This window comes from Nocardia sp. BMG51109 (assembly GCF_000526215.1).
Taxonomy (GTDB): domain Bacteria; phylum Actinomycetota; class Actinomycetes; order Mycobacteriales; family Mycobacteriaceae; genus Nocardia.
This window is the reverse complement of sequence record NZ_JAFQ01000004.1, coordinates 6,715,200-6,830,542: the sequence shown is the minus strand read 5'-3', so window position 1 is coordinate 6,830,542 and position 115,343 is coordinate 6,715,200. Positions and strand designations below refer to the sequence as shown.

Below are 115,343 nucleotides of genomic sequence, written 5' to 3'. Positions count from 1 at the left end.
CGCGGTGTCCGTGCCGCCGGAGGCGGTGGCCGCCACGGCCGCCCGGGTGAGCGCCGGGTTGTAGCCGCCGTCGCGCAGCGCCTCGAACGCGCGATGCCGGTTGCGCGGGCTGCGGAACTCGGCCACCACCCGCTTGCTGATCAGGTCGATGTCGTGCACGCGGATCCGCATCGACTCCAGCACCCCGGTGATGGTGCGCACGCAGTGCTTGCAGTTCATGTCGGGCACGTAGAAGATCTGGTCCGCGGCGGCGAGATCGTCGCCGGTGCCGGGCTCGGATTCGGCGGGTATCCGCGCGACGGTGAGCCGGGTGAGGGTGTCGCGGAACAGGTCCACGAAATGCTCCACCACCACCGGCAGCAGGCTGTAGTGGTCGTCGTCGAGGCGATGCGGCATGGCGGCCAGGCAGGCCGGGCGGGTGCCCGGCGGCAGCAGCGCGTACTGGCGGGAGATCAGGTCGAGCTCGTCGTGATACTTCTCGATGGCCGCCGGCGCCGACAGTCCCTCGGTGGTGGTGGCGCGCCGCATGACGGTGTGCGCGTCGGCGATGGTGGCGTCCTTCATCGCCCGCAGGGTCGCCACGGTCTCGGCGGTGTAGCGGACGCTGCCGTCGGACTGTGCGGCGAACGACACCGGGATCATGCCGCGCCGGTAGGTGGAGGCCTGCAACTCCCAGAACCAGCGCGTGGCGACCGCCCCGAATATGCCGGAATCGCGCATGCCGCACGCGAATTCGACGGGCGTACGGTAGGGCGTCGAGCGGGCCAGCAGGGCGTGCTGGGCCAGCGCGCGGCCACACGCCTCGATACCGACACGGAAGATGTCGACCGGTTCGTGGTCGGTGGTGGTGCCCGCGAGCAGCGCGCTCTCGTCGGGTCGAAGCGCCGAGATGCGCTGGGCCAGTGCGGTATCGGCGGCGAGCGCACCCCACAGGCGCAGCGCGGTCTCGCGCACGGCGATCGGCACGATCGGGCCGAGCCCGCCGTCGCGGATGTGGCCGGTGTTGGGGATGCCGTCGGAGTCGGTCCAGGCGACGCGGTGGGTCGCGCTGGTCACCTGGTCGGGGCGGCACGGTGGCATGAACCGCTCCAGATACAGCCGCTGAGACAGGGTGAGATGGCTGCCGGGTTCGAAACGCAGTGGCGTGCAGGTGTATTCGATGTGGGTGTCGCCCGGCGCCGGTATCGCGGCGAACAGTCCCGGCCGGGCCAGTCCGGCCAGGACGCGGGAGGCCGCGCGCCGGTCGTAGCGGGGTTGCGCCTGGTCGGTAGTCATCGGACCTCCGTGGCTATCGTGGCGACACACCGCACGAACCGGTCGATCTCGTCGGCGGTGTTGTACAGGTGGGTGCTCACCCGTACCGAATCATCATCGGCGGCGGCCTGGCCGGCCGGCCCGCCGCGCGGCGGCACGCAGTGTGCGCCGGTGCGGACCAGGAAACCGAACTCGGCGAGCACGAATCCGAGATCGGTGGATCCGATGCCGTCGAGCGTGAAGGAGACGATGCCGTACCCGTTGTCGCACGGCGCGTGCGCGGGGCCGGGCAGGAACTCCAGTCCCGGCAGCGGGCGCAGGCCCGAGACGAGCCGCTCGGTCAGCGCCCGGTTGTGCGCGGCGACCGTATCGAGGCCGGCCTCGTCGAGGAAATCCAGTGCCGCGCCCAGGGCGAGAATGCCCGCGATATCGGGTGTACCGCCCTCCAGCCGGGCGGGCATCGCCCGGGGCGCGAGGCCCGATTCCGCCGGTGCCACACCGGAATTGCCGCCGGGCAGGAACGCGGTCAGCTGGTCGTGGACGCGGCGGCGGCAGTAGAGCACGCCGGTGCCGGGCGCCCCGAACATCTTGTGCGCCGACAGCACCGCGAAATCGGCGCCCAGCTCGGTGACCCGCACCGGCAGGTGCCCGCCGCTCTGGCTGCAGTCGAAGCACAGCAGCACGCCCGGATCGATCCGGCCGCGCAACTCCTCGAGGGTGCTCAGCGCGCCGAAGACGTGGTGCAGGTGGGCGACGGTGATCAGCCGGGTGCGCGGGGTGAGCTTGGCGGCGATGTCGTCGACGTCGGCCTCGCCCAGTGCCGTCACCCGGTAGGGCACCAGCCGGATGTGCCGGCCGAAGCGGGCGAGCGTGGTGCGCAGCTGCCACCACGGATAGACGTTCGAGGCGTGATCGCGTGGGCTGTAGAGGATTTCGTCGCCGTCGCCGAGCGCGGCCAGACCCCAGGCGAGCGCGACCGCGTTGAGGCCGGCGGTGGCACCGGCGGTGAACACCACCTCGTCGGGTGCGGCGCCGAGGAATCGCGCGGTGTGCTCGCGCACCCCCTCCAGGTCGCGGGTCAGGGCGGTCGCCCACGGATAGGTGCCCCGGCCGGCGTTGGCGGTGCGGGTGCTGTGGTAGCGGTGCACGGCCTCGATCACCGGGCGCGGTTTCTGGGTGGTCGAGGCGCTGTCGAGGTAGACCTCGGAGGTCTCGGCGAGGGCGGGGAACAGCGGGCGAACATCCGCGCGGCGGGGCGCCGGTGACCGGTCCCGGGCCGCCGGTGGCCCGGCGGGGGCAGACCATGGCGCAGGTGACCGCAACGCGACGCTCCTTCGGGTCGTAACGCTCCGACTCGATCCACGATACGCACTTTTCGTGAGGTGTTCGAACGTTCTCGCGGACAACGAGTTTCGCGGAGTTTCGCGAACGTCATTCGACACGCCGACGCGGTGCCGCCGGACGAGGCTGTGCCGGGCCCCGATCGGGCGGTACCGTGATGATCATGGCGCTGACTCCGAGCGAACGTGACGAGTTCCTGTCCGAGCCGCACATCGGGGCCCTGGCGGTTGCCGCGGCAGCCGGTCGCGGGCCGCTGACCGTGCCGATCTGGTACGACTACACCGCCGGCGAGCTCTGGTTGCTGACCGGTCCCGGCTCGAAGAAGATGGAGCTGATCAACGCCGCCGGGCGGTTCAGCCTGATGGTCGAGCGACTGGAGCCGACCGTACGGTACGTGACGGCGGAGGGGCCGGTCACCGGTGTCGCCCCGGCCACCGACGAGGTGCACGAGGCGATGGTGCGGCGCTACCTGCCCCCGGACAAGGTGGCCGGGTATCTGGAGTTCGCCGAGAGCCTCGGCGAGCAGGTCGTGGTGACCATGCGGCCGGAGCACTGGCTGTCGGCGGATCTCGGCGGCTTCTGAACGGTGGTCCGCAGAACACGGTGGTCCGCGGAGCCGGGCGGCTCTCAGTTGCCGGCCGGATCCGGTCCGCCGGGGTTGCAGAGGGCGTTGACGGTGCCCTGATAGCCGAGGGCGGGCCGCCACGGTTCCAGGTTCCAGGCCGGCTTGTTCGGGGCGACCAGGCGCGCCCACTCCCAGTGACACTTGAACTGGTCGTACATTCCCGGAGTGTCGGAGTCGGGGGCCAGGGTGAGCACCTCGCCCCAGGCGCGGTCCAGGGCGGGCGGGAAGTTGTCGGCGCGCCCGGCCGGACTGGGATAGACGTGCAGGCGGCGCCCGTCGGGATCGTCGGTCCACTCGGTGCGCTCGATCAGCGGGCTGCCGGCGAACTCGTCGACCGTGGGCGCCGGCGCGACCGGATAGTCGGCGGAGGTGCCCGCGGCCGTCGGGCTCGCGACCGCGGTCGAGGACGCGGTAGTGGAGGACGCCGTCGCGGTGGCGGGGACCGGGCCGGCCGCCACCGGCTCGGAGTCGTCGCCCCCGCCGCACGCGGTCGCCGCCAGCGCCGTCGCCAGCAACGCCACCCCGCCGATCCGCCCGACGCCGTGCCGCACCGAGAACTCCTCCCGTCGCCGCACCGAGAAACTCCTCCCGTCGTGCCTGTCTCGCGCCCGTCACGGTACCCGGTCGGCGCGAGGGCGGGGAATTCGTTGCCGCGGAGCCGGATGCGGCACGCGGCCGCGCCCGTGTTGGCCGACAGCGCGGGCGCGGCCACGTAAAGTGGGATGCGTGGCCGCACAGCTGACCAAGGGGCAAGTCGACCGCCTGGCCGTCGACGACATCACGGTGTCGGTGCAGCACAGTGCGCCGGTCGATATCGCGGCGCTGCTGCTGGACTCCTCGGGCCGGGTGCGCGGGGAGAACGATCTGGTCTTCTACAACCAGCCCACCGGTCCGGGCCTGCGCCTGGTGCCCGGTTCGCCGGTGTTGTCGGTCGGGCTGGCACATCTGCCGCCCGAGATCGCGCACGTGCGGATCGCGGTAGCGCTCGAGGACGAGCAGTCCCATTTCGGCGACTATCCGCCGCCCACGGTCCGCATCGAGGACGCCACCGGAAACCTGGTGTACGAGTACGTGATCGACGATCTGGGCCAGGATCCCGCGGTGATCGCCTTCGACCTGGACCGGGTCGGCGCCGACTGGCAGGTGCGGGTGCTCGGGCACGGCTATCCGGCCGGTTTCGCCGCACTGGTGACCGCGCACGGGGTGACGATCGGCAGCGCCGAGTCGGAGGCGGCCTACGTCGGGGCGGCGGTGCTGGATCCCGGGCAGGAAGTGGCGCTGACGGACGTCCGCAAGGGCGGTGACCTGTCGCTGGTGAAGATGGCCGTCGGCTGGGACCCGATGAAGGTGCACGGCCCGCGCGGGATGCGCGAGCTGGAGATCGACCTGGACGCCTCGGCGCTGCTGTACGTCGGCCAGAACCTCGTGGATGTCGCCTTCTACGACCATCTTTCGTCCCGCAACGGGGCGGTGCGCCATTCCGGCGACAACCTGACCGGCGAGGGCAAGGGCGACGACGAGGTGATCACCGTCGACCTGGGCCGGCTACCACAGCAGGTCAGCACGCTGCTGTTCGTGGTCAGCTCGTACGCCGGGCACACCTTCGAACGCATCCGCAACGGCTACTGGCGGATGGTGGACGGCAGCACGAATGCCGAACTGGCGCGCGGCAACCTGCACGGCGGCGGCCCGCACACCGGCATGGTGGTGGCCAAGGTGTACCGCGACAGCAGCGGGAACTGGCGGGTCGCCGCGATCGGCGCTCCCATCCAGGCCGGGCATCCGGTGGAGGCGGTCCAGCAGGTATCGCCGTACCTGTAGGGCCGCGGCCACCGCGGATAAGCGCGCGGTGCGTACGTGCACGCGATGCAAGTGCGCACCCGCTGCCGTCGCCGCCCGTGCGGCGCTCGCGATTCGAGCCGCGCGGTTCGGGCTGTGTGATCCAGGCTGTGTGGTTCAGCTGTGTGGTTTCAGGCTGCCGGGCCGGATTTCGACGATCGGCAGGACCAAGGCGGCCGGTGCGTCGGCCGGGACGACCGGACCGCGCGGGGTGACGGGGGAGATGCGCTCGTAGGGCCGATGCTGCGGCGGGCGCGGATCGGCCTCCCCCTTGTTCGGCCACAGCGCGGCCGCGCGCTCGGCCTGGGCGGTGATGGTGAGCGACGGGTTGACGCCGAGATTGGCCGAGACCGCGGCGCCGTCGACGACGCTCAGTGTCGGATACCCGAAGACGCGATGGTAGGCGTCGATCACGCCGTGCTCGCGATCGGCGCCGATGACCGCGCCGCCGAGGAAGTGGGCGGTCAGGGGGATGTTGAACACCTCGCCCCAGGTGCCGCCGGCGATGCCGCCGATCTTGTCGGCCACTCGGCGGGTCACCTCGTTGCCGGCCGGGATCCACGTCGGGTTCGGCTGGCCGTGGCCCTGTTTCGAGGTGAGCCGCCGCCCGAACGGGCCGCGCCGGGTGTAGGTGGTGATCGAGTTGTCCAGGTGCTGCATGACCAGCGAGATGACGGTGCGTTCGCTCCAGTTCCGCACGCTCAGCATCGACAGCAGCGTGCGCGGATGGCGCAGCGCCTCGAACAGGAACCGCAGCCAGCGCGGGACCCGGCCGCCGCCGTCGACCATCAGGGTTTGCAGCAGGCCCATCGCATTGGAGCCTTTGCCGTAGCGCACCGGCTCGATATGGGTGTCGGCGGTGGGATGGATGGAGGAGGTGATGGCCACGCCGCGGGTGAAATCGCGGTCCGGATCCATCCGGCGGGTGGCCGCGCCGACGATGGATTCGGAGTTGGTGCGCGTCAGCTCGCCCAGTCGCGGCGACAGCTCCGGCAGAATTCCCTTGTCGCGCATCGCGAACAGCAGCTGCTGGGTGCCGCGGGTGCCGGCGGCGAGCACCACCTGCCCGGCGGTGAACGACCGGGGCGACTTGCGGATCCAGGCGCCGGTGCGTTCGGTGTCGACCTGCCACGACCCATCGGGCAGCGGCCGCAGCGCCGTCGCGGTGGTCAGCGGAATCACCTGTGCCCCGGCCTGTTCGGCCAGATACAGATAGTTCTTCACGAGGGTGTTCTTGGCGCCGTGGCGGCAGCCGGTCATGCATTCGCCGCATTCGAGGCAGCCGGTGCGGTCCGGGCCGACACCGCCGAAATACGGGTCCGGCACGGTCTTTCCGGGCTCGCCGAAATACACCCCCACCGGCGTCTGCACGAACGTGCCGGCCACGCCCATATCCTCGGCGACCTCCCGGAAGACCTCGTCGGCCGGTGTCAGGTGCGGATTGCGTACCACGCCCAGCATCTTCGTGGCCTGCTCGTAGTAGGGCGTCAGTTCCGCGCGCCAGTCGGTGATCTCGCGCCACTGCGCGTCCCGGAAGAACGGCTCCGGCGGCACGTACAGCGTGTTGGCGTAGTTGAGCGAGCCGCCGCCCACGCCCGCGCCGCCGAGGATCAGCACGTCGCGCAGCAGATGGATGCGCTGGATGCCGTAGCAGCCCAGCCGCGGCGCCCAGACGAAATTGCGCAGATCCCAACTGGTCGCGGGGAGCCGGTCGTCGGTGAACCGCCGCCCGGCCTCGAGCACCCCGACCCGGTAGCCCTTCTCCACCAGCCGCAGCGCGGTAACGCTGCCGCCGAATCCGGAGCCCACGATGAGCACGTCGAAGTCGGTATCGGGCTGGGTCATATGCCACTCCTCGCTGCTGTCGCCGGTGACGCCGGCAAGGTTACTACCGAGTAGAGTAACTGTGTCGAGCGGTACCTCATAGTTTGGCGAGCGCCGATCTCCTCTGGAATCAGTGCTCTCGATATGGCATGGTGAAACCATGTCCGCCACCACGCCCCGGGCCCGCGCTCGCGCCCGCACCATGGAAGACATCGTGCGCATCGGCCGCGATCACCTGGCCGTGCACGGTGCGGCGGCGCTGTCGCTGCGGGCGGTGGCCCGCGATCTCGGCGTCGTCTCCTCGGCGGTATACCGCTACGTCCGCAGCCGCGACGAGTTGCTGACGCTGCTCGTCATCGACGGCTACACCGAACTGGCCGATGCGGTCGACGCCGCGCTGGCGCCGGACTCGGCGGATTCGGAGGCGCCGGCGCGCCGCCTCCGGGCGCTGGGCGTCGCGATGCGGGACTGGGCGCTGGCCGAGCCGGCCCGCTACGGTCTGCTGTTCGGCACCCCGGTGCCCGGCTACCACGCGCCCGCCGAGCGCACCGTCGCGCCCGGCACCCGGGTCATCGGCGCGCTGCTGAGGATTCTCGGGAACGCCTACCGCGCAGGGCTTCTCGGCGAACCCGATCCGCTGCCGCCGGTATCCCCGGCGCTGGCAGCCGATCTGGCCCGGATCGGCGCGGAATTCGATCTGGCACTGCCGGATTGGGCGCTGGTGCGGGGACTGTCGGTGTGGAGCGGGCTGATCGGCGCGGTGAGCGCCGAGGTGTTCGACATGTACGGCGCCGACACCTTCACCGACCGGGCCGAGGTGTTCGACCGGCAGCTCGACAACCTGTGCGCGCTGGCGGGATTGGGCGACGCGCCGAACGGGTAGGTGCCCGCAAATGTGCATTTCCGGCGGTCGGCGTGCAGGATGTCACAGTACGGCAAAGCGCATTCTCAGCGTATCCACAGCACCGTGATGTGAGACTGTACGTCGACATGAACGATCGAACCGACCCGATCCCGGTCGTACCGGACCCGCCGCCCGGTGGTCGTCGTGCCCGGCGCGAACCGGCCGAGGGCGGCCGCCGCGGCGGGGATCGGCCCGCACCGGAGACCGGCGGGAGTCGGCATGCCCGCGCGGCCGACCCGGAGCCGGGCCGGCGCCCTCGTGCCGACGCGGAGGCAGGTCGGCATTCCCGGGCCGGGACGGGTACGCACCGTCGCGCCCGGGCGATGCCGGTCGACATCTCCGAGAGCCCCACGGACCGGTACGAGCCCGCGGGCAAGCGAGGCGGCCGGGGTTCCCGGGGCGCCCGGCAGCGACCCGGTCGGGCCGGCCGTGCCGCGCGGATCGGCGTGCGGGTGCTGGCGGCCGCCACCGCCGTGGTCGTGTTGTCGGGCACCGGATTCGCCTACTACACCGAGCGCAGCGTCGACCGGGGCTTCACCCGCTCCGGCGTGATCAGCGCCGAGGACGCCGCCGCCCTGGACGGCGACCTGAACATCCTGCTGATCGGCCTGGACACCCGCAAGGACCAGAACGGCAACGACCTGCCCAAGAACGTCCTCGACCAGCTGCACGCCGGCGACGGCAGCGAGGGCGGCTACAACGCGAATTCGCTGATCCTGGTGCACATTCCGAAGGATCTGAAGAAGATCACCGCCTTCTCCATCCCGCGCGACGACTACGTCGCGGTCAGCGGCATCCCCGGCTACGACCACGCCAAGATCAAGGAGGCGTACGGGCTCAAGAAGGTCTACGCGGAGCAGAAACTGGAGAATCAGGGCGTCAAGGACAAGGTCGAGATCGAGCACAAGGGCCGCGAGGCCGGGCGCGAATCCATCGTGCAGACGGTCAAGCAGCTCACCGGGGTGCCGATCAACCGGTTCGCCGAGATCTCGCTCATCGGCTTCTACCATCTCGCCGAGATCCTGGGCGGCGTCGACGTATGCCTCAACCATCCGGTCGACGACGAGTACTACTCGGGTGCGGTGTTCCCGGCCGGTCGGCAGCATCTGGACGCGGCCAACGCGCTGTCGTTCGTGCGCCAGCGCCACGAACTGGAGAACGGCGACCTCGACCGGACCCATCGCCAGCAGGCGTTCCTGACCTCGGTCGCCAAGCAGCTCAAGGATTCCGGCACCCTCACCAACGTGGGCAAGCTGCAGCAGCTGATCAATGCCGCACAGCAGGACATCGTGCTGTCGGACGGCTGGAACCTGCTGGACTTCGCCCAGACCATGGGCAAGGCCGGGACGATTCCGATCGAATTCCAGACGCTGCCGGTGAAGGCGTTCCAGAACGTCGACGGCCAGGACGTCAACGTCGTGGACCCGGTGGCCATCAAGAAGACGGTGCGCGCCGCGTTCGGCATGCAGGCGCCGCCGACACCGGCCGCGCCCGCGCAGACCCCCACCAGCACCGTGGACGTGGTCAACTCCGAGGGGCCGGCGGGAATGGCGGCGAAGGTGTCGAAGGCCCTGTCCGAGAAGGGGTTCACCGCCGGCGAGGTGGGCAACGCCCGCTACGGTGACGGTTCCAGTTCGGTCGTCTACTACGGCACCGGCGCCGAGACCGACGCCACCCAGGCCGCCGACCTGCTCGGCGGGCTGCCGACGGCGCCGTCCAAGAACATCCAGTCCGGACATGTGAGGATCGTGGTCGGCAGCGACTTCAGCCTGCCCGACGCGCTGACCACCGGCACGACCGCGTCCGGGACGAGCGAGACCGGCAGCGAGGGTTCGACGTCGACCTCGTCCGGCAGCGCCACGTCGTCCACCACCGCGGCACCGGTGGACGGCGGCAACGCCGGCAATCCGGTCACCACGAATATCGGCTCCGACATCCCCTGCGTGAATTAGCGGCGCGGGCGGCGCGTTTCGCCGGGCACGGGCGGCCGTGCCTGCCGTGGCGTGCTGCCGTGTCTTCGGTGGCATGTGCTGCCGTGTCTTCGGTGGCATGTGCTGCCGTGCCCCGTACGATTCCCCGGTGACCGGATACGACGATGCGTTCGACCACCTCGACACCTCCACCCTGCCGCCGCGCCAGCAGCGGATCCTCGCCACGATCCGCGACTGGGTGATCCGGCACGGGTACCCGCCCAGCACCCGGGAACTCGGGGCCGCGGTGGGGCTGCGGTCCTCGTCGTCGGTGTCGCAGCATCTGAAGGCGCTGGAGGACAAGGGATTCCTGCGGCGCGCCGATTCGCTGTCGCGCCCGATCGACGTGCGGTTGTTCCTGGAGTCCGCGGCGCCGCGCGAACGCGACGAGGACTCGGTGCCGGTGCCGGTGGTCGGCGACATCGCCGCCGGCACCCCGATCACGGCCGAGGAGCACGCCGACGACGTGCTCACCCTGTCGCGCCAACTCGTCGGCCGCGGAACGGTTTTCGGCCTGCGCGTGCGCGGCGACTCGATGATCGACGCCGCCATCTGCGACGGCGACATCGTGGTGGTGCGCCGCCAGCCCGAGGCGCACACCGGCGACATCGTGGCCGCCATGATCGACGAGGAGGCCACGGTCAAGGTGTTCCGCCGCCGGGGCGGCCACGTCTACCTCGAGCCCCGCAACCCCGCCTACGACGTCATCGACGGCGACCGTGCCGTCGTCCTGGGCAAGGTGGTCTCGGTGATGCGCCGCGTCTGACCCCGCGCCGCCGCGCCGGCACCGCCCGGCGCACCGATTCCCGCACGACGTCCTCCGGACTCTTGTCCGGTCGCAGCCCGCGCCAGGGCGGCTGTCGTAACCCGGCCGTCGGCGGTCCACGTGGTGAACGACACCTCACCTACCAGCTGCGGCTCGACCCAGACGGCACCGGGTACGTCGGCGGCCGCGGGCGGGAGTATTCCGTTGCAGCGGTTCGAGTCTCGCCGCCAGGTCATCGAGTGCCGCCCGGGTGAATCCGGTGCCGACATTGCCGACCGGCTGCGCGACCATCAGGCCACCGCCGACACCTCTGCCGCGCCACGACCGGGACCGGCAGCCCCTATAACCGGGACCGCTCACGGGTGGGGCATTTCGATGAGCCCGACCGGGGAGATTCGATGAGCACAGTCAACTTTGCAGTTCGGTTGCGAGCGGCAGTTCGGTTGCGAGCGACCGTGAAATAGCCACATCGATAAGCGCTAGCGGCGGCGGAAGCTGTCGGTGAGGCTCGGGGTCCCCACGGTAGTGACCACGTCGACGCATGTGCCGACGAACTTGTTCTCCAGGGTCGCATCCAATAACGCATCGGCGAGATCCACCCGCGAGGTGTATCGGCCGGGAATGCTCGAGGGTGCCAGGGTGTAGTCGGTGATGGTGGCGCCGTCGAAGAGTCCGGAGGCGCGGACGATGGTCCAGTCGAGTCCACTGTTTCGGACGGCTACCTCCATGCGTCCCATATCGGCATACGCAGTCCGACCCAGGGTGAGCATGGCGGGGAGGAGCACCGTTCGGAAAAGGAGGGATTCGCCTGGAGCCGCAGTGCCGGCGACACACACCGAGCTGACGCAGACCAGGCGTCGGACGCTGTGCAGCGCCATTGCCCGCATGATGTTCCCGACACCTTCGGTAAAAATCGATACGGGCTTCAGGGTGTAACTTCCCCCGAGGACCGATATCACGGCATCGTGCCCGGCTGTCGCCGCTGCGACCGAGTCACCGTCTCGCGCATCCGTACGCACGACTCGCAACAGCGGATCCGCACTGGGGAAATCGGCGGGGCGGCGCACTGCGGCGGTGACCTGCTGCCCCCTGGCTACTGCCTGGCGAACGACATTGAGACCGGTTGGACCGCTGGCACCGAATACGACAATCTTCATTCCTACCCCCGATATGTCGTGTGTATTCCACTGTGAGAATTACTGCGCTGCAGTCGAGCCCGGTTCGGTATTGCCCGCGGAGTACCCCGTCAACAGGGGAACGACCAGTGCATCGATGATTCGCTCGTAGTAGGTGCCGTCCACCGGCTCGTCCGAATCGAGTAGCCGGTAGAAGATCATCGCGGGTACCACATCCGCGATCAGTGCCGTATCCGCACTGTCGGCGATCTCCCCGCGAGCACGGGCGTTTTCGACTATGGCGGCGTACGCCGCGCGGCGCGGTTCGGCAATGACCTGCTCCACGGTTTCACGCAGCTGCGGATCACGGTTGATGGAGGCCGCGATCGCGGACAGAATCGCATCGCGCGGGCCGTCGCGGTCGAGATACATGGCTCCCACAGCGAGCAGATCGGATCGCAGACTGCCGGTATCGGGCAATGGCTCGGTCCAGGCCAGTATCCGGACCGCGTCACGGACCAGCTCCGACTTGTCCTTCCAGCGGCGGTAGACGGTTGCGCGGCTCGCGCCCGCTCGCGCCGCGACGGAATCCATTGTCAGCCGGTCGTATCCGACCTCGGGAAGGATCTCGCTGACGGCGGCCAGTAGTGCGGCGTCGCGCTCCGGATCCCGGGGGCGACCGCCGGATTTCGGCCTGGTGACATCGTCGGGTGGTAGCACGTGGTGAGCGTAGCCCCTGCGCACTTACGAAACAACTGTGTTCTGTATCGCATTTACCGAACCGAAACAGACGTCTACTGTTTCGTAAATGGCCGAGCCGAGGGGAATGTCATGAACGCTGGTCAGGGCGGGAAAATCGAGGGTGTCGAGTTGACGCGGCGCCGACTGCTGGCCGTCGGAGGGGGGCTCCTCGCCGCAGCGTGTACGACGAACGGCTCCGAGGCGGAAACTTCCGCCGACGACACCGGGCTACGCGCCGTCGTTCGGGGTCGCGTGCTCTTGCCCGGCGATGCGGGCTTCGAACAAGCCTGCACACCATGGAATCTGACCGTCGACCAGTCTGTCCGTGCCGTCGTCGAACTCGCCGACACCGATGATGCACCCGCGCTGATCCGATACGCGCGCGAGGCAGGCCGGGCACTGACGGTGCAGCCGAACGGCCACAACCCGTCGTATGCCGCGGACGGCACGATCCTGGTGCGCACCAATCGGCTGAACGAGGTGCGGATCGATCCCGACACCCGGACCGCAAGGGTCGGCGCGGGCGTCAACTGGGGTCGGGTGCAGGCAGCAGCCGGCCCTCACGGGCTGACTGGAGTGGCGGGCAGTTCACCGGCAGTCGGAGTCACCGGCTACACCCTTGGCGGCGGATTGAGTTGGTTCGCACGGCGATTCGGCTGGGCGTCCGACAGCGTGACCGCGTTCGACGTTGTCGACGCCGATGGCCGAGCCCGGCGAGTCGGCCCGTCGTCGGATCCGGATCTGTTCTGGGCCCTGCGGGGTGGTGGCGGTGACTACGCACTCGTTACGGCGCTCGAGTTCGCGCTGCACCCCGTGTCCGCCCTGTACGGCGGAAAGATGCTCTGGCCCATCGATCGCGCACCGCGGGTGATGGCGGCCTTTCGGGAAATCACCGCGACGGCGCCCGACGAACTGACTCTCTGGTTCAGCCTGCTGCGCATGGACGGTGCCCCGCCGATGGTCGGCATCGACACCACCTATCTCGGCGACGCGACCGTGGGCCGGGGCCTGCTGGCAGCGCTCGACGGCATCGACGGACGCATGGTCGACAGCCGCAGGCCCATGCCGCCCGCCGAGCTGGGCACCATCGTCGGCGAACCCACCGATCCGAGCCCGATCCGCTCACACGCCGAGTTGCTGAACGGGCTCACCGACGCCGATGTGGACGCGCTGCTGACCACCTCCATGGACCCACTCGGGGCCATTCAGGTTCGCCACCTCGGCGGGGCGATCGCGCGGTCCTCCGACAGTCCGCCCGGTGCCGTCACCGCCCCCTACTACATGAGCTTCATCGGCGGTCAGCCGACACCGGAAGCGGCTGCGGCGAACGAGAATCGGATCCAGCAGTACCTCGGCGCGCTCGACCGGTCGCGTGGCCGACGAACGCCGCTCACACTACTGAGCCCCTCGCAAACGGCCATCGACGCCTTCGATCCCGGCACTCTGCATCGACTGCGAGACATCAAGAGCAGCGTGGATCCGAAAGGCGTGTTCCGCAGCAACTTTCCCGTTCTGGACCCGGCCGCCGGGCCCTGAGTGATGCAGCCCGTCCACGTCCCGGTCGGCCACGCTCGCCGGATGCACCGAGTGGGACCAACATTCGAACGGAGACAGGGAGAATCGTGGTACCGCACCTGCAACCAGAAAAGGCCGCTCCGCCGGATATCGACTCGATACAGGCCGACCCGCGACGCTGGATCGCATTCGCGACAACACTGGCGGCAGGGTTCATGGACCTACTCGATGTCACCATCGTCAACGTCGCGGTGCCGACCATTCAGGAAGATCTCCGTGCCCAGTACGCCCAGATCGAATGGATCATCGCCGCCTACGTGCTCTCCTTCGCCGCAATCCTGATCACCGGTGGGCGACTCGGCGACCTCTACGGCCGCAAGCGAATCTTCATGGCCGGAATGGTGCTGTTCACGGTGGCGTCGGCGGCGTGCGGACTGAGCTCGGGCCCGACCATGCTGATCGCCTCCCGATTCCTCCAGGGCCTGGCGGCGGGCCTGATGGTCCCGCAGATTCTTGCGATTCTCCGGGAGTCATTTCCCCGGCGGGAGCGTGCCGAGGCGATCGCCGTGTACAGCGCAGTCTGCGGGTCGGCGACGGCAGTCGGCCTGGCGCTGGGAGCCCTGCTGGTGGAATGGGATCTGTTCGGCCTCGGCTGGCGGCCGATATTCCTGGTCAATATCCCGATCGGGATCATCACGCTGATCGCTGCTCGGCTGTGGATGAAGGAGTCCCGATCGGTCGCCGCGCCGCGCCTGGACCTGATCGGTGTCGCGCTCGTCACCGCGGCAATTCTACTGCTGACCTATCCGCTCACCGAGGGACGCCGCCTCGGGTGGCCCGCGTGGACCTTCTTCATGATAGGGGCGTCGGCGGTGGCCCTGATGCTGCTGATCGGCTACGAGCGCAGACGTCGGCGTTTCGAGGGGTCGCCGCTGATCGACCTCGGCCTCTTCCGGTCGCGTCCGTTTACGCTCGGTCTGATCAGCTGGCTGTCGTTCTGGATCTGCTTCGGCGGGTTCTTCTTGGTATGGACGCTGCTCATGCAGGCGGGTCTGGGCTGGTCGCCGCTGCGTGCCGGGCTCACCTCGTTGTTCTTCGCGGTCGCCACCGGCGTTGGCGCGGGTACTTCGGCCAGTGTGTTGGCACCGCGGTTCGGCAGAAGTGTCCTCCTCGCCGGCGGACTTCTCGCCGGTGCCGGGTTCGTCGGCTACGGTGCGTTGGTTCAGCACTACGGCCAGGCGACGACGTCGTGGCAGATGATGCCTCCGATGGTCCTCATCGGCATCGGATTCGGTTTTGTGGTCGCGCCGACCATCGACCTGGTGCTCGGGCAGGTGCCCACCCGCGCCGCCGGCGCCGCGTCCGGATTGCTCAACACCGGACAGCAACTCGGAATCGCGCTCGGTGTCGCGCTGGTCGGGATCGTCTTCTTCACGCAACTGGACCACGATTCCGCGCGGGGTGCCGACGAGGCGGCGGCACGAGTGCAGGCCGAACTCGCTGCAACAGGTCTGCCCGGCCCGGTGCAGACCGAGATAGCCGACGGATTCCGGGCGTGCGTCCGTGATCGATCGGCGCAGGTCGATCCCACCGAAGAGCCGGAAATCTGTCGGGGAGCCGCTGTGGACGATCCCTCCGTGACCCGGGTGCTCACCGAGGCCGGCGAGCATGCCAAGGCGATCAACTTCGCCAATACCTTCCGCTACACGCTCTGGTATGGCGCGGGCATCATGCTGCTGCTGTCCTTCGGCTTCCTCGCGCTGCCGAGGAATGCACAACCTGTCCACGAGGGACTCGAAATCGATGATGCACCAACGGAGTTGACGTAGAGATCCCGAGGATCCGGGTGTCGAGCCCGCCGGACGAACAAACAGAGGAGACAGCAGAATGGTCGAAGCGCGGGTGCAGCAGATCATGCCATGCCATCCGGAGGACTTTCTCGAATTCGCGATGGACGTGGAACGATACGCCGAGGTCGATGACAAAATCGGCCGATTCGACTGGGTTCGCCGCGAGGGGAATCTCGTTGAATTCAAGTTCCGCCCGGCCATGCCGGGACTTCCCGGTCCGGCGCCGAAAATGATCGCGCAGGGACGGCTCACCCCCGGTGAGCGCGTGGATGTGGGACTCGCGCCGTTGCCGGACAGCCGACTGTGGCACGGATTGATGAAGTTCAGTGCGAGCTTCGTCTGTGAACCCGTCGAGAACGGCACCCTGGTAACCAGGACAATGACGGCAGAGCTCATCCCGGCGGTACGTCGGCTGGTCGATCCGATCCTGCGCCGTAACCTTCCCGGCAATATCGAGACCGAGATCGCGCAGGCCAAAGCCTATATCGAAAGGCACACCGGTCGCGACTGACCGGGCCGGTCGTCAGGTCGAGCCGGGCCAGGCGGGTCCGGTCGGTGCCGCGGTTGCGGTTGCTACACCCTGGATCGGCCGGACGATCGTCGGGTCTCGGCTCGGAGCCGGCCGCCGCCTGAGGACGGCATTCCGGTTGACGCGGTCGGGCGCAACGCCCGGGCACGGCCCGGCGATGTACCGGTTGCCCGGGCGCATTCCAGGGATCTTCGCCGGGACGGGCGCGTGCCGCCGGTGCCTCGGCAGGTGTCGGCGTGACCGCGGGTAGTCCGGGGTCGACGCACCGCCGCGGTAGATCGCCAAACGGTTGCCGGCGAATTACAGTCCACCCAGGACGAACAACGCCCGATGCGGTCGAATCGGCTACGGAGGAGCACGTGGTGATGCGGAATCGGATCGGAACGGCCCTGGCCGCAATGATTTTCGTGGCCTTCTCGACGACGGTGGCGGGCCCGGCGACGGCCGGCACCGGCGATCCCGTGATCGACTCCGGCAGCTTGCTCGCCGACCCGCGCGCCGCCGACGGCTCCTACATCACCCGGGCCACCGTCGTCGACGGCCGCAACATCCGCCTGTACGTCCACTCGGCGGCCATGAACACGACCTTCCCCGTCGACGTGCAGCGCCCCGCCGACGCGTCGGCGCCGCGCCCGGTGCTGTACCTGCTCAACGGCGCCGGCGGCGGCGAGGACAGCGCCACCTGGGATCAGCGCGCCCCCGACGCGCTGCGGTTCCTGGCCGACAAGGACGTGAACGTGGTCCGGCCGATCGGCGGCGCCTGGAGCTACTACACCGACTGGCGGGCGCCCGATCCGGTGCTGGGCGTGAACAAGTGGAAGACGTTCTTCACCGAGGAACTGCCTCCGCTCATCGACGGCGCCCTGGGCACCAGCGGGCGCAACGCGATCGCGGGCCTGTCCACCTCGGGCACCTCGGTGCTGCAACTGCCGATCGCCAAGCCCGGCCTGTACAAGTCGGTGGCGGCCTACAGCGGCTGCGCGCAGATCTCCGACCCCACCGGCTACACGTTCGTGAATCTGGCGGTCAACGTGTGGGGCGGCGGCAACACCGAGAACATGTACGGGCCGCGCGACGATCCGATGTGGGTGGACAACGACCCCTACGTGCACGCCGACCAGCTGCGCGGCCTGAATCTGTTCATCTCCAGCGGTTCCGGCCTGCCGGGGCAGTGGGACGGACTGAACGGCCCGTACACGCTGCCCGGCGTGGGCGGGCTCGCGAATCAGCTGACCGTCGGCGGTGTCATCGAGGCCGCGGTGAACTACTGCAGCCACAATCTGCAGGCCAAGCTGAACTCGCTCGGCATTCCCGCCACCTACGACTTCCCGCCCACCGGCACCCACTCGTGGGGGTACTGGCACGACGCCCTGATCGCGTCCTGGCCGGTGCTGGCGTCCGGGCTGGAACTGCCCGTGTGAGCGGTGCCGTCAGGAACCGGCGCGGGGCTCGGCCGTGACCGGCTCGTCGCAGCTGGCGGGCGGATCGACCTGGGAACACGGCACCGGTGCCCGAGTCGGCCGGTAGTCCCCGGGCACGCCGCCGGCGCGGGTAAGCGCGGCGTAGGCCTCTACGGCGTCGGTCGGGCGGCGCGACAGCGCCGGATCGTGCTCCGCGTCGACGGTGTAGAGGCCGAATCGCGGTGCGTAGCTGCCCCATTCGTAGTTGTCGGTGAGGCTCCAATAGTTGTATCCGCGCACGTCGATCCCGTCGGCCTTGGCGCGCTGCAGCCAGTACACGGTGTCGCGCAGGTGGTCGGCGCGGGTGTAGCCGTCGGCGCGCGGGCGCCCGTTGTCGGTCGGCATCCCGCTCTCCACCACGTACAGCGGTTTGTCCGGAAACAGCCGGGCGTAGTGGCGCAGCGCGTAGTAGATGCCCTCGGTTTGCAGGGGCAGCTCCCACATCGCGGGCGCGCCCGCCGAGGTGCCGGTGGCGGTGGTGGCCGGGTCGGGGCCGAAATAGTAGTCGACACCGATGAAGTCGAGCTTGTCGGCGACCCGGTCGACGAACGGCTGATTCACCTCGGTCTCCGCGTCCGGCACGTAGCCGAGGTTGCTGGTGACCCGGGCATCGGGCTGCGCGCGGTGGATGACGTCGTAGATCTCGTTGTGCGCCTGGGCCAGCCGGTCCAGCATGGCGGGCGCGTCGTCGGAGTGCAGCGCGCCGATGCGCTGTTCGGTGCCGATGTAGGCCGCCGGTTCGTTGATCGTGACCCACATCGGCGTGCGAGCGGCGTAGCGCTCCACCACCTTCCGGGCATTGGCCAGCCAGTCCTGGACCATGCCGGGATTGCTCCAGCCGCCGCGCTCGGCCGCCCAGCCCGGATACACCCAGTGGTCGAGGGTGATCATCGGCGTCATTCCGTGCGCGACGATCCGGTCGATCATCTTGTCGTACACCGCGAATGCCCGTTCGTCCCAGCCGTCCGGGGTGGGCTGTACGCGCGCCCACTCGATGCTCAGCCGGAACACCCGGACACCGAGGCGGGCGGCGTGTTCGATGTCGTCGGTGTAGAAATCGAGGAATCGGACCGAGTCGCGGTAGTCGTCGACCTCGCCGGAGGCGATGTAGCGAGTCCAATTGCTGTCCGGCGCAGCGCCTTCGGACTGGAAGCCGGAGGCGGACACGCCCCACAGGAATTGGTCGCCGAGTGCGGGCAGCCCGCCCGGCCGGGGGGCCGGTGCCGCCCACGCCAGCCCCGGCACCAGCATCGCCGCCGCGGCGGCGGCACACGCCGCCAGGGCGTGGCGGCGGCTCGACTGTCGCATTCCAGCAAGCGTAGCTGGATGGTTGCCGATCGTCCGGGTGGTGCGCCGCGTGTCGCCCCGGGTGGTGCGATCGCCGCGGCTCAGTGCGTCCGGTGCAGGTCGCTCGGTGGCCTGCCGTGGTGACGCCGGAAGGCGGTGCTGAACGCGAAGGGGTTGCGGTAGCCGACCTTCCGCGCGACCGTGCCCACGGTCTCGCCGCCGGCCAGTAGGTCGGCGGCCAGCGTCATGCGGCGGCCGTTCAGATACGACAGCGGGGACTCGCCGAACAGGGCACTGAACCGGCGGTACAGCGTTGCCCGCGAGACCGCCGCGTGCGCGGCCAGCGAGTCGGCGGTCCAGTCCCGGCCGGGATTGGAGTGGATGGCGTGCAGAATCCGCGCGACGATCGGATCCTGCAGTCCCGCATTCCATCCCGGTGAGCCCGGTTCGGCACCGGCCAGCCAGGCGCGCAGTGCGTGCGCCAGCAGCAGGTCCAGCAGGCGGTCGCGGACGGTCTGGCGGCCGGGACCGACGTGTTCCAGCTCCTCGTCCAGCAGCGCCAGCGCGGCGGGCGAGGACCCCGATTCGGCTGTGACGCAGACGTATTCCGGCAGCGCGTCGAGCAGGCGGCGACCGGCCAGATCGACGCTGCCGTAGGTTCCGGCGACGACGACCGCCCGCCCGCCGTGGCCCGGCGACGGGACCCGCAGCACCGCGCGGTGCCCGTCGGAGCCGGCCGGGCCGCGGGGCCTGCCGTCCGGGGCGTCGTCGAGTGCGAGCGAGCGAGGACCGCGGAGCAGCGCGATATCGCCGACGGTCAGCTCGGTGACGCGGTCGCCGCGGGCGAGCCGGGCATGGCCGTGCAGCACGGCGTACAGGGTCAGCGGCGCCGCTTGATCGGCCAGCCACGACCAGGGTGCCTGCCGGTCGGCACGCCACAGCAGCGAGCCCTGCGCATGGATCCCCTGCAGCATCTCGGCGAGCACGTCCACGCACACGACGCTACCGATTCGCCCGGTCCCGATGGCTCAAGTGCGTCCGGCGCGCCGGGCACCGCGCGCGGCTCGCCGACCACTGTGCGCGGCGCGCCGACGTCCCGGACGGCCGAGCTGGTGCGGCCGGTGGAGGGGCTATCCCTCTTCGCCGGGCGCCGAGAGATCGGGTGCGCGCCGGACGGACCCGGAACCCGGCCGCGCGACGAATACGAGGGGCTCCGCCTCTCCGGCCGCGCCGGCGCCTGCCGGAGTGCGGGGCCGGACCGGAGCGTGAGGGAAGACGAGAGTGCGAGGCCAGACCGGACTGCAAGGGCAGACCGGACTGCGAGACCGGACCGGACTGCGAGGCTGGGCCAGACTGCAAGGCCGGACCGGACTGCGAGGCCGGGCCAGAACGCGAAGCCGGACCGGAACGCGAAGCCGGACCGGAACGCGAAGCCGGACCGGAACGCGAAGCCGGGCCAGAACGCGAAGCCGGACCGGAACGCGAAGCCGGGCCAGAACGCGAGGCCGGGCCGGACTGCAAAGCCGGACCGGAATGCGGGGCCGGTCAGCGTGCGGCGTCGATCAGCCAGTGCCGCAACCAGGATGTCGCGGTGGCGCCGGAGCGGTCCACGACGTAGGACGGGTAGTTGCGGTGCACGGCGGAGTCGTTGAAGTCCTGTAGCTGTTGCATTCGCTGGGCGTTCGCCGAATCGCTGAACTGGCCCTGCAGCGTCGGCAGCCCGCCGGCGGCCATCAGGTCGTTGATGATCGCCTGGGCCTGCTCCTGATAGGTCCCGGCCCGCCCGGGATCCGGCGCCGACAGCTGGGCGAACAGGCCGGCGAAGCGGGTCGCGAAATCGTCTGTGGGCGTGGAACAGTACAAATCACCGACGGCGCAGATGGTGCGCACCCGCGGGCTCACCCAGCCGAATCCGGTGATCCGCTGCCCGCCCGCGCCGGCACCGGCGACCGGCGGGCCGACCAGCGCGTCGGACGGGGAACGGCGCGGATCGGAGATCAACCCGACCGCGGCGACCCGATCCGGCGGAACCACCCCGAGCCCGGTGCCGATCTCGGCGGCGAGATCCCCGGCGGCGTCGGCGCCCTGGCTGTAGCCGATCAGCGCGATCCGGGTGGCGGCGCAGCGGCGTCCCATATCGGCGACCAGGCCGCGGGCGCCGTCTACCGCCTCCTGCTTGGACCGGCCGTAGACGTCGCCCTCCCAGGGCAGCGCGGTGGCCGCGTACGCCACATAGTCGGTGCTCACATTGCCGGGGAGGCCGTCGGTGACCGCCGACAGCATGCCCTCGCGCGGATCCTCGCGGGAGGTCTCCCAGGTGCCGGGGACGGCGACGACATACATGCCGGGGCAGTCCGGATCGGCGTGGGCCGGCGGTGCGCCGGACAGCGTGGCCGCCGTGATCGCCGTCGCCGAAGCGATTGCACCCCAATATTTTCGCGTGGACACAGCCGAGACCCCCTGCGGTTGAGCGGTTCACGAAGCGGTCCGGCCGATCGAGCGCGGAAGGCGTCGGGGGCCGGCGATGTCGGGCCTCCGCGCGCACGGGCCCGCCCATCGATCGTAACCGAGCGAGCCGGTGGCCTGGGCCGCCATTGATCGAGGGCGACCGGAAATGTGGATGTTTCAGAGAGACAGTGGATGACGGGATGACGGGACATCCGATCACCGGGTCAGTCGACCACGGAGAACCGCGGCCGCGTGCCGGATGCGCCCCGGGGCCGGAGGCGGTGCGGGTCGAAGCGGGCGATCTCCGCCGCGATCGGCGGTGAGCCCTCGACGAATTCGTCGCGCAGCGACCCGTCGGTGCCGAGCTGGCACACCGCGCCGAGGGCGGTCAGGGTGGCGCGCCCGAACGGCGTGAACTCCGGCGGAATCGTCAACTCCCGGTTCACGTTCGACAGCTGCGGGTTCAGCGCCCGGCGCACCTGGGTGCGCAGCCAGTCGGTGGTGAGCCGGAAGGTGGGCCGCACCATCGGCTCGAACGCCGCCGAGAGCGCGCGGTGTGCGGCGGCGACGTCGAAGCCGCGGTGTGGCTGGACGAACCCGTGGCGGCGGAACGCGGCCTCCAATTCGTCGGTGCCGCCGTTGATCACCGCGCCGGTGACGTCCTGGACGAGCTGGTCGAAACCGTCGTTCGGCCACGGTGTGCAGGCGCCGAAATCGACGATGCCGAGCCGGCCGTCGGGCATCATCCGGAAGTTGCCGGGATGCGGGTCGGCGTAGAGCAGCCCGGTGCGCCGCCACGACGACAACAGGAACCGCACGATCAGCAGGCCCGCGCGGTTGCGCTGTTCGGTGGTGCCGCCGGCGATGATGCGGGAAACCGGTGTGCCGTCGAGCCATTCGCCGACCACCACGTCGCCGTGCTGGGCGATCACCCGGGGCACCAGGAAATCCGGGTCGCCGGCGTAGGCCTCGGCGAACACCCGCTGATTGTCGGCCTCGGCGGCGTAATCCAGTTCGTCGGCCACGCAGGCGCAGATCGCCTCGGTGACCGACTTGACGTCGGCGCCGGGAACGAACACGGTGGCCAGCACGGAGATTCGGCGCAGCTGTTCGAGATCGCTCAGCACCGACTCGCGCGCGCCGGGAAACATCACCTTGACCGCGGCGGGGCGTCCGTCGCACCACACCGCGCGATGGACCTGCCCGATGGAGGCGGCCGTGGGCCGGTGGGTGTCGAATTCCCGGAAGGATGCGCGCCAGCCGTCGCCGAGGGCGGCGGCCATCGCCTGTTCCACGGTCTGCGGCAGCATCGTCGGCGTCGAATCCTGCAACTGGGCGAGCGCGGTGCGGTAGGGCTCGGCCAGTTCGGGTGGGAGTGCGAGTTCGTAGATCGACAGCAGCTGGCCGAGTTTCGCGGCGCAGCCCTTGAGTTCGCCGAGCACCTCGAAGATGTGCTGCGCGGTGCGCACCCGGATGTCCAGGCTGACCTCGTCGGCCGGACGGCCCAGCGCGCGGCGGCCGACACCGACGGCGTGCCGTCCGGCGTAGGCGACCGGCAGCGAGACGAGCTTCGCGTTGCGAACGGCCTTGCGCACGGGGGGAGTTCCGGCGGGGCGGCGAGCGAACAGCCGCCGGTCGCCGTCGACGCGGTCGGTGTTCGAGGTCTGGCCGGAGCGCCGGACGGACATGCTTGTCACCTCGTTGTGTACGCGCGTCCCATCATTCGACGCCACGTGCAGTTTGGCACATGGCAGCTTAGACTGTCTGGGACGTATCCGGAAGTTGCGGGAAAGGTTGTACGCATGGGAGACCGGACGGTCGTCGCCGACGTCGCCGACGCACTGGCTCGGCGCGTCGCGTCGGGGCAGTATGCTCCGGGCGATCTCATGCCGTCGGTCCGCCAGGTCGCCGAGGAGTTCCATCTCAATCGCGCGACGGCACAGCTCATTCTGGGCCGGCTGGAGTCCTACGGCTTCGTCGACGCGCACCGCGGTAAGGGTTTCACCATCCGCGACGTGCGCGCCCACGGCGGCGTCGACTCGTACCGGCGGCTGTTCCGGCTGTCGATGGACACCCCGGCGATCGCCGCGGAGATGTTCGCGAACATCGTGGAGGAGGAGCGCGGCATCGTCCTGGAGGCGCTGCTGTCCTACACCCACGGCGAGCACGAGCACGATCCGGGCGAATTCAAGGCGGCCATCGACGAACTCGAGACTCTCGCGCGCAGCGAGCAGCCCGACCGGCGCCGGCTGTTGATCGCCGAGCTCGGGCTGGTGCGCCGGCTGCTCACCGTGCTGGGCCACGGCATGCAGCGGGCGGTGCTGAACTCGATCGGCGAGATGGTGCTCGAGGTGCCCGAGGCGGTGGAGTCGTACTACGCCGTCTCGCCGGACCTGCACGTGCTGATCTGGCGCGGCCTCGCGGCGGTGTGGGAGTCCGAGTCGGGTCCGACCGAATCGCAGCTGGCGCTGTTCGAGGACCTGTTCGGGATGTACCACGAGAAGGTGATCGCCCACTTCGACCGGACGGTCGTCGTCGAGGAGCCGGTGGCGCCCGGTGTCGTGAGCGCCTGAATTCCACGAGATTCCAGGCGCCCGAGCGGTTTCCGGCAACGAATCCGGCCGGCCGAGGCATCGTTTCTCGGTCGGCCGGTCGCCGCACGGTACTCGCCGGACCACGGTTCGGTCTTCGCGGAACGACGTCTCCGTGAACGGCTCAGCAGTCTCTGTGAACGGCTCAGCAGTCTCCGTGGAACCGCTCAGCACCTACCGAACAGCGGCTCAGTACTTGCCGAACAGCACCGCCGCGTTGTGCCCGCCGAATCCGAACGAGTTGTTCATCGCGAATTCGACATTGGCGTAGCGCGGCTTGTCGCGCACGACGTCCAGGTCGATCTCCGGGTCCTGGTTGTCCAGGTTGAGCGTCGGCGGGATGACCTGATCGCGCAGGGTGAGCACCGAGATGATGGCCTCCAGCGCGCCGACCGCGCCGACGGAATGGCCCAGCGCCGACTTGGGCGCGTACACCGACGGATGCGTGCCGATCGCGGCGGTGATCCCCTTGGCCTCGGCGAGGTCGCCGAGCCCGGTGCCGGTGGCGTGCGCGTTGACGTGGTCGACCTCGCCGGCGGAGACACCGGCCGACTGGATGGCCCGGGTCATGGCGCGGGCGCAGCCGAGACCCTCCGGATCCGGCGCGACCAGGTGGTAGCCGTCGGCGGTCAGTCCGGCGCCGAGCAGCCGGGCGATGGGCTTGGCCCCGCGCGCCAGCGCGTGCTCCTCGGACTCCAGCAGCAGCAGCGCGGCGGCCTCGCCGAAGACGAATCCGTCGCGGTCGCGGTCGAAGGGCCGCGACGCCCGCTCCGGCTCGTCGACCCGCGAGCTCAGCGCCCGCGCCATCGAGAATCCGGCGATCGCCATCGGGTTGATGTGGCCTTCGACGCCGCCGGCGACGATCATGTCGGCCTCGCCGAGGACGATCGTCCGCCACGCGTGCACCAGCGCCTCGTTGCCCGAGGCACAGGCCGACACCGGAGTGACCACGCAGGCGCGCGCACCGATCTCCAGCCCGACCACGCCGGATACGCCGTTGGGCATGCTCATCGGCACGGCGAACGGCGACACCTTGCGGTAGCCGCCGGCGCGCATGGCGTCGTTGGCCTCGACGATGGTGTCGGCGCCACCCAGGCCGGTGCCGATGATCACGCCGAGCCGGTCCTTGTCCACCTCGGGCTCGCCGGCGGTGGCCCACAGCCGCTTGCCCATGGCGTAGGACATCTGCTGCACGTAGCACATCCGCCGCTTGCGGACGCGCTCCAGATCGGTGGTGGGATCGTGGATCAGCTTGCCGCCGATCGCGTTCGGCAACTGGTTGTCGACGATCTCCGGGTCGGTCAGCGTCTTGATGCCGCTGGTCCCGGACAGCAGAGCCTGCCAGCTGCTCTCGGTCTCCTCACCGATCGACGTCGTCATCTCGACGGCGGTCACCACGACGTTGCGGAAACCCCCGGCGCGAGTGGAGAAACTTTCGATCTCATGCACGTTTTACGAATCCTCACTGTCAGTCCCACACACTCGAACACGGTAACCCCCCGGCGGATCGGAAGTGACGTCGTTGTTGTCGGTCACACTGAACGCCGGCGCCCAATCCGCCGATGCGGAGAGCAGATTGCGTGCCGGGGGCCAGCCTATCCCGGAAGCCACCGACCAGCAGACCCGGCCGGAGCCGCGCGTGGCGGGCCGCCGGCCGGCAATTGTCGGGGACAGAATAAATGCGCCGGTGCGGCGCGGTGACCGGGGCCCGCCGAAGCGTATGCCGAGCGTTTGCTGAATAATGGCGGGTGGAATACCGCGAATACCACACCGGCCGCGGCGCGACGGCCGGAAAGGCGCGGGAAGGGTGTGGCCGACATGCTGCTCACCGCTGTTCACGACATCGTTCGTGCCCAGATCGACAATCCGGGTCCGGAGGCGCCGCCGGGGTCGGGATCGTCGACGAGGCTGTTGCGCCACCTTGTCTGGATTCATCTGTTCGCCACCGTGATCGCGGTGGTGTGCTGGGTGCAGTACGCGCGGCACCAGGGGGTCGGCCGCGGCCGCACGATCACAGGGGTCGTGGTGGCGCTGGTGCTGGGGCTGGCTTCGGCGGGCGCCGGTCTGGTATTGGGAGCCGGGCTCGACTGACGGTGACTCGGATGGGCGCGCGGCTCGAATGCGTCGCCGGGCATCCGGGTCAGCCCATTGCGGTGCGGACGACGCGCAGATCGGCGAGGAATTCCCGATACGCGGCGTCCCGGTCGGGGGCGCGCAGCACGGCCGAGGGGTGCACGGTCGCGACCGTCCGGTAGTCCGGCATCTCGATCACTTCACCGCGCTGCCTGCTGACCCGGAACGACGGCGATACCACCGCCCGCGCGGCCACCGCGCCCAGGCACACCACCAGTTCGGGCCGGATGGTCGCCAGTTCGGCCGTGAGCCAGGGCGCGCACGCGGTGATCTCGCCGCGTCCGGGCTGCTGATGGATGCGGCGCTTACCGCGTTCGACGAATTTGAAATGTTTCACCGCGTTGGTCAGGTATGTCGCGGCGCGGTCGATTCCCGCCTCGTCGAGGGCGCGGTCCAGCAGCCGCCCGGCGGGGCCGACGAACGGGTGTCCCGCCACGTCCTCCCGGTCGCCGGGCTGCTCGCCGATCAGCACCACCCGGGCGTCGTCGGGGCCCTCGCCGAAGACCGTCTGTTGGGCGTGCCGGTACAGGTCACAGCCGTGGCAGCCGGCCGCCGCCCGCCGCAGCGTCGCCAGGTCGGCGCCGTCCGGTACGAACTCGCCGGCGTCCATGAGTTCACCTCCCGTGGGTCGGACTGCTGCGCCGAGTACCCGGATCGGTGGCCGGCAACCCCCCGTCGGCGCGGCCGAGGCGACCGGTCGTTCGCTTAATCGGGGTCCATATGCCCTAGCGTGCGGCGTCGGCGTGGCGCACGGTGGGTTCGGGTGCCCGTGCCGTGTGTGTCTCGCGACTGGAGGCGATCATGAACAGCTTGGAGCGACAACTACTCTCGTGCCTCGACGCGCTGCGGGAACTGCCCAGTCCGGGCAACGTCCGCAGCGTGCGGCGGGTGGTGCTGGCGCAGCGGCCGGCGGCCGACGAGCTGGACCGCGCCGATCCCGCTCAGCGCGGGGTGCGCGCGCTCTACGAGTACGTCGACGCCTCGAGCCGGGCGGCGGTGGCCGACCGGCCGGGCTGGCTCACCGGGGTCCGGGCCGAGTACGAGAACGAGCTGTCGGCCGCGCTGGCGGCGGCGCGGCGCGGCGGGTCGGTGTACGCGCTGTCGTGCCGGCGCGACGATCTCGGGCGGCTCGGCGAACGCATCGACCGCCTGCCGCCCGCCGATCGAGAACCGTTGCGCTGCTTGCTGTCCTACGTGTCCATGAAGTACGGGCAGGCCCTGGATCTGGCGGTGTGCAGCGACTGGGGTGCGACGCCGCTGCGGTACCGGCTGGAGCTGGGGCGCCCGGCCGGCCCGCTGCCGACGGATGTGACCGCTCGCGGCGGCGACCTCGCCGGCGCAGGCTCCTGAACCCGGCTACCGCGGGAGCGGCCCGGTTACCGCGGGACGGTGACCGGGTCGGCGCAGCTGTCCGGGGTGTCGACCAGTGAGCAGCCGGCGGGCGCGCGGGTGGGCAGGTAGTCGCCCGGGACGCCGCCGGCGCGGGTGATCTCGCGGTAGGCGGCCACGGCGTCGGTCGGGCGGCGGGTCAGGCCGGGGTCGGTGCCCACGTCGACGGTGTAGAGGCCGAAACGCGGTGTGTAGTGGCCCCATTCGTAGTTGTCGGTGATGCTCCAGTAGTTGTAGCCGAGCACGTTCATGCCGTCGGCCCGGGCGCGCTGAATCCAGTAGACGGTGTCGCGCAGGCTGTCGGCGCGGGTGTAGCCGTCGGGGCGTGGGGCGCCGTTCTCGGTGGGGATGCCGTTCTCGACGATGTACAGCGGCTTGCCGGGAAAGCGGCGCGAATAGTGTTCCAGCGCATAGTAGATGCCCTCCGGCTGCAGCGGCATCTTCCACAGCGCGTCCAGGTCCGGGGGACCGCTGGCGACGATCGACTGCGGGCTGAAGCCGTAGTAATAGTCGATGCCGACGTAGTCGAGCCGGTCGGAGATGGGATCGATGATGTGACCGTTGACCAGGCCCTCCGCGGCGCCGACGGTGTAGGCGACGTTGCTGGTCACCTGCGCGCCGGGCTGCACGGCGTGGATGTGGTCGTAGATGGCGTCGTGCGCCCGGACCAGGCTCTGCTGCATGGCCGGGATCGCGGCCGGCGGCGTCGCCCCGGTGCGGGTCTCGTTCGCCAGGTAGAACGTCGGCTCGTTGAACGTCACCCACAGCGGATTGCGGGACGCGTAGCGCTCCACCACCTTCCGGGCGTTGGCCAGCCAGTCGCCGAGCATGGCGGGATGACCCCAGCCGCCGCGCCCGGCCGCCCAGCCCGGGTACACCCAGTGGTCGAGGGTGAGCATCGGGCGGATCCCGGCGGCCGCCATGGTGTCGAGAACGTTGTCGTAGAAGGCGAATCCGTCCTCGGACCACTCGCCCGGGCGAGGCTGCACCCGCGCCCACTCGATGCTGATGCGGTACACGCCCACGCCGAGTTCCGCGGCCAGCCCGATGTCGGTGGGGTAGCGGGTGTAGAAGTCGGCGGCATCGTGGTAGCGGTCGAGGTCGGGGTTGGCGTCCACGTAGCGGGTCCAGTTGCTGTCGGGCGCATGGCCTTCGCACTGGAATCCGGAGCTGGCCACGCCCCAGAGGAAGTCCGGTCCCAGCTCCGGGACGGTCGCCGGCGGGGCCGGCCGGGCACCGGCGAGCGGCGCCGAGCCGGCCAGGGCGGCGGCGGTGCCGGTCGCGAACAAGCCGAGAGCGTGACGGCGGCTGAGCGGGCGCATCGGACTCCTCTGCGTTTCGGGTGCGGGTCGGGCGACGCCGGGCGGGTGCCGGACCGGGTGGTCGCTCGGGTGGTGTCGCCGCGGAGAGCCTAGCTGGTCGAGTGTCCATTCGGGGGCGCACGGGCGGCCTCCCTTGTCGGTGCCGGGCGTTACGGTGGACTCATGACGACGCATCTGACGCACTGGGGCGCGTTCGAGGCCGTCGGCGACGGCGAGCGGCTCACGGAGGTGCGGCCGTGGCGCGGCGATCCGGAGCCGATGCCGTTGATCGAGAATGTCGCCTCCGCTCAGCATCATCCGACCCGCGTCGATCGCCCGTACGTGCGGCAGGGCTGGCTCGAGCACGGCCCGGGCGCGCCCCGGCGCGGCGAGGAGCCGTTCGTGCCGGTGTCCTGGGAGCGGGCGCTCGATCTGCTGTCGGGGGAGTTGCGCCGGGTGTACGACGAGTCCGGCCCGGAGTCGGTGTACGCCGGTTCCTACGGCTGGGCCAGCGCCGGGCGGTTCCATCACGCGCAGAGCCAGGTGCATCGCTTCCTGAACTGCCTGGGCGGCTACGTCCGGCATGTCAACAGCTACAGCCTGGGCACCTCGACGGTGCTGCTGCCGTATGTCCTCGGCGACCTGTACTGGCTGCTGGGCCACTGCACCGCGAAGTCGGTGCTGGCCGAGCACACCGAGCTGGTGGTCGCGTTCGGCGGGCTGTCGCCGAAGAACGCCGCGGTCGGGCCCGGCGGTGTGTCGCGGCACAACGCGCGCAGCTGGGTGGCGGCCGCGCAGGAGCGGGGCTGCCGTTTCGTGTCGGTCGCCCCGCTGCGCGACGACACACCGGATGTCGCGCTGTCGGAGTGGCTCGCGCCGCGGCCGAACACCGACGCCGCGCTGATGCTGGCGCTGGCCCAGGTGCTGGACGCGGAGGGCCTGGCCGACACCGGCTTTCTGGATCGCTACACCGTGGGCTTCGACCGGTTCGCCCGGTACCTGCGCGGCGAGACCGACGGAATCGTCAAGGATCCGGCCTGGGCCGAGGCGATCACGGGCGTACCGGCCGACCGGATCCGGGGGCTGGCCCGCGAGATGGCCGCCTCCCGCACGCTGGTGACGGTCAGCTGGTCGTTGCAGCGGGCGCGGTACGGCGAGCAGCCGCTGTGGCTGGGTGTGGTGCTGGCGGCCATGCTCGGCCAGATCGGCCTGCCCGGCGGCGGATTCGGCCACGGCTACGGTTCGGCGGCCAATGTCGGCGAGCCCACCCGGCAGCTGCGGGTACCGCACCTGCCGCAGGGCGCCAACGGCGTCGAGACGTTCATCCCCGTCGCCCGCATCGCCGACATGCTGCTGAATCCCGGTGCGCCCTACCGCTACAACGGCCTCGAGCTGACGTACCCCGACATCAAGCTGGTCTACTGGGCCGGCGGCAACCCGTTCCACCACCATCAGGATCTGGCCCGGCTGCGCCGGGCGTTCGCCCGCCCCGAGACGGTGGTCGTGCACGACGGATTCTGGACAGCCACCGCGCGGCACGCCGATATCGTGCTGCCGGCGACGATGTCGATCGAGCGCGACGATTTCGGCGCCGGCGACAACGACCGGATGTTCTTTCCGATGCCGGCGCTGACCCGCCCGCACGGCGAGGCCCGCGACGACTACGCGATCTTCGCCGACCTGTCCGAAAAGCTCGGCGTCGACAAGGAATTCACCGAGGGCCGCACCGTCGGCGAGTGGCTGCGGCACCTGTACGGCCGGTGGCGGGCCGGACTCGCCGAGGGCGGCCGGCCGATGCCCGATTTCGACGAGTTCTGGGCGGGCGAGGGCGTCGAACTGCCGGTGGCCGACCCGGCGCAGGTGGTGTTCGCCGATTTCCGCGCCGATCCCGACGCGCACCCGCTGGCCACGCCCACCGGCCGGGTCGAGATCTTCTCCGAGACCATCGCGGGGTTCGGCTACGACGACTGCCCGGGCCACCCGGTCTGGCTCGAGCCCGAGGAATGGCTGGGCGGTCCGGCGGCGGCGCGGTACCCTATCCAGCTGGTCGCCAACCAGCCGCGCACCAAGCTGCACAGTCAGCTCGATGTGGGCGCGCACAGCCTGTCGGCGAAAATCGGTGGGCGCGAGCCGGTTCGGCTGCACCCCGACGACGCGGCGGCGCGCGGCCTGCGCGACGGCGACATCGTGCGCCTGTTCAACGACCGCGGTTCCTGCCTGGCCGGCCTGGTCGTCGACGCCGCGGTGCGGCCCTCGGTCGCCCAGCTGTCCACCGGCGCCTGGTACGACCCGGATCCGGCGGATCCGAGCCGGTGCCGCCACGGCAACCCGAACGCGCTGACCGCCGACGTGCCGTCCTCGACGCTGAGCCAGGGCTGCACCGGCCAGCTGGCGCTGGTGCAGATCGAGGCGTATCGCGGTGAGCCGCCCGAACTTTCGGTGCTGCGGCCACCGGAAATCGTGGAACCGGGGCGGGGGAGCGGCCGGTCATGACGGGCGCTCCCGAGCGGCGCACGGTGACGGTGGTCGCGGTCGAGGCGACGCTGGACGAACTGGAGTCCCGGTACGACCGGTCGATCCACGCGCTGCGCGCAGCGGTGCGCGATTTCGTCGACAACGGCACGGTGCCCGCCGGCCCGGCCCGCGACGCCGGCGCCTTCGTCTATCCGGAGCTGCGCCTGAGCTGGGACGGCCGGGCACAGCCGAAGAACCGGTCGCGGGCCTGGGGCCGGCTGACCCGGCCGGGCACCTACCGCACCACGATCACCCGCCCGGCGCTGCTGCGCCGCTACCTGGCCGAACAGCTGACGGTGATCCTCGAGGACTACGACGTGCACATCGAGGTCGGTCCGTCGCAGCAGGAGATCCCGTTCCCCTACGTGATCGACGGCGCCGAACTCGGGCTGGACCGGTCGATGAGCGCCGATCTGGCGAAATACTTCCCGACCACCGACCTCGCCGACGTCGGCGACGAGATCGCCGACGGCGTGATCGACACCAGCGGCCCGCTGCCGCTGAGCCATTTCGACGCGCTGCGCACCGACTTCTCGCTGGCGCGGCTGCGGCACTACACCGGCACACCCGTCGAGCATTTCCAGCCGTTCGTGCTGTTCACCAACTACACCCGCTATGTCGACGAGTTCGTGCGCTGGGCCGGCGATCTGATCGCCGACCCGGACAGCCCGTACGACGCGCTGTCCTGCGCCGGTGGCACCGTGATCACCCCGCAGACCAGCGACCGGGAATCGACGGTGGCCGACGGCGCGTGGAAGAAACATCAGATGCCTGCCTGGCATCTGATGTCGTCCACCGGCCGGGGGATCACGCTGGTGAACATCGGCGTCGGTCCCGCGAACGCCAAGAACATGTGCGATCACCTGGCCGTGCTGCGCCCGCACGCGTGGCTGATGATCGGCCACTGCGGCGGGCTGCGGGAGAGCCAGGAGATCGGCGACTACGTGCTCGCCCACGCCTACCTGCGCGACGATCACGTGCTGGATCCGGTACTGCCGCCGGATATTCCGATCCCCAGCATCGCCGAGGTGCAGCGCGCCCTCTACGACGCGACGAAGCAGGTGAGCGCCATGCCTGGCGAGGCCGTCAAGGAGCGGCTGCGCACCGGCACCGTGGTCACCACCGACGACCGCAACTGGGAACTGCGCTATTCGGCGTCGGCGCAGCGGTTCGGCCTGAGCCGGGCGGTCGCGGTGGATATGGAGAGCGCGACCATCGCGGCACAGGGTTACCGGTTCCGCGTGCCCTACGGGACGCTGCTGTGCGTCTCGGACAAGCCGCTGCACGGCGAGATCAAGCTGCCCGGCCAGGCCAACCGCTTCTACGAGGGCACGGTGTCCGAACATCTGCAGATCGGCATCCGCGCGGTGGAACTGCTGCGCTCGGAGGGCGACAGCCTGCACTCCCGGAAGCTGCGCACGTTCAACGAGCCACCGTTCCGCTGACGGTGACGGACCGGGGCGGGGCCGTCCGTCAGCGCCCGGTGCCCGGTGCGGGCGGCACGCCGGACCCGGAGTCGTTGCCGGCCTTCGGAACCGAGGTGGTGATGTGGTAGCGGCAGCCCTTGACCCGATCGGGGCGATAGCGCACCACGGGGTCGGTGATGACGATCCAGTCCTCGGGATCGCCGGACAGCATTCTGATTCCGCTGGAAACGATCATTACCTTCTCCTACTCGCCGAGCGGTATTATCGCGCCGAATTGTTGCTCGTAGTTGCTCATGCTGTCATTCAAGGTCTGCATCAGGCGGAAAATCATCGCGGGCGGGAATTTCACGCGCGAAACGACCTGTACCGCTTGCCGCATCACCGGCCGGCCTTCCGCGTCGACATCGGGATCGATCGGCAGGTGCACAATGAAATCGAGGGTGAAATCCGTTCGGTTGTACCAGCACGTGAAACCGTTGGCGTACACCCCGACGATCATTTCCTCGGGCACGACCACCTCGACGTTGACGGGAGGCGGAGTTTCATCACTCATCGGCACGCCTGTCGCCGACGGCCGAAAGGGCCACGCCGATAGTGGCCCTCCGGTGCCGCACGGAATGTCTAGCGGGCCTGGACCTGCCGATTCTGCTGCCGGAGCTGTTGTACCTGCTGTTCCCACCGGCTCGAGTTGTCCTGGGCACGGTTGGCCTGGTCGTCGGCCTGCTGGGCGAGCTGGTTGGCCTCGTCCGCCTGGTTCTGCACCGTCTGTGCCCGCTGCTGAGACAGATTGGCCTCGCTCTGTGCCTGCTGAGCCTGGCTCTGTGCCCGGTCCGCTTCGTTCTGCGCCTGCTGCGCCTGGTTCTGCGCCTGCACGGCCTGCTGACGCGCCTGCTGTGCCTGCTGGTTGGCCTGATTGGCCTCGTTCTGCGCCGAGTGTGCCTGGTGCTGGACCTGACGCGCCTGTTGCTGGACCTGCCGGGCGAGGTTCTGGGCCTGCTGGGCGTACTGACGCGCGCTCTGCGCCTCCTGGCGGGCCTCGCCGACGTTGATGCGGAGTTCCTCGATATCGCGGCTGGTCGGGGTGTCCGCGCGCATCGTTTCGGAATCTTGTGCCATGTCGAATTCTCCTGCTTCGCTGGGTGATTCGTGTCCCCTGCGCCAATGGAGTGGATAGTGAAAGGTTTACGCCTCGCAGGCCCCCACGGCAATGCATTGGAAATATGACCGTAACAATTAGCGTGCCGTAAAAATGCCGGTGGAGGGTCACGGAAAACCCTGTCCCCAGCGCATTTCTCGCTGGACGAGTCGGCCCCGCTCGGCCGGGGGAGATGTCTCGCCCGGAGTGCAGCGACGAACGTTCGGATATCGTGCGGCAATCGGCGCCGATGCCGACCCGCGCCGATCGACCGGAAAAATTCCGGAGGCCTCGTGCGGCGGCCGAGGCTCCCGGGGCGACCCGGAGACCGAGTGTGGTGACGGCGGCGCCTGCCGATCAGTAGGGCCGGCGGCGCGCGCTCGAGACGGTTGTCGCACAGGCGAATCCGTCGGCAGGCGGTCGTCGGCGCGTATCGGTGAACCTCCGGGCCCGTTCGAGTACGCCTGGACGATACTTCGGCCGCGGAGTGTCGTCACGGCCCCTGATCCGTGGTACGACGGTATGCTGGCCGTTCGCGCATGGGAGGGAACCGTGTTGTCTTACGCCGCGAAATCCGTTCTGAGACAGGCTGAATACCCGTACGACGCCTTCATCTCGTACAGCCACGCGAGGGATCGCGAGGTGGCGGCGGCCGTGCAGCACGGGATGCATCGACTGGCGAAGCGGTGGCACCAGGTGCGTGCGCTGCGAGTGTTTCGAGACGACACGAGCTTGTCGGCGAACCCGCAACTGTGGAACACGATCGAACAAGCGCTTCGACAGTCGCGATTCTTCGTGCTGATGGCATCGCCCGAAGCTGCGAATTCGCCTTGGGTGCAACAGGAGATCGCATACTGGCAGCGGAACCGAACTCCGGACACGTTCCTGATCGTCCTCACCGCGGGCACCATCGAGTGGCGCGGCAGTGGATTCGACTGGTCGCGTACCACCGCGCTGCCACGGCAGCTCGATGGCTGGTTCGCGGAGGAACCGCTGTGGGTGGTGCTCGGTGACGGGCTGCGCGACACCGAATTGTCCTTGCGCAACGTCGGGTTTCGCACGGCCGTGTGCCGGCTCGCGGCGCCGGTGCACGGCCGCCCGATGGACGAACTCGACAACGCCGACATTCGTGAGCACCGACTCGCGGCGCGAATCAGGCGCGCAGCGGTCGTCGCGCTGAGCGTGCTGCTCGTGCTTGCGCTCGTCGCGGGTGTCGTTGCGTGGCAGCAGCGGAACTCGGCGCGTCATCAGGCCCGTGTGGCCACCTCTCAGGTTCTGGCGGGCCGGGCGCAGGCACTGGCCGGCACCGAGCCCCGACTGGCCGCGCAGCTCGCCTTGTACGGGTACGAGTTGGAACCGACCCGAGACGCGATCGCCGCGCTCGGCACGCTGGTGCAAACGAACCGGCACGTGCGGCAATACCTGGGTAGCTGGGCGACACGTGTCAGCGACATGCACGGGCCGACGTCGCCCGCGGCCAACGAGGTTGCTGTGAGTGGTGGCGGCGGGACTCTCGCTTACTACTCTGTACACGACGCTCTGGAAGATCCCGGTATTCATGTCGTCGACCTGTCCGCGGGCAAGGAATCCGCGCGCCTCCCACGACAGACGCTCCCTTCCGGTGACATGACTCTCACACCGGACGGCGCACGGCTCGTGCTCGCGGACTACAACACGATCGAGGTCTGGGACGTAGCGTCGCGTTCTGTTGTCAGAAGCATCGAGTTCGGGGCCGAAGTTACTTCGATCGCGGTGTCGTCCGACGGGCGGTTCATAGCGGCGGCACGCGAGAATCCGACGGACCCGGCCCATGTGGCGGTCTGGGACACCGCGTCGGGCGCGGAGATCGGCGCGTGGCGCATTGGAGGTTCGTATCCGGCCTTGACTTTCAGTGCTGACGGTCGACGCCTGATCGTCGCGAGTCCCAATACCGGGCGACGACGGACTTTCGATATCACGGCACGTACCTGGAGCGAACCGGCCCCATTTCCTCAATTTCAGAATGGTGTCGCGAAGGTCGACCAGTCGGGTGAGCGCGCTGTCGTGCTGGCGGACGACGTGATCGAGATCTGGGACTTGGCAGCGAATCGGCGACTGAATTCCCGTGCGGCACCTGACGTCGTGGGCAACGGGCTGGCCATGTCGGCTTCCGGCAACGCTGTCACTGCGGGATCGCTCGCCGGCCGCCTCGCGGTATACGACGGCAACCTGGAACCTATCGGAGAGCCGATCGAACTCAATCAACAACATTCGGTGGTATCGGCCGCCCTATCGGCTGACGGCGGGGTCGCTGCTTTCATCACCGAAGACGGTGGGCTGACGGTCGTTACGCCCAAGGATACCAACAACTACATCAGGCTCGTCACCGACAGGTTGTCGGTCGCCAGTTCGGATGGACGAATCGCGTTGGTGACCAACGAGAGCGGGACGGAGGTCTGGGACCTGGTCGTCGGTCGCAAGCGCACTGTGCTCCCGTTTTCGCTGAATGTTCCCGACGGCTGGCATTCCGGCAACTCGGTCGCGGCGGACTCCGGCGGCGCACGCCTCGCAGTCGTGGCGGATGGGCAGCCGAGCCTGTGGGACGGAGCGACGGGCGCTCGCATCGACACCACCGCGGGACGGCCTCCCTTGTCGCCGGTGCCGTTGAAGCAGGTACTCGGCTTCCTACCGGATGATCGCCATGTGCTTGCCGTCACCGAGGAGTTGCAGATGGTGGTCATCGACGCCGAGACCGGCGAGATCACCCAGCGCTTCGGCGACGAGATAGAACTTTCGAGTCTTGCGGCGAACAACGCAATCTACTGGGCTGTGAGCGTCGACCGTAGCGCCGTCGTCCTGTACGGCACTCGCGCCGGCACATCGGATCGGGTCGTCGGAATCTGGCGTGCCGACGGTTCGGGCAACTTCCGCAACGTTCGCACCCTCGAGATCGCCGACGATGTGAGCGAGCCGCGTCAAGTAGCGATCAGCGGGGACGGTTCGATGGCCGCGGTGGTCGATGGCGACGGCCGGATCACGCTGTTGCGCAGCGACGGACAATCCGCTTCACGGTCGTTCGGGGGCCGGTTGCAAAGCAACACGACAAACGTGGCATTCAGCGCCGACGGGCGATTTCTCGTTCAGGACGCGCAGTGGGAAGGGGCGCCGAGTTTGCTGTTCTGGGACACCACCAGCGGCGAGTTGGCCACCGCCTGGGCGCTCTCGACCACGACCTCGGCCGGCACCTCCACCACCGGGCTGACCCAGCTGGTCCCCGGGCCGAACGGAACCGTCGTCACCGTGGGCCCGGGCGGGATCGACCGGTGGATCGCCGGCGTCGACTCCTGGCGCGACGTCCTCTGTGCTGTTGCGGGCGACGAGATGACCGATGGTGAGCGCGACCGGTATCTTGCGGGATCGAGCATCGGCAGCCCATGCGGCCGGAACTGACGGATGTCGAGCAATGGATGCGGCTCTTCTGTCGGAGACCTGACGGTTCGGCTCCGGGACACGGCCACCGGCAATGGGACGACTGGACCGGTCCGGAAACCATTCCGTACACCGACCCCTGCGGCAGCGTCGCCGCCCGGTGGGCTGTCAGGGCTGTAGCCACCGGAACCCGGCCATTGACAAGGTAATTCGTTGATCGGGCATGCACATTCGGTTGACACTCGCGGTGAGCCGCCGAGCACTTCGGCAGTACTCTGTAAGCGGCTCGGAGGAAGCACGGAAGGGGTTGTATGGGGGAGGTCGCAGAGGGCGGAATCGCTGATGTGGCGTGGGCAAGACTGACGGATCAGCTCGAGTGGTACGACACGAAGAGCGTTGGGGCGCAGCGGGCATACAAACGGCTGAAGCTTGCGCAGTTGGTGGTTGCCGCCACGGTCCCGGTCGTTGCGGCGTTTCACTTCTCGTCAGGCTTGACCGCAACGCTCGCCGCCCTGGTCGTGGTGGGGGAGGGAGCTCAGCAACTCTTTCAGTGGCACACCAACTGGCTGCTGTATCGATCGACGGCCGAGGCGCTCAAACACGAGAAGTACCTGTATCTGGCGTCCGTGGGCGAATATTCGAACAGCCACAAGGCGGCCGTACTCCTCGAACGGGTCGAAGCGATCGTGTCCAACGAGCACAGGCGGTGGACCACGAGCCGGGAGGGTTCGAACGAGCGCGGTCAGACGATCGAGGAGACCGAGGGTTAGCGAGGCCACACCACCGCGATCGGAAGCCGTTGCTCGCGTGCCGATTCGACAACGGTTCCGGTGCCGCCCCGACTGCCCGGCCGGCCGTCCCATACGGCGATGAGCCGGTCCACCGAACCGAGCATCTCGTTGTTCGCCGCCTCGTACGCGCTCGGGCCGGGCTCGTCGAAGTCCATCACCCGCACCCGGTCGGCACAGCGGATCAAACGGTCGAACTGCGCGAGATTGCCCGGGGCTATCTCCCGGTCGCGGTAGTGTCGGGCCGGTACGATCACTTCGATTCGTCCGCCGGCGTCGAGTACTGCCTCGGCGAATACCGAATCTGCGCCGGGGGCGATGCAGCTGACACCGACGAGTCCGGCACCCTCTCCCGCCTCGGCGAGGATTCGCCGGATTTCCCCGTAGACGGTGGCCGCCACATCCGTGTCGAGCCTCGTGTGTCCGGTTATCCCGATGCGCGTCATCGAATTCCCTGGGATCGCGGCCGGGTGTGCCCACCACGACTGGTGAAGACTGGTGATGTGGCGGTATTGCATCCGTGCGGTATTCGTCAGACTGCTGCATCATCCCAGTACCATGCCTCAGCGGGCAAGCGCCCCGCTGCGGCTCGAGTGTGATGTGCCCCAACGATTCTCGGTCGTTCGCGTTGCGCAGGCGGGGTAGTATGGTTTCGCTGGGAGGGCGCGGAGGTGACGATGACCGACAGATTCGGATCCTGACGTGTGGACGGGGAAGCTGCCGTCCACACTCCGGCGGCGCCGCGACACCGAATCCGGTGAGAAGTTCGACGTTTTCGTCTCCTACAGCCATGCGGCCGATTCGAAGCTCGCTCCGGCGATCCAGCGTGGGCTGTCCCGGATGGGCAAGAAATGGAACAGCCCACGAGCGTTGGCGGTATTCCGGGATCAGACCGACCTGTCGGCGATGCCCGACCTCAGCGGCGAGATCCATCGAGCGCTGACCGACAGCCGGTATTTTCTGCTGCTCGCGTCTCCGGAGGCCGTGGCGTCGAAATGGGTGTGGAAGGAGGTCGCCTACTGGAAGGACACCAAGAGCAGCGACACCCTCTTGATCGCGGTGACTGGAGGCAAGATCCGGTGGGACGAGGCGGCCGGCGACTTCGACTGGAATACCACCGATGCCCTCCCGCGGATTCTGTCGGGGTATTTCACCTCCGAACCGGTATGGGTAGACCTGAGTTGGGCCCACGGCCGCGACAATGTAACCCTGCGGCACAGCGAATTCCGTGGCGCGGTGGCCACCTTGGCGGCACCGGTGCATGGTGTCACGAAGCGTGAACTCGACAGCGAGGATGTGCGCAGACATCGCACCGCTCTCATCGTGCAAGCCAGCGTTGCGATGCTGGTTGTCACCCTGATAACCGCCTCGGGTATCGCGGTGATCGACTCCCGTGCTTCCGCGAGAATCGCCGATGCACGCACACGCGACACGATCGCGCAGCGTCTCGTGGCGCAGGCCCGAAACATTGTGGCCGGCACGGAGCCGGGCGGGGACCGGCGCGCGTTTCAGTGGGTGCTCGCAGCGCGGGCTGTATCGCCGACCGCGGCGTCTCTGGCCGCGGTGGTCAGTGCCCAGTACGAGCACCCACAACTGGTGTCGGTGACGAATACGACCCTGCCGGGGTCGTGGGCGTTCAGCCCGGACCGAAGGCGGATAGCAGCGGCCGCCAACGGACGCATGACATTCTGGGACGCGCACACCGGAGCGGCCCTCGGACCTGCGTCCGCAGCGGTGCCCGACAGTCCTGCTGGGGAAGTGCAGGCCATTGCGTGGGCGCCCGACGCGTCGGTGGTGGCCACCGGCCACCGCGACGGCACCGTCCACATGTGGGATGCGAACACCGGTAGTGAGTTCGCGCAGTGGACGGTCCACGGCGACACCGGATTTCACCGATCACTCGTGCAGATCGCCTTCGCCGGGAACAGCTCTCGCCTGGTGACCGGTACCATGGGAGGCATCGTTCAACTCTGGGACGTGCCCACCGCGACGCCGCTCGGCCCGCAATGGCAGGCCTTCGCGACAGAGGGGGACTGCTGCGCGCTGGCCGCTATGGCAGTGAGCCCGGACGGAACTCGGGTGGTGACCGGAACCGACGGCGGGCGTGGTTCGCTTGTGGGCCACCGATACCGGGCGAGTGATCGGCGGTGCACCCATCCGTCACAGCGGGTGGGTGCAGACTTTGACGTTCAGTTCCGACGGCACCCGATTCGCCTCAGGGGCCACCGACGGCTGGTTGCACCTCGGCGACGGCGTGCACGGAACACCATTGGGAGCCCACGATGCTCACCCCGGTGGGGTGTGGAGTGTCGCATTCGACCCCGCAGGAACCCGGGTGATCTCCGCAGGCGCGGACAAGACCCTGCACCTGTGGAAACTGCCCAACCACGAATCCTTCGCTCTTGTCGACATACCGTTGACCGGGCACACGGACGACGTGCTGACCGCGGTGTTCAGCCCGGACGGGCGACAAGCCGGCTCGGTCGGTCAGGACGGGGAACTGCGCTGGTGGGACGTCACCGGAACGATCGAAACCGAGATGGGTCTGGGCATTTCGCAATTGGCCTACAGTCCGGACGGCACGACCCTCGCAGCGGCGGGACGCGACGGCATCGACTTCTACGACACCGGCTCCGAAACGCTCCTCGGGACCATCCCGGTCGCAAACGCCGACAGCTTCACCTTCGATCCCAGCGGTGAACGCCTGCTGACCATCGACTTCGGCCGGATTACCGAATGGAACACTGCCACCCGCGAAGCCATCGGATCGCTGGAGGTCGGTCCGTCCACCGCAGTGGCGGCGGCATACACCTCCGGTGGCCGGACGATTACGGTTGGCGGCTACGACGGATCGATCCGCTTCTACTCCGCTGGAAGTCATGAACCTGTCGGTCAATGGCTTAAAGTCCAGGGTGGCGCGTCACACATGGCGTTCAGCCCGGACGGGCATTGGGCCGTCCAGGTAGCCGGAGACAACGGCAGTCTGCATCTATGGGACCTCACGAGCGGGAAGCACGAGGCCAGCCACTCGCCTTTCGACAGCTCTCCCACCCAGGTGGTGGTCTTCAGCCAAAACAGCGAACTCGTCTTCACAGGAACCGAAAACGGCACGACGGGCGTCTTCGTCATACCGCCGTCGAATCAAGGCACCGGCCTCGATGGGCACCAGGGCGGGGTGACCGACGCAGCTTTCGACCCGCACGGAAAGTGGATCGCCTCGACCGGACAGGACGGAATGGTCCGGCTCACCGCAAACGCCAACAGATCAATCGTCGCCACACTGCGTGCCGGCCGCAGCTCGACAACGAGCGTCGCCTTCAGGCCGGACGGCGGGCAAATCGCATTCGGAGACGATGAAGGCGTAATTCGGCTGCGGAAGGTGTATGACCCGAGCGGGGATGGGTTGTGCGGCAAGATTACTCACAACATGAGCCACCGGCAATGGAAAAATTGGGTATCCGAGGGACTCGACTACGTCGGCGCATGCCCGGCTCTACCCGCCGACTCCGACGATTGAATCCGGGCACTGGTGAAATCTGCGTTGGGCGCAACCGGAATTCGCTGATCCTCAGTGGTGGAGGGAACTCGAATTTCCACCTTCACAGCGTACCGGCTCGAGACCCTTGAAAGGGCAGAAATAGGTGTACTCACAAACCGAGTCTCGTGACCGCATTGTCCTCCAGCGGGTTCGCCGTGCGGATGTAGCCGTGCACGGTGCGGGGGTTGGACCAGCGGCCCTGGCGCATGATCTCGCGGTCGCTGGCGCCGCCGAGGGCGGCCTGGGTGGCGAATCCGGCGCGCAGCGAATGTCCGGAGAACAGGGCGGGATCGAGGCCGGCCCGCGCGGCGTAGCGTTTCACCAACTCGGCGACGGCGCGGCCGGACATGGCGGCGGAACCGATGCCGCCGTGCCGCGAAATCGTCGGGAACAGCGGCAGATTCGGGTCGGCGCGGGTGACGCCGGTGAATCCGTGGCAGCGGTGGATGCGGTCGTCGGTGGACGCGAGATCGCCCAGCCACGACCGCAGACCGGCGGCGCCGTGCTCGATGTGCTGCTCCCGCAGGCGAATCCAATCGGCGAAGGCGCAGACGGGGCAGGTGCGCGGACGCTCGCCGCGCGGCAGGGCGACCCGCTGGTCCGCGACGCCCGTCGGGTCGGTCTTGGTGGTGGGCAGCTGCACGAGCAGAACCGGTTCGCCGGTGGCATGGTCCAGGTCGACCACGACATCCGCGATCCGCAGCCCGGCGATCTCGCTGCGGCGCAGTGCCCCGGCGAAACCGACGAGCAGGACCAGCGCGTCGCGCCTGCGGGCGGGTTCGCTCGGCCAGCCGGGTGCGGGCAGTCCGTCGAGCAGCTGTTCGAGGGTGTGCAGCAGCACGGGCCGCTTGCGCCGGGGCCGGCTGCGGCGGGTGCGCCGGATGCCGCGCAACGTCAGGCGGACGACATCGGTGCGGGTGGGGGAGGGCAGCCCGTTGGCGGCGTGCACGGCGGCGATCGCGGCGCTCTTGCGTTCCAGAGTGGCCGCGCCGAAGGCCCATTCACCGCTCGGCTTGCGGGTGTCGGCCGCGGCCGCGAGATACACCGCGACATCGAGGGCCTCGGCGGGCAGTGCACGGCGCCCCTCCGCGGCGCACCACGCCGACCACGCGATCCAGTCGGACCTGTACGCGCGCACCGTATTCGGCGACTGCGACGCCGCCAGATAGCGGCCCAGCGCCCCGGCCTGCTCGTCGTCGAACCGCTCCCGCACCAGCCGCAGCGCCGCGGCATCCACCAGCACACTGCGCACGCCCCGGCGCAATGCGGAATGCACCGCATCGGGTACGGCGATGGTGGCGTCGGCATCGACCGGTTCGGCTGGGGTACTCATCGCCGCGACAGTACCGCGAATCGGGCTCGCGGCAGCGGATGCGGAGATCTTTGCGGAAGGGACCGGAAGCGTGGTGCCGGAGCCCGGTCCCGCCTCGGGGACGACCGCGGCCCGGGCGCGACGGCACGGAACGGCAGTCGGTCCGGCGGCGCATGACGTGCGCCGGCCGGGAAATCCTGGGGCGCCGGCGGTCCGACCGTGCCCGGCCTCCTGCCGAGGGTGACCGGCCGACCGTGCGAGTACGGTCGGCGCGCCCTCGCGGGGCATGATTGCTGCGCGGCATCGATGACGCGAGTTCGTTCAGGCCGTCCGTGAAGGAGATCGTCGGAACGGTGGTGAAATCGGGACGCACGCTGACGGTGTGCCGGTCGGAGGTGTTCGGTGTCGAGGCGGGGCGGCGGACGCCGGCCGCCACCGGCCGGCAGACGCTGATCTGCCGGCACGGGCAGCCGGATCGGTGACGCGGCCGCGCGGTCAGGTCGTCGCCACCAGGATCTGCTCGGATTCCGCGGGGAGCAGCCCGTCGGGGCGGCCGGCGAAATAGCGGCGGATCAGGTCCTCGTGCGGAATGTGCCGGGCCACGCGGAAACCCGCCTCCTCGGCCAGCGCCACCATGTCGTCGGGGGTGAAGAAGCTGATGAACGGCGTGCCGGAGGTGCGGGCGCCCCGCTCGGCGAACTCGCGGAGGCGCTGCTCGTCCGGGCCGACGAGGCCGATCGGCAGCATGAACGTCGTGGCGAGCGTGGAACCCGGTGCGAGCGCGGCGATCTGGCGCAGGGTGGCGATATTCGCCTCCCGGGTGAGATACATGGACACGCCGGTGGAGGTGACGACGGCCGGCCGGTTCGGGTCGAATCCCGCCTCGGCCAACCGATCCCACCACGAGTCGGTCTCGAAATCGACGGGCACCAGCCGCAGCCCGCCGGGAATGCCGAAGCCGAGCTCGGTCAGGCGCTGCCGCTTCCACGCCTGCGGGCCGGGCTGGTCGACCTCGAAAACCGTGAGCCGGGCGGCGAGTTCGGGCCTGCGCTGCACGAGGGTGTCGAGCCCGGCGCCGAGCAGCACGTACTGATCGACGCCGCGGCCGGCCCGGTCGGCGAGCAGATCCTCGATGAAGCGGGCCCGGGACACGATGCCTGCGCGCATCGGGCCGGTCGTCACCGGGTCCATATCCGGACGGTCCTGCCAGCCCGGCTCGGGATCGGCAAGCCGCAGGCCGATCTCGTCCTCGATGACATGCGGCGCGGAATCGTGGCGCAGGTGCAGGGCGCGCCACAGCGCGACGCGGACGGCGGTGTGGTCCGGGGCGGTCGCCGGCTCGTCGGGCACGGCACTCACTCCGCACCGGGAGCCTGCAGGCTCCACAGCCGGCCGTCCGGGTCGCGGACCGTCATCTCCCGGGTGCCCCAGTGGGTCGGCTCGAATTCGCTGACGATCTCGGCGTCGGCGCCCGGCCGGTCTGCGGCGGACGCCCGCAGGACCAGCCGCACATCCGGATCCTCGGTCGGCGCGACCTCCGCCACGAACACGTAGGGGCCGTCACCGTTACGAAACTGCCCCGAGTTGTGGTCGGTCTCGAACTCCAGCTCGAACCCCAGTGCCCGCAGGAATCGGGCGCTCGCGCCCCAATTGTGGGTCTCCAAAAAGACGGCCTCGATGCCCTGTGCAGTCATATCAATCCTTTCCCGACGACGGTTCCCGCTGGGCGGCGAGGTAATCGCGCAGCGCCTCGGCGACCAGCGCCGACAACGACATGCCCGACTCGATCGCCTGGATCTTGACCTGCTTGATCAATCCGAGGGGCAGGTACACGTTGAACTGCTTCACATCCTCGTCGCCCACGAACCCGATGCTAGCATACTAGCAAGCTAGTCATCGGGTGTCCGCGGGACCGGTCTCGTGCGCCGTTACTCGGTCCGGAGCAGGTCCAGGGTGTCGAAGCGGTGCGTGCGCCAGAGACGGCGGGAGCGTTCCTCCGGGTAGGGCCCGACGACCGGCTCGGCGGTGTAGGAGCGGGCCGTGCGGGTGGCCGGATCGTAGGGCGCCCAGCCGGGGTCGCCCGTGGTCGCGAATCTCAGCCAATCGGAACGCATGTCATGGGATACGCGGCTGGCCTCGGCCGCGGCGTCCGGGTGCGCGGCCGGATGGGCGCGCACCTCGCCGGGATCGAGCGTTCCGAATACGAGCAGGAAATCGAGGCAGTGTGACGCGCCCTGCTCGGCGTTGAAACCCCACTGGAGTTCGTAGACCCAGGCTCGCCCGCCGCCCGCCTGCCGGGCCCCCGCGAGATGCAGGCTGGGCATGCGGAACAGCCAGTCGGAGTGCGCTATGTCGTACAGCTGTGCCGGGGTGGCGTCGGGATAGGCGGTGCGGTAGGCGCCGCGGTCCGGCCCGGGCGAGAGCTGCCGGAGCGCGACGGCCACCTGCTCGTCGGACGGTGCGCCGCCGGGCCGGGCCGTCCACAACCGGTATTCGTCACGAGTATGTCCCACAAGCAGATCCACCTCGGGCGCCGCACCGTCGGCCAATGCGCGCCAGGGCGCGCGTGGGAGAATGTCGCCGTCGACGACTGGCGAGAACGGCGTCGGGGTCAGGGCCATGGGTCCCCACGACTCGACCAGCCCCGGCATTCTCCGGACGGTGGCGCCGGCCGCCTCGATCAGCGCGCGGGGCGGGATGCGGGCCAGTTCGCCGACGGTGGCTCGGGCGCCCACCTCCGCGGCGATATGGTTCGAGATCGAGGCGGCGAGCCTCGGTGAGAAGTAGGTACCGGGGACGCTCTGGGCTATCGCACGGCGAAACAACCCGGCGGCCAACGGCATCGTGAGCAGTGCCGCAATGCACCCCGCGCCCGCCGACTGCCCGAAGACGGTGACATTCCCCGGATCGCCGCCGAACGCGGCCACATTCTCCTGTATCCACCGCAGTGCGGCGGCCTGATCGAGTATGCCGCGGTTGTCCGGGGCGCCGGCGATGTGGGCGAACCCCTCCACGCCGACGCGGTAGTTCATGTTCACGACCACGGCGCCGGCGCGGGCGAGAGTCGCGCCGTCGCTGTGCGGATTGCCGGAGGTGCCCTCCAGATACGCGCCGCCGTGGATCCACGCCAGCACCGGCAGTCCGGCGGCACCGGGGTCGGGCGACCAGACATTGAGGGTCAAGCAGTCGGTGTCCGCGTCGCCGGACCTCGGTGTCACATCACCCGCCTGCGGAACCGGCGGGCCGAACTCCAGCGCGTCGCGGACGCCGTCCCACGCCGGCGCCGGTACGGGAGCCGCGAACCTTCGCGGGCCGAACGGGGATCGGGCATAAGGGATCCCGCGGAAGACGGCGACCGTGTTGTCCCAACTGCCGCGCGCGACGCCGGCGGCCGTGCGTACTTCGGGGTTGATGTGCACGCGGGTACTCGCTTTCCTTCGGCAGTCGTCGGCAGGGGAGCGGACGGTCGCCGGTGTCCTTTCGGCGACCGATTCGATGCCATTAGCGGCCGGTACATCTTCGTCACCCGTCCGAGGGCTCGCTACCGATTTCCTACCCGCGCCATGAGGACTCGTCGCGTCCGAGGATCGACAGATTGGGGCGGACGTACCACCGAGCCCAGTTTTTCCTTAGTTACGTAGCTATTTCGTTTCGTATGGGGCTACCAAACGTAAACGAAAAAATCATGAGGTTGACGCAAGCGGATCCCTGGCCTTACCTCCGATAAGGTTCACTTATCGGAGGTAAGAACGAGGATGCGGCTTCAGATTTCGTTTCGTGTTGTTCCGTTGGATTCGACGAAACCAACGCTACGATTCTCCGGTGTCGAACGTATGCAGCTACCCGGGATGCTCGCGAACCATCACGCGCGGCGGTGGGCCGGGCCGCCCGTCGGAATACTGCGACCACCCCGAGCACACCCGCTGGCGGGCCTGGCGCGAGCGACAGCGGCAACAGCAGGAGGCCGAGGCGCCGGCGGCCGCCGTCACTGTGACGCAACAGGGTCCGGTGACGGCGGCCCGGCTGCGCGCCGACGAATTGCTCGCTCAGTTCCGGACACTCGCCGATCAGCTCGGCGGCACACTCACCGCGGCGGTCGCCGAAATGTCCACGCTCGCCGACCCTTCCGTGGCGGAATCGCAGGTCCAGGCGGTGCAGGCGGATGCCGCGCGGCGCATCGCCGAGGCGGAGATGGCGACGGTCGCCGCCGAGCGGGCGCGCCGCGAGGCCGAGGAGGCCCGCGCGGCGGCCGAATCCGCCGCCGAGGACGCCGCGGTGACGGCGGAGGCCGCCGAGGCCCGCATCGCCGCCGCCGAGGCCGCCCGGCAGGACGCGCTGACGGAGGTCGAACGGATCACCACCCAGGCCGCCGACGACGTGTTCGCCGCCCGCTCGGAGGCAGAGGCAGAGATCCGCACGGTCCGCGCCGAGGCCGCCGACGATGTCGAACGCGCCCGCGAACACGCCGCCGAGGAGATCGCGCTGGCCCGCCAGAAGGCCAACACCGACACCGAGCGCGCCAAACGCGAAGCCGCCCAACAGGTCACCGCGGCCGCCGCCGAACGCGACCTGGCCGTGCAGCGCGCCGCCGATGCCGAACGCGCCATCGAGCGCGCGGAGGCTGCGGTCGCCGAACGCACCGAGGCGCTCACCGAGACCCGCACCGAACTGACCCGCGTCCGCGGCGAACTCGCCACGACCCGCACCGAACTCGCCGACACCCGCCGCACCGGGGCGGAGGAACTCGCCACGCTGCGCACCGAGTACGCGACGGAATTGGAGAAGGCCCGGACCGGCACCGCCGAACGCCTCGCCGCTCTCGACGACGCCCGGGCGCAGACCCTCGCCCGCGCCGAACGCGCCGAACGCCAACTCGACGAACTGGTTGCCCGGTCGAATCGGGCCGGGGCAGTCGACCCGGAACGAACATCGGCCGGTTCACCTTCGTGATTCGGGGTGCCGCACCCCAGGGGCGAGCCAACCCGCGCGCGGGGTACATGTGGCTGCTTCCGGGAAGCCGGGACATCGGATCCGCCACCGCGCGCCGGTTCGTCAGGGCCTGGAGTCCTGAGGCCGGTCTGGGACGCGCCGGTGACTGCATGTCCGGAGAGCCGGGCTACCCCGCCCGCTGAGAGGCGGGTTTGCCGGCGGCGGTAGGGTTGTGTGAGTTTCATGAGCCAGTTCTCCGAAAGGTCCGGTCGTGACACTCGGCATGGTTCTCGGCGACATCTCCTCTCGCGCTTCGACGTGGGAGCAGTAGCCCTACCTGCCCCGACCCGCACGCCTGCGCTGCCACATCGGCCGTCTGCCCCGGCTCCTCGTCGAAGTGCTCTTCGTGCCCCTGCACGTTCGATCACGAGGAGTACCCGGTGTCCACCATCCACTGGACCGAGACAAGCACGCCCCGTTCCGCCCACTGGCGTTCCGAGAGCACCACACCGCCTCCCGGCCGGGTCATCGGCGCGGACGACCGTACGAAAGCCGACGCGGCCTACCGCCTGGCCTGCGAAGGCACCGCCTTGCTGTGGCGGGGCGATTTCCACAACGCGCGTCAGCTGCTGCAAGCGATGAGCCGCCGTTCCGACCGGAAACTCATCCGCCAGGCCGATAGCCCGGCGGAATCCTTCCACCTGCACCGCAGGGCCCGCAGCCACCGGGCCCGCGTGCTGAGCAGGCTCCTCGTTCTGCTGGACGACGACTACTGCCTGAACCTGCGCAGAGCCCCCGACGTGCGCCGGGCATGCGTCGAGGCGTACGGCCCGCCGACCGGGCCGATCGCCGTCTCGCTCACAGAACTGCTGGGCGTGATAGGAGCGCATCAGTGGCGCACAAGGGGCGTCGAAGTCCCGGCCCTCGACGCCCGCATTCACCCGCACTACGGCGTATTCTCCCCGGTCAGGGGCGAATACGTCGACCTCGTCGCCCGTGCGCCACTCCCCGCGCCGACGGGCCGTCGCGGCGGTCACCGTACTGCGTTCGATCTCGGAACGGGGACCGGAGTGCTCGCGGCCGTCCTGGCCCGTCGGGGGATCGACCAGATCGTGGCCACAGACATCAGCCCCCGTGCCCTGGCCTGCGCACGCGAGAACATCCGCCGACTGCACTGCACCGGGCGCATCGATGTCGTGGGCCCCGGCCTCTTCCCCGATGGGCGTGCGGACCTCGTCGTCTGCAATCCGCCCTGGATTCCGGCGCGGCCCACCTCCGCCGTGGAGCAGGGCGTCTACGACCCGGACGGCAGTATGCTCCGCAGCTTCCTGACCGGACTCACCGCGCATCTCGAACGCGGAGGTGAAGGCTGGCTCATACTGTCGGACCTGGCCGAGCGCCTCGGCCTCAGGACACGCGGGGAACTGCTGGCCGATATGCAGGCGGCGGGTCTGCACGTGGTCGACAGAATCGACACCAGGCCGCGGCATCCACGGGCGAGAGACACCGCCGATCCCCTCCACACCGCCCGCGCCGCGGAGGTCACGTCGCTGTGGCGTCTCACCGGCGACTGATATTCAGTGGCGGGAGCAGGTCGGACCGGTCGACGGAACACCCACGGGTTCCGTTGGCGGGGGCGGGCTCCCGAGTGCGCGAGTAGGCCGGTTACCGCACCGCCAGGGCGATCAGCTGGGTGATCTGCCGGTCGGAGAAGTTGTCGTCGCTGACCAGAACCAGCGTGCGCTCACCCGACGACAGGCGCGGGCCCCAGGTCATGCCCTCCACGTTGTCGATGTGGGAGAGTCCGACGTCGGCGAGATCGACCAGCAGGCGCTTGCCGGCCGGACGGGCCTGACCCAATGGCGCGTCGAGGACGTTCGTGGCGCCGCTGGTGTCGGCCTCGTAGATGCGGATGCGGTTGCCGACGCCCTCGACGTAACTGCGCTCCAGCACCAGATATCGGGCCGGATCGGCCGGGTCCGCGGCGAGGACGGCGGCGACGCCGGTGCTGCCCGATCCTTCGGCGTGCACCGGATCGAGCGGATACGCGTACTGCGCCAGCGGCGGACCGACACGGCCCTGCACGGTGAGCCGGGTGAGCGCGCCCGCGGCGGCGGTGGCGTCCGGACCGTCCTGCAGCAGTGGGCCTTCGACGGAGCTGACCAGCAGCGCGCCGCCGGCGGCGAAGCTCGCGCCCTCGAGGGTCTCGTTGCGCCGCGGACCGGAGTCGGGGCGCAACCGCTCGTTGTCCGGGATGGGCAGCTCACCGGCGAAGGTGCCGTCCGGGTGGGTGATTCGGACGGACGGGTCGGACAGGACCGGGCCGGCGCGTTCGCCCTCCTGCGTCCAGACATAGTCGCCGGTCCACGGATCGACGCGGATGTCCTCGGGGTCGACGCTGTCGGCCGGATACGTTCCCCCGTCGGGGGTGCGGAACGGGTGGGTGGCGGTGAACGCCACCGGGCCGACACCGTTGCCGTCCACCGGGATTCGGGCCGTATAGAACCGCGCCGGATTCTTTGCCGACCGGTCGTCGCTGATCAGCACGTACTCGCCGGTGCGCGCGGAATAGTCGATACCCGACAGCCCGCCGGCGGTGGTGCCCTGGACATCGAGACCGTGCGGGAGGACCTGCTCCCCGAGCAGCCGCACCGGAGCGGCATCGGGTGCGGCCTGCGCGGGAACGGCAGTGCACGCAAGTGCGCACAGCGTGAACAGCAGCGGATAACCGGTTCGGACCATGAGTGACAACCTATCCGTGTCGAGGCCGTCGCACAGCTGTGATCTTCGGCGCCGCTCGGTGGTCGCCGTCCGCCTTGCCACCCGCTGACCTTTCGCGAGACGAAACACAACCACACTGGGCCGCAGGACAATTGCCGATATCGACAAGGATTGGCCGATGACCGTCACCCATGATGTCTCCATACGACAGGCCGACGACCGCGACATCCCCGCGCTGGCGCGGCTCCGCCGGCAGTGGTCCGAGGAGCAAGCGGGGCGACCGCTCGAGGACGAACGATTCGACGAACAGTTCGCCCAGTGGTACGCGACCGAGTCGTCACGCCGGACGACCTTCCTGGCCGAGATCGACAGCAGCGCGGTCGGGATGGTGAATCTCGCCCTCTTCGAGCGGATGCCCCGGCCCGGCCACCCTGCCTCACGATGGGGCTACCTCGCCAACGCCTTCGTACTCGCCGGACACAGAAACCGGGGCATCGGCACAGCACTGCTCAACGCCTTGGTCGCGTACGCTCGAGACCACGGCTGCGTCCGGATCGTGCTCTCGCCGACCGACCTGTCGGTGCCCTTCTATCAACGAGCGGACTTCGGCCCCGCCACGATGCTCCTCACCCGCGTCCTCGTCGAGTTACACGCACCGCCGGCTCGCCGGCAGGCACCTCCGGCCGATATCTCGGCCACGCAGAACGCATCCGGGCAGTGCCACTGCACCCGACGCATCCCGCAAGCCACCGACCGACGCCATCCGGTCATCACGGTCAGCAGGGCGGCCGCCGCGCAGGTGAGCGAGGCGCGAGATCCGTTCGGGCGTGGCCGATCCCGCGCGCAGCGCCAGTTCGGTGGCCTCGGCGGCGGACAGGGCGAGGGAGACGGTGAGGGTGCCGGCCGCGGTGGCCACAGGAGTCCGCCGAGGGCGAGGAAGGTTTCGGGCCGGTGGCAGTCACACCATCACCGGTGACACGGTCGTAAGGTCGGTGGTTGCTGTTCAGGTGGGGGACGGTGCTGTCGAGCGGATTTCGTCGGGGGTCAGGACGACTCGGGCGCCGCCGGCGGGGACGTTGGTGATGTTGCGGATGCGGCCGCGTTCGGGGCCTGCGCCCGGTGGCAGGGACAGGGTGTAGCGGGACAGTATCTCGCGCAGTACCACGGTGCCCTCCATCAGGGAGAAGCCGGCGCCGATGCAGCGGCGCACGCCGCCGCCGAACGGGAGCCAGGTGTTGGCGGTGACGCTGCCGTCGAGGAAACGTTCGGGCCGGAAGCGGCCGGCGTCGGGGTGGTTGTCGGTTCGCTGGTGCGCCAGCACGATCGACGTCGAGACGACCGTGCCGCGGGGGAGATCGAAACCGCAGACGGTGCTGTCCTCGGTCAGCCGGCGCACCGCGCCGCCGATCACCGGGTGCCGCCGCATCGCCTCCTTCAGCACCGCTTCGAGGTATTTGTCGTCGCCCTCGGCGGCCGCCCGGCGCGCGGTGTCCTGGATGCGGGGGTCGGCCGCGAGCTCGTGCAGCGTCCAGGACAGGGCCGATGCGGTGGTCTCGTGCCCCGCCAGCAGTAGCGTGATGAGCTGGTCGCGCAGTTCGGCATCGGTGAGCGGCGTATCCGCGGGATCGTCGCCGGAACCCACCGCCAGCAGCCGTGACAGGACATCGGTGCGGCGATCGAGGTCGGGGTGGGCGCGGCGCCGGGCGATTTCGGCGTAGAGCAGCTCGTCGATCTCGATCTGGTTGTCGCGGAACCGCTTCCACGGCCCGAACCGCTGCAGTCGCGGATACTTCCAGCCGAAGAACACGATCGGGTTGATGTCGATGATGTGCCGCAGCAGCGGTGCCAGCTCGTCGCGGCGGCCCTGGTCGGTCATCCCGAACACCACCTGCATGATCACCTCGAGGGTGAGCGCGTTCATGCGGTCCAGGGTCGGCAGCGTGGTATCCGCCGCCCAGCGGTCGACCTGCGTCTCGGCGATCTCCTCCACCAGCGTGCGGTAGCCGCGCAGCGCCGAACCGGCGAACGCCGGCATCAGCAGGCGGCGGGCGCGGGCGTGTTCGTCCTCGTCGGTCAGCAGCAGCGAATGCTCGCCCATGATCGCGCCGAGTATCCGATTGCCCTCGCCCGCATGCAGATTCGCCGGATCGCCGGCGAAGATCTCGCGGATGTGCTCGGGGCGGGAGAACACCACCAGGTTCTCGGCGTAGGGCGGCACCATGCGCACGGTGAAGACGTCGCCGTAGCGGCGGGCGAGGGCGGTGACGTACCGGGTGCGCCGCCGGGTGTACAGCAGCGTCTGGATCACTCGGGGTAGCCGGGGGCCCGGCGGATACACGCTGGTCACGGGGTCGTCCTTCCGACGTGCCGCGGCGGTGCGGCACAGCACACGAAACGCTGTGCCCATCACCGTAACCCGTCGGATCGCCGCGGTCACGGGTGCGCGTGCCGCCGTCGGTGCCGTAGCCGAGCCGCTGTGGGTCGCGGGTCGTCGGCGTGCGAACCAGGGGTGCACGGTCGGCCGGGCCGGGTGACCGCTCGACGAGCGCTCGGGACGACGTGGCCGAGGTCGGCGGTGCATCCCATGGCGCAATGGTTCGGCAATTCTCTGCGTCCGCAGGCGTGGACGAGGCGGAGCGGCCACGATCGCAGGCAGGCGTGGGGTTCGCTCGCAGCGGATCCCCAGTGTTCGGCAAGTCCGGCAACACTGGCACCCGCACCCGGGTTCGCGCCGTGGATTTCCGGCACGGCGCGGCGATATCCGCCACTCCGACTGTCCTGTCGCAAATGCAGGGTTACTGGCGGATCGTGGTCATATCATTGCGCTATGCCCACTCTCCGAATCGCGGGGCGCACCGACGTGTTCGGTGACGCGTGGCAGGTGGCGTTGGCGATCGGCTGCGGGTCGGTGGCACTGGGTGTCGTTGTACTCGCCTGGTCGGACAAGTCGGTGCGCGCCGCGGGGGTGCTGTTCGCGTTGTGCCTGGCGCTGACGGCGGTGTGGCAGGCGGCGATGGCGCTGCTGGCCCGCATCGGCGCCGGGCTGCGGGTGCTCGAGTTCGCCTCCGCGGCGGTGGCGGTGCTGCTGGCGGTCCTGTGCCTGCAGAGCGGCGACTGGGTGTCGGTGCTGGCGCTGTGGGTCGGGCTGGGGTGGGCGATCCGCGGCGTCGTGCTGGCCCTCGCCGCGGTGTGGTCGAGCGGGCTGCCGCACGCCGGGCGCCAGGAGTGCTACGGCCTGCTCACCGTGCTGGCGGGGTTTCTGGTGGCGGTGTGGCCGGTCGATCCGGTCGGCCCGGTCGAGGCGGTCGGCGTGCTGTCCGGGTTGATCGGGATCGGCCTGATCCTCTTGGGCGGCACCGAGATTCACACGGCGCTGCGCCTCGACCGGTCGGCGGCGCGGAGCGAGGCGGTCGGCGTGCACGGACTGCTGCGCACCGAATCGAGGACCGGCTGAGCCGCGCCGTCCGGTGCGCCCTCGGTCGCCGCAAATAACGCGCGGTGTCGGTCGTGGGAGGTAACGTGCGGGGCGTTCGTGCGGTTGGTGTCCGATCGCGCGCCCCACGGCGTCGCCGGTCGGCAACTCGTCGAGAGAGGCGTGCGCATGGTGCAACTGGACGGCGAACTCACCGACGCGCTGATCCGCACGCGTCGCTTCTTCACCCGCACGGAGGTCTCACCCGACCGGCGGACGCTGTATCAGGTGGGCGGCCGGCAGGCCGACGAGTTCTATCGCGATCGCTGGTCGCACGACAAGGTGGTGCGGTCCACGCACGGGGTGAACTGCACCGGATCGTGCTCCTGGAAGGTGTACGTCAAGGACGGCATCATCACCTGGGAGACCCAGCAGACCGACTACCCCTCGGCCGGTCCGGACCGGCCGGAGTACGAGCCGCGCGGGTGCCCGCGCGGCGCGGCCTTCTCCTGGTACACCTACTCACCGACCCGCGTGCGCTACCCCTACATCCGCGGCGCCCTGCTCGAGTTGTATCGAGAAGCCAAGGCGCGCACCGGGAACCCGGTCGACGCCTGGGCGTCGATCGTCGAGGATCCGGCGGCGGCGCGGCGCTACAAGAGCCTGCGCGGCCGCGGCGGCCTGGTCCGGACCACGTGGGACGAGGCGGTCGAGCTGATCGCCGCGGCGCACGTGCACACGGTGAAGTCCTACGGCCCCGACCGCGTCGCGGGCTTCTCGCCGATCCCGGCGATGTCGATGGTGTCGTTCGCCGCCGGGTCGCGGTTCGTCTCGCTGCTCGGCGGAGTGATGCTGTCGTTCTACGACTGGTACGCCGATCTGCCGGTGGCCTCGCCGCAGGTGTTCGGCGACCAGACCGACGTGCCGGAGTCCGGGGACTGGTGGGACGCCGGTTATCTGATCATGTGGGGTTCCAACGTCCCGGTCACCCGCACACCCGACGCGCACTGGATGGCCGAGGCCCGCTACCGCGGCCAGAAGGTGATCGCGGTGGCGCCCGACTACGCCGACAACGTGAAGTTCGCCGACGAATGGCTGGCCCCGTATCCGGGCACCGACGGCGCGCTGGCGCTGGCGATGGGGCACGTGATCCTGCGCGAGTTCTTCATCGACCGAGCCGACCCGTACTTCCGCGACTACGTCAAGCAGTTCACGGATCTGCCGTTCCTGGTGCGGCTGGAGGCCGACGGTGACGGCTACCGGCCCGGAAAGTTCCTCACCGCCGCCGATCTCCCCGGATTCGCCGCCGAACCGCACGCCGAATTCAAGACCGTGGTTCTCGACGACGACGGAGAACCGGTGGTGCCCAACGGATCTCTCGGTTTCCGCTACGGCGGGGAGGGCGCCGGGCGATGGAATCTCGAGCTGGGCCGGGCCAATCCGCTGCTGACGGTCTACGGCGGTGACGCCGTGGCGGTGCGGCTGTCCAGGTTCGACGCGCCCGACGGCGCGGCGCAGCCGCTGTGGCGCGGCGTGCCGGTCCGCACCGTGGGCGGGCACCTGGTGACCACCGTCTACGACCTGATGCTCGCCCAGTACGGGGTGCGCCGGCCCGATCTGCCGGGGGAGTGGCCGAGCGGCTACGACGACGCGACCCAGCCCGGCACACCGGCCTGGCAGGAGACCGTCACCGGCGTGCCCGCCGCGGCCGCCGCCCGGATCGCCCGCGAATTCGCCGCCAACGCGGCCGAATCGAAGGGCCGGTCGATGATCCTGCTGGGCGCGGGCACCAACCACTGGTTCCACTCCGACACGATCTATCGCACGTTCCTGGCGCTGACCACGCTGACGGGCTGTCAGGGCGTCAACGGCGGCGGCTGGGCACACTATGTGGGCCAGGAGAAATGCCGTCCGGTGACCGGATGGGCGCAGGTGGCAGGCGCGCTGGACTGGTCGCGCCCGCCGCGGCAGATGATCCAGACCGCCTACTGGTACCTGCACACCGACCAGTTCCGCTACGACCCGTTCGCCGCCGACACCCTCGCCGGGGCGGCGGCGGGCGGCGCGCTGTCCGGCCGCACGACCGCCGACCTGATCGCGCTGTCGGCGCGGCTGGGCTGGATGCCGTCGTATCCGACCTTCGACCGCAACCCGCTGGACCTGGCCGACGAGGCGGAGCAGGCGGGGATGCCGGTCGCCGACTATGTGGTGTCGGAGCTGAAGCTGGGGCGGCTGCGGTTCGCGTGCGAGGATCCCGATGCGCCACAGAACTTTCCGCGGGTGCTCAGCGTGTGGCGGTCGAACCTGCTCGGGTCGTCGGCGAAGGGTGACGAGTACTTCCTGAAACATCTGCTGGGGACGAGTTCGGCGCTGCGCGCGCAGGAGGCGCCGCCCGGCGCGCGCCCGCGGGAGGTGGAGTGGCACGAGGAAGCGCCGGTCGGCAAGCTGGATCTGCTGCTGACCCTGGACTTCCGGATGACCAGCACCACCCTGTACTCGGATGTGGTGCTGCCGGCGGCGACCTGGTACGAGAAGTACGACCTGTCGACCACCGATATGCACCCGTTCGTGCACTCGTTCTCGCCCGCGATCGCCCCGCCCTGGCAGGCCCGCACCGACTGGGACGCGTTCCAGAGCATCGGCAAGGCGTTCACCCGCCTGGCCACCGGCCATCTCGGCAAGCGCACCGACGTGGTGGCGGCTCCGCTGCAGCACGACACCCCCGATGAGCTGGCCACCCCGCACGGCGTGGTCCGCGACTGGAAAGCCGGTGAGTGCGAACCGGTTCCGGGCAAGACGATGCCGAAGCTGATCGCCGTGGAGCGCGACTATCCGGCGGTGGCGGCGAAGATGGCGGCGCTCGGGCCGCTGCTGGACTCGCTGGGCGCCACCACCAAGGGGGTCACGTTCGAACTGGCGCCGGAGATCCGCTACCTGGCCGACAAGAACGGCACCGTGCGCGGCGGCCCCGCCGCCGGTCGCCCCGCCATGATCCGCGATATCGATGCCTGCGAGGCGATCCTTGCGCTGTCGGGCACCACCAACGGCCGCCTGGCCACCCAGGGCTTCCGGACCCTGGAGCAGCGCACCGGAACCCGGATGGCCGACCTGGCCGCCGAGCACGAGGGCAAGCGGATCACCTTCGCCGACACCCAGGCCGCGCCGGTGCCGGTGATCACCTCGCCGGAATGGTCGGGCTCGGAATCCGGCGGCCGGCGGTACTCGCCGTTCACCCTGAACGTGGAGCGGCACAAGCCCTGGCACACCCTCACCGGCCGCCAGCACTTCTATCTGGACCACGACTGGATGGCCGAGGTGGGCGAACAGCTCCCGGTGTTCCGGCCGCCGCTGAACATGGCCGCGCTGTTCGCCGAGCCCGTCCTCGGTTCGGCCGGTGAGCACGGGCTGGTCCTGCGGTATCTGACCCCGCATTCGAAGTGGTCGATCCACTCCGAATATCAGGACAACCTGCTCATGCTGAGCCTGTCGCGCGGCGGGCCGACGATCTGGATGTCCGACCGCGACGCCGCGAAGATCGGTGTCGCCGACAACGACTGGATCGAGGCGGTCAACCGCAACGGCGTGGTGGTGGCCCGCGCGATCGTCTCGCACCGGATGCCCGAGGGCACCGTCTACATGCACCACGCCCAGGATCGGGTGGTGGACGTGCCGATCGCCGAGACCTCCGGGCAGCGCGGCGGCATCCACAACTCGCTGACCCGACTGCTGATCAAGCCGACCCACCTGATCGGCGGCTACGCCCAGCTGTCCTACGCGTTCAACTATCTCGGCCCGACCGGCAACCAGCGCGACGAGATCACCGTGATCCGCCGCCGCGGCCAGGAGGTGCGGTACCGATGAAACCGATGGCACAGATGGCGATGGTGATGAACCTGGACAAGTGCATCGGGTGCCACACCTGCTCGGTGACCTGCAAGCAGACCTGGACCAACCGTTCGGGCGTCGAGTACGTCTGGTTCAACAACGTGGAAACCCGTCCGGGACAGGGCTATCCGCGCACCTACGAGGATCAGCGCCGGTGGCGCGGCGGCTGGACGCTGGACCGGCGCGGCCGGTTGCGGCTGCGCGGCGGCGGGCGGCTGCGCAAGCTGCTCACCCTCTTCGACAATCCGATCCTGCCCGAGCTGGGCGACTACTACGAGCCGTGGACCTACGACTACGAGACCCTGACCACCGCGCCGGTGCAGCGGCACACGCCGGTGGCGCGGCCGAAATCGCTGATCACCGGCGAGGACACCCGGATCACCTGGTCGGCCAACTGGGACGACGATCTCGGCGGCGCACCCGAACTCGCGCGCAAGGATCCGCTGCTGGCCGAGCTGGGCGACAAGGTGCGCTTCGAGTTCGAGCGCACCTTCATGTTCTATCTGCCGCGCATCTGCGAGCACTGCCTGAACCCGTCGTGCGTGGCGTCGTGCCCGTCCGGCGCGATCTACAAGCGCAGCGAGGACGGCATCGTGCTGGTGGACCAGGATCGATGCCGCGGCTGGCGGATGTGTGTGTCCGGGTGTCCGTACAAGAAGGTGTATTTCAACCATCGCACCGGCAAGGCCGAGAAGTGCACGCTGTGTTTCCCGCGCGTGGAGGTGGGCCTGCCGACGGTGTGCGCGGAGACCTGCGTCGGGCGGCTGCGCTACATCGGGCTGATGCTCTACGACGCCGACAAGGTGCTCGACATCGCCTCGACGCCCGACGAGCGGGATCTCTACGCCGCGCAGCGCGACGCCTTCCTGGACCCGGACGACCCGGACGTGATCGCCGCCTGCGCGCGCGCCGGCATCCCGCACGACTGGATCCTGGCCGCGCAGCGCTCGCCGGTGTACGCGCTGATCAACACGTATCGGGTGGCGCTGCCGCTGCATCCGGAGTACCGGACGGTGCCGATGGTCTGGTACATCCCCCCGCTGTCACCGGTGGTGGACGTGCTGCGTGACACCGGGCACGACGCCGAGGATCACGGCAATCTCTTCGCCGCCATCGAGGCGCTGCGCATTCCGGTCGAATATCTCGCCGAGCTGTTCACCGCCGGTGACGTGGCACCCGTCGAGTCGGTGCTGCGGAAGATGGCGGCCATGCGCAGTTATATGCGCGATATCAACCTCGGCCGCGAGCCGCGGCCGGAGATCGCGGCCCGGGTCGGCATGACCGAGGAACAGATCTACGGCATGTACCGGCTGCTGGCGCTGGCGAAATACGACGAGCGCTACGTGATCCCGCCCGCGCACGCCGAACAGGCACACGGGCTGGAGGAGTTGGCTACCGAGTGCAGCCTCGACTACGACGGCGGTCCCGGCATGAGCACGGACGACTGGGGCCCGTTCGGCGAGAGTTCCGGGCAGATCACCCCCGTCGCGGTGGAGAACTTCCGGATGCTGCGCGACCGGCAGACCAGCGACAGCGAGGCCGCGCCGGTCGCGAAGTCCGACCGGGTCAACCTGCTCAACTGGGACGGCCGGGGCCGGCCCGCGGGCCTGCTACCGCCCAAAGCGGAAGGGAAACACCGCAAATGAGCCCGAACGCCGCCGAACGCTCCGCCGCCTGGCAGGTGCAGTCGCTGCTCCTGGGATATCCCGACCAAACCCTGCTGGACCGGCGGCCGCTGCTGCGGCAGGCCGCCGATGCACTGCCGAAGGCGGTCGGTGCACCGTTGCGGCCGCTGCTGAACCATCTCGACGACACCGCGCCGCTCACGCTGGCCACCGAATACGTCGACACCTTCGACCACCGCAAGCGGTTCAGCCCGTATCTGACCTATTTCCTGTACGGCGATACCCGCAAGCGCGGGATGGCGCTGCTGCGGTTCAAGCAGGTGTACCGGGCCGCGGGGCTGGTGCTCGCCGACGAGGAACTGCCCGATCATCTGGCGGTGCTGCTGGAGTTCGCGGCCGCGCATGCCGAGGCCGGACACCGGCTGCTGGTCGAGTACCGGGCGGGCGTGGAGCTCATGCGGCTGGGGTTGCGCGACGCGGAATCGCCGTGGGCGGGCGTCCTGGATTCCGTCGGTGCGACGTTGCCGCCGATGCACGGCAGCGACCGCGACGCCGTCATCCGCCTGATCGCCGAGGGACCGGCGGAGGAGGAGGTCGGCCTGGAGCCGTTCGCGCCGCCCGCGTACATGCCCGAACCGAGGGGAGGCCGTCGATGACGCCGAGCGCCGTGGATATTCTGCTGTGGGTCGCCGTTCCCTACGCGGCGCTGGCGATCTGCCTGGTGGGGCACGTGTGGCGGTATCGCTACGACAAGTTCGGCTGGACGACCCGCTCGTCGCAGCTGTACGAGAACCGACTGCTGCGGCTGGGCAGCCCGCTGTTCCACTACGGGATCGTGTTCGTCTTCCTCGGGCACGTGCTGGGGTTGGTCGTTCCGGAATCGTGGACCGAGGCCATCGGGGTGAGCGAAGGCGCCTATCACGCGGTGTCGTTCTGGACGGGTACCGCCGCGGGTGCCGCGACGGTGCTGGGCCTGGCGATCCTGATCTACCGGCGCCGCACGGTCGGCCCGGTGTTCTCGGCCACCACCCGCAACGACAAGGTCATGTACGTGATTCTGGGCGCCACCCTGGCCCTCGGACTGGGCACCACGCTGTACTACACGCTCAGCGGGCAGGAGCACGACTACCGTCAGGACGTCGCGCCGTGGTTCCGGTCGGTCTTCTACTTCCGGCCCGATCCGGAGCTGATGGCACACGCCCCGCTCGGATTCCGGTTGCATGCGCTGGCCGCGTGCGCGCTGTTCGCGCTGTGGCCCTTCAGCCGGCTGGTACACGTATGGTCGGCGCCGGTCGGATATCTGACCAGGCCCTACATCGTGTACCGCAGCCGGGACGAGGCGCTGGGGACACACCGGCCGCCGCGCGGGTGGGAACGCGTGGGGCATTAGCGGTCACGATCGGTTCTGCATTCGCTGCACAGTTGCGCTCACTGCATGAACGGAGCGGAGGGACCGTGCGGCGTGGGCGCGCCCACCGGTACGGGCGGGTTTGTCGTGGTTCGATCATGGTAAGCCTGGTCTGGGTGCCGTCCGCCGAAAGTGCGTGAGCTGTCTCGATGCCGGGCGGTGACCGGCCCGAGAGAGGGCGGTCTTCTCGGTTCGCAGGGGCGGATCGGAGACCGCACACAGTTGCTGGATATGTCACCCGACCGAGGAGGGCACGAGAATGTCGTTGTCGCGCCGAGGTTTCGTCGGTGCCGCGCTGGGCGGGGCGGCGGCGCTGGCCGGACGGCCGATGTCCCGGGCCGCCGAGCCGGGCGTGGTGCTGCCGGGCGATCTGGACTATCCGATCCTGACCAGACGCGGATACAACCGGCGATTCGTCGCGCAACCGCAGCGGATCCACCTTCCGCAGACCACCGACGAGGTGCGCGACGCGGTGGGGCGGTGCGTGCGCGACGGGCTGCGGATCGCGGTGCGGTCCGGCGGGCACTGCTTCGACGACTTCGTCGACAGCTCGCGGACCCAGGCGCTGATAGATCTGGTGCGGCTGAACGAGATCCGGTGGGACGACCGGTACCGGGCCTTCTCGGTCGGTGCGGGCGCCGAAGTGGGCGCGGTCTACGAGGCCCTCGGCCGCTGGGGCGTCACCGTCCCCGCCGGCATCTGCAAGGGGGTCGGCGCGGGCGGGCACATCAGCGGCGGCGGGTACGGGCCGCTGTCGCGCCGGTTCGGACTGGTCGCCGACCACCTGTACGGGGTCGAGATCGTCACGGTGGCCGCCGACGGCCGGGCGCGCTCGGGGGTGGCTACCCGAGACGGCCCGCATCCGGACCTGTGGTGGGCGCACACCGGTGGCGGTGGCGGCAATTTCGGCGTCGTCACCCGGTTCCTGCTGCGCTCGCCCGGTTCCGACGGCGCCGATCCGGCGCGGGCGCTGCCCCGGTCGCCGGGCGCCGTGTCGACCACGCGGTTGTCCCTGCCGGCGCCGACCGAGGAGTCGTTCGTCCGGTTTCTGGCGAACTACCTGGATTTCTTTTCCCGCCACCGGGAACCCGGTAACCGTTTCGCCGGATTGTATGCGCCGCTGGGCATTCGGACGTTCCCCGCCGGGGCCACCGATATGCTGGTCCTGTCGGATGCCGAGGCGCCCGACGCGCCGGCGCGGCTGGAGGAATTCCTCGCGGCGGTCGTCGACGGCGTCGACCCCGCCCCGATACGGCAGCCGACCGTCGTCGCCGGCTACGGCGAGACCGTCAACCTGTCGTACTACGCCAAGGCTCCGGAGCCGCCGCGGGTGAAGGTCAAGGCGGCCTATCTGCGGCAGCCGTATACGACCGAACAACTGCGAATCTGCTACCGCCGCCTGTCCGATCCGCGGTGCGTGGGCGAAACACAGCTGGAGTTCCTGCCGTTCGGTGGCGCGATCAACGCGGTCGCCCCCGGCGCCACGGCTATGCCGGCGCGGGACACGTTCATGAAGATGATGATCCACGCGGCCTGGCGCCTGCCCGTCGACGACGAGCGGCACCTGGCCTGGGCTCGGGAGACCTACCGCGACCTGTACGCCGACACCGGCGGCGTGCCGGTACCGGACGCCCGCAACGGCGGCAGTTACATCAACTATCCGGATCCGGATCTCGCCGACCCGCGGTGGAACGCCTCCGGGCTGCCGTGGCACGCCTTCTACTACGGCTCGAACTATCCGCGATTGCAGCGGGTGAAGGCGGAGTGGGATCCGAAAAACATCTTCCACCACGAGCTTTCGGTAGAATTGCCGTCCGCGGGGTGAGTGTTGCCGGGCCGCGGCTACGCTCGCCGGGCGGTGAGCGGGAAGGGGAATCGAGATGCCGGGACGTCTGCTCTCGCCCGAGGAATGCGACGAACTCTGGTCGCCATGGTCCCCGGCCGAGGTCACACGGCGGATGTCGAGCGTCACGACTCCGTGGTGTGTGACCGCGGGGTGGGCACTGGATCTGTTCACCGGGGGCGGCGCCCGCGCGCACGCCGATCTCGAAATCGCCGTCCCCCGAGACGGATTCGGCGAGATCATCGCCGCATTACCGGGCTTCGAGTGGGACGTCGTCGGCGACGGACGGGTCCGGCCCTTTCCGCAGGAGGCGGCCGTCCATCATCAGACCTGGCTGCGCGACCCCGCGACCGGGCGGTACCACCTCGACGTATTCCGCGAACCGCACATCGGTGACCGATGGGTGTGCCGCCGCGACCCGTCGATCACGCTGCCCTACGAGGAACTGATTCTCCGCACCGGCGACGGCGTCCCGTACGTGATTCCGGAGGTCGCGCTGCTGTTCAAGGCGAAAGCATGCCGCGACAAGGACGAGGCGGACCTCCGCCGCGTGCTCCCGGCGATGGACCCGTCGAGGACGTCGCGGTTGTCGGAGTGGCTGAGCCGAGTCCACCCCGGGCATTCCTGGCTGGGAAGAATCGCGGAGGGCGCGTAGGCGACCGATTGCGCTGAGGCCCGGACAGTGCCCACCGTACGGTAAAAGCCTGAGATGTCCGTCCTACGGCGAAAGGCCGAGGTCGCCGAGGATTTCCGTGGCCGCGCGGAGGCCGGATCGGGCGGCGCCGTTCATGTAGCCCTGGTAGTCGGGGGAGGTGTGTTCGCCGGCGAGGTGGATATTGCCCTGGCGCGTGCCCTCGTAGCCGGCGAAGCGGTGGCAGTAGCCGGGCGGATAGCAGCTGTAGGCGCCCCCGGAGTACGGGTCGAGGTGCCAGGACGACAGGGTCGCCTTGCCGTTCCAGAGCGCCGAAACACCGGGGACCACCTGGTCGAACTGCGGCAGTACGCGGCCGACCGCGGCCCGCACGGCGGGGTCGGAGGCGGTGAGAAACGGTGCGGGAGCGGGGAACCGGCGGGCCTCGGCGCCACCGCCGTACTGGATGGCGATGCCGTGGTCGCCGGGCTGCCCGGCGGTGGCGTCCCAGATCTGCTGGAAGCCGAGATCGGTGAAGCTGACACCGGTCGACATGCCCGGCCACGGCCCGGTACCGATCCAGGGACGCGCCGTGAACTGCATGTTCAGCTTGGTGCAGCTGCCCATCGCCAATGCCGAGATCGCCTGTGTCATCCGGGGATCGAATCCGGCGGCCGCGAGATCGGTATCCTGCAATACCGCGAGCGGCAGCGCGAGGACCGTGTGGTCGGCGACGACGGTGCGGCGCGAGCCGCGGTCGTCGAAGGTCAGCGTCTGGGTGCCGCCGGCGCCGCGGGAGATGGCCTCCAACCGCCAGCCGTGCCGGACGGCTCCGTCCGGTAACGCTGCGGCGATCGCCTCCGGCAGTTGCTGGTTGCCGCCGAGGATCTCGTACCGTTCGTCGGAGGCGCTCCACACCTTCGGATCGTTCGGGTCGGCCTGCGGACCCATCAGGTAGAGGAGATTCAAGGCGGTCTGGGCGGCGGTCGGCAGGCCGTATTCGACGGCATAGGCGGCGTCGAGATAGCGGGCCAGCCAGGACGAGTATCCGCCCGGCACCCGGGTCGAAATCCATTCGGCGAGAGTCATATTGCTGAGGGTGACCGCGCCCGGCGTGGCATCGTTCCAGGTCACCGGCCGGTGACCGGCGCGGGTCAGATCGTCGCGCAGCGCACGGTACACCGGCTGGAAGTCGGCGACGAAGGTGTCGTGCGACCGGTAGCCGCCCTCGAAGTACAGCACGTCGTGACCGCCCGGCGGCGCGGCCGCCCGCACGTCGGTCAGCGGCAGCCCGAATCGGGTGCACAGGCCGCGGACGGCCGTGTGCACGGAATCGATGGCCTCGCCGCCACATTCGCTGATCTGGCCCTCGTCCCAATAGCGGCGCTCGGACCGTATCCGGCCGCCGACCCGCCCGCTCGCCTCGTAAACGGTCGCGCCGACCCCGGCGTCGGCCAGCGCCAATGCCGCGGTGAGTCCCGCGAGGCCGGCACCGACGATCGCGATGCGCGGCGGATCGCCGGGGTCGATCACCGGGCCGCACCCGGGCACGCCCGCCGCCACGCCGGCCCCGCCGACCGCCGCGGCGAGCCGGAAGAACGTGCGCCGATCGAGCGCGGGCAGCGCCCCGGCGGCGCGGGCCTGCCGGAACTCCGGCACCGGCAGACCGAGACGTTCGGCCGCGGCGTGATCGGCGACGATCCGCCGGAACCGCCGCACCAGGGGTGTCCGTGGCACGGTTCGCCCTCAGCGCTGCCCGGCCGGTAGCGGCGCGGCTGCGCCGAATTCCCGGAAGAGCATGCGGACAATCACCCCGATACCACCGACCACGGCGCCGGATCCGTTCGCCGGATTCACGTTCTCGCGCCGCGCTCATGAACAGCGCGACGATCACGCGCCCGCGATAGCAGGCCGACCATTGTGAACCCACGATAGCGTGACCGGAAGGCCTACCGCCGCACCGGTTTGCGGGTACGTCGGCAGGGCAGTTCATGGCTGGTTCGTCATTGCTGGGGCCACTGCGGTGGAGGCTGCTGGCCGGGGTAGCCGGGAGGCGATTGCTGGACGCCGCCCATCGGGGGCTGGGGCCATACGTTCTGGGGTGGTACGGCCGGTTGTCGGGGCCAGGAGTTCGGGCTCTGCGGTGTGCCGCCGGATACTTCGGCCGCGAGCAGGGCGGCGATCACGCCCAGCGCGAGCAAGGTGACGGGGATCGTCAGCCAGCCGCCGTCGCTCCACGGATTGTAGCCACGGAGGGAGCTTCGGTCGAAGCTGCCGAAAAGGTAGCTGATGTGGGGGGCGAGGACCATGCCGGCCGCGATTCCGGCGGCGAGCCGGGCGGCCGACTTGCCGGAGGCGAACAGCAGAACCCCGCCCGCCAACGCGACCAGCACGGTGACGATCACACCGAGGTCGCTCCAGAAGAACCTGTCGTAGTCGATGTAGGACCAGATCCGGCGCACGACGTAAAGGAGTGCCGCCAGGATCAACCCGGCTGCGGCCACCGGACCGGCCGCACCGCGCCCGCCGCCCGGCGGCGGATAACCCGGCATCGGTTGCCCGGGCACGCCGGCGGGCGGGCCCCACCCCTGACCTGGCGGCTGCGCCGGGTTGTTCGGCGGCGGTCCGGGCGGGAACGGCTGGGCCATCGGTGCGTACTCCCTCGCTGACGTGGTGAACTCGAAGCAGCCTATGCGATCCCGTGGCCAGGGGCAGGGCGGTGGTTTCAGGGGCGCGGTGGTTCAGGGCGACAGCCGTCAGGGTGCCGGTTGCGCCTCGGGAACGAATACCCCGATCAATTGTCGCGCGAATTCGTCGGCATCGGTGCGTATCCCGTTGTGCGCACCGGGAAACTCGGTGAGCGGCAGGCCCAGCCGGGCGGCGACCTCGGCCGCGGGCCGGTGGGGAAGATGCCCCCGGGGCTCCCGGCCGGCCGCCGGGACCAGCCGATCCCGCACCGGCTCCAGCGCCGCGTAATCCGGTAGGTACGACGTGAATTCGCGCAGTTCGTACTCCATCATGAGCGGCGCGTCGGCGGCCAGGCGCGCCCACATCTCGGCCTGGCGCGGGGGCAGTTCGCCGATAGCGGGCGCGGGCTTCATGGTCCCGCCGATCGCGGCCTGGAACCGGGCCGCCGCGGCGCCCGGTCCCTCGGTCCGGAACAGGGCATGGACCTCGGCGATCATCGCGCGGTGTTCGGCGGCGTCGGAAAGTACGGCGAAACACGGCGGTTCGTGCGCGACGAGGGCAGACGGGTGCCTGATCCACGGGCGTTCGGGTCGGCCGAAACGCGAAAATCCTTGCGCGCCCGGCTCAGTCGAGGTCGTATGCGACGGGGTGGCGCGGCTGGTACAGCCCGATCTCACCCGCACCCGGTACCCGGAACGAGGTGAGCGTTCCCCAGCTTGCCTCGCTGATGCCGCCGATGAATTCGACGCCCTTCGCCGTCAGCTCGGCGACCGTGGCGTACAGGTCGTCGCACATCAGATACAGCTCGATCCGCCCGCTGTCCGGGTCGCCGGCCGGGTGCACGGCCAGCTCGGACGGCGGCGAGCGGAAGATCAGCCAGCCGTCGCCGGCGTCGACGTTCGGCAGGCCCAGGATGTCCCGGAAGAACGCGCGGGCCCGCTCGGCGTCGGTGGCGTAGACGATGGTGTGCGCGCCGGTGATCATGGGGACACGCTACGGCTTGCGGGCCAGCGCACAGGACACGAGTTGTTCCCAGATGGTGAGTTCGCGCTCCTCGACGCCGATCTTGTCGACGTTCGCGTCCGGGCGCGCCGGCCGCCACCGCGCGCAGTACGACAGGCCGGGCTCCAGCACCTCGACGTCGTCGCCGAACAGCGCGAGGATCTCGTCGTCGGTACGCCAGCGGCCGCGGCCGAAGGTCTCCTGCAGCTTCTGCTCGGCGACCCTGGTCTCCTCGTTCTGGCCCGACCGGAAGTGCGAGATGTAGATCTCGCTGCCCGAGGGCACCTGGTCGATCCACCACTGCACCAGTTCACGCGGGTCCTCGTCGTCGTTCAGGTGATGCAGGATGGCGCTGAAGACGACGCCGACCGGCTGCTCGAAATCGATCAGACGGCGCACCTCGGGATGTTGCCGGATGCTGTCCGGCTCGCGCAGATCGGCCTGCACGACAGTGGTGTTCGCATCGGTCTGCAACAGCGCGCGACCGTGTGCGAGCACGATCGGATCGTTATCGATGTAGGCCACCCGGGCATCGGGCACGTGCCGCTGCGCGACCTGATGCACGTTGTCGACGGTGGGCAGGCCGCTGCCCATGTCGACGAACTGCCGGATCCCGTCGGCGGCGATGCTGCCGATGACGCGGTTGAGCGCCTGCCGGTTGGCGTAGGCGATGGCCACCGACCCCGGCAGATCGTTGATGAAGTAGTCGCCGATCTTGCGGTCGACGTCGTAGTTGTCGCGGCCGCCGAGTAGATAGTCGTAGACACGGGCGATGCTCGGTTTCGACTGGTCCACGCCTGCCATGTTGTCGGTCATCTGGATCACCCCTGTCCGCCGGACGTTCGTCGGTGAGAATCGTAGGAGACACGGTCTGCTCGGGTGGCGGTTCCGGGATACCGGATGCACGGCGGGTGCGTCCCGGGCACGACACTAGCCGACGACGCGCCGGCGGATACGGTTGGCTGCCAAGGGATATTTCCGGTCGGCCGCCGCAATGCCGCGCGTTCAGGACGGAAACCGACCGCATCACTTTCTAGCGTGACGGGCATGACGACCTTCGAGCCCTTCCGTGTCGAGATACCGCAACGCGACCTCGACGACCTCCGGTCCCGCCTCGCCGCCACCCGGTGGCCCGCCGAACTGCCCGATGTCGGCTGGCGGTACGGCATACCGACGAGATATGTCCGCGAGCTGGCCGACTACTGGCGCGGCGGATTCGACTGGCGCCGTGCGGAACTGGCACTGAACGCGCATCCGCAGTTCGTGACCGACATCGGCGGGCAGCGGCTGCATTTCGTCCATGTCCGGTCGGCCGAGCCGGGGGCGCTGCCGCTGGTCCTGGTGCACGGGTGGCCGTTCGCCGACTTCCGCGAGGTGATCGGGCCGCTCACCGACCCGGTGGGACACGGCGGTGATGCGGCCGACGCCTTCGATCTGGTGATCCCGACCCTGCCCGGATTCGGTTTCTCCGGACCGACCCGGGCGCCCGGCGAGGCCGCTACCGAGCGATCGGCGGAGTTGATCGCGGAACTCATGGCGCGACTGGGTTACCGGCGATACGGCGCGCAAGGCGGCGACGCCGGTTCGTTCGTCGCGCCGCAGCTGGGCCGCATCGACGGTGAGCACGTCGTCGGCGTGCACCTCAACGACCCGATCACCATCCCGTCCTGGGACGACGACGGATCCGGTTACAGCGCAAGCGATCAGGCGAAGCTGGCCGAACTGCAGGACTGGAGCACCTCGCAGACCTCCGGTTACGCGGGCATCCACTCCACCCGCCCGCAGACGCTGGCGCCCGCGGTCAACGACTCCCCGGCGGGCCTGCTGGCCTGGGTACTGGACGTCGTGCACACCTACATGGATCCGGCGAAGGAACTGCCGGACGACGCCATCGATCGCGACATGCTGCTCACCGATGTCAGCATCCTGTGGTTCACCGGCACCATCGGTTCATCCATGTTGCTGTACAAGGAATCTGGGCAGTGGGGCGCCGATCTGCCCGACTCGGGAGTGCCGACCGGTGTCGCGGTGTTTCCGGGTGCCGGCACCCTCCGAGGCGTCGCCGAGAAACAGAACACCGTGGTGCACTGGTCGCAGTTCGACCGCGGCGGGCACTTCGCCGCGATGGAGGCACCGGACCTGCTGATCGGGGATCTGCGGGATTTCTTCCGCACCGTGCGTTGAGATCGAGCGGTGGGAGCGATTACTTTCGGTGTCGGGGGCGGTCGGAACAGTCGACCGACTCCGTGCCCAACTCTGGAGGATCGCCTTGACCTCGTCCGTCCCCGTCACCTCCGCCACCCTGGCCGCGCCCGGCGTGCGGCTGTACTACGAAGTGCGCGGCAGCGGCCCGCTGCTGGTGCTGGTCGGCTCGCCGATGCACACCGAGCCGTTCGCGCCGCTCGCGGAGCTGCTCGCCGCCGATCACACCGTGCTCACCACCGATCCGCGCGGCCACTACGGCAGCGCGCTCGACGATCCGGACAGCGACTCCACCCCGGACCTGCGGGCCGGCGATCTGGCGCGGATCCTCCGGCACGTCGACGCCGGACCGGCGACGATCCTGGGATCGTCGGGCGGCGCGATCACGACTCTCGCACTGCTGCAATCGGATCCGGAACTCGTCGAGACCGCGGTCGCACACGAGCCGCCGCTGGCCGAACTGCTCGACGATCGCGCCGAGCAGCGGGTCCTGCGCGCCGACATCGTCGCCACGTATCGGCGCGGCGACGAGATCGAGGCGATCCGCAAGTTCTTCGCGTCCACCGACATGGAGCTGCCGGAGGAGGCGTTCCAGCGGATGTTCGGCGACCGCACGCCGGCCTCGGCCGCCGAGGACCGCTACTTCTACCTGCACGAACTGGAGGGCACGGCGGGCTGGCGGCCCGATCTCGACGCCCTGCGGGCGGTCCGGGAGAGGCTCGTCATCGGTATCGGCCAGGCGTCGGCGGGACAGTTCTGTGACCGCACCTCCCGCGCCCTCGCCGCCGATCTGAGCATCGAACCGACCCCGTTCCCGGGCGGGCACGTCGGATTCGTGGAGGCTCCGGAGAAGTTCGCCGTGCGGCTGCGCGAGGTCATCGGCTGAGCCTGCCGCAGGAGACCATCGCCGACGACCGTGCCCCGGACGGTATCCGTCCGGGGCACGGCACAATTGCGGCTCAGCGCGCGAATGTCGTTGCGCGCTCGGTCATATCGAGCAACGGCTGCGGCAGGATGCCCAGTACCAGGGTGGCGGCGGCGGTCACGGCGATCACCCCGGTGGTGAGCGGCGGCGTCACGATCCGCGGCGCGTCCTCGGGCGGATCGGTGAAGAACATCAGCACGATGACGCGGATGTAGAAGAACGCCGCGATCGCGCTGGCGACGACGCCGACGATGACCAGGACAGTGGCGCCTCCGGCGGCCGCGGCCGAGAACACGGCGAACTTGCTGACGAAGCCGCTGGTGAGCGGGATCCCGGCCATCGAAAGCAGGAACAGCGCGACAATCGTTGCCAGCCACGGAGAATGCCGCCCCAGACCGGCCCAGGCCGACAACTCGGTGGCCTCGTCGCCCGCCCCGTCGCGCACCAGGGTCACGGCGGCGAATGCGCCGAGGGTGGCGATGCCGTACGCGGCCAGATAGAACAGCACCGACGAGGTGCCCTCGGTGTTGCCGGCCACCAGCGCGGTCAGGATGAAACCGGCATGTGCCACCGAGGAATACGCCAGGATGCGCTTCATATCGGTCTGCGTGATCGCCACGACCGCGCCCATCACCATGGTCGCGAGGGAGATCGCCGCGAGGATCGGGCGCCAGTCGTCGCGCAGACCGGGAACCCCGACCTGCAGCAGCCGCAGCAGCGCCCCAACGGCCGCGATCTTGGTACCCGCCGCCATCAGCGCCGTCACCGAGGTCGGCGCGCCCTGATAGACATCGGGCACCCAGGACTGGAAAGGCACCGCGCCGATCTTGAACAGCAGCCCGACCGCCAGCATCGCCAGGCCCAGCACCGCAAGGGTTTTCGAGCCGGAGTCGCGGGCGACGACGTCGGCGACGCCCGCGAAGCGCACCGTTCCCGCATAGCCGTACAGCAGGGCCATCCCGTACAGGAAGAAGGCCGAGGAGAACGCGCCGAGCAGGAAGTACTTCAGCGCCGCCTCCTGGGACAGCAGCCGCCGCCGGCGGGCCAGCCCGCACAGGAGATACAGCGGAAGCGACAGCACCTCCAGTGCCACGAACATGGTCAGCAGGTCGTTGGACGCGGGGAACAGCATCAGCCCGCCGATGGCGAACAACGCCAGCGGGAACACCTCGGTGGTGGTGATTCCCGCTCGGGCCGCGGCGATCTCGTCGGGGCTGCCGGGCATCGCGGCGGCCTGCGGGGCGAACGCGTCGACCGGGACGGTGGCGCCGGCTGTGTGTGCGGCGGCGCGGCTCCAGGTGCCCGGACCTTCCCGGCGCGCCGGACGCAGCAGCGGTTCGATGCCCCGCTCGGCCATCAGCAGCACGCCCAGAAGGGCGACCACCAGGATGGCGCCCTGCAGGAACAGCGCGACATTGTCGACGGCGACCGCCTCCACGATCGCCGTGGTGTTCGTGCCGGCCAGCCCGATCACGGCACCGAGCGCCGCACCCAGCCCGGCCACGCCGAGCAGGAGCTGGAGCGGGTACCGCCACGACCGCGGCGCGAACGCCTCGACGATCACTCCGGCGACGGCCGCGCCGAACACGATGAGCATCGGCGACAGCGCTCCGTACTCGATCGAGGGCGCCGGAACCGACGCGGCGAGAAGCTGATTCACTGGTCTGTACCTCCGCTGCGGGGGACGGCGGCCACGAGGCTCATTTGTGCGCACCTCCGGCCGGGGCGACGGCGGCCTCCTGCTGCGGCACGTTCGGCGCGGGGTCGTGCTTGCCGATCGTCGTCAGGGTGCTCGCCACGGCCGGATTGATGCGGTCCAGTACGGGTTTGGGGTAGGCGCCGAGGAATACCAGGGCGATCAGCAGCGGGGCGACGACCACGAGTTCGCGCGGCAGCAGGTCCTGGAGCCGCTCGTTGCCCTTCTTCACCGGGCCCGTCATCATCCGCTGGTAGAGCCACAGCACGTAGAGCGCCGCCAGCACCAGTGCGCCGGTGGCGCAGATCGCGGCCACCGGATAACGGGTGAATGTGCCTGCCAGGACGAGGAATTCGCTGACGAACGGCGCCAGGCCGGGCAGCGAGAGCGTGGCCAGTCCGGCGATGAGGAAGGTTCCGGCCAGGACGGGCGCCACCTTCTGCACCCCGCCGAATTCGGCGATGACGCGAGTTCCCCGGCGCGACACCAGGAATCCGGCGATCAGGAACAGCGCCGCGGTGGAGATGCCGTGGTTGATCATGTACAGCGTCGCCCCGGCCCCGCTCTGGTTGGTCATGGCGAAGATGCCCAGGATGATGAATCCGAAGTGCGAGATCGAGGTGTAGGCGATCAGCCGCATCACATCGGATTGGCCGATGGCCAGCAGTGCCCCGTAGACGATGCCGATCACCGCCAGCGTGCTGATCAGCGGCGCATACGTACTCGATGCCGACGGGAACAGCGACAGACAATAGCGCAGCATGCCGAAGGTGCCGACCTTGTCGACCACCGCCATCATCAGCACCGCGCTGGCCGGTGTCGCGGAGACGGCCGCGCCGGGCAGCCAGGTATGCAGCGGCCACAGCGGCGCCTTGACGGCGAACGCGAACAGGAAACCGAGGAAGATCGCGTTCAGCACCGCCGGGCCCGCGCCCAGTTCACCCGAGTTGGCGGCGGCCATGACGGCCCGGAAATCGAAGGTGCCGCCCCCGTCGGCGCCCAGCTTCTCCCGGGCGGTGAGCACGTACAGCCCGATCACCGCGGCCAGCATGATGAGTCCGCCGAACAGGTTGTACAGCAGGAACTTCACCGCCGCCCGCGAGCGCTGCCGGCGCGCGGCCGCCTCGTCGGCCCCGTCGCCGGACACCGTGCGCGGGCCGAAGCCGCCGATGAGGAAGTACATCGGGATCAGCATCACCTCGAAGAACACGTAGAACAGCAGGATGTCCAGCGAGGTGAACGAGATCAGCACCATCGACTCGACGACCAGCGTCAGCGCCACATAGATGTGCGCGACGCGGCGGCCCGAACCGACTTCCCGTTCGTCCTTCCAGCCCGCGAGGATCAGCAGCGGTACCAGCGCGGCCGTCAGCAGCACCAGCACCAGCGCGATGCCGTCGACGCCGAGCGTGTACCCGGCGCCGAAAGCCGGTATCCAGCGGTGCGATTCGACGAATTGGAACTGCGCGCCGCCGGGTTCGAACCGCACCGCCACCACGATCCCGATCGCCAGCGTGGCGAGCGATATCGCCAGCCCGGTCGACCGGGCCAGGGTGCGCTGCGCCCCCGGCAGCAGGAGAACGAGTGCGGCGCCGGCCAGGGGCAGCACCCACAGGGTCGTCAGCCACGGAAAACTGTTCACAGCAACCTCACCGCCAGCAGGGCGGCGACCACCAGGGCCGCGCCGGTGAACATGGACAGGGCGTAGGAGCGCACGAAACCGGTTTGCACGCGCCGGATTCGGGCCGACAGGCCGCCGATGACGGCGGCCGTCGTATTGACCAGGCCGTCGATTCCGCGCTTGTCGACGAACACCAGCGATCTGGTCAGCTGCTGCCCGGTGCGCATGAACGCCGCCTCGTTCAGGGCATCGCCGTACAGGTCGCGGCGGGCCGCGCGCGTGAGAACCGATCCGGCCGGTGCCGTCTCGGGGACCGTGCGGGCGTAGCGGCTGTAGGCGACCCACACACCGGCCGCGACGACCACCAGCGCGAGGATCGTGATCGCCCAGGCCGGAATCGCGGGCTCGCCGTGATGCGCGCCGACCACCGGTTCCAGCCAGTTCTGCAGCGACGAGCCGAACACCAGCAGCCCGCCGGCCGCGACGGAGCCGATGGCCAGCAGGATCATCGGGCCCGTCATGACCGCGGGGGATTCGTGCGGGTGCGCGTCCTCGTGCCAGCGGCGTTCACCGAAGAAGGTCATCAGCATGACCCGGGTCATGTAGAACGCGGTGATGCCGGCGCCGAGCAGGGCCGCGAGCCCGGCCACGATGCCCCCGGCGCCGCCGAAGGCGAAGGCGGACTCGATGATTCGATCCTTGGAGAAGAATCCGGAGAACGGCGGCACGCCGATGATCGCGAGATACCCGAGCCCGAAGGTGGCGTAGGTGATCGGCATGACCGCGCGCAGACCGCCGTAGCGGCGCATATCGGTCTCGTCGTTCATCCCGTGCATCACCGAACCGGCGCCGAGGAACAGCCCGGCCTTGAAGAAGCCGTGGGTGAGCAGATGCATGATGGCGGCGGCGTATCCGATCGGCCCGAGCCCCGCCGCGAGCACCATGTACCCGATCTGGCTCATGGTGGACGCGGCCAGCGCCTTCTTGATGTCGTCCTTGGCGCAGCCGATGATCGCGCCGAACAGCAGCGTCACCGCGCCGACCGCCATCACCGCGGCGCGCGCGCCCGGTGCGAGATCGAAGATCGGGCCGGAGCGCGCGATCAGGTAGACACCGGCGGTGACCATGGTGGCGGCGTGGATGAGCGCCGACACCGGTGTGGGGCCCTCCATCGCGTCGCCGAGCCAGGACTGCAGCGGCACCTGCGCGGATTTACCGCACGCCCCGAGCAGCAACAGCAGGCCGATCGCGGTCAGCGTGCCCTCGCCCGCCTGCGGGGCGCCGGCGAATACGACGCCGAAGTCGACCGACCCGAACGTGGCGAACATGGCGAACAGCGCGATCGCCAGGCCCATGTCGCCGACCCGGTTCACCACGAAGGCCTTCTTCGCCGCCGTTGCGGCCGAAGGCTTGTCGTGCCAGAAGCCGATCAGCAGGTAGGACGCCAGGCCGACGCCCTCCCAGCCGAGATACAGCACCAGGTAGTTGTCGGCGAGGACCAGCACCAGCATGGCGGCCAGGAACAGGTTGAGGTACGCGAAGAACCGGCGCCGGCCCGGGTCGTGGCTCATGTACCCGACCGAATAGATGTGGATCAGAGAGCCGACACCGGTGATCAGCAGCGCGAAGCACATCGACAGCTGATCGAGCCGCAGCGCGAAGTCGGCCTGCAACCCGGCGACGGGCACCCAGCTGAAGAAGCTGTGCGCGACGGGCCGCGCGTCGGTTGCGCGGCCGAGCATGTCGAAGAACGCCCAGCCCGCGACGGCGAACGAGGCCAGCGCCAGCAGACAGCCGAGCCAATGCCCCCAGCGGTCGCTCAGCCGGCCGGCCAGCAGCAGGATCACCGCACCGGCCAGCGGCAGGGCCGGCAGCAACCAGAGCGTCAGCGTGGTATCCACGTCAGTACTTCAGCAGGTTGGCGTCGTCGACCGAGGTCGAGCGGCGGGCGCGGAAGATGGTCATGATGATGGCCAGGCCGACGACGACCTCGGCGGCGGCCACCACCATCGTGAAGAATGCGAACACCTGGCCGTCGAGGTTCGCGCGCTCCCGCGCGAAGGTGACGAAGGCCAGGTTGACCGCGTTCAGCATCAGTTCGATGCACATGAACACCACGATCGCGTTGCGCCGCACCAGGACACCGGCCGCGCCGATGGTGAACAGCAGCGCGGACAGATACAGGTAGTTGTCCGGATTCACCGCGGAGCCTCTCTCTCAGCCGTGCGTGGGGTTGTCGTCGGAGCCGTGGGTGGAGCCGTTCCCGTTGTGACCGTTGCCGTTCGGTGAGTCACCGGCGTTCGGTGAGTCACCGCCGTTCGCGGTGCGGACTCCGATGGCCGCGGCCTCGGTGTGGGCGCGGTCGCGGCGGTGGCGCAGGATGGTGCTGACCGAGAGTTCGGCGAACGATCCGTCGGGCAGCCGGGCCGGGACGTCGACCGCGTTGTGCCGGGCGTAGACGCCGGGCGTCGGGAGCGGGGTGACCTGACGTCCCTCGCGCACCCGGCGTTTCGACATCTCCCGCTGGTCGGTGCGCGGGCCGAAGCGCTCCCGGTGGGCCAGCACCATGGCGCCGAGGGTGGCGGTGATCAGCAGCGCGCCGGTGAGTTCGAACGCCCACACGTAGCGCACGAAGATCAACTCGGCGAGTGCGGCGATGGTGTCCTCGCCGAATCCGGCGCCGACCGGTGCGACCGAATCGTCGTGCACGCCACGGGCGATCGCGCCGATCAGCAGCGCGCCGAATCCGAGTCCGACCAGGACGACCGCGATCCGGTGACCGCGCAGTGTCTCCCGCAGCGATTCGGCCGAATCGACGCCGACCAGCATGAGCACGAACAGGAACAGCATCATGACCGCGCCGGTGTAGACCACGATCTGCACCACGCCCAGGAACAGCGCGTTCTGGGCGATATAGAACACCGACAGCGTGATCATGGTGGCGGCCAGGCACAGCGCCGAATGCACCGCCTTGCGCGCACAGACCATGCCCAGAGCGCCTGCCACGGCGACCACCGCGAGAATCCAGAAGGTCACGGCTTCACCGGTCGAGGTCCGGGTAACCGCGTCGGCGGCAAGGTAATTCATCGCGCACCTCCCGCCGCGCCGATGGCCCGTCCGGACCGATGTGCGCGGTAACGATGTTCGTCCCGGCCGTGAAAGCGGCACGGGTGGTCCGCGGTCGCGCTTGGTTTCATCGCGGTGGTCCTTCCGTACCGGCGGCGGCCGGCTCCCGGTGGGGCTCGTCGGCTCCGGTGGGCCTTGTGTCGGCGGCGGTCTGTCGCAGACCCGTGTCCTCGGGTGTGCCCGGCGCGGCCGGGACGTTGCCGAGGTAGTAGTCCTCTTCCGTCGCACCCGGATACGCGGGATGCGGCGCCGGCATCATGCCGCTCCGCAGCGGGGCGAGGAGCTGATCCTTTTCGAAGATGAGGTCGCCGCGGTTGTCGTCGGCCATCTCGTAGTCGTTGGTCATGGTCAGCGCCCGGGTGGGGCATGCCTCGATGCACAGGCCGCAGCCGATGCAGCGCAGGTAGTTGATCTGATAGACCTGCCCGTAACGCTCGCCGGGGGAGAAGCGACCGCCTTCGGTGTTGTCGGCGCCCTCGACGTAGATGGCGTCGGCGGGGCAGGCCCACGCGCACAGCTCGCAGCCGATGCACTTCTCCAGGCCGTCCGGATGCCGGTTGAGCTGGTGGCGGCCGTGGTAGCGCGGCGCGGTCGGGACCTTCTCCTCCGGATAGAACTCGGTGTTCTTCTCCTTGAACATGGTGGCGAAGGTGACGGCGAAGCCGCCCAGCGGCTCCAGCACCCCTGGCTCGGCGGTCTCGCGCACGGGCTGGGGCGGGATCGGCGGCACCGGGAATCCCGCATAGGGTTCCGGTGTGGCCGGGCCGGTCTCGGCGCGGCGATCGTCCCCCCTGTGCCCGGCCCGCAGCATCACGCCGAGCAACAGCGCCGCGACCACGATGCCGCCGACCACGAGTCCCGCGGTTTCGATGTGAGTCCCGTTGTCCTGCAGCACCTTCAGCGTCGCGACCACCATCACCCACAGCAGCGAGACGGGGATCAGCAGCTTCCAGCCGAGATTCATGAACTGGTCGTAGCGCAGGCGGGGCAGCGTGCCGCGCAGCCAGATGAAGACGAACAGGAAGGTCCAGACCTTGGCGGTGAACCACAGGATCGGCCACCAGCCGGAATTGGCGCCCTCCCAGAGGCTCAGCGGGAACGGCGCGTGCCAGCCGCCGAAGAACAGCGTGGTGGCGAGCGCCGAGACGGTGCCCATGTTGATGTACTCGGCCATCATGAACATGGCGAACTTCAGCGAGGAGTACTCGGTGTGGAAGCCGCCGACCAGCTCGCCCTCGGCCTCGGGAAGATCGAACGGTGCCCGGTTGGTCTCGCCGACCATCGACACCGCGTAGATCAGGAACGACGGCAGCAGCAGGAAGACGTTCCAGGTGCCCCACTGGCTGTCGACGATGCCCGAGGTGGACATCGTGCCGGTCAGCAGGAACACCGCGGCGAAGCAGGCGGCCATGGCGATCTCGTAGGAGATCACCTGGGCGGTCGAGCGCAGGCCGCCGAGCAGCGGATACGTCGATCCGGAGGCCCAGCCCGCGAGCACGATGCCGTACACGCCGACCGATGCCATCGCGAGGACGTAGAGCACGCCGACCGGCATGTCGGTGAGCTGCAACGGGGTCGACGTCCCGAAGATCGACACCTGCGGCCCCATCGGGATCACCGCGAAGGCCATCACCGCCGGAATCAGCGCGATCACCGGCGCCAGGATGTAGATCGGCTTGTCCACGATGGCCGGGACGATGTCCTCCTTGAGCAGCATCTTCGCCCCGTCCGCGAGGGACTGCAGCGTGCCGCGCGGGCCGACCCGGTTGGGGCCGACGCGCATCTGCATCCAGGCGACGACCTTGCGTTCGATGAGCACGCCCAGCAGCGGGATGGTCAGCAGGAAGACGAAGATCCCGACGGACTTCAGCAGGATCAGCCACCAGGGGTCGTGGCCGAATGCCGTCAAATCACTCACGGTGGTCCTCCCGTCGGATGCGCACGAGGTGTCCGGGGATGGTGGCGAGCTGCTCGTACACCACGGACCCGGGAGAGTTCAGCGGCAGCCACACCACCCGATCGGGCATCGCGGTGATCTCCAGCGGCAGCGTGATGTGGCCGTGGTCGGTGCTCACCCGCACCGGATCGCCTGTGGTGGCGTCGATTTCGGCGGCGGTGTCGCGGGACATGCGCACGATCGGGGGACGCGCGGTGCCCGCCAGGTTCGGTTCGCCGTCCTGCATGCGGCCGTTGTCGAGCAGCATCCGCCAGCCGGCCAGGACCGCCGTGCCGGGAGCGGGCTGCGGCGCGGGTTCGGGCGGGTGTGCGGGCGCGGGGCTCGGTTCGCCGTCCCACCCGCCCAGGTCGGCGAGTTCGGCTCGCGCGGAGGTGACGTCGGGCAGGCCGAGCCGGATACCCATCTCGTCGGCGACGGCGTGCAGCACCCGGTGGTCGGCCAGCGGCGCCGCCGCGCGGCGGACGGTCGGATCGGCGAGCGCGGCGTCGAACTGGCGGGTGCGGCCCTCCCAGGTGAGGAAGGTGCCCGCTTTCTCCATCGTCGACGCCACCGGGAACACGACGTCGGCGCGGTCGGTGATCGCGCCGCGCCGCAGTTCCAGGCTGACCACGAAGCGCGCGGCGTCCAGCGCGTCGAGCGCGGCCCGCGGATCGGGCAGGTCCGGCGGTTCGACGCCGCCGATCACCAGGGCGCCGAGCTGCTGTGCGGCGGCGAGGATTTCGGTGGTGTCACGGCCGGCGGCGCCGGGCAGCTCGTCGACGTTCCAGGCGGTGCGGAGCTGCTGGCGGGCACGGGCATCACCGACGGGGCGCCCGCCCGGGAGCAGGCCGGGGAGGGCGCCCGCCTCGATCGCGCCGCGCTCACCGGCGCGGCGGGGGACCCAGGAGAGCGTGGCTCGGGTGCTGTCGGCCAGGCGAACCGCCGCGGAGAGGGCGCCGGACGCGGTGGCGAGGCGTTCGCCCGCCAGGATGACCGCGCCGGGCCGGCGAAGCAGCCTGGTGAGTTCCGAGACCTGGTCGTCGGGGAGGTCCTGCGCGGGCCGCTCGGGCGGCCGCAGGTCCGCGAGGGTGTCCAGCACGTGCGCCTCCCGGCCGGGCGCGGTCGGCAGCAGCGTTCCCGCCATCCGCTCGAGGCCGCGAGAGGCATAGGGCGCAACGGAATACACCCGCAGCCCGCGCTTGCGGGCCGCCTTGCGCAGCCGCAGGTAGACGATCGGCGACTCCTCTTCCGGCTCGAACCCGGCCAGCAGCACCACCGGAGCCGTCTCCAGCGCGGCGTAGTCGACGGTCATGCCTCGTCCGGCGACGCGGGCGGCGAGGAACTGCGCCTCCTCCGCGGAATGGGCGCGGGCGCGGAAGTCGATATCGTTGGTGCCCAGCGCGATCCGCGCGAACTTGGCGTAGGCGTAAGCGTCCTCCAGGGTGGCGCGGCCGCCGACCAGCACCCCCGCGTTGCCGCGGGCGGCCGCGAGCCCCTCGGCCGCCCGGGCCAGCGCCTCCGACCAGGAGGCGGGCGCGAGGGTGCCGTCCCAGCCGCGCACGAGCGGCGTCGTCAGCCGGTCGGGCTCGGTGGCATAGGTGAACGCCCACCGGCCCTTGTCGCAGTTCCACTCCTCGTTGACCTGCGGGTCGTCACCGGCCAAGCGCCGCAACACCTTTCCGCGGCGGTGGTCGGTGCGCTGCGCGCAGCCGGAGGCGCAGTGTTCGCAGACGGCGGGGCTGGAGACCAGGTCGAACGGGCGGGCCCGGAACCGGTAGGCGGTGCCGGTGAGCGCGCCGACCGGGCAGATCTGGACGGTGTTGCCGGAGAAGTAGGAATTGAACGGCTCGCCGTCGGGAGCGGAGCTTGCGGAGCGCCCCATGGTGTCGGGAGCGGAGCTTGCGGAGCGCCCCATGGTGTCGGGAGCGGAGCTTGCGGAGCGCCCCATGGTGTCGGGAGCGGAGCTTGCGGAGCGCCCCGTGGTGTCGGGAGCGCAGCCGCCGATGCCGACCTGCTCCAGCGCACCGCGATCCATCAGCTCGATGAACGGGTCGCCCGCGACCTGCTGAGCGAACCGGGTGCAGCGCGCGCACAGCACGCAGCGCTCCCGGTCCAGCAGGACGGCCGACGACAGCGGAATCGGCTTGGGATACGTGCGTTTCACGCCCTCGAACCGCGATTCGGCGCGGCCGCTGGACATCGCCTGGTTCTGCAGCGGGCATTCGCCACCCTTGTCGCATACCGGGCAGTCGAGGGGATGGTTGATCAGCAGCAGCTCCATCACCCCTTCCTGCGCCTTGGCGGCGGCGGGGGAGCTGAGCTGGGTATGCGCGACCATGCCGTCGGTGACGGCCATCGTGCACGAGGCCACCGGCTTGCGCTGTCCCTCCACCTCGACCAGGCATTGGCGGCAGGCGCCGACCGGATCGAGCAGCGGATGATCACAGAAGCGCGGAATCTGGATCCCGATCAGTTCGGCCGCCCGGATGAGCAGGGTGCCGGTGGGCACGCTGACGGTGGTGCCGTCGATGGTGACGCTCACCAGATCCTCCGGCACGATGTCGCTGCTGTTGCTACTGACGGTGGCTGTCATCGGACTCCTCCGGCGGTCTCGATGCCCGGTGCGGTGCGGGTCTGCGACCACGCGGTGCAGTGGGCCGGATCGAACGGGCACCCGCCGAGCCGCAGGTGCGTCTCGTACTCGGCGCGGAAGTACTCCAGCGAGGACACGATCGGGCTGGCGGCGCCGTCGCCGAGCGCGCAGAACGACTTACCGTTGATGTTGTCGGCGATATCGAGCAGCTTGTCGAGATCGGCCTCGGTGCCGTGGCCTTGTTCGAGCCGCTCCAGCAGTTGCACCAGCCAGTAGGTGCCCTCCCGGCACGGCGTGCACTTGCCGCAGGACTCGTGCGCGTAGAACTCGGTCCAGCGCAGGACGGCGCGCACCACGCAGGTGGTGTCGTCGAAGATCTGTAATGCCTTGGTGCCCAGCATGGATCCGGCCGCGGACACGTTCTCGTAGTCGAGCGGGACGTCCAGGTGGTCATCGGTGAGCAGCGGTGTCGACGAGCCGCCCGGCGTCCAGAACTTGAGGGTGTGCCCGGCCCGCACGCCGCCCGCGTAGGTCAGCAGCTCACGCAGGGTGGTGCCGAGCGGTGCCTCGTACTGGCCCGGCCGCGTGACGTGGCCCGACAGCGAATACAGCGTGAAGCCCGGCGATTTCTCGGTGCCCATGGACCGGAACCAGTCGACGCCGTTGCCGATGATGGACGGCACGCTGGCGATGGATTCCACGTTGTTGACGACCGTCGGGCACGCGTACAACCCGGCGACCGCCGGGAACGGCGGGCGCAGCCGGGGCTGGCCGCGGCGGCCCTCCAGCGAGTCGAGCAGCGCCGTCTCCTCACCGCAGATGTAGGCGCCCGCCCCGGCGTGCACGATCAGCTCCAGGTCGTATCCCGAGCCGAGGATGTCGTGCCCGAGACAGCCCGCGTCGTATGCCTCCTGGACCGCCGCCCGCAGGCGCCGCAGCACCGGCAGCACCTCGCCGCGCACGTAGATGAAGGCGTGCGAGGCACGGATGGCGTAGGCCGCGATGATGACGCCCTCGACGAGGACGTGCGGCGTGGCGAGCATGAGCGGAATGTCCTTGCAGGTACCCGGTTCCGACTCGTCGGCATTCACCACCAGGTAATGCGGTTTCTCGATGCCGTCCGGGCCCGGCCCCTGCGGTATGAAGCCCCATTTCATGCCGGTCGGGAAGCCCGCGCCGCCGCGGCCGCGCAGGCCCGCGTCCTTGACCGTGGCGATCACCTCGTCGGGCTGCATCCGCAGCGCCTTCGGCAGGGCGCGGTAGCCGTCGTGGCGCCGGTAGGTCTCCAAGGTCCACGACTGCGGCTCGTCCCAGTAGCGGGTGAGAACGGGTGCGAGACTCATCGCCCACCGTCCTGCTCGGTGCCGGCCGCGCCGCCCGGGGCGGCCTCGGAATTCGGTTGGTGCAGCGGCTGTTCGGGGACAGCCTCCGCCCCCTGACCGTTCAGGCGGTGCGCGATACGCAGTCCGGCCAGCGTCGCGGGGCCGGGCTCGCCGTCGTTGGCGCCCGGGCGCTCGTCCGGGAATCCGGCCAGCAGGCGGGCGGTGTCGCGGAACGTGCACAGCGGTGCGCCGCTGCGGGTTCCGGTGACCTGCTCGCCGCCGCGCAGCGCGTCGACCAGCGCGCGTGCCGATCCGGGTGTCTGGTTGTCGAAGAATTCCCAGTTCACCATCAGCACCGGCGCGTAGTCGCAGGCGGCATTGCATTCGATGTGCTCGAGCGTCACGGCGCCGTCGGCGGTGGTCTCGCCGTGCTGAATACCCAGGTGGCGCTTCAGTTCCGCGAAGATCTCGTCGCCGCCCAGGACCGCGCACAGCGTGTTGGTGCACACGCCCACGTGGTAGTCGCCGGTCGGGGTGCGGCGGTACATCGAATAGAAGGTGGCGACGGCCGTCACCTCGGCGCCGGTCAACCCCAGCTGCTCGGCGCAGAATTCGATGCCGGTGCCGGAGACGTAGCCCTCCACGCTCTGCACCAGGTGCAGCAGCGGCAGCAGGGCCGAGCGCGGCTGCGGATAGCAGTCGACGATCTGCTTGGCCTCCACCTCGAGCCGGTCGTGCACCTCCCTCGGATACGGGACGGGGCGCGCCGAGAGGTGCAGCGGCACTGCTGAACTCATGGTCTCCGACCTCATCGTCTCCGACCTCATCGTCTCGCTCCGCTCGGCTGTCATCGGTCGACACCGCCCATCACCGGGTCGATGCTGGCGACGGAGGCGATCACGTCGGCGACCATGCCGCCCTCGCACATCGCCGCCACGGCTTGCAGATTCGTGAACGAGGGATCGCGGTAGTGCACCCGGAACGGCCGGGTGCCGCCGTCGCTGACCATGTGCACGCCGAGCTCGCCGCGCGGCGACTCCACCGCCGTGTACACCTGGCCCGCCGGTACCCGCATGCCCTCGGTGACGAGCTTGAAGTGATGGATCAGCGCCTCCATCGAGGTGCCCATGATCTTGCCGATGTGCTGCGGCGAGTTGCCCAGCCCGTCCGGGCCCAACTGCAGATCGGCCGGCCAGGCGATCTTCTTGTCCTCCACCATGACCGGGCCCGGGCGCAGCTTGTCCAGGCACTGCTCGACGATCTTGACCGACTCCTTCATCTCGTTCACCCGGATGAGGTAACGGCCGTAGCAATCGCAGCCGGTGTCGGTCATGACGTCGAATTCGTAGGTCTCGTACCCGCAGTAGGGCTGCGACTTGCGCAGGTCGTGCGGCAGGCCGGTGGCGCGCAGCACCGGGCCGGTGATGCCCAGCGCCATGCAGCCGGTCAGGTCGAGATAGCCGACGTCGCGGGTGCGGGCCTTCCAGATCGGGTTCTCGTTGAGCAACAGCTCCATGTCGCGCAGCCGCTTCGGCAGCAGCGCCAGCAGATCGCGTACCTTCTGCACGCCGTCGTCGGGCAGATCCTGGGCGACGCCGCCGGGGCGGATGTAGGCGTGGTTCATCCGCAGGCCCGTGATCGTCTCGAAGACGTCGAGAATCAGTTCGCGCTCGCGGAAACCGAACAGCATCGGCGTCAGCGCGCCCAGTTCCATGCCGCCGGTGGCCAGCGCCACCAGATGCGAGGAGATGCGGTTGAGCTCCATCAGCAGCACCCGGATCACGGTGGCGCGCTCGGGAATCGCGTCGGTGATGTCGAGCAGCTTCTCCACGCCCAGGCAGTAGGCCGTCTCGTTGAAGAACGGCGACAGGTAGTCCATCCGGGTCACGAAGGTGACGCCCTGCACCCAGTTGCGGAACTCGAGATTCTTCTCGATACCGGTGTGCAGGTAGCCGACGCCGCAGCGGGCCTCGGTGACCGTCTCGCCCTCGATCTCCAGGATCAGCCGCAGCACGCCGTGGGTGGACGGATGCTGCGGGCCCATGTTGACCACGATGCGTTCCTCGGCCGCCCCGCCGAGGGCCTCGCGCACGTCGTCCCAGTCCTGGCCCGCGACCGTGACCACCTGCTCGGGCGGTGCGGCGGTGTGGTTCTCCGGCGTGGGGTCGTTGCGCCGGGTGTCGATGTCGTTCATCAGCTGTAGGCCCTCCGCTGGTCGGGTGCCGGGATGCGGGCGCCCTTGTATTCGACCGGGATCCCGCCGAGCGGGTAGTCCTTGCGCTGGGGGTGCCCGCGCCAGTCGTCGGGCATCGTGATCCGGGTCAGCGCGGGGTGGCCGTCGAACAGGATGCCGAAGAAGTCGTAGGTTTCCCGCTCGTGCCAGTCCGTGGTGGGGTAGACGGGGTACAGCGAGGGGATGTGCGGGTCGGCGTCGGGTGCCGACACCTCCAGCCGCAGCCGCCGGTTGTGCGTGATCGACATGAGCGGGTAGACCGCGTGCAGTTCGCGGCCCGTGTCGTCGGGGTAGTGCACGCCGCTGACGCCCAGGCACAGTTCGAAGCGCAGCGCGGCCTCGTCGCGCAGCGCCTGGGCGACGCGGGGCAACTGCTCGCGGCGCACGTGCAGGGTGAGTTCGTCGCGGAACACGACGATCTTCTCGATCGATTCGGCGAATCCGTCGGCGGCCAGCGCATCCAGGAGCCGGGCGACCACCTCGTCGAAATAGCCCCCGTACGGGGGCGGGGTGCTGCCGGGCAGGCTGACCGTGCGTACCAGGCGGCCGTAGCCGGAGGTGTCGCCGGTCCCGCGGACACCGAACATGCCCTTGCGCACGCCGATCACCTCGTCGGCCGGGCGGGCGCGCTGGTCTTCCTCCGCCAGTTGCGCCTCGTCGTGGTCGGGGGCGGCCGCGGGTGGTTCGCCGGGGCCTCGGGGGGAATCCGTCGTCATCGCAGCAGTCCCGTCATCTGGATGGTCGGGGTGACCGAGAGCGCGGCCTGTTCGGCGGCACGCGCGGCCTCCTCGCGGTTCACCCCGAGCGGCATCTCCTGGATCTTCTCGTGCAGCTTCAAGATCGCGTGCAACAGCATCTCCGGCCGGGGCGGACACCCGGGCAGGTAGATGTCCACGGGCACAACGTGATCCACGCCCTGCACGACGGCGTAGTTGTTGAACATGCCGCCGGAGGAGGCGCAGACGCCCATCGCCAGCACCCATTTCGGTTCGGTCATCTGGTCGTAGACCTGGCGCAGCACCGGGGCCATCTTCTGGCTCACCCGGCCGGCGACGATCATCAGATCGGCCTGGCGCGGTGAGGCGCGGAAGACCTCCATGCCGAAGCGGGCGCTGTCGAACCGCCCGCCGCCGGTGGCCATCATCTCGATCGCGCAGCAGGCCAGGCCGAATGTCGCGGGCCACAGCGAGCCCTTGCGCATGAAACCGGCGAACTGTTCGACCGTGCTCAGCAGGAATCCGCTGGGCAGTTTCTCCTCGAGACCCATTTCGGACTGACTCACTTCCGTGCTGATCCTTCGGTCCCGGCGGGCGCCGGGACGGCGGACATGTGCTTCGGACCGGGCGGTGTGGTGGCTGTGCTAGTCCCAGCTCAGCCCGCCGCGCCGCCACTCGTAGGCGTAGGCGACCGAGACGTTGAAGAGGAACAGCGCCATCGCGGCGAGACCGAACACACCGAGAGCATCGAAGTGCACCGCCCACGGGTAGAGGAACACGATCTCGATGTCGAAGATGATGAACAGCATCGCGGTCAGGTAGTACTTCACCGGAAAGCGTTGTCCGGCGGCGTTTCCCGGCCCGCCGGCGACGGCGTGCGGGGTCGGCTCGATACCGCACTCGTACGCCTCGAGTTTGGCTCGGTTGTAGCGCTTGGGGCCGATGACGGCCGCCAGCAGGACGGAGAACAGCGCGAACGCCGCCGCGATCGCGCCGAGTACAAGGGTCGGCACCTCGGTATTCACAACTGCACTACCCCTCTCCGTCGCGGACACAAGCCGGCAGCTGCCGAGGCGGGCCGACGTCGTCGTCTGCCGGGCCAGTCGCGCCCCGAGGCACGCTCGGTCACCGTGCGGACGATGGGGGAACCGGACAAACGGGACTCATATCAGCGCCCGCACTCATGTGAACTAGGGCACAGCCTACAACCGATCGTTCTGAATGCCTGCCGATTGCGGGCGGTATTTGATCGAATTCGGAACTGTCACTTATGAATGAAGAGACGCAATCCGATTCCGTCACATGACGGCGCACGGGGTGGGTGCGGCGCGGCGAATGCCCGCCGCTCGGTGGTGGAATCGCCGGTGCGCAGGAGAGTTTCAGGTTCGGCAGGATTGCATCGCGTGCATGGATGCGGGCCGTGCCGCCGCGGTCAGACGGCGGTGCGGTGCTGGAGCACCCCCGCGACGGCCTCGGTCAGCTGGAAGGGATCGATCGGATGCGAGGCCGTGCCCTCGGCCCGCGACCAGTTCGCCAGCCAGGCGTCGTCGGCGCGGCCGGTGAGCACCAGGATCGGCGGGCAGTCGTCGAGTTCGTCCTTCAGCTGCTTGGCCAGGCCCATGCCGCCCGCGGGCGCCGCCTCGCCGTCGAGCACGGCCAGATCGATACCGCCGGCGTCCATCTGCTCGACGACCACGGGCGCGGTGGCGATCTCCAGGTACTCGAACGGCGGCAGGTCCGGCCGGGGGTGCTTGCCGAGCGCCTGGATCACCTGGCGGCGGGTGTCGGAATCGCTCGAGTACACGAGAACCCGCACCACGGCGGGAAGGTTCGCATCGGCCACATTCCGCATGGTACGTCGGAGGTCACCGGCGCCGTGGCAGGTTCGCCGAGCGCCGTGGGTCGCGCCGCGTCCGCACCTGACCGTCCGGTTGATCGTCCCGTCCGGAATCGTTGCTGGTCACCGCGGCGGAAACGCGAGATCCTGGTAACCGTCCGAAGGGCGAGAAACGGCGGTGGTCAGCGATGCGAATTTCGGAGATTCTGCGGAGAAAGGGTGCCGAGGTGGTGACGGTCGCGCCGCAGGCGCCGGTGCGGGAGTTGCTGGCGGTGCTGGCGGAACAGAACGTCGGCGCGGTGGTGGTGTCGTCGGACGGCCTCTCGCTCGATGGCATCGTCTCCGAGCGCGACGTCGTCCGACGACTGCATGCGGTGGGCGCCGAACTGCTGGACCGGCCGGTCTCCGCGATCATGACCGCGGTGGTGCACACCTGTTCGCCCGACGATCGGGTGGAGAGTCTGCGGCCGACGATGACCGAGCACCGCATCCGCCATCTTCCGGTGCTGCGCGAGGGCCGGATGGTGGGCATCGTCAGCATCGGCGACGTGGTGAAGAGCGCCATCTCCGAATTGCAGACCGAACGCGAGCACCTCGAGCAGTATCTGCGCGGCTGATTTCTAGGCCAGGCCCCAGGCCTGCAGCAGATAGGTGACGTTGGCCGCGAGCGAGGTCACCACATTGGCCAGGTTGAGTGCGGCCGAGCCGAGGTCGAGAAGCGGCATGAATTGACTCCATTCTTCGAGAAACTGCGGATTCAAGGTATGCCGGACCCGGTCGACCGGCAAGCGCCGACCGCCGCTGGAGCGGTACCCGAGGGTCGATGCCGGGGTGGCTGCGGCTTTGCGCGCCAGTCGGTTTCGGTGAGCGTCCCGAATCCCGGTGGCATACCGGCGAGCGGTGATCATGACGCATATCACGGTTTCGGAACTACTGGTCGTGCTCGCCGAATGCGGCTATTCTGGCGCTCTCTCGCGAGGCGGCGCGGGTGGTTGTTAGGGGACAGGTGTGTCACGGTTCGAATACCTGACCGAGCGATTTCTGGCGGCGACACGGGCCGGCGGTGGCGGCGTCGCCGGTGCCTGCGCGGCGTGTGTGCGGGTGCTACCGGTGCAGCGCGCCGCGATCGTCATCGATGAGCAGCACGCCGGGGTGCAGCCCTGGGGCACCAGCGACGAGGTGGCCGCCGGGGTGGAGGCGGTGCAGGCGACCGCGGGGGAGGGCCCGGCGGTCGAGGCGGTGGCCACGGGCGTTCCGGTTCCGGTGGCCGATCTGGCCGCGGGCTGCGAGCGGTGGCCCGGATTCACCGAGGCGCTGTCGCGCACCCAGGCGAGGGGGGCGATGATCGCGGTGCCGTTGCAGCTGGGCGATATTCGGTTCGGCGCCCTGGACCTCTACCGGGACGTACCCGGCCGGCTCGATCCGCAGACGGTGTCGGCGGGCTTGCACGTGGCCGATCTGATCACCGCGCAACTGATTTCGGCCCGGCGCTCCGGCGCGGATTTCATGGCCGACGACACCCACTGGCCGGAAGAGCCGGATACCCGCCGGCTGGAGCAGCCCGACACCCGCTGGCTGGAGCAGCCGCTGGCCAGCCGGGCCATTCACCAGGCGGCGGGAATGGTGGTGGCGCAGTCGGGGATCGGCATACCGGATGCCTACGCGCGGTTGCGCGCCTACGCGTTCGGGCGGGAGCTGTCGCTGGCGGAGGTCGCGGAGTCGGTGGTGGCGCGGCGGATTCGATTCGACGGCGAATGATCGCGCGCTCGCCGATCAGGCGAGGATGGCGTCGGTGTCGGCGCTGCCGTCGACGACGGCGGCGGCCAGCTCCGCCAGTTGCCGGCCGGTCTCGCGGGCGTGCCCGCGCAGCCGGACGAACGCCTCGGCCATCTCGATCCGGCCGCGTTCGGCCAGTACGCCCTTGGCCTGCTCGACGACGATGCGGGCCTGCAGCGCCGCGGGGAGCCCCGGCGGCAGCGCCCGCGGCGACACGGCGTGCTGGACGATGCCGATGCCGGCCATATCGGCGAGCGTCTGGCCGGCGCGGCAGCGGGCGCCGTCGAGTGTGGCGGGGGCGAGCAGGGTGAGCGCGCCGATGCCGAACGCGCGGCGCAGGGGCAGGGCGACGGCCGACCGGTGGCCCAGATCCAGTGCGCGCTCGCAGAATTCGGGAAATCGGTGCTTGGTGTCGCGTAGGTCGGGTACGGCGGTGGGCAGCCCGGTGCGCGCGGTATGGCGGGCCGGACCGTCGAGCGCCGCCACCTGCAACAGGTCCAGCAGCGCGGGTTCCTCCGTGGTGGAGGCCAGCAGGTGCAGATCGCCGCGGTGGTCGGCGAGGAACAGGCCCGCACCGGTGGCGCCGGTGACGCCCGGACAGGCGTCGACGAGTTGCTGGGCCATCTCGATCACGTCGAAATCATCGGCCAGCATGCCGACGGCGGCGACGAGAGCGGCCAGCAGCGACCGTTCGTCGTCGAGTGCCGACTCCATGGCTCCTCCCCGGACTGACACAGCAGCGACCTCTCCCCGCACCGGCCGACCACACCTGGATGGGGGAGTCGAGCAAGACGAGACTCGACGCCCGCCGCGGCGGGTGGCGCAATGGAGTCTCGGCAACCATGGTGTCATCCCGGCAGGTCCGATGTCGACTGCCGTCGTCGCCGAGCCCTGAGCGAAATTCGGGCGAATTCTTCACGGAATGCGGGTAATTCGCTTGCCGCGGTGCCCGTACCATCGATGCGTCCGGCTGAGGTGTTTCCGATCGAGCCTGGGCGGGCGCCTCGGCGCCCGTGCCGCGGGGGTGATATAGGGATGTCCGACGGCGAACCGATGATGTCGGCGCTGGCACGTCTGGTGCTGCGGTTGCCCGATGCGCCGGACCGCTCCGGCGCGGTGCGGCAACTGATAGCAACCGCGATCGATGTGCTGGCGCTGTGCGGCGCCGCCGTGACCCTGATCGACGAGGACGGCGGTTCGGTGGCCGGCGCCGTCCCCGACGAGCTGGCTCATGTCGAGGCGGCACAGCAGGACTGCGCCCGCGGCCCGGGCGTGGACGCGTTGCGCCGCGGCGAGCCGGTCGCGGTGGCCGACATGCACCGGCACGGCGGGCAGTGGCCCGAATACGCGAGTGCCGCGGTGCGGCACGGGGTTCCGGCCGTGGTGGCGATTCCGGTGCAGCTCGATTCGGCCCGGCTGGGCGTGCTGAGTCTGTACGACTCCGTGCCGCGCGACTGGACGGCCGAGGAGCTGTCGGTCGGCACGCTGCTCGCCGGTCTGGCCGCCGGCCATCTGCTGACCGCCGACCGGTTGCGCCGCCAGCAGCGCCTGACCGACCAGTTGCAGCACGCGCTCACCTCGCGCATTGTGGTCGAGCAGGCCAAGGGTGTGATCGCGGGTGCGCGCCGGGTCACCCCGGACGCCGCGTACGACCTGATCCGCACCCATGCGCGGCGCCGCCGGGTCGGCGTGCACGAGGTGGCACGGGCCATCGTGGAACTCGGGCTGCGCCTGTGATCGTGCCCGGGCCGGTCATGGATTGCGCGAGTTTTCAGATGCACGATCACAGGTGGCCGGTAGACTGACGTTCAAGATCTCGAATCCCTTGCCCCCGGACGGGATCTCGTACCGGCATGCGTCCCTGAACTCGACAGCCGGCTCCGACTCCTTCTCATCGTGTGGGGGCAATCGTGGCCGTTGTCGTACATGTTCCGACTGCCGGGCGCTCGTGTGCCGTCGTGCCCACGGGGCCGACCCGGGCGGATTCCGATCTCGATGCCGACCTGGTGTGCCGCGTGGGCCGCGGCGACCGGGACGCGTTCGGTCAGCTGTACAGCCGGACCAGGCCGATGGTGTTCCGGCGGGTGCTCGCGGTGGTCCGCGATCCCGGTTATGCGGAGGAGACGTCGCAGGACGTCTATCTTCAGGTGTGGCGCAGCGCCGCCGGATTCGACCGCCGCCGCGGTTCGGCGGCGACGTGGCTGCGCACGCTGGCGCACCGGCAGGCGGTCGATCGGGTGCGCCGCGAGCGCGCCAGTTCCGACCACAACCATGTCTGGGGCGTCACCGATTATCGCCCGGCGGTCGACTCGGTGGTCGAGGAGATGTTGCGCAAGCACGAATTACATTGTGTACGTGCCGGTCTCACCGCGTTGACACCGCGGCAGCGGGAGTCGCTGGTGCTGGCGTACTACCTCGGGTTCAGCTATCCGCAGGTGGCCGAGCACCTCGGCGTACAGGTCTCGACGGTGAAATCGCGTGTCCGGGCCGGCTTGGCCCGCTTGGAGACGACGCTGGCGGAGGTGGGTTCCTGAGGATTTTCATCAGGTCGTAACATCGAAAACCGCTCCCGGCCGGAAGTATCGGGTGCACAATTTCGTCGAGCGGATTCCACGATTTCCCAGCTCGCGGTCGCCGGTACCGCCGATCGGGTGGGGTCCGGGACGCGCTACGGCCCTCGGACCTCACCGCCCGGGATCACTACTCGGGATCGTCGCCTGGGATCACCGCCCGGCCCGTTCGTCAGTCTCGGCGGCATTCTCCTCGGCACCCCCTGCGGGTGGTGGTCGCCGGTCGTATTAGTGTGCGTGGCGCAGTAGGTGGGCCGGACGGGCCCGTGGAGACAGAGGAAAACGTATGCGCCGCACCGCGATATCCGTATTCACGCTTGCCGTCGCGCTGGCCTGCGCGTCCTGCGGGTCGTCCGGGAACGGCGACGACTCGTCGGCGGCCGGCCCGAGTTCGGCTACCGCACCGAGTGGTTCGGCGCAGAGTGGTTCGGCGCAGAGTGGTTCGGCGCAGAGTGGTTCGGCGCAGAGCAGTCCGGCCCCGGGCGGTTCGGGACAGCCCGGGGGCCAGGCGTGCAACGAGCAGACCTGGCCGCAGGCGCTGCCCGACTTCCGTAGCAAGGCGCTCGCCGACACCGTGGTGGGTCCGGGGCTGTGCTTCGCCATCGCCTCGGTCACCTCGGCCGACGGCCGGGACGTGATGAACGACCCGGCCAGCCACACCACCCCGTGGACCATCGCCGACCAGACGCCCGCACCGGGCACCTCGGTGACCGCGGATACGCCGGTCACGCTGAAGGTGGACGCGGCGCAGTAGGGCCTGCCCGAGCAGTGGTGTGGCCGTAGCCGATTCACGGCGGCCGGACGTGGCTGCACGGCCGAAGCGTTGCGTGCTCGGGCCCGTGACTGTGGACGGCCACGACCTGGTGGTGAATCCCGGCCGGTGCGGGCACGGGCGCACCCGCACCGGCTCGGTGTTACTTCCCCGCCGCGCGGGCCAGCGCCTCCGGGTAGCGCGCCCCGGCGATGGCCTCCGGCGGTGCCGCCGCCTCGATGCGCGCCAGATCCTCTGCGGTCAACTCGATATCGACCGCCCCGACGTTCTGCTCGAGGTAGGTGCGGCGCTTGGTGCCCGGGATCGGCACCACGTCGGCGCCCCGGCTCTGCACCCACGCCAGCGCCAATTGGCCCGCGGTGACGCCCTTTTCGTCCGCCATCGCGCGCAGCGCGTCGACGATCGTGAGATTGCGATCGAAGTTGCCGTCGGAGAAGCGGGGCAGCCGGCGGCGAATATCGTCGGCGGGCAGTTCCGCGGTGGAGGTGATGGCGCCTGTCAGGAAGCCGCGGCCGAGCGGCGAGAACGGCACGATGCCGATGCCGAGCTCCCGGCAGGTGGGCACCACCTCGGCCTCGAGATCGCGGGTCCACAGCGACCATTCGCTCTGCAGCGCCGTCACCGGATGTACGGCGTGGGCACGGCGGATCGTGGTCGGCGCGGCCTCCGAGATGCCGAGGTAGCGCACCTTTCCCGCGGTGACCAGGTCGGAGAGCGCACCCCAGGTCTCCTCGATCGGCACGTCGGGGTCGACGCGGTGCTGGTAGTACAGGTCGATGTGCTCGACGCCGAGCCGCGACAGCGATTCGTCGCAGGACTGCCGGACGTAGGCGGCATCGCCCCGCGCGCTCATCGAGCCGTCGGCACCCCACTGGATGCCGAACTTGGTCGCCAGCACCACGCGGTCGCGGCGATCGGCGACGGCGCGGCCGACGAGTTGTTCGTTCACCCCGGCGCCGTAGACGTTCGCGGTATCGAGCAGCGTGACGCCCAAGTCCAGCGCGCGGTGGATGGTGGCGATCGACTCGTCGTCGCTGTCGCGCACGCCGTAGGCATGGCTCATCCCCATGCAGCCGAGCCCTTGCGCGCCGACCGTGAGTTCGCCGAGTTTCCTGGTCGCGATCATGCGGGGAGTCCTCCTTGGTGACACCGGATCGAGGCGAGCGCGTGCTCGCCGGAACCGACGCTACGACCTGGAGTGAACTCCCAGTCAAGTTCCGCCCGTCCGGGCGGTGATCACGACCCCGTCGTTCCGGCGCAGGCCGGAAGTGTTGCCGGCCTCCGCAGGAACGACGGATTCAGGATGCGCGCGGCGTCGAACGGCCTTCGGTGGATGCCTGCATCACCTGTTGCCACCAGGACGAGAGCGGGCTCGGCTCGGGCCAGACGACGGCATCATCGGTCGCGTCGCCGTCCTCGCGCGGGGCGGTGGGGGTGCTGTTGGTGCGGACTGTCATCACGGTTCTCCTCCGGAAACAGTGCCGAGCTCCGAAAGCCGCACTGCAAGAGGGTTTCCAGGAGCTCGAACCTCCGGCCCACGACATTGTGAGCAACCCAGAAATTTGTCAGCAGAAGTGATCTTTTTCTATCAGATTTTGCAATCGCGCGCAGTCACAACGGCATCCGCGGTTGTCCGAAAGTGAGCAGCATTACTCGTCGAGCAGGTCGACCAGGTTGTTCAGCGCGGTGATGAGCACGCCGCGCTGGTCGGGCTCCAGATCGTGCAGCGCGGCCGCGAAGCGGTGGATGCGGGCCGAGGTGAGGCCGTTGACCAGCGCCTGCGCCGGTTCGGTCGCCGACAGCAGCTGGGCCCGCCCGTCGACCGGATCGGCGGTGCGCTCGATATAGCCGACCTTCTCCAGGGCGGATACGATCCGCGACATCGTCGGCGCGGTGACCCGTTCCGTCGCGGCGAGATCGCCCAGCCGCATCGGGCCGCTGCGCACCAGCGTTCCGAGTGCGGCCGCGGACCCGGGGCTGAGCGATCCCAGGTCGCCGGAGCGGCGCAGCAGCCGGGTGATCCGTCCGAGCGCCAGATACAAGTCGGCCGCCTCGGCGAGTTCTTCGGCGCTGCGCGTGCGCTCCTGCTGGATCATCCCGTCTTCGCTCCTACCCCGGCCCTCGTGTCGGCACTGCCCGTGTCGTCGTTGCCCGTGTCGGCATTGTCCGTTTCGGTACTACTTGTATCAAGTATGCCCGCACGCTCGGCCTCGGCCAGCTCTTCCTGTTCGTCGACGACGTATTTGCCGCCCGCGAACCAGGATGCGACGGCTCCGACGAGCATCATGAGTGCCGCGCCGAGGAACACCACGACGAGGCCGGAATGGAACGGTCCGGAGATCAGATGGGGGAAGAACTCCTGTCCGGTGAGCACGTCGGTGTGTACGCCCGGGTTGTCGAGGGCACCGGTCGGGCCGAGCAGTTCCTGGAACGGGTTGTAGCCGAGGAAGGTCGCGAACAGGCTGCCCACCGGTGGCATATCGGCCACCTGGCCGGCGATGTCCGCGGGCACGCCCTGGCCGCGCAGCCCGGAGTCCATGGCGTCCGGGAGCGTGGTGGACAGGCCGACGATCATCAGCGAGAAGAACACGCCGATCGACAGCGCCTGGCCGCCGTTCATCAGGGTCGCGCGCATACCGGAGGCGACGCCGCGCTGCGAGGCCGGCACCGCGGACATCACCTCGGCGGTGTTGGGGGAGGCGAACATCCCCGAGCCGAGACCGTTGAACAGAATGATCAGCGCGAACACCCAGTAGTTGAAGTCGACCGGGATCACCACCAGCAGCACGAACGTGACCGTGACGATCGCCAGCCCGCCGGCAGCGAACGGCCGGGCCCCGTAGCGGTCCGACAGCCAGCCCGAAACCGGTCCCGCCGCAAGGAATCCGATGGTCAGCGGCAGCATGTAGATGCCCGCCCACAGCGGCGTGGACTCGTAGTCGAAGCCGCGCAGCGGCAGCCAGATGCCCTGCAGCCAGATGATGAGCATGAATTGCAGCCCGCCGCGGCCGACCGAGGACATCAGGCTGGCGAGGTTGCCGAGCGCGAAGGTGCGGTTGCGCAGCAGCGTGATATCGAACATCGGCTGCCGGGCCTTGGTCTCGATGTAGCAGAACGCGGCCAGCAGCAGCACGCCGACCAGGACGGCGCCGAGTACCCAGGGGTTGGTCCACCCGGTCTTCGAGTCGCCGTGCGGCTGGATGCCGTAGGTGATGCCGGTCAGCAGGGCGGTCAGGCCCAGCGCGAAGGTCAGCGTTCCGGGCAGGTCGATCGAGCCGGGCGTGCGGACACCGGAATCGTGCAGTGAGCGGTAGGACCAGATGGTGCCGAAGATGCCGAACGGCACGCTCACCCAGAACACGGCCTTCCAGTCCCATTCGGCGAGCAGGCCGCCGATGAGCAGGCCGAGGAACGAACCGGCCACGGCCGCAACCTGATTGATGCCCAGCGCGATGCCGCGCTGCTTGGCGGGGAAGGCGTCGGTGAGGATCGCCGAGGAGTTGGCCATCAGCATGGCGCCGCCGACGCCCTGGACGATGCGCCACACGATCAGCCACATCGCGCCGCCGCCGAGGTCGAACGGGTCGAACGACAGCGCGATCGCGCAGATCGTGAAGACGACGAAGCCGAGGTTGTAGATGCGCACCCTGCCGAACATGTCGCCGAGCCGCCCGAACATCACGACCAGCACCGCGGAGGTGAGCAGGAATCCCATGATCAGCCACAGCAGGTAGCTGACGTTGCCGGCCGCGAGCGGATTGAGATGGATGCCGCGGAAGATCGCCGGCAGCGAGATGATCACGATCGATGAGTTGATGGTGACCATCAGCATGCCGAGCGTGGTGTTGGACAGGGCTACCCACTTGTAGCGCGGGTGGTCGCGATCCACACGGAGCCGGCGGCGAACGGTCTGGACGTCACCGGCGTCGACGCCGCCGGTGGGTTGAGCGGAAGCCAAGAGTGTCCTTCCCCGAAGACTGCAAGCGGATAGAACCTCCGGCCAGGATAGTTGCGATTGCTAACTAAATGAACAGGGCGGCGGATGGAATGTGTCACACCCGGTGTGGTTCGTTGTAGGCATGCGCTTTGCGATCTCCATCCCGCAGTTCTTCGCCGACGGCGAATTCGATCCGCCCGCCTTCCGCGCCCATCTGCGGCGCGTGGAGGAGCTGGGCTACGACAGTGCCTGGACGCAGGAGCAGGTGCTCACCATGCACGCCCAGCCTCAGCTGGGCGCCATCGAGACGATGACCTACGCCGCCGCCTGCACCGAACACCTGCGGCTGGGCTGTTCGGTGTTCGTGACCACCCTGCACAATCCGGTGCATCTGGCGAAGGCGCTGAGCAGCCTCGACCAATTGAGCCGCGGGCGGCTGGAGATCGGCGTCGGCCACGGCGGGCAGGGCCGGATGTTCTCGGCCTTCGGTGTCGATCCCGAGGGTCTGGTGTCGCGCTTCACCGAGAATCTGCATCTGATGCGGGAGCTGTGGACCCGGCCGAGCGTGACCTTCGACGGACGATTCTGGCAGCTGGAGAACGCGAAGATGGAGCCGAAACCGTTCCAGAAGCCCGCCCCGCCGGTGTGGTTCGGCGGCCACCACCGGAACGCGTTGCGGCGCGCGGTCCGCCTGGGCGACGGATTCTTCGGCGCCGGATCGAGCACCACCGAGAGGTTCGCCGAGGAAGTCCGGACGCTGCGCGCGCTGCTCGCCGAATCCGATCGCGACCCGGACGAGTTCCGCCTGGCCAAGCGCATCTATATCGCCGTGGACGACGACGCCGACCGCGCGCGCACCCGAATCGCTCAGAAACTGGAAAAGCTCTACGGCACACCGAATATCGCCGCCGTGGCGGTGGCGGGCACCCCGGACGACTGCGTCCGCGGCGTGCGCGAGGTCATCGACGCCGGCGCCGAGCTGGTGTTGTTCACCCCGATGTCCGCCGAATCGGAGCAGGCCGAACGCCTTGCGGCGGAGGTCATTCCGCGGCTGCGGTGAGTCGCCGTCGGCGGCACGGCGGTCAGGACGGGCAGTCGGGCGGATAGGGCCCTCCGGGCACCGCGGTCACGGTGGTCGCGCCGGACTGCTTGTTCGTCGACGTATCCGCGAGCGGGCACAGTCGGACGACCTCGGGACGCCCGGTCCGGTTGCCGCTGTTGTCGAAGACGATCGGCCCGCCGACTCCCGGCACCGCCTGCTGCGGTGTCGAGAAACCGCTGATGGCCGTATTGATCTGGCTGCGCTGGACGGCATCGCGCTGCGGGAGGGTGCGCAGCGCGGTCGAGATCGTCGTCATGGCGTCGTAGGCGTTGATCGCCCAGGCGTCCAGGGTGTGCGTGCTGTCGAAACCGGATCGGGCGAAGGCGTCGGCGAACGCCGTGAACCGCGGATTGTCGGGGTTCTCCTGCTCGTTGCCGGAGACGAGACCGATCAGCAGCCGCACCTTGCCCTGCCGGAACAGGGGCGACTGCAGCGCGCGCAGACGCAGATCCTCGAGGACCGGATCCTGTTCCGGTGTCCGCAATCGGTTGCCGTCCGATGTACTGACGATGGTGAACGACGGCGCGGTGCACTGGCCGTTCGCGTAACCCTGGTCGAGGCTGAACAACAGCCGCGGCAGATCGTAACTGCGAGCGAGGTAGGCGACCGTGGTGTCCTTCTGGCCTCCGCACAGCGGCCTGGCCGTCTGCGTCACCGTGCTGGCCTCGCTGGCCTCGAATTTGACCTCGGGCAGCAGCCCGCCGTACTGGCGTTGCAGCAGCGGGAGCGCGGTGCACGTGTAGGGATCGGAACTACCGGTGGGCACGACCACCGAATCCGGTTTGTTCTTCACCACCTCACCGATCCGCGCGATCTGCGTTCCGACTCGATACGCCACGCGGTAGAAGTAGTCCCTGGCGATGCCGTTGCGGTAGGTGTCCGCGTCGCAGCCGCTGAAGTCGGGGTTGTCCTCCTTCGATCCCGATCTGTCGAAGCCCTCCGCGGTCACCACATCGCCGATCATCGGTATCTTCGCCTTTTCCAGCGTGGCAACGACATCGGCCGTGGCCGGCCAGCTGAGGCCCACTCCGGCGACGGCCACCACCTCGCGGTGCCGGACGAGTGCCTCGGCGACGGCGACCGGATCACCGTCGCCGTTGTAATCGCCGAGCTGGCCGACCAGGAGCCGGATCGGATGGACGCAGCCCGGTCCGTTGGCGACGCGCTGGCCGGCCGCCATGCCCTCGAGTTCTCGTACCGCGCGGCCACCCGTGCGGGGGTCGGTCATCGACAACAACACCCCCACCGTGGCCGCCGCACCCGGGCATCCCCGGCCCGCGTCGGCGTTCTGGTCGCGGATCACCGTCATGACCTGACGGAATTCGTCGAGATCGAACGCATACGGCCCCTCGCTCAGGCCGACGCACCGGTCACCCGCCTGCCACGCCGAGGTGCTGAGGTGGAAGAGGCCGTCGTTGCAGGTGAGCCGGCGCTGTATCGGTTCGCGCCCGGTGACGATACCGGTGGCGGCGACCAGGACGACGAGCACGACGGTCAACCGGAGATAGTCGGTCCAGCGGCGGGGCAGGGGACGGTCGCGGCGCGGAATGAGCCACAGCCGGAAGCGATCGGCCGGGCGGCCCCGTCGGATGCGCTCGATCATGGGTGCCGTTCTCTTTCTGCCGGAGGAATGATCACAACAGCCGAGCCGCGTGGATTCGGTACTCGTTGGCGCGCAACAGGAGTACCGCCCGGTCCGTGGCGTGGTTGCTCAGGTGCTGATAGCTGTTCTCGGCGCGCAGGCACAGCGCGCCGCGGACGGCCGCGTCGGTGATGCGCGGGTCGAGATGGAATGCGGGAACCGCGTCGAGCAGATCGGTGAGGTGTGCCCGCATCGAATCCGGAAAGTGCGCCGGCTCGGTGCCGTCGTGCCCGGTGGTGGTGCCGTTCTCGGGCTTCCGGGGCGGATCGAGCTGTTTCGGGCCCGGAGTCCCGGCGATCGCGTCGAACAGCGTCAGCCAGTCCTTCGAGGGGATTCGGGGCAGTAGCGCCGCGAGGGCCGACACCACGCCGGCCTCGTCGCCGAGCAACCGCTGATGGTGGAGCCGGGCACCCAGCAGATCCAGTCGGGAGTCGCCATCGGTTCGGTCGGCGTGCAGTCCGTCGATCAGGTCGTCGTCGCCCGTGGCCGCGTGCAGGCACTCGAATACCGTTGTCCAGCCGGGATATTTGCCGCCCCGCCGGCGCAAGGCCCGCAGGCCCAGGTATCGGGCCAGGGGGTGCATGCGCCGATCGCCCTGTTCGTCCTCGATCCAGAGGGTCGGGGAGGTGAACAGCGGTGAGCCGGGACGGCAATCCTGCGGAAGAATATCCGCCGCACCGATCAGTGCTTGTGCGTCGTCGAGATTGCGGCATGCCGACAGCGTGATCAGTGCCTTGGTCGTCGACTCGCTCGGCCGCCGGCGGTCACTGAGGCCTCGGACGAAGACATTCAGCACATGGTCCTCGAGGGTATTCGAGGGTTCCGGTGCCGGGCCCGACAGCAATTTCTCGATATCGTCACGCAGGGAAGGGTTTTCCTGTATTCGCTCCACCATCGCCGCGACCGCCGCGGCGTGCCCGTGCGTCAGCCGCTGGAGGGTGTCGGCGATCTTCTCCGCCTGGTACAGGTCGATGTGTTCGACCATGGCGTGGATATCGGACCGGCGGAGTGGTTCGAGCCGAACCCGCAGCCACGGCTCGGTGACGTCGAAAATCCGGTCGGGACGGCGTGATTCGAGCCAGAGGCCGGGTGGGGGGACGAGTTCGGCGAGGGAGTCGGCAAGGATTCCGGAACTGGTGGTCACCACAGTCAGCGGATCCTCTCTCGTGCCGCCCGGGAAAACGGGTGCCCGGCGGGCCCGCAGCAGGGAGGCGGTGAAGGCGGCGGCCTCCGGTGCGTCGCCGTCGTCGACCAGTATCAGCACATTCGGCAGCAATGCGCCTGCGCGCTCGGCACTTTCGGCGAGATCGGCCCGGAGCGCCTTCATGAGTACGTCGTCGACCGTGTGCCGGGCCGCCGCATCGTCGCTGCGGGATTCGTTGCTCAGGTCGACCAGCGAAACGTAGGGGTCGGTGGGCCGGCCGACGCCGGGGTTGCCGAACCAGTCCTGGGCCTCCTGCCAGCGTCGGCCGAATACGCGCAGCCGCCACAGCTGCTCGGTTGTCCGGTCCGCTATCTGCGTGAAAAAGGACTCCGGTACGACCGTCCCCAACCCGCCGGGTAGTTGGAGGACAACGTATTTCAAGGACGTCGCGATCAAGGTGTTGCTGAAGGCTCGGAGACTGCCTCGGTCGCGCCGGTAGCTGTCGAGCCTGTCGCGCAGGTCGGCCGCCGCGGTCTTGTCCTCCGTCTCCCGGTAGTCCTGGCTGATCGCGATCTGCGCGATCAACGATCGATGGCATTTGATCGGATACCCGGGGATGCCGCGTTCGAGTCCGAGCATCACGGCGGCCAGCATGGGCCGGATCGGGCTGCTGCCGACGGTCTCCGTGCGGGGACGGACCCGCAGCACATGAGCGTGATCGTTCCAGGTGGCGAGCGTCTCGAGGAGGAGCGCGGTGCGGCCGGAGCCGCCGCACCCTTCGAGCACGAGCACCGGCCGGGGCCGCGGCACCGAGCGCTGGGCCGGAGTATCCGTCAGCAGGTCGATCAGTTCCAGAACGTTGGTGCGGCCAACGAATCTCGCCATCGTCTCCCTCCCAGAGACCGACGTATCGGAGCACCGAACGTCGCAACACCGGATCGAGTCGTACCGGCCGTTTGTTACCGCCCGCCGATCGGTGCACCGATGTCGGCGTATCGAACCCCCGGAAAGTCTTGGCGATCAGGCCTTTCCGAAGTCTATGACACGCCCGGCGGGAGGGGTGCGCGGTCGACGAAGAATGGACTGATCGGTTGCCCGCGGGCCGGAGCACGCCGCGCTCCGAGCGGGGGTAGTGGTCCATCGGACGGGGCTCGGCGCTGCCGCACGTGTCCACGTCGGCAAGCAGGTCTGCCGGTGTGCCCGCCCTGCGCCGGATCGGGTCAGCGCCCCGGCGGGCCGGCGAGGATCGCGGTGACGACGTCGATGAGTTCGGTCAGGACCTCGTCGGGGGTCAGGCGGATGCCGGAGATGGCCAGGAGGTTCTGGGTCTGGTGGACGTCGCCGAGGACCTGGAAGGTCAGGGTCATGGCCTGGGCGAGGCGGAAGCGGATGGTCGGCGGGGGGAGGTCGGGGTTGAGGTGTTCGAGTAGGGCGTTGAAGCGGACGGCCTGGTCGGTGAAGCCGTCGGCGACGGTGGACAGGGCCGGGTGGCCGCTGCCGAGGAGGCCGGCGATGAAGGTCACCCAGGACGCGCCGTCGCCGGTGGTCATCTCCCAGACGGGGACGACGAACGCCGCGGCGAGCGCGCCCGGGGAGATGTCGCCGGAACGCTCCATCTCGTCGAGCAGGGCGGTGCGGCGGGTGGCCACGGACTCGCTGCGTTGCCGGATCAGCGCCTCGATCAGCGCGTCCTTGGAACCGAAGTGGTAGTGCACGGAGGCGACGTTGGTGCCGGCGGCGGCCATCACCGCCCGCAGCGACACCGCGTCGACGCCGCGCTCGGCGAACAGACGCTCGGCGGCCAGCACCAGGCGCCGGTCCGTGGGCATGGCCAGTTCGTCGGCGGTCACCCGGAGTTCGGTCTCGCCGTCCGCTGTGTTGGTCACCTGCCGCATTGTAATCGCCGGTGAGCCGGTATAACCCGCGATCTCTATCAAGTGATCTAATCAACTGATAGAGTCGCGGCCGTGAGCACGCTGACCGCCCCCGCGTACGACTATGCAGGACTGACCCGGCTGGTCACCGGCGACTCGGCCGACACGGTCCCGGTGCTCGAGGTCTTCACCGGCGATCCGGTGGCGCGGTTGCCGCAGTCGTCGGAATCCGATGTCGACACCGCCTTCGCCGAAGCCCGTGCCGCACAGGCCGAATGGGCCCGGTGGCCGGTCCGGCGGCGGTTGGCGGTCTTCGAGCGGTTCCATCGCCTGGTGCTGGAGAACCACCGGATCATCTCGGATCTGATCCAGGTCGAGACGGGGAAATCGCGCCGGATGGCGTTCGAGGAACTCTGCGATATCCCGATGGCCACCAGCCACTATCTGAAGCATGCGGCGCGGTTGTTGCGCCCGGTGCGGCATCCGGGCGCGATTCCGTTCGCCAGCACGTCGGTCGAGGTGCGCAAGCCGCGCGGCGTGGTGGGTGTGATCGCGCCCTGGAACTTCCCGTTCGCGATCGGGTTCTGCGATGCGATTCCGGCGCTGCTGGCCGGGAACGGGATCGTGCTCAAGCCCGACAACCGGACGCCGCTGAGTCCCGCCTTCGGCCTGAAGTTGTTGCGCGAGGCCGGAATTCCGGAGGGTCTGGTGCAGATCGTGTGCGGTGACGGGCCGGTGGTCGGCCCGGCGGTCGTCGATCGCGCCGACTTCGTGATGTTCACCGGCTCCGAGGCGACCGGCCGCCGGGTGGCCGCGCAGGCCGCGGGGCGCCTGATCGAATCGTGCATGGAGCTCGGCGGCAAGAATCCGATGATCGTGCTGCCCGACGCGAACCTGGACGAGGCCGTCGACAGCGCGATTCCCGGCGTGTTCAACAACACCGGGCAGCTGTGCCTGCACATAGAGCGGATCTACGTCCACGAGTCGGTGTATGCGGCCTTCCGGGACAGGTTCGTCGCGCGGGTCGCGGCGATGCGGGTCGGCGCGGGCTACGACTTCGACGCCGAGATGGGCGGATTGGTGTCGGTGGAGCACCGCGACCGGGTGGCCGCGCAGGTCGAGCAGGCGAAGGCACTCGGCGCGACGGTGCTCACCGGCGGCCGTGCCCGGCCCGATCTGGGCCCGACGTTCTACGAGCCCACCGTGCTCGAAAACGTCACGGCGGGAGCCGATCTGTTCGGCGAGGAGACCTTCGGCCCGGTCGCGGCCCTGTATCCGTTCGCGACCGCCGACGAGGCCGTCCGACTGGCCAACGACACGCGCTACGGCCTCAGCGCCAGCGTCTGGGGCCGCGACCTGCGCGCGGCCCGTGCGGTCGGCGCCCGCCTCGAGACCGGCCACGTGAACGTGAACGACAGCGCCGCACTGGCCTACGCCGGCAAGAGCGCCCCCTCGGGCGGCTTCAAGGCGTCGGGCCTCGGCGTCCGCAACGGCGACCAGGGCCTGCTGAAGTTCACCGAATCCACCAACGTCGCCACCCTGAAACGCCAGGTGCTCAACCCGCCACCCGATCAGCCGTACACGAAATACGTCGACCAGACGGTCCGAATGCTCCAGACCCTGAGGCGATTCCGGCTGCGCTGACCTGGATTCCGGCTGCGTGAACAGCAAGATGCCCGGGCCCCTCGACAGCGGCCCGGGCATCCTTTCGTCGTACTGCCTGCCTCAGTTGGCCTGGCAGACCCACATCCACTCGGTGCCGTAGTGTTCGGCGGCGCTGCCGTCGAGGTGGACCCACGCGTAGTGGCCCGGGGCGCCGCCGCCGGCGGTGCAGGGGTCGCCGACGTGCTGGCCGTCGGGCGGGGCGGGCGGGCCGTCCTGAGGGGCGCCCGGCGCGCCGGGGACCGACGGGCCGGCGCTGCCGGTGTCGACGGCGGAGGCGCTCGCTCCTGCCAGTCCGGTGAATGCCAGGGCCATCAGCGCGATCACGCCTGCTCTCATCAAATTCTCTCCCATCGAATGTCCGGCGGCCTGACGACAGCCACTACGCAGCGTAGGTGCCTGTCCTCGCTCGTGCCGAACTCCGCCACTCGTACCTGGTCAGCTGCTCAGTCGTTCCGTCGCGAGGGCCCGGACCGCCTTCTTATCGATCTTGCCGAGGCCGGTGAGGGGGAGTTCGTCGACCGCGAGGACGTGCTTGGGGGATTGCACGGAACCCTTGCGGCGCTTGACATCCGCCTGGATCTCGGGGATGACCTCGTCCAGGGTGGCGCCGGGCTCGAGGACGACGACGGCGGTGACGGCCTCGCCCCAGCGCGGGTCGGGGACGCCGACCACGGCGACGCCGCGGACCTTCGGGTGGTCGCCGACCACGTCCTCGACCTCGCGGGGGAAGACGTTGAAGCCGCCGGTGACGACCATGTCCTTGCTGCGGCCGACGATGTGCCAGAAGCCGTCCTCGTCCTCGCGGGCGAGGTCGCCGGTGCGCAGCCAGCCGTCGCGGAAGGTCTCCGCGGTGACCTCGGGCAGGTTCAGGTAGCCACCGGCGAGCAGCGGACCGGAGACGCAGACCTCGCCGACCTCGCCCGGCTCGACGCGCTTGCCGTCGGTGCCGATGAGGGCGGTGCGCAGCGCGGTCGACGGGCGCCCGCACGAGGTGAGCCGGGCCTGATCGTGCTCGTCCTTGCCGAGATAGCTGATCGCCATCGGCGCCTCGGACTGGCCGTAGTACTGCGCGAAGATCGGGCCGAAGCGGTCGATCGCTTGGGTCAGGCGGCCCGGTTCGATGGCCGAGGCGCCGTAGTACACGGTCTGCAACGAGGAGAGATCGCGGCTGTCGATGTCGGGGTGGTCGAGCAGTGCGTAGAGCATCGACGGCACCAGCATGGTCGCGGTGATGCGGTGTTCCTCGATGGCGCGCAACACCTCTCCGGCGTCGAACCGCGGCAGCACCACGCATTCGCCGCCGAGCAGCACGACCGGCAGGAAGAACGCGGCGCCCGCATGCGACAGCGGCGTGCACACCAGGAACTTCGGCCGCTTCGGCCATTCCCACTCCGACAGCTGGATCTGCGTCATGGTCGCCATGCCGCCCGCGGTGCCGACGACGCCCTTGGGCTTGCCGGTGGTGCCGCCGGTGTAGCTGACCGAGACGACGAAATCCGGTGGCACGTCGACGGCCTCGATCGGCTGCGGAGCGAATCCGTCCGCGGCGGCGATCAGGTCGACGCCGACATCGGCCAGTTCCTCGGGCACCGAGCCGAGCACCAGGACGCGGGTCAGCTCCGGCACGCGGTCCACCAGTTCCCGTGCCCGCTGCACGAAATTCGGCAGCGGATCGATGATCAGATTGGTGATCCCGGCGTCGGTGAGCACGTGCGCGTGGTCGTCGAGCCCGCCCATCGGGTGCAGCGCGGTGCGCCGATGGCCGCGAATCTGCCCGGCGCCCAGGATGAACAGCACCTCCGGGCGGTTGAGGGCGAGCAGCGCGCTGGGCGTACCGGTGTCGATGCCGTGGGCGGCGAACGCGGCGGCGTAGCGGCTGATCGCGTCGACGACATCGGCGCCGGTGAGCACCGTGTCGCCGAGCGTCATGACGGGATCGCGGCGGTGCCGCCGCAATCCGGCCAGCAGGCTGTGGCCGTTGTGCACGGGCAACCGCAGGCGGGTGTCGGGATCGACAGCGTCCGTGGATGTTTCGAGTGATGTGGACGTTTCGGTCACTGGTCGCCAGCTCCTCGGATATCGGTGGTCTCGGGTGCGGCATAGACCGTGACGGCACATGCGCCGCCGAGACCGAGATTGTGTGCCAGGGCCACCCGCGCGCGGGGCACCTGCCGGTCGCCGGCCAGACCCCGCAGCTGCCAGGACAGTTCGGTCGCCTGGGCGAGACCGGTGGCGCCGAGTGGGTGGCCCTTGGAGATCAGCCCGCCGGACGGATTGACCACCCAGCTGCCCCCGTACGTGGTGGCGCCGGATTCGGCGAACGGCCCGGACTCGCCCTCGCCGCACAGCCCGAGCGCCTCGTAGGTGATCAGCTCGTTGATCGAGAAGCAGTCGTGCAGCTCAATGACGTCGACGTCGGTGATGTCGAGCCCGGCGGTGTCGAGGGCGCGCCGCGCGGCGACACGGGTCATCGGCGCGCCGACGACGTCGACCATCGATCCGGTCGAGAACGCCGAGGCGTCGTCGGTGACGATTTCCTGCGCCAGGATCTCCACCGCCTGGTGTTCGAGCCCGTGCTCCCGGACGAACTCCTCGCTCGCCAGCACGGCCGCGCCCGCGCCGTCGGACATCGGCGAGCACTGCGAGCGGGTGAGCGGGCCGTGCACGGGGCGGTCGCCGAGCACCTCGTCCAGGGTGTAGGGATTCTGGAACTGCGCCAACGGATTCCGCGTCGAATGCTCGTGGTTCTTGACGGCCACCCGGGCCAGCTGTTCGGGGGTGGTGCCGTAGCGCTTCATGTGCTCGAGGGCGGCGTTGCCGAAGAACTGGGTCGTCATCGGCGCGGTGCCGTACTCGTACTGTTCGGCCATCACGCGCAGGTGGGCATCGATGGTGGTGACGGCCGGCCTGGTCGCCGGGCCCGCCATCGCCTCCTTGGTCATCTGCTCGAATCCGGCGGCCAGGGCGACCTCCGCGAGGCCCGCGCCGACCCATTCGCGAGCGAGCATCAGGGCGGTGGATCCGGTCGCGCAGTTGTTGTTGACGTTCACCACCGGGATGCCGGTGAGGCCGACGTCGTAGAGCGCGCGCTGTCCGGCGGTCGACGGCTGAAAGACGTATCCCACCGCGGCGCGCTGTATTCGGTCGTAGCCGATCCCCGCGTCGTCGAGCGCGCCGCGCACGGCCTCGCCGACCATCGCGGGAAAGGTCCAGTCGCGCGAGCCGATCTTGACGAACGGCGTCATCGCCACCCCGACCACGAAAACGCGTCGCATCCTGCCTCCATCGTGCTGTCCGGGATTGTGCTGTCCGGGTCGGCTCATCGTCCGGTGAACCTCGGTTCTCGCTTCTCCATGAATGCCTTCCGGCCCTCCTTGGCATCCTCGGAGGTGATCACCTCGCCGACGAACCGGCCCTCGATCGCGCGGGCGTCCTCGTCGGGCAGCCAGCCGCTGGCCAGCAGCGCGGCCTTGGCGTGCTGGACCGCCAGCGGCGAGTTCCGGGCGACCCGTCCGGCGATCTCGCGCGCCCGGCCGAGCGCGGTGCCGGTGGGGACGACGTGACCGACGAGGCCGAATTCGTAGGCCTCGCGCGCGGTGAGCGGGTCGCCGGTCAGGATCATCTCGACGGCCTTGGTGTAGGGGATCTGCCGCTTCAGGCGCACTGTCGACCCGGCGCCGGGGATGAGCCCGCGCCGCACCTCCGGTAGCCCGAACGTCGCCTGTTCCTCGGCGACGCGAATATCGGTCTGCTGCAACATTTCCAGGCCGCCGCCGAGGCATGCGCCGTTGACCGCCGCGATCAGCGGTTTGCGCAGCGACCGGGTGAGCAGCAGGCCGCGCCCGATCTCCGAGGGGTCGAGCTTCGCTCGTTTCCCGCCGTCGGACATCCAGCCGTCGCCGAGATCGCCGCCGACGCAGTAATTGTCGCTGGCACCCGTGAGGACGGCGGCGCGGATGGCGTCGTCGCCGTCGATTTCGTCCCAGGCGCGCGAGAGCAGCCCGATCATCTCCAGGCTCAGGGCATTGCGCCGGTGCGGGCGGTTCATCGTCACCACCGCGACGGCTCCGTCACGCTCGACCAGCAGCGGCGGCTGCTCGGACTCGCCTGTGCCGCTCACGATTCGGGTCTTTCGCTGCCCACGACCCAGAGGGCGTGGAACTGGGAAGCACCGCCCATCGCGTGCCCGACCGCACGCCGCGCGCCGTCGATCTGATGCTCACCGGCCTGGCCGCGCACCTGCAGGGCGGCCTCCAGGAAGCGGACCAGCCCGGTGGCGCCGGTGGGGTTGCCCGACAGCACGCCGCCGGACGGATTGATCGGGAGCGAGCCGTCGAACCGGGTGGTCCCGTCGTCGACCAGCCGCCACCCCTCGTGCAGCGGCGCCAGCCCGACGTTCTCCATCCACATCGGCTCGTACCAGCTGTAGGGGATGTACAGCTCGGCGACGTCGATCTCCGCGGCCGGATCGGTGATCCCGGCCTGCCGGTAGGCGTCCGCGGCGCATTCGGCGCCGGCGCGGGGATTGACCTCGTCGCGGCCCGCGAAGTGGCCGGTCTCGGTGCGCCACGACATGCCGTGGATCCAGGCCGGGGGACGGGCGGGGGAGCCGACGTCCTCGGCGCCGGTCAGCACGATCGCGGCGGCCCCGTCGGAGGACGGGCACGATTCCAGGAAGCGGATCGGATCCCACAGCATCTTCGACTCGCGGACCTTGTCGACCGTGATGTCGGGCATGTGGATGTGCGCGTAGGGGTTGCGCAGCGCGTTGAGCCGATGGTTGACCGCCACCTGCCAGCCGATGTGCTCGGGCGCGCCGGACCGGCGGATGTATTCGCGGATGATGGGCGCGAAGTGCCCGCCCGCGCCCGCGCCCAGCTGCGCGCTGAACGGAAGCGGCCGCGACAGCGCCCAGGTGAAGTTCCCCTCGGACTCCTTGGAGTACGCCGCCACCAGCACCCGCCGCGCCAGCCCCGCCTGGATGAGGTGGGCGCCGTAGACGGCCGCGTGCCCGCCGACGCTGCCGCCGGTGAACACGCGGGTCACCGGCAGGCCGCGCGCGCCGAGCGCGTCGGCGAGGTAGAGCTCCGGATTCATGACGCCGTCGAACAGGTCGGGGGTCTTGGACAGCACGACCGCGTCGACGTCGCCGAGTTCGAGGTCGGCGTCGGCCATCGCGGCCGCGACCGCCTCGCGCACCAGGGCGCCGATGGTGGTCTCGCGGCGCTTGGCCTGTTTGCCCTGGCCGATTCCGACGACGGCGATGGGCTCAGCCACGAGCGTCCCCTTCCATCAGGCAGACCAGATTCTGTTGCAGCGCTTGACCGTTGGTGGCGTGAGCCAGCGCACGGTCGGCCCGTCCCGCGCGGATCGCGGCCGCCGCCTCGCTGATCCGCAGCAGTCCCGTGGCCGTGGTGGGCCGGCCGGCCAGCGGTCCGCCCGACGGGTTGACCGCCGTCGTGGGCGCCAACCCGAACTCGCGGGTCAGCAGCGGTTCCTGCGCCGAGTATTCGATGTGCAGCTCCGCCAGGTCGACATCGCCGCCGCCGAAACCGGCGATGGCCGCGGCCTCGGTGGCGGCCCGGCTCGCCGACGGCGCGTGGGTCAGATCGCGCGCACCCGGATAGTGGCCGTCCATGCGGTGGTCGATGCCGCGCACCCACGCCGGGCGCTCGGACAGCGACCTCGCCGCGTCACCGGCGGCGAGGACGACGACGGCCGCGGCGTCGCCCACGGGTGCCACGTCGTGGCGGCGCAGCGGCGAGGCCACGTACGGCGCCTCGAGCAGGGTGTCGACGTCGTACTCGCCGCGGACCTGCGCGTGCGGATTGGCGGTCGCGTCGGCCAGGCTGCGCGCGACGATCTGCGCCATCTCGCGCTCGGTGGTCACCCCGGACTGCACCAGCGCACACGCCTGCAGCCCGCCGATGGCGTCCTGGTGCGGCCGCAGCGGGGTCAGGTAGTACGGATCCAGCTGGGCGGGAACGACCTGGTCGAGATCCTGCGGAAGAGATCCGCGGCCGATTCCGTAGACGAGTGCGATCTCGCCGTGGCCCAGTTGCAGCCACGCCCACGCCTCGTAGAACGCCCAGGCGGCGTCCATCTCCACGTGCGATTCCGAGATCGGCGGCCAGGCACCGACGGCATCGAGTGAATCGATGTAGGCGAACGTGCGGCCCTCGTGGAAGTCGTGGCTGCCGGATACCACGAAATCCACACGGTCACGGTCCAATTCGATGCCGGCCAGGGTTTCGCGGATGACCGGCAGCAGGATGCCGGCCATATCGTCACGGCGGTTGGCGGCCAGGCACGGCGACTGGGCGCCGGCGACTACGGCGACCTCACGCATGCCGCACCTCCTCGACGGGTCGGTAGTGGCGGATGCTCGTCCACGACGGTTCCAGCTCGCCGTCGGCCCACACCGGCTCCACCTCCATGCCGATGTGCACGTCGGCGATGTCGACCTCGCGGATCAGGTGCATGAGCCGGGTGTCGGCGCCGTGCGGGTGGATGTGCGCGACCACGTATGGCGGGTCGATGGTCTGCCCCGGGAACGGGAAGCTGACGACGCAGAACGTCGACACCGTGCCGCGGCCGTCGAGCTCGGTAGTCTTGTCGAGTTCGACCAGGCAGCGCGCGCAGAACTCGGGCGCGGGCAGATAGACCTGGTCGCACGACGGGCAGGTGCGGGCCAGCAGCCGGCGCTCGGCCAGGCCGCGCAGGAAGCCGGTGCGGCCGGCGCCCGCGACGAACGTGAAGTCCATGTGCAGCGGGGTCGGCATCAGCCGGACCGGTTCGGGCAGTGCGGGATTCGTCATGCGGTCGCCTCCGGTTCGAAGCAGGCGAGATCGCGCATCTCGCCGCGGCGCTCGGCCGCCCACCGCGCCCGCACGCGCAGGCCGTGGCGCGGTACGGCCGGGTCGCCGCCGGTGTCCAGGGCGTGGAACAGGGCGCCCTCGGTGCCGTCGATGTGGATCAGCGCCCAGGCGAAGTCGTGGTCGACCGGATCACCCGGCCGGTGCGGAACCCAGGTCCACGATTCGACGACGCCGACCGGTTCCAGATCGACCAGCTCGGTCAGTTCCTGTCCGGTGACCGGATCGAATTCGGCGGGGGGACATACGACGGTGCCGCGCGCGGTCCGCGCGCCGAGCAACCGGGCTTCGCGCAGGCCGCCGAGAAACGTACCGACGACCACCCCGACCGTGCGCTCGAACGGGAACTCTATCTCGTACGGGGCGCACAGGCTCTCGTCTGCGCCTGCTGGCATCGGGCAACTCCTCTCGTCGACCGGAGTCTGCCTCAATCAGATGATTCAATCAAGTGATTGACAGGACATTCCTCGGCGTCAGGTGCGCTGGAATGCCTGGGCGCCGACGCGCGCGGAATCCACGAGATGGTCGACGAACAGCCGGGCCGTCGGCGTGGGCGTGCGCGTGGTGACGGCGTGCCACGGCCGGTCGAGCGGGGTGCCGTCCACCGGGAGCGGTTCGAGGGCGTGCTGGGCGAGGTCGTTGCCGAGGGCGTCGCTGTGAATCAGGGTGACGCCCAGGCCTTCTCGTGCCGCCGCCAGCACCGCGCCGTGCGAGCCGAGGGTGAGCGTGGGCGGGCGGATCTGCAGGCTGTCGAGCAGGGCCAGGGTGGTGTCGCGGGTTCCGGAGCCGTGCCCGCGCAGCAGCCAGGTGGCCGTCAGCGGGTCGGGGCAGTGGCCGGGGGCGCCGACCACCACCAGGCGGCTCGGCCTGCGGGCGCGCACCACCAGGCCGGCTTCGCGCGGCGGGCGGCCGGCGATCACGAGATCGGTTTCGTGGTGCAGTAATTCGAGGAACAGCAGATCGCGGGGCTGGATGGACAGGCCCACCTCGATATCGGGGTAGCGGTCGCGAAACGACACCAGCGGCCGGAGCAGGACGTATTCACCGGCCGTGGCGACGACGCCGATGCGCAGCCGCCCCGTCTCGGCGCGGCGGACCGCGGCCTGCGCCTCGTGCATCAGGCCCAGAATGCTGCGGCAGTATTCGGCGTAGACCCGCCCGGCCTCGGTCAGGGTGATGCCGCGGCCGGATTTCGCGATCAGTTTCGCGCCGAGTTGTTTCTCGATGTGCGCGACGGCGGCCGACGCGGCCGCCTCGGTGATGTGCAGTTGCGCGGCGGCGCGCCGGATGCTGTTGTGACGCGCCACGGCGAGAAAGGTTTCCATGCGGATCGCGCTCACGGTCCCCATCGTCAGACGGTAGCAAACTCAACCATTCGATTGAGCGATACGAGAAACAATCGAATTGTTATGCCCCGCAGGCGCCCTCATTCTGGATCTGCACGGTGGACGTCCCCGTGAACAGGAGGAACGATGGCCGACGAACCGACTCGCGACCGCTGGGATCCGGGCGTGCAGTCCTATGCCTCGATGGGGTACTACGACGCCGGATACGAACCGGGCGATACCGACGTGTTGGCGGTGTTCCGGGTGACGCCGCAGCCGGGTGTCGACCCGATCGAGGCGGCGGCCGCGGTGGCAGGCGAATCCTCGACGGCGACGTGGACCGTGGTCTGGACCGACCGCCTGACCGCCAACGATCGCTATCGCGGCAAGTGCTACCGGGTAGCCGAGGTGCCGGGGCGGCCGGGGGAGTACTTCGCCTACGTCGCCTACGATCTCGATCTCTTCGAGGAGGGTTCGATCACGAATCTGACCTCCTCGGTGATCGGCAACGTGTTCGGGTTCAAGCCGCTACAGGCGCTGCGGCTGGAGGATATGCGCATTCCCGTGGCGTACGTGAAAACCTTTCCCGGACCGCCGCACGGCACCGTGATGGAGCGCGAGTATCTGAACAAGTACGGGCGGCCACTGCTGGGCGCCACCGTGAAACCCAAACTCGGGTTGTCGGCCCGCAACTACGGCCGGGTGGTGTACGAGGCATGCAGGGGTGGTCTCGATTTCACCAAGGACGACGAGAACATCAACTCGCAGCCGTTCATGCGGTGGCGCGATCGCTACCTGTTCGCGATGGAAGGCGTGAACCGGGCGATTGCCGAAACCGGTGAATTGAAGGGGCATTATCTCAATGTCACGGCGGCGACGATGGAGGATATGTACGAGCGCGCGGAGTTCGCGAAATCGCTCGGCAGCGTCATCGTCATGATGGACCTCACCGTCGGCTACACGGCGATGCAGTCGATGTCGAAGTGGGCGCGCCGCAATGGCATGCTGCTGCACCTGCACCGCGCGGGGCATTCCACGTTCACCCGGCAGAAGACGCACGGGGTGAGTTTCCGGGTGCTGGCCAAGTGGTGCCGACTCATCGGCGTGGACCACCTGCACGCCGGCACCGTGATCGGCAAGCTCGAGGGCGACCCGCACACCGTGACGGGGTTCTACGATACGTTGCGGGACAACCACATTCCGGCGAACCCGCGCAACGGCATCTTCTTCGACCAGGACTGGGCCAGCCTGCCCGGGGTGATGCCGGTGGCCTCCGGCGGCATTCACGCCGGGCAGATGCATCAGCTGCTGGACCTGTTCGGCGACGATGTGGTGCTGCAGTTCGGCGGCGGCACCATCGGGCATCCGATGGGTATCGCCGCGGGGGCCGAGGCCAACCGGGTGGCGCTGGAGGCCGTGGTGAAGGCCCGCAACGAGGGCCGGGATCTGCTGCGGGAGGGTCCGGACGTGCTGCGGCGGGCCGCGGAATACTCCCGCGCACTCGATGCCGCTCTCAGCATCTGGGGCGATGTCACGTTCGACTACACCTCCACCGACGCTCCCGACGCCGTCCCCACCGTCAGCCGCTGAAAGTTGAGGTCCGTCATGCATCTGCGCCAGGGAACGTTCTCCTATCTGCCGCAGTTCACCGACGCCGAGATCGGCGCCCAGGTGCGCTACGCCCTGCTGAACAACTGGCCGGTGTCGATCGAGTACACCGACGATCCGCATCCGCGCAACGTGTACTGGGAGATGTGGGGGCTGCCGCTGTTCGATCTGGACGAGCCCGACGGCGTGCTCGCTGAACTGGACGCGTGCCGGAATACCTTCCCGCAGCACTACATTCGCATCAACGCCTACGACGCGAGCTACGGCCGGCAGACCACGGCGCTGAGTTTCCTGGTGCAGCGCCCGCCGGAGGAGCCGGGCCTGCTGCTGACCCGCACCGAATCCGACGACCGCCGCCAGCGGTACGGATGGCACCCGTACGCCACCGAACTGCCCGCCGGCCGGCGGTACGGCGGCTGAGCGCGACTCGATCGAGGGAGTGTCACCTGGTGTCGACCGAACGTATTCCGGCGCAACATGATCGGGCATCCGGGCCCCGTGCCTCCGGCTTCCGGATGCACCGCCCCGGCGGGCACGGTGCGGGGGCAGCGCACGACCCGCCGGCGGCCGGTGCCGGACCGGAGTCGCCGGTCCGGCACCGGGGCGACGACGCCGGTGCGGCCGCCGAGCCGCCGGACGGTGAGGTGCTGGACGAGACGGCGGTGCTGGACGAGACGGCGCTGCTGGACCTGACGGCGGATCTGGCGGGCCCGCTGGTGGACCGGACGCTGGACCGCCTGGAGGCCGAACTGGTGGGGCTGGCCAACGTGAAGCGCCGGGTGCGGGAGATCGCGGCGCTGCTGCTCGTCGAGCGCGCCCGCGAACGGTTCGGGCTGCAATCGGCCCGCCCCACCATGCACATGAGCTTCACCGGCGGCCCGGGCACCGGCAAGACGACGGTGGCGCTGCGGATGGCCGAACTGCTGCACGATCTCGGATACATCCGGAAACCCAAGGTGCACACCGTGAGCCGGGACGATCTGGTCGGTCAGTTCATCGGTCACACCGCGCCCAAGACGAAGGAGGCGCTCGCCAAGGCGGCCGGGGGCGTGCTGTTCATCGACGAGGCCTACTACCTGTTCCGGCCGGAGAACGAGCGCGACTACGGCCAGGAGGTCATCGAGATCCTGCTGCAGGAGATGGAGACCGGGCACACCAGCCGCGGTGCGCCCGGCGGGCTCGGAGGCGGTAGCTTGCGTAGCCACGGAGGGCCCTCGGAAGCACCGCCATCGGATACGGTGGTGATCTTCGCCGGATACCCGGACCGGATGGAGACGTTCTTCTCCGCCAACCCGGGCCTGTCCTCGCGTGTCGCCCACCACATCGAGTTCCCCGACTACACCCACGAGGAGCTGACCGCGATCGCGGAGCTGATGGCGGCCGAGCTGAACTTCCGCTTCGACCCGCCCGGCGCCGAGGCGTTCGCGGAATATCTCGAACTGCGCATGGCCCGTCCGCGATTCGCGAACGGGCGCAGCGTCCGCAACGCCCTGGACCGCTGCCGGCTGCGGCAGGCGCAGCGACTGGTCGCGGCGCGGCGGCCGGTGAGCAAGGCCGACCTGAGCACGCTCACCGCCGCGGACGTCCGCGGCAGCAGCGTCTTCGCCGACGCGCACGACGGATCACCGTGAGGAGTTGACCGGCGCCATGCCCGAGGGACTGAAGACGCTCACCCGGTACACGATCGAACAGGAACAC

At 69.5% G+C, this 115,343-nt stretch carries 101 protein-coding genes and 1 pseudogene (2 of these 102 cut by a window edge); 42 read left to right on the top strand and 60 right to left on the bottom strand.

Annotation, left to right across the window (positions count from 1 at the left end):
- Together D892_RS0132220 and D892_RS0132215 are read right to left on the bottom strand one after the other, a co-directional pair.
- A protein-coding gene (locus D892_RS0132220) for a heavy-metal-associated domain-containing protein (RefSeq protein WP_024805203.1) crosses the window boundary here: on the bottom strand, positions 1-1,275 show its 5' portion. It extends 6 nt beyond the left edge of the window; the window shows 1,275 of its 1,281 coding nt (coding positions 1-1,275); the start codon lies at positions 1,273-1,275; its stop codon lies off the left edge, out of view.
- Positions 1,272-2,576 carry an aminotransferase class V-fold PLP-dependent enzyme gene (locus tag D892_RS0132215; protein ID WP_024805202.1) on the bottom strand — a complete coding sequence of 435 codons (1,305 nt, stop codon included), beginning with the start codon at positions 2,574-2,576 and terminating at the stop codon, positions 1,272-1,274. Before D892_RS0132215 ends, D892_RS0132220 begins: the two co-directional genes overlap by 4 nt.
- A gap of 182 nt (positions 2,577-2,758) precedes the next feature.
- On the opposite strand from D892_RS0132215, the gene D892_RS0132210 reads away from it, so the two are divergent.
- Entirely contained in the window at positions 2,759-3,178 is a 420-nt protein-coding gene (locus tag D892_RS0132210) for a pyridoxamine 5'-phosphate oxidase family protein (RefSeq protein WP_024805201.1), read from the top strand.
- Positions 3,179-3,222: 44 nt separating this feature from the next.
- Here the strand turns inward: D892_RS0132210 and D892_RS0132205 are convergent, their stop codons facing one another.
- A complete protein-coding gene (locus tag D892_RS0132205) occupies positions 3,223-3,795 on the bottom strand; it encodes a DUF2599 domain-containing protein (RefSeq protein WP_024805200.1) in 573 nt (190 codons plus the stop codon).
- A gap of 151 nt (positions 3,796-3,946) precedes the next feature.
- On the opposite strand from D892_RS0132205, the gene D892_RS0132200 reads away from it, so the two are divergent.
- Positions 3,947-5,041: a TerD family protein gene (locus tag D892_RS0132200; RefSeq protein WP_024805199.1), complete on the top strand. Its 1,095-nt coding sequence runs from the start codon at positions 3,947-3,949 to the stop codon at positions 5,039-5,041.
- A 135-nt stretch (positions 5,042-5,176) separates the two neighbouring features.
- Here the strand turns inward: D892_RS0132200 and D892_RS0132195 are convergent, their stop codons facing one another.
- Positions 5,177-6,904 carry a GMC oxidoreductase gene (locus D892_RS0132195; protein ID WP_024805198.1) on the bottom strand — a complete coding sequence of 576 codons (1,728 nt, stop codon included), beginning with the start codon at positions 6,902-6,904 and terminating at the stop codon, positions 5,177-5,179.
- Positions 6,905-7,043: 139 nt separating this feature from the next.
- Here D892_RS0132195 and D892_RS0132190 point away from each other — a divergent pair, with 139 nt between their 5' ends.
- From D892_RS0132190 to lexA, 3 genes are all read left to right on the top strand, one after another.
- Entirely contained in the window at positions 7,044-7,766 is a 723-nt protein-coding gene (locus D892_RS0132190; RefSeq protein WP_024805197.1) for a TetR/AcrR family transcriptional regulator, read from the top strand.
- 344 nt (positions 7,767-8,110) lie between these two features.
- Positions 8,111-9,739: an LCP family protein gene (locus D892_RS0132180; RefSeq protein ID WP_024805195.1), complete on the top strand. Its 1,629-nt coding sequence runs from the start codon at positions 8,111-8,113 to the stop codon at positions 9,737-9,739.
- 127 nt (positions 9,740-9,866) lie between these two features.
- Positions 9,867-10,523, top strand: a complete 657-nt coding sequence (gene lexA, locus D892_RS0132175) for a transcriptional repressor LexA (RefSeq protein WP_024805194.1) — start codon at positions 9,867-9,869, stop codon at positions 10,521-10,523.
- A gap of 479 nt (positions 10,524-11,002) precedes the next feature.
- Here lexA and D892_RS0132170 read toward each other — a convergent pair whose 3' ends face one another.
- Positions 11,003-11,680 carry an NAD(P)-dependent oxidoreductase gene (locus D892_RS0132170; protein WP_024805193.1) on the bottom strand — a complete coding sequence of 226 codons (678 nt, stop codon included), beginning with the start codon at positions 11,678-11,680 and terminating at the stop codon, positions 11,003-11,005.
- Positions 11,681-11,719: 39 nt separating this feature from the next.
- Entirely contained in the window at positions 11,720-12,358 is a 639-nt protein-coding gene (locus D892_RS0132165) for a TetR/AcrR family transcriptional regulator (protein ID WP_024805192.1), read from the bottom strand.
- Between the two features lie 111 nt (positions 12,359-12,469).
- Here D892_RS0132165 and D892_RS0132160 point away from each other — a divergent pair, with 111 nt between their 5' ends.
- From D892_RS0132160 to D892_RS0132145, 4 genes are all read left to right on the top strand, one after another.
- A complete protein-coding gene (locus D892_RS0132160) occupies positions 12,470-13,915 on the top strand; it encodes an FAD-binding oxidoreductase (protein WP_024805191.1) in 1,446 nt (481 codons plus the stop codon).
- Between the two features lie 86 nt (positions 13,916-14,001).
- Positions 14,002-15,723 (top strand): MFS transporter, encoded by a 1,722-nt coding sequence (locus tag D892_RS0132155; RefSeq protein ID WP_024805190.1) that lies wholly within the window; start codon positions 14,002-14,004, stop codon positions 15,721-15,723.
- Positions 15,724-15,781: 58 nt separating this feature from the next.
- Positions 15,782-16,255, top strand: a complete 474-nt coding sequence (locus D892_RS0132150; protein ID WP_024805189.1) for a hypothetical protein — start codon at positions 15,782-15,784, stop codon at positions 16,253-16,255.
- A gap of 416 nt (positions 16,256-16,671) precedes the next feature.
- The gene (locus D892_RS0132145) at positions 16,672-17,694 is read left to right on the top strand and encodes an alpha/beta hydrolase family protein (RefSeq protein WP_051499970.1); all 1,023 of its coding nucleotides are present in this window, start codon (positions 16,672-16,674) and stop codon (positions 17,692-17,694) included.
- A 9-nt stretch (positions 17,695-17,703) separates the two neighbouring features.
- Here the strand turns inward: D892_RS0132145 and D892_RS0132140 are convergent, their stop codons facing one another.
- The 4 genes from D892_RS0132140 to D892_RS0132125 form a co-directional block, all read right to left on the bottom strand.
- Positions 17,704-19,041, bottom strand: a complete 1,338-nt coding sequence (locus tag D892_RS0132140) for a family 1 glycosylhydrolase (RefSeq protein ID WP_024805187.1) — start codon at positions 19,039-19,041, stop codon at positions 17,704-17,706.
- A gap of 80 nt (positions 19,042-19,121) precedes the next feature.
- On the bottom strand, positions 19,122-20,012 hold the full coding sequence (locus D892_RS0132135; protein ID WP_024805186.1) for an AraC family transcriptional regulator: 891 nt from the start codon (positions 20,010-20,012) through the stop codon (positions 19,122-19,124).
- Positions 20,013-20,565: 553 nt separating this feature from the next.
- Positions 20,566-21,468, bottom strand: a complete 903-nt coding sequence (locus tag D892_RS0132130) for a cutinase family protein (RefSeq protein WP_024805185.1) — start codon at positions 21,466-21,468, stop codon at positions 20,566-20,568.
- 224 nt (positions 21,469-21,692) lie between these two features.
- Positions 21,693-23,156 (bottom strand): AarF/ABC1/UbiB kinase family protein, encoded by a 1,464-nt coding sequence (locus D892_RS0132125; protein WP_024805184.1) that lies wholly within the window; start codon positions 23,154-23,156, stop codon positions 21,693-21,695.
- 114 nt (positions 23,157-23,270) lie between these two features.
- On the opposite strand from D892_RS0132125, the gene D892_RS0132120 reads away from it, so the two are divergent.
- Positions 23,271-24,041, top strand: coding sequence for a winged helix-turn-helix domain-containing protein (locus D892_RS0132120; protein WP_024805183.1), 771 nt, complete (start codon positions 23,271-23,273; stop codon positions 24,039-24,041).
- Positions 24,042-24,248: 207 nt separating this feature from the next.
- Here D892_RS0132120 and D892_RS0132115 read toward each other — a convergent pair whose 3' ends face one another.
- Positions 24,249-25,499 (bottom strand): KasA/KasB family beta-ketoacyl-ACP synthase, encoded by a 1,251-nt coding sequence (locus D892_RS0132115; protein ID WP_024805182.1) that lies wholly within the window; start codon positions 25,497-25,499, stop codon positions 24,249-24,251.
- 369 nt (positions 25,500-25,868) lie between these two features.
- Here D892_RS0132115 and D892_RS0132110 point away from each other — a divergent pair, with 369 nt between their 5' ends.
- Positions 25,869-26,150, top strand: a complete 282-nt coding sequence (locus tag D892_RS0132110) for a hypothetical protein (protein ID WP_024805181.1) — start codon at positions 25,869-25,871, stop codon at positions 26,148-26,150.
- Positions 26,151-26,199: 49 nt separating this feature from the next.
- On the opposite strand, the gene D892_RS0132105 is transcribed toward D892_RS0132110, so the two are convergent.
- A complete protein-coding gene (locus D892_RS0132105) occupies positions 26,200-26,802 on the bottom strand; it encodes a UdgX family uracil-DNA binding protein (RefSeq protein WP_024805180.1) in 603 nt (200 codons plus the stop codon).
- Positions 26,803-26,993: 191 nt separating this feature from the next.
- Between D892_RS0132105 and D892_RS0132100 the strand changes: the two genes are divergently transcribed.
- On the top strand, positions 26,994-27,542 hold the full coding sequence (locus tag D892_RS0132100; protein WP_156959769.1) for a hypothetical protein: 549 nt from the start codon (positions 26,994-26,996) through the stop codon (positions 27,540-27,542).
- 26 nt (positions 27,543-27,568) lie between these two features.
- On the opposite strand, the gene D892_RS0132095 is transcribed toward D892_RS0132100, so the two are convergent.
- On the bottom strand, positions 27,569-28,903 hold the full coding sequence (locus D892_RS0132095; protein ID WP_024805178.1) for a family 1 glycosylhydrolase: 1,335 nt from the start codon (positions 28,901-28,903) through the stop codon (positions 27,569-27,571).
- Between the two features lie 162 nt (positions 28,904-29,065).
- On the opposite strand from D892_RS0132095, the gene D892_RS0132090 reads away from it, so the two are divergent.
- The gene (locus tag D892_RS0132090; protein ID WP_024805177.1) at positions 29,066-31,375 is read left to right on the top strand and encodes a molybdopterin guanine dinucleotide-containing S/N-oxide reductase; all 2,310 of its coding nucleotides are present in this window, start codon (positions 29,066-29,068) and stop codon (positions 31,373-31,375) included.
- On the top strand, positions 31,372-32,841 hold the full coding sequence (locus D892_RS0132085) for an AMP nucleosidase (protein ID WP_024805176.1): 1,470 nt from the start codon (positions 31,372-31,374) through the stop codon (positions 32,839-32,841). Before D892_RS0132090 ends, D892_RS0132085 begins: the two co-directional genes overlap by 4 nt.
- Positions 32,842-32,869: 28 nt before the next feature.
- Here the strand turns inward: D892_RS0132085 and D892_RS0132080 are convergent, their stop codons facing one another.
- From D892_RS0132080 to D892_RS47195, 3 genes are all read right to left on the bottom strand, one after another.
- Complete coding sequence (locus D892_RS0132080) at positions 32,870-33,058, bottom strand: hypothetical protein (RefSeq protein ID WP_024805175.1); 189 nt, start codon at positions 33,056-33,058, stop codon at positions 32,870-32,872.
- 9 nt (positions 33,059-33,067) lie between these two features.
- Positions 33,068-33,376: a DUF3467 domain-containing protein gene (locus D892_RS47200; protein WP_024805174.1), complete on the bottom strand. Its 309-nt coding sequence runs from the start codon at positions 33,374-33,376 to the stop codon at positions 33,068-33,070.
- A 68-nt stretch (positions 33,377-33,444) separates the two neighbouring features.
- Positions 33,445-33,939 carry a hypothetical protein gene (locus tag D892_RS47195; protein WP_024805173.1) on the bottom strand — a complete coding sequence of 165 codons (495 nt, stop codon included), beginning with the start codon at positions 33,937-33,939 and terminating at the stop codon, positions 33,445-33,447.
- 571 nt (positions 33,940-34,510) lie between these two features.
- Here D892_RS47195 and D892_RS0132065 point away from each other — a divergent pair.
- Positions 34,511-37,387 carry a TIR domain-containing protein gene (locus D892_RS0132065; protein WP_198037035.1) on the top strand — a complete coding sequence of 959 codons (2,877 nt, stop codon included), beginning with the start codon at positions 34,511-34,513 and terminating at the stop codon, positions 37,385-37,387.
- Between the two features lie 290 nt (positions 37,388-37,677).
- Entirely contained in the window at positions 37,678-38,136 is a 459-nt protein-coding gene (locus D892_RS0132060) for a DUF4231 domain-containing protein (RefSeq protein ID WP_024805171.1), read from the top strand.
- Here the strand turns inward: D892_RS0132060 and D892_RS0132055 are convergent.
- Complete coding sequence (locus tag D892_RS0132055; RefSeq protein ID WP_024805170.1) at positions 38,133-38,600, bottom strand: hypothetical protein; 468 nt, start codon at positions 38,598-38,600, stop codon at positions 38,133-38,135. The genes D892_RS0132060 and D892_RS0132055 overlap by 4 nt on opposite strands.
- 256 nt (positions 38,601-38,856) lie before the next feature.
- Here D892_RS0132055 and D892_RS49820 point away from each other — a divergent pair.
- Both D892_RS49820 and D892_RS0132045 read left to right on the top strand, forming a co-directional pair.
- Positions 38,857-40,023 (top strand): annotated as a pseudogene (locus tag D892_RS49820) (toll/interleukin-1 receptor domain-containing protein); the annotation flags it as partial.
- Positions 40,024-40,258: 235 nt separating this feature from the next.
- Positions 40,259-41,671: a hypothetical protein gene (locus D892_RS0132045; RefSeq protein ID WP_084161311.1), complete on the top strand. Its 1,413-nt coding sequence runs from the start codon at positions 40,259-40,261 to the stop codon at positions 41,669-41,671.
- Between the two features lie 130 nt (positions 41,672-41,801).
- Here the strand turns inward: D892_RS0132045 and D892_RS0132040 are convergent, their stop codons facing one another.
- A complete protein-coding gene (locus tag D892_RS0132040) occupies positions 41,802-43,025 on the bottom strand; it encodes a site-specific integrase (RefSeq protein ID WP_024805168.1) in 1,224 nt (407 codons plus the stop codon).
- A gap of 332 nt (positions 43,026-43,357) precedes the next feature.
- Between D892_RS0132040 and D892_RS49270 the strand changes: the two genes are divergently transcribed.
- Entirely contained in the window at positions 43,358-43,486 is a 129-nt protein-coding gene (locus D892_RS49270; RefSeq protein WP_255360261.1) for a hypothetical protein, read from the top strand.
- Positions 43,487-43,499: 13 nt separating this feature from the next.
- On the opposite strand, the gene D892_RS0132030 is transcribed toward D892_RS49270, so the two are convergent.
- The 4 genes from D892_RS0132030 to D892_RS0132015 all read right to left on the bottom strand — a co-directional run bounded on the left by D892_RS0132030 (position 43,500) and on the right by D892_RS0132015 (position 46,423).
- Positions 43,500-44,285 (bottom strand): class I SAM-dependent methyltransferase, encoded by a 786-nt coding sequence (locus D892_RS0132030; RefSeq protein ID WP_369801843.1) that lies wholly within the window; start codon positions 44,283-44,285, stop codon positions 43,500-43,502.
- Between the two features lie 74 nt (positions 44,286-44,359).
- Positions 44,360-44,698: a glyoxalase/bleomycin resistance/extradiol dioxygenase family protein gene (locus D892_RS0132025; RefSeq protein WP_024805165.1), complete on the bottom strand. Its 339-nt coding sequence runs from the start codon at positions 44,696-44,698 to the stop codon at positions 44,360-44,362.
- A 1-nt stretch (position 44,699) separates the two neighbouring features.
- Entirely contained in the window at positions 44,700-44,867 is a 168-nt protein-coding gene (locus tag D892_RS0132020) for a CopG family transcriptional regulator (protein ID WP_024805164.1), read from the bottom strand.
- 65 nt (positions 44,868-44,932) lie between these two features.
- Positions 44,933-46,423: a carboxylesterase/lipase family protein gene (locus D892_RS0132015; RefSeq protein ID WP_024805163.1), complete on the bottom strand. Its 1,491-nt coding sequence runs from the start codon at positions 46,421-46,423 to the stop codon at positions 44,933-44,935.
- 403 nt (positions 46,424-46,826) lie between these two features.
- Here D892_RS0132015 and D892_RS0132010 point away from each other — a divergent pair, with 403 nt between their 5' ends.
- Both D892_RS0132010 and D892_RS0132005 read left to right on the top strand, forming a co-directional pair.
- Positions 46,827-47,954: a hypothetical protein gene (locus tag D892_RS0132010; RefSeq protein ID WP_036567619.1), complete on the top strand. Its 1,128-nt coding sequence runs from the start codon at positions 46,827-46,829 to the stop codon at positions 47,952-47,954.
- 419 nt (positions 47,955-48,373) lie between these two features.
- The gene (locus tag D892_RS0132005; protein WP_024805161.1) at positions 48,374-49,507 is read left to right on the top strand and encodes a class I SAM-dependent methyltransferase; all 1,134 of its coding nucleotides are present in this window, start codon (positions 48,374-48,376) and stop codon (positions 49,505-49,507) included.
- Positions 49,508-49,598: 91 nt separating this feature from the next.
- On the opposite strand, the gene D892_RS0132000 is transcribed toward D892_RS0132005, so the two are convergent.
- On the bottom strand, positions 49,599-50,675 hold the full coding sequence (locus D892_RS0132000; protein ID WP_024805160.1) for an esterase-like activity of phytase family protein: 1,077 nt from the start codon (positions 50,673-50,675) through the stop codon (positions 49,599-49,601).
- Positions 50,676-50,832: 157 nt separating this feature from the next.
- On the opposite strand from D892_RS0132000, the gene D892_RS44635 reads away from it, so the two are divergent.
- On the top strand, positions 50,833-51,630 hold the full coding sequence (locus tag D892_RS44635) for a GNAT family N-acetyltransferase (RefSeq protein WP_024805159.1): 798 nt from the start codon (positions 50,833-50,835) through the stop codon (positions 51,628-51,630).
- Positions 51,631-51,657: 27 nt separating this feature from the next.
- On the opposite strand, the gene D892_RS0131990 is transcribed toward D892_RS44635, so the two are convergent.
- A complete protein-coding gene (locus tag D892_RS0131990) occupies positions 51,658-53,061 on the bottom strand; it encodes a cytochrome P450 (protein WP_051499231.1) in 1,404 nt (467 codons plus the stop codon).
- A 420-nt stretch (positions 53,062-53,481) separates the two neighbouring features.
- Here D892_RS0131990 and D892_RS42605 point away from each other — a divergent pair, with 420 nt between their 5' ends.
- From D892_RS42605 to D892_RS0131955, 7 genes are all read left to right on the top strand, one after another.
- Positions 53,482-54,108, top strand: a complete 627-nt coding sequence (locus tag D892_RS42605) for a hypothetical protein (protein WP_024805157.1) — start codon at positions 53,482-53,484, stop codon at positions 54,106-54,108.
- 147 nt (positions 54,109-54,255) lie between these two features.
- Positions 54,256-57,927, top strand: a complete 3,672-nt coding sequence (locus D892_RS0131980; protein WP_084161835.1) for a nitrate reductase subunit alpha — start codon at positions 54,256-54,258, stop codon at positions 57,925-57,927.
- A complete protein-coding gene (narH, locus tag D892_RS0131975; protein ID WP_024805155.1) occupies positions 57,924-59,597 on the top strand; it encodes a nitrate reductase subunit beta in 1,674 nt (557 codons plus the stop codon). The genes D892_RS0131980 and narH overlap by 4 nt, the downstream gene beginning before the upstream one ends.
- Positions 59,594-60,232, top strand: a complete 639-nt coding sequence (narJ, locus tag D892_RS0131970) for a nitrate reductase molybdenum cofactor assembly chaperone (RefSeq protein ID WP_024805154.1) — start codon at positions 59,594-59,596, stop codon at positions 60,230-60,232. The genes narH and narJ overlap by 4 nt, the downstream gene beginning before the upstream one ends.
- A complete protein-coding gene (gene narI, locus D892_RS0131965; RefSeq protein WP_024805153.1) occupies positions 60,229-60,966 on the top strand; it encodes a respiratory nitrate reductase subunit gamma in 738 nt (245 codons plus the stop codon). Before narJ ends, narI begins: the two co-directional genes overlap by 4 nt.
- 277 nt (positions 60,967-61,243) lie before the next feature.
- Positions 61,244-62,809: an FAD-binding oxidoreductase gene (locus tag D892_RS0131960; RefSeq protein WP_024805152.1), complete on the top strand. Its 1,566-nt coding sequence runs from the start codon at positions 61,244-61,246 to the stop codon at positions 62,807-62,809.
- 55 nt (positions 62,810-62,864) lie between these two features.
- The gene (locus D892_RS0131955) at positions 62,865-63,482 is read left to right on the top strand and encodes a hypothetical protein (RefSeq protein WP_024805151.1); all 618 of its coding nucleotides are present in this window, start codon (positions 62,865-62,867) and stop codon (positions 63,480-63,482) included.
- Between the two features lie 63 nt (positions 63,483-63,545).
- Here the strand turns inward: D892_RS0131955 and D892_RS0131950 are convergent, their stop codons facing one another.
- The 5 genes from D892_RS0131950 to D892_RS0131925 form a co-directional block, all read right to left on the bottom strand.
- Positions 63,546-65,195, bottom strand: coding sequence for an NAD(P)/FAD-dependent oxidoreductase (locus tag D892_RS0131950; RefSeq protein WP_024805150.1), 1,650 nt, complete (start codon positions 65,193-65,195; stop codon positions 63,546-63,548).
- Positions 65,196-65,461: 266 nt separating this feature from the next.
- Positions 65,462-66,106 carry a hypothetical protein gene (locus tag D892_RS0131940; protein WP_156959767.1) on the bottom strand — a complete coding sequence of 215 codons (645 nt, stop codon included), beginning with the start codon at positions 66,104-66,106 and terminating at the stop codon, positions 65,462-65,464.
- Positions 66,107-66,214: 108 nt separating this feature from the next.
- Complete coding sequence (locus D892_RS42600; protein ID WP_051499227.1) at positions 66,215-66,643, bottom strand: hypothetical protein; 429 nt, start codon at positions 66,641-66,643, stop codon at positions 66,215-66,217.
- Positions 66,644-66,770: 127 nt separating this feature from the next.
- Positions 66,771-67,130, bottom strand: coding sequence for a VOC family protein (locus D892_RS0131930; protein ID WP_024805147.1), 360 nt, complete (start codon positions 67,128-67,130; stop codon positions 66,771-66,773).
- Between the two features lie 9 nt (positions 67,131-67,139).
- Positions 67,140-67,964 (bottom strand): SAM-dependent methyltransferase, encoded by an 825-nt coding sequence (locus tag D892_RS0131925; protein ID WP_024805146.1) that lies wholly within the window; start codon positions 67,962-67,964, stop codon positions 67,140-67,142.
- A gap of 231 nt (positions 67,965-68,195) precedes the next feature.
- On the opposite strand from D892_RS0131925, the gene D892_RS0131920 reads away from it, so the two are divergent.
- On the top strand, positions 68,196-69,332 hold the full coding sequence (locus D892_RS0131920) for an epoxide hydrolase family protein (protein WP_036567617.1): 1,137 nt from the start codon (positions 68,196-68,198) through the stop codon (positions 69,330-69,332).
- A 79-nt stretch (positions 69,333-69,411) separates the two neighbouring features.
- Positions 69,412-70,236 carry an alpha/beta fold hydrolase gene (locus D892_RS0131915; RefSeq protein WP_369801842.1) on the top strand — a complete coding sequence of 275 codons (825 nt, stop codon included), beginning with the start codon at positions 69,412-69,414 and terminating at the stop codon, positions 70,234-70,236.
- A gap of 73 nt (positions 70,237-70,309) precedes the next feature.
- Here D892_RS0131915 and nuoN read toward each other — a convergent pair whose 3' ends face one another.
- The 14 genes from nuoN to D892_RS0131845 form a co-directional block, all read right to left on the bottom strand.
- Positions 70,310-71,935: an NADH-quinone oxidoreductase subunit NuoN gene (gene nuoN / locus D892_RS0131910; protein WP_024805143.1), complete on the bottom strand. Its 1,626-nt coding sequence runs from the start codon at positions 71,933-71,935 to the stop codon at positions 70,310-70,312.
- Positions 71,936-71,975: 40 nt separating this feature from the next.
- Positions 71,976-73,613 carry an NADH-quinone oxidoreductase subunit M gene (locus D892_RS0131905; protein WP_024805142.1) on the bottom strand — a complete coding sequence of 546 codons (1,638 nt, stop codon included), beginning with the start codon at positions 73,611-73,613 and terminating at the stop codon, positions 71,976-71,978.
- Positions 73,610-75,493, bottom strand: coding sequence for an NADH-quinone oxidoreductase subunit L (nuoL, locus tag D892_RS0131900; RefSeq protein ID WP_036567615.1), 1,884 nt, complete (start codon positions 75,491-75,493; stop codon positions 73,610-73,612). The genes D892_RS0131905 and nuoL overlap by 4 nt, the downstream gene beginning before the upstream one ends.
- Before the next feature lies 1 nt (position 75,494).
- Positions 75,495-75,794, bottom strand: coding sequence for an NADH-quinone oxidoreductase subunit NuoK (nuoK, locus tag D892_RS0131895; protein ID WP_024805140.1), 300 nt, complete (start codon positions 75,792-75,794; stop codon positions 75,495-75,497).
- 15 nt (positions 75,795-75,809) lie between these two features.
- Positions 75,810-76,679 (bottom strand): NADH-quinone oxidoreductase subunit J, encoded by an 870-nt coding sequence (locus D892_RS0131890; protein WP_024805139.1) that lies wholly within the window; start codon positions 76,677-76,679, stop codon positions 75,810-75,812.
- A gap of 106 nt (positions 76,680-76,785) precedes the next feature.
- Entirely contained in the window at positions 76,786-78,636 is a 1,851-nt protein-coding gene (gene nuoH / locus D892_RS0131885) for an NADH-quinone oxidoreductase subunit NuoH (protein WP_024805138.1), read from the bottom strand.
- The gene (locus tag D892_RS0131880; protein ID WP_024805137.1) at positions 78,629-81,247 is read right to left on the bottom strand and encodes an NADH-quinone oxidoreductase subunit G; all 2,619 of its coding nucleotides are present in this window, start codon (positions 81,245-81,247) and stop codon (positions 78,629-78,631) included. Before D892_RS0131880 ends, nuoH begins: the two co-directional genes overlap by 8 nt.
- A complete protein-coding gene (gene nuoF / locus D892_RS0131875; protein WP_024805136.1) occupies positions 81,244-82,590 on the bottom strand; it encodes an NADH-quinone oxidoreductase subunit NuoF in 1,347 nt (448 codons plus the stop codon). The genes D892_RS0131880 and nuoF overlap by 4 nt, the downstream gene beginning before the upstream one ends.
- On the bottom strand, positions 82,587-83,366 hold the full coding sequence (gene nuoE, locus D892_RS0131870; protein ID WP_024805135.1) for an NADH-quinone oxidoreductase subunit NuoE: 780 nt from the start codon (positions 83,364-83,366) through the stop codon (positions 82,587-82,589). The genes nuoF and nuoE overlap by 4 nt, the downstream gene beginning before the upstream one ends.
- Positions 83,367-83,416: 50 nt before the next feature.
- Positions 83,417-84,763: an NADH-quinone oxidoreductase subunit D gene (locus tag D892_RS0131865; RefSeq protein ID WP_024805134.1), complete on the bottom strand. Its 1,347-nt coding sequence runs from the start codon at positions 84,761-84,763 to the stop codon at positions 83,417-83,419.
- Positions 84,763-85,518 carry an NADH-quinone oxidoreductase subunit C gene (locus D892_RS0131860; protein ID WP_024805133.1) on the bottom strand — a complete coding sequence of 252 codons (756 nt, stop codon included), beginning with the start codon at positions 85,516-85,518 and terminating at the stop codon, positions 84,763-84,765. Before D892_RS0131860 ends, D892_RS0131865 begins: the two co-directional genes overlap by 1 nt.
- Positions 85,515-86,069 carry an NADH-quinone oxidoreductase subunit B family protein gene (locus D892_RS0131855; RefSeq protein WP_024805132.1) on the bottom strand — a complete coding sequence of 185 codons (555 nt, stop codon included), beginning with the start codon at positions 86,067-86,069 and terminating at the stop codon, positions 85,515-85,517. The genes D892_RS0131860 and D892_RS0131855 overlap by 4 nt, the downstream gene beginning before the upstream one ends.
- A gap of 93 nt (positions 86,070-86,162) precedes the next feature.
- Entirely contained in the window at positions 86,163-86,543 is a 381-nt protein-coding gene (locus tag D892_RS0131850) for an NADH-quinone oxidoreductase subunit A (protein ID WP_024805131.1), read from the bottom strand.
- Between the two features lie 407 nt (positions 86,544-86,950).
- Positions 86,951-87,370, bottom strand: a complete 420-nt coding sequence (locus D892_RS0131845; RefSeq protein ID WP_024805130.1) for a response regulator transcription factor — start codon at positions 87,368-87,370, stop codon at positions 86,951-86,953.
- Between the two features lie 173 nt (positions 87,371-87,543).
- Between D892_RS0131845 and D892_RS0131840 the strand changes: the two genes are divergently transcribed.
- Positions 87,544-87,972 carry a CBS domain-containing protein gene (locus D892_RS0131840; RefSeq protein ID WP_024805129.1) on the top strand — a complete coding sequence of 143 codons (429 nt, stop codon included), beginning with the start codon at positions 87,544-87,546 and terminating at the stop codon, positions 87,970-87,972.
- Between the two features lie 391 nt (positions 87,973-88,363).
- The gene (locus tag D892_RS42595; protein ID WP_024805127.1) at positions 88,364-89,113 is read left to right on the top strand and encodes a GAF and ANTAR domain-containing protein; all 750 of its coding nucleotides are present in this window, start codon (positions 88,364-88,366) and stop codon (positions 89,111-89,113) included.
- A gap of 15 nt (positions 89,114-89,128) precedes the next feature.
- Here the strand turns inward: D892_RS42595 and D892_RS42590 are convergent, their stop codons facing one another.
- Positions 89,129-89,845: a GAF and ANTAR domain-containing protein gene (locus D892_RS42590; protein ID WP_036567613.1), complete on the bottom strand. Its 717-nt coding sequence runs from the start codon at positions 89,843-89,845 to the stop codon at positions 89,129-89,131.
- A 321-nt stretch (positions 89,846-90,166) separates the two neighbouring features.
- On the opposite strand from D892_RS42590, the gene D892_RS0131820 reads away from it, so the two are divergent.
- From D892_RS0131820 to D892_RS44125, 3 genes are all read left to right on the top strand, one after another.
- Positions 90,167-90,868 carry a GAF and ANTAR domain-containing protein gene (locus D892_RS0131820; RefSeq protein WP_024805126.1) on the top strand — a complete coding sequence of 234 codons (702 nt, stop codon included), beginning with the start codon at positions 90,167-90,169 and terminating at the stop codon, positions 90,866-90,868.
- Between the two features lie 221 nt (positions 90,869-91,089).
- Positions 91,090-91,665, top strand: coding sequence for a sigma-70 family RNA polymerase sigma factor (locus tag D892_RS0131815; protein WP_024805125.1), 576 nt, complete (start codon positions 91,090-91,092; stop codon positions 91,663-91,665).
- A gap of 322 nt (positions 91,666-91,987) precedes the next feature.
- Positions 91,988-92,455 carry a hypothetical protein gene (locus D892_RS44125; protein WP_051499226.1) on the top strand — a complete coding sequence of 156 codons (468 nt, stop codon included), beginning with the start codon at positions 91,988-91,990 and terminating at the stop codon, positions 92,453-92,455.
- Positions 92,456-92,615: 160 nt separating this feature from the next.
- Here the strand turns inward: D892_RS44125 and D892_RS0131800 are convergent, their stop codons facing one another.
- From D892_RS0131800 to D892_RS0131785, 4 genes are all read right to left on the bottom strand, one after another.
- Complete coding sequence (locus D892_RS0131800) at positions 92,616-93,599, bottom strand: aldo/keto reductase (RefSeq protein ID WP_024805123.1); 984 nt, start codon at positions 93,597-93,599, stop codon at positions 92,616-92,618.
- Between the two features lie 172 nt (positions 93,600-93,771).
- Positions 93,772-93,930 (bottom strand): hypothetical protein, encoded by a 159-nt coding sequence (locus D892_RS47185; protein ID WP_156959765.1) that lies wholly within the window; start codon positions 93,928-93,930, stop codon positions 93,772-93,774.
- A 192-nt stretch (positions 93,931-94,122) separates the two neighbouring features.
- Positions 94,123-94,569 carry a MarR family winged helix-turn-helix transcriptional regulator gene (locus D892_RS0131790; RefSeq protein WP_024805122.1) on the bottom strand — a complete coding sequence of 149 codons (447 nt, stop codon included), beginning with the start codon at positions 94,567-94,569 and terminating at the stop codon, positions 94,123-94,125.
- A complete protein-coding gene (locus D892_RS0131785) occupies positions 94,566-96,305 on the bottom strand; it encodes an MFS transporter (RefSeq protein ID WP_156960024.1) in 1,740 nt (579 codons plus the stop codon). Before D892_RS0131785 ends, D892_RS0131790 begins: the two co-directional genes overlap by 4 nt.
- Before the next feature lie 247 nt (positions 96,306-96,552).
- Here D892_RS0131785 and D892_RS0131780 point away from each other — a divergent pair, with 247 nt between their 5' ends.
- Positions 96,553-97,470 (top strand): LLM class F420-dependent oxidoreductase, encoded by a 918-nt coding sequence (locus D892_RS0131780; protein WP_024805120.1) that lies wholly within the window; start codon positions 96,553-96,555, stop codon positions 97,468-97,470.
- A 22-nt stretch (positions 97,471-97,492) separates the two neighbouring features.
- Here the strand turns inward: D892_RS0131780 and D892_RS0131775 are convergent, their stop codons facing one another.
- The 3 genes from D892_RS0131775 to D892_RS0131765 all read right to left on the bottom strand — a co-directional run bounded on the left by D892_RS0131775 (position 97,493) and on the right by D892_RS0131765 (position 102,193).
- Positions 97,493-99,115: an ABC transporter substrate-binding protein gene (locus D892_RS0131775; protein ID WP_024805119.1), complete on the bottom strand. Its 1,623-nt coding sequence runs from the start codon at positions 99,113-99,115 to the stop codon at positions 97,493-97,495.
- A gap of 31 nt (positions 99,116-99,146) precedes the next feature.
- Positions 99,147-101,183, bottom strand: coding sequence for a hypothetical protein (locus D892_RS0131770; protein WP_024805118.1), 2,037 nt, complete (start codon positions 101,181-101,183; stop codon positions 99,147-99,149).
- Positions 101,184-101,518: 335 nt separating this feature from the next.
- Positions 101,519-102,193: a TetR/AcrR family transcriptional regulator gene (locus D892_RS0131765; protein ID WP_156959764.1), complete on the bottom strand. Its 675-nt coding sequence runs from the start codon at positions 102,191-102,193 to the stop codon at positions 101,519-101,521.
- A gap of 72 nt (positions 102,194-102,265) precedes the next feature.
- Between D892_RS0131765 and D892_RS0131760 the strand changes: the two genes are divergently transcribed.
- Complete coding sequence (locus D892_RS0131760; RefSeq protein WP_024805116.1) at positions 102,266-103,816, top strand: succinic semialdehyde dehydrogenase; 1,551 nt, start codon at positions 102,266-102,268, stop codon at positions 103,814-103,816.
- 81 nt (positions 103,817-103,897) lie between these two features.
- Here D892_RS0131760 and D892_RS0131755 read toward each other — a convergent pair whose 3' ends face one another.
- The 9 genes from D892_RS0131755 to D892_RS0131715 all read right to left on the bottom strand — a co-directional run bounded on the left by D892_RS0131755 (position 103,898) and on the right by D892_RS0131715 (position 112,061).
- Positions 103,898-104,173, bottom strand: a complete 276-nt coding sequence (locus D892_RS0131755) for a hypothetical protein (protein WP_156959763.1) — start codon at positions 104,171-104,173, stop codon at positions 103,898-103,900.
- A 99-nt stretch (positions 104,174-104,272) separates the two neighbouring features.
- Positions 104,273-105,895, bottom strand: coding sequence for a fatty-acid--CoA ligase FadD8 (gene fadD8, locus D892_RS0131750; protein WP_024805114.1), 1,623 nt, complete (start codon positions 105,893-105,895; stop codon positions 104,273-104,275).
- A complete protein-coding gene (locus tag D892_RS0131745; RefSeq protein WP_024805113.1) occupies positions 105,892-107,112 on the bottom strand; it encodes a beta-ketoacyl synthase N-terminal-like domain-containing protein in 1,221 nt (406 codons plus the stop codon). Before D892_RS0131745 ends, fadD8 begins: the two co-directional genes overlap by 4 nt.
- A 44-nt stretch (positions 107,113-107,156) precedes the next feature.
- Complete coding sequence (locus tag D892_RS0131740) at positions 107,157-107,957, bottom strand: enoyl-CoA hydratase-related protein (protein ID WP_255360260.1); 801 nt, start codon at positions 107,955-107,957, stop codon at positions 107,157-107,159.
- Positions 107,954-109,114: a thiolase domain-containing protein gene (locus D892_RS0131735; RefSeq protein ID WP_024805111.1), complete on the bottom strand. Its 1,161-nt coding sequence runs from the start codon at positions 109,112-109,114 to the stop codon at positions 107,954-107,956. Before D892_RS0131735 ends, D892_RS0131740 begins: the two co-directional genes overlap by 4 nt.
- The gene (locus tag D892_RS0131730) at positions 109,107-110,186 is read right to left on the bottom strand and encodes a lipid-transfer protein (protein ID WP_024805110.1); all 1,080 of its coding nucleotides are present in this window, start codon (positions 110,184-110,186) and stop codon (positions 109,107-109,109) included. Before D892_RS0131730 ends, D892_RS0131735 begins: the two co-directional genes overlap by 8 nt.
- Positions 110,179-110,655, bottom strand: a complete 477-nt coding sequence (locus tag D892_RS0131725) for a Zn-ribbon domain-containing OB-fold protein (RefSeq protein ID WP_024805109.1) — start codon at positions 110,653-110,655, stop codon at positions 110,179-110,181. The genes D892_RS0131730 and D892_RS0131725 overlap by 8 nt, the downstream gene beginning before the upstream one ends.
- Positions 110,652-111,107, bottom strand: a complete 456-nt coding sequence (locus tag D892_RS0131720) for a Zn-ribbon domain-containing OB-fold protein (RefSeq protein WP_024805108.1) — start codon at positions 111,105-111,107, stop codon at positions 110,652-110,654. Before D892_RS0131720 ends, D892_RS0131725 begins: the two co-directional genes overlap by 4 nt.
- Positions 111,108-111,185: 78 nt before the next feature.
- Positions 111,186-112,061, bottom strand: a complete 876-nt coding sequence (locus D892_RS0131715; protein ID WP_232236218.1) for a LysR family transcriptional regulator — start codon at positions 112,059-112,061, stop codon at positions 111,186-111,188.
- 123 nt (positions 112,062-112,184) lie between these two features.
- On the opposite strand from D892_RS0131715, the gene D892_RS0131710 reads away from it, so the two are divergent.
- The 4 genes in view from D892_RS0131710 to D892_RS0131695 are tightly spaced (at most 29 nt apart) and all read left to right on the top strand, a layout consistent with a single transcriptional unit that may run on beyond the window.
- Positions 112,185-113,627 (top strand): form I ribulose bisphosphate carboxylase large subunit, encoded by a 1,443-nt coding sequence (locus D892_RS0131710; RefSeq protein ID WP_024805106.1) that lies wholly within the window; start codon positions 112,185-112,187, stop codon positions 113,625-113,627.
- Between the two features lie 15 nt (positions 113,628-113,642).
- Complete coding sequence (locus tag D892_RS0131705) at positions 113,643-114,065, top strand: ribulose bisphosphate carboxylase small subunit (protein ID WP_024805105.1); 423 nt, start codon at positions 113,643-113,645, stop codon at positions 114,063-114,065.
- A 29-nt stretch (positions 114,066-114,094) separates the two neighbouring features.
- Positions 114,095-115,276 (top strand): AAA family ATPase, encoded by a 1,182-nt coding sequence (locus D892_RS0131700; RefSeq protein WP_024805104.1) that lies wholly within the window; start codon positions 114,095-114,097, stop codon positions 115,274-115,276.
- A 16-nt stretch (positions 115,277-115,292) separates the two neighbouring features.
- Positions 115,293-115,343, top strand: the 5' portion of a protein-coding gene (locus tag D892_RS0131695) for a class 1 fructose-bisphosphatase (RefSeq protein WP_024805103.1). Its footprint extends 1,026 nt past the window's final position; 51 of the gene's 1,077 nt are visible here — the first part of the coding sequence; its start codon is at positions 115,293-115,295; its stop codon lies beyond the right edge, outside the window.

What these genes read in the sequence shown, in the direction of transcription:
- D892_RS0131720 (WP_024805108.1), bottom strand. Translation starts at nt 111,107, where the DNA reads ATGCCAGCAGGCGCAGACGAGAGCCTGTGCGCCCCGTACGAGATAGAG.
- D892_RS0131745 (WP_024805113.1), bottom strand. Translation starts at nt 107,112, where the DNA reads ATGCGACGCGTTTTCGTGGTCGGGGTGGCGATGACGCCGTTCGTCAAG.
- D892_RS0132140 (WP_024805187.1), bottom strand. Translation starts at nt 19,041, where the DNA reads ATGCGACAGTCGAGCCGCCGCCACGCCCTGGCGGCGTGTGCCGCCGCC.
- D892_RS0131710 (WP_024805106.1), top strand. Translation starts at nt 112,185, where the DNA reads ATGGCCGACGAACCGACTCGCGACCGCTGGGATCCGGGCGTGCAGTCC.
- D892_RS0132025 (WP_024805165.1), bottom strand. Translation starts at nt 44,698, where the DNA reads ATGACTGCACAGGGCATCGAGGCCGTCTTTTTGGAGACCCACAATTGG.
- D892_RS0132055 (WP_024805170.1), bottom strand. Translation starts at nt 38,600, where the DNA reads ATGACGCGCATCGGGATAACCGGACACACGAGGCTCGACACGGATGTG.
- D892_RS42600 (WP_051499227.1), bottom strand. Translation starts at nt 66,643, where the DNA reads ATGATCGCCGAGGTCCATGCCCTGTTCCGGACCGAGGGACCGGGCGCC.
- D892_RS0132095 (WP_024805178.1), bottom strand. Translation starts at nt 28,903, where the DNA reads ATGCGCCCGCTCAGCCGCCGTCACGCTCTCGGCTTGTTCGCGACCGGC.
- D892_RS0131785 (WP_156960024.1), bottom strand. Translation starts at nt 96,305, where the DNA reads ATGCTGATGGTCACCATCAACTCATCGATCGTGATCATCTCGCTGCCG.
- D892_RS44635 (WP_024805159.1), top strand. Translation starts at nt 50,833, where the DNA reads ATGACCGTCACCCATGATGTCTCCATACGACAGGCCGACGACCGCGAC.
- D892_RS0131930 (WP_024805147.1), bottom strand. Translation starts at nt 67,130, where the DNA reads ATGATCACCGGCGCGCACACCATCGTCTACGCCACCGACGCCGAGCGG.
- D892_RS0132150 (WP_024805189.1), top strand. Translation starts at nt 15,782, where the DNA reads ATGGTCGAAGCGCGGGTGCAGCAGATCATGCCATGCCATCCGGAGGAC.
- D892_RS0131865 (WP_024805134.1), bottom strand. Translation starts at nt 84,763, where the DNA reads ATGAACGACATCGACACCCGGCGCAACGACCCCACGCCGGAGAACCAC.
- D892_RS0131800 (WP_024805123.1), bottom strand. Translation starts at nt 93,599, where the DNA reads ATGATCGCGACCAGGAAACTCGGCGAACTCACGGTCGGCGCGCAAGGG.
- D892_RS0132210 (WP_024805201.1), top strand. Translation starts at nt 2,759, where the DNA reads ATGGCGCTGACTCCGAGCGAACGTGACGAGTTCCTGTCCGAGCCGCAC.
- D892_RS0132090 (WP_024805177.1), top strand. Translation starts at nt 29,066, where the DNA reads ATGACGACGCATCTGACGCACTGGGGCGCGTTCGAGGCCGTCGGCGAC.
- D892_RS0132100 (WP_156959769.1), top strand. Translation starts at nt 26,994, where the DNA reads ATGAACAGCTTGGAGCGACAACTACTCTCGTGCCTCGACGCGCTGCGG.
- D892_RS0131725 (WP_024805109.1), bottom strand. Translation starts at nt 110,655, where the DNA reads ATGACGAATCCCGCACTGCCCGAACCGGTCCGGCTGATGCCGACCCCG.
- D892_RS0131770 (WP_024805118.1), bottom strand. Translation starts at nt 101,183, where the DNA reads ATGGCGAGATTCGTTGGCCGCACCAACGTTCTGGAACTGATCGACCTG.
- D892_RS0131755 (WP_156959763.1), bottom strand. Translation starts at nt 104,173, where the DNA reads ATGAGAGCAGGCGTGATCGCGCTGATGGCCCTGGCATTCACCGGACTG.
- D892_RS42590 (WP_036567613.1), bottom strand. Translation starts at nt 89,845, where the DNA reads ATGGAGTCGGCACTCGACGACGAACGGTCGCTGCTGGCCGCTCTCGTC.
- D892_RS0132170 (WP_024805193.1), bottom strand. Translation starts at nt 11,680, where the DNA reads ATGAAGATTGTCGTATTCGGTGCCAGCGGTCCAACCGGTCTCAATGTC.
- D892_RS0131880 (WP_024805137.1), bottom strand. Translation starts at nt 81,247, where the DNA reads ATGACAGCCACCGTCAGTAGCAACAGCAGCGACATCGTGCCGGAGGAT.
- D892_RS47185 (WP_156959765.1), bottom strand. Translation starts at nt 93,930, where the DNA reads ATGACAGTCCGCACCAACAGCACCCCCACCGCCCCGCGCGAGGACGGC.
- D892_RS0132160 (WP_024805191.1), top strand. Translation starts at nt 12,470, where the DNA reads ATGAACGCTGGTCAGGGCGGGAAAATCGAGGGTGTCGAGTTGACGCGG.
- D892_RS0131730 (WP_024805110.1), bottom strand. Translation starts at nt 110,186, where the DNA reads ATGCGTGAGGTCGCCGTAGTCGCCGGCGCCCAGTCGCCGTGCCTGGCC.
- D892_RS0131940 (WP_156959767.1), bottom strand. Translation starts at nt 66,106, where the DNA reads ATGGCCCAGCCGTTCCCGCCCGGACCGCCGCCGAACAACCCGGCGCAG.
- D892_RS0131820 (WP_024805126.1), top strand. Translation starts at nt 90,167, where the DNA reads ATGTCCGACGGCGAACCGATGATGTCGGCGCTGGCACGTCTGGTGCTG.
- D892_RS42605 (WP_024805157.1), top strand. Translation starts at nt 53,482, where the DNA reads ATGCCCACTCTCCGAATCGCGGGGCGCACCGACGTGTTCGGTGACGCG.
- D892_RS0131890 (WP_024805139.1), bottom strand. Translation starts at nt 76,679, where the DNA reads ATGAATTACCTTGCCGCCGACGCGGTTACCCGGACCTCGACCGGTGAA.
- nuoF (WP_024805136.1), bottom strand. Translation starts at nt 82,590, where the DNA reads ATGAGTCTCGCACCCGTTCTCACCCGCTACTGGGACGAGCCGCAGTCG.
- narH (WP_024805155.1), top strand. Translation starts at nt 57,924, where the DNA reads ATGAAACCGATGGCACAGATGGCGATGGTGATGAACCTGGACAAGTGC.
- D892_RS0131780 (WP_024805120.1), top strand. Translation starts at nt 96,553, where the DNA reads ATGCGCTTTGCGATCTCCATCCCGCAGTTCTTCGCCGACGGCGAATTC.
- D892_RS0132040 (WP_024805168.1), bottom strand. Translation starts at nt 43,025, where the DNA reads ATGAGTACCCCAGCCGAACCGGTCGATGCCGACGCCACCATCGCCGTA.
- D892_RS0131960 (WP_024805152.1), top strand. Translation starts at nt 61,244, where the DNA reads ATGTCGTTGTCGCGCCGAGGTTTCGTCGGTGCCGCGCTGGGCGGGGCG.
- D892_RS0132060 (WP_024805171.1), top strand. Translation starts at nt 37,678, where the DNA reads ATGGGGGAGGTCGCAGAGGGCGGAATCGCTGATGTGGCGTGGGCAAGA.
- D892_RS0132105 (WP_024805180.1), bottom strand. Translation starts at nt 26,802, where the DNA reads ATGGACGCCGGCGAGTTCGTACCGGACGGCGCCGACCTGGCGACGCTG.
- D892_RS0132120 (WP_024805183.1), top strand. Translation starts at nt 23,271, where the DNA reads ATGGGAGACCGGACGGTCGTCGCCGACGTCGCCGACGCACTGGCTCGG.
- D892_RS0132145 (WP_051499970.1), top strand. Translation starts at nt 16,672, where the DNA reads ATGATTTTCGTGGCCTTCTCGACGACGGTGGCGGGCCCGGCGACGGCC.
- D892_RS0132080 (WP_024805175.1), bottom strand. Translation starts at nt 33,058, where the DNA reads ATGATCGTTTCCAGCGGAATCAGAATGCTGTCCGGCGATCCCGAGGAC.
- D892_RS0131705 (WP_024805105.1), top strand. Translation starts at nt 113,643, where the DNA reads ATGCATCTGCGCCAGGGAACGTTCTCCTATCTGCCGCAGTTCACCGAC.
- D892_RS0132085 (WP_024805176.1), top strand. Translation starts at nt 31,372, where the DNA reads ATGACGGGCGCTCCCGAGCGGCGCACGGTGACGGTGGTCGCGGTCGAG.
- D892_RS0132125 (WP_024805184.1), bottom strand. Translation starts at nt 23,156, where the DNA reads ATGTCCGTCCGGCGCTCCGGCCAGACCTCGAACACCGACCGCGTCGAC.
- D892_RS0131845 (WP_024805130.1), bottom strand. Translation starts at nt 87,370, where the DNA reads ATGCGGAATGTGGCCGATGCGAACCTTCCCGCCGTGGTGCGGGTTCTC.
- D892_RS0131860 (WP_024805133.1), bottom strand. Translation starts at nt 85,518, where the DNA reads ATGACGACGGATTCCCCCCGAGGCCCCGGCGAACCACCCGCGGCCGCC.
- D892_RS0131990 (WP_051499231.1), bottom strand. Translation starts at nt 53,061, where the DNA reads ATGGGCACAGCGTTTCGTGTGCTGTGCCGCACCGCCGCGGCACGTCGG.
- D892_RS0131855 (WP_024805132.1), bottom strand. Translation starts at nt 86,069, where the DNA reads ATGGGTCTCGAGGAGAAACTGCCCAGCGGATTCCTGCTGAGCACGGTC.
- D892_RS47200 (WP_024805174.1), bottom strand. Translation starts at nt 33,376, where the DNA reads ATGAGTGATGAAACTCCGCCTCCCGTCAACGTCGAGGTGGTCGTGCCC.
- D892_RS0132190 (WP_024805197.1), top strand. Translation starts at nt 7,044, where the DNA reads ATGTCCGCCACCACGCCCCGGGCCCGCGCTCGCGCCCGCACCATGGAA.
- D892_RS0132180 (WP_024805195.1), top strand. Translation starts at nt 8,111, where the DNA reads ATGCCGGTCGACATCTCCGAGAGCCCCACGGACCGGTACGAGCCCGCG.
- D892_RS0131775 (WP_024805119.1), bottom strand. Translation starts at nt 99,115, where the DNA reads ATGATCGAGCGCATCCGACGGGGCCGCCCGGCCGATCGCTTCCGGCTG.
- D892_RS0131925 (WP_024805146.1), bottom strand. Translation starts at nt 67,964, where the DNA reads ATGACCGACAACATGGCAGGCGTGGACCAGTCGAAACCGAGCATCGCC.
- D892_RS0132000 (WP_024805160.1), bottom strand. Translation starts at nt 50,675, where the DNA reads ATGGTCCGAACCGGTTATCCGCTGCTGTTCACGCTGTGCGCACTTGCG.
- D892_RS0131980 (WP_084161835.1), top strand. Translation starts at nt 54,256, where the DNA reads ATGGTGCAACTGGACGGCGAACTCACCGACGCGCTGATCCGCACGCGT.
- D892_RS0131840 (WP_024805129.1), top strand. Translation starts at nt 87,544, where the DNA reads ATGCGAATTTCGGAGATTCTGCGGAGAAAGGGTGCCGAGGTGGTGACG.
- D892_RS0131920 (WP_036567617.1), top strand. Translation starts at nt 68,196, where the DNA reads ATGACGACCTTCGAGCCCTTCCGTGTCGAGATACCGCAACGCGACCTC.
- nuoE (WP_024805135.1), bottom strand. Translation starts at nt 83,366, where the DNA reads ATGAGTTCAGCAGTGCCGCTGCACCTCTCGGCGCGCCCCGTCCCGTAT.
- D892_RS47195 (WP_024805173.1), bottom strand. Translation starts at nt 33,939, where the DNA reads ATGGCACAAGATTCCGAAACGATGCGCGCGGACACCCCGACCAGCCGC.
- D892_RS0131790 (WP_024805122.1), bottom strand. Translation starts at nt 94,569, where the DNA reads ATGATCCAGCAGGAGCGCACGCGCAGCGCCGAAGAACTCGCCGAGGCG.
- narI (WP_024805153.1), top strand. Translation starts at nt 60,229, where the DNA reads ATGACGCCGAGCGCCGTGGATATTCTGCTGTGGGTCGCCGTTCCCTAC.
- narJ (WP_024805154.1), top strand. Translation starts at nt 59,594, where the DNA reads ATGAGCCCGAACGCCGCCGAACGCTCCGCCGCCTGGCAGGTGCAGTCG.
- D892_RS0132195 (WP_024805198.1), bottom strand. Translation starts at nt 6,904, where the DNA reads ATGACCCAGCCCGATACCGACTTCGACGTGCTCATCGTGGGCTCCGGA.
- D892_RS0131765 (WP_156959764.1), bottom strand. Translation starts at nt 102,193, where the DNA reads ATGCGGCAGGTGACCAACACAGCGGACGGCGAGACCGAACTCCGGGTG.
- D892_RS0131955 (WP_024805151.1), top strand. Translation starts at nt 62,865, where the DNA reads ATGCCGGGACGTCTGCTCTCGCCCGAGGAATGCGACGAACTCTGGTCG.
- D892_RS44125 (WP_051499226.1), top strand. Translation starts at nt 91,988, where the DNA reads ATGCGCCGCACCGCGATATCCGTATTCACGCTTGCCGTCGCGCTGGCC.
- D892_RS0131715 (WP_232236218.1), bottom strand. Translation starts at nt 112,061, where the DNA reads ATGGGGACCGTGAGCGCGATCCGCATGGAAACCTTTCTCGCCGTGGCG.